The sequence below is a fragment of the Pseudomonas sp. FP1742 genome, from assembly GCF_030687145.1.
Lineage (GTDB): Bacteria > Pseudomonadota > Gammaproteobacteria > Pseudomonadales > Pseudomonadaceae > Aquipseudomonas > Aquipseudomonas frederiksbergensis_D.
Genome location: NZ_CP117460.1, coordinates 4,808,615 through 4,922,719, shown reverse-complemented (window position 1 = coordinate 4,922,719; position 114,105 = coordinate 4,808,615). Strand labels below are relative to the sequence as shown.

At 59.8% G+C, this 114,105-nt stretch carries 110 protein-coding genes (2 of these 110 only partly in view); 88 read left to right on the top strand and 22 right to left on the bottom strand.

All coding sequences use genetic code 11. The features are described from left to right. From PSH64_RS22310 to PSH64_RS22255, 12 genes are all read left to right on the top strand, one after another. A protein-coding gene (locus tag PSH64_RS22310) for a DNA internalization-related competence protein ComEC/Rec2 (protein WP_305478694.1) crosses the window boundary here: on the top strand, positions 1 to 1,657 show its 3' portion. The gene continues 578 nt to the left of window position 1, outside the view; only the last 1,657 of its 2,235 coding nucleotides appear in the window; the start codon falls outside the window, past its left edge; it ends in the stop codon at positions 1,655 to 1,657. A gap of 97 nt (positions 1,658 to 1,754) precedes the next feature. Continuing rightward, on the top strand, positions 1,755 to 2,390 hold the full coding sequence (locus tag PSH64_RS22305) for a MotA/TolQ/ExbB proton channel family protein (RefSeq protein ID WP_162556235.1): 636 nt from the start codon (positions 1,755 to 1,757) through the stop codon (positions 2,388 to 2,390). Continuing rightward, the gene (locus PSH64_RS22300) at positions 2,387 to 2,815 is read left to right on the top strand and encodes a biopolymer transporter ExbD (protein ID WP_305478693.1); all 429 of its coding nucleotides are present in this window, start codon (positions 2,387 to 2,389) and stop codon (positions 2,813 to 2,815) included. The genes PSH64_RS22305 and PSH64_RS22300 overlap by 4 nt, the downstream gene beginning before the upstream one ends. Next, positions 2,815 to 3,825 (top strand): tetraacyldisaccharide 4'-kinase, encoded by a 1,011-nt coding sequence (gene lpxK / locus PSH64_RS22295; RefSeq protein ID WP_105342965.1) that lies wholly within the window; start codon positions 2,815 to 2,817, stop codon positions 3,823 to 3,825. Before PSH64_RS22300 ends, lpxK begins: the two co-directional genes overlap by 1 nt. 25 nt (positions 3,826 to 3,850) lie before the next feature. Beyond that, complete coding sequence (locus tag PSH64_RS22290; RefSeq protein WP_003179363.1) at positions 3,851 to 4,036, top strand: Trm112 family protein; 186 nt, start codon at positions 3,851 to 3,853, stop codon at positions 4,034 to 4,036. Beyond that, positions 4,033 to 4,797, top strand: a complete 765-nt coding sequence (kdsB, locus tag PSH64_RS22285) for a 3-deoxy-manno-octulosonate cytidylyltransferase (protein ID WP_105342967.1) — start codon at positions 4,033 to 4,035, stop codon at positions 4,795 to 4,797. Before PSH64_RS22290 ends, kdsB begins: the two co-directional genes overlap by 4 nt. Further along, entirely contained in the window at positions 4,797 to 5,261 is a 465-nt protein-coding gene (locus PSH64_RS22280; RefSeq protein ID WP_105342969.1) for a low molecular weight protein-tyrosine-phosphatase, read from the top strand. Before kdsB ends, PSH64_RS22280 begins: the two co-directional genes overlap by 1 nt. Then, on the top strand, positions 5,258 to 6,277 hold the full coding sequence (murB, locus tag PSH64_RS22275) for a UDP-N-acetylmuramate dehydrogenase (RefSeq protein ID WP_305478692.1): 1,020 nt from the start codon (positions 5,258 to 5,260) through the stop codon (positions 6,275 to 6,277). Before PSH64_RS22280 ends, murB begins: the two co-directional genes overlap by 4 nt. 242 nt (positions 6,278 to 6,519) lie before the next feature. Further along, the gene (locus tag PSH64_RS22270; RefSeq protein ID WP_105342973.1) at positions 6,520 to 6,990 is read left to right on the top strand and encodes a (2Fe-2S)-binding protein; all 471 of its coding nucleotides are present in this window, start codon (positions 6,520 to 6,522) and stop codon (positions 6,988 to 6,990) included. After that, entirely contained in the window at positions 6,987 to 9,308 is a 2,322-nt protein-coding gene (locus PSH64_RS22265; RefSeq protein WP_105342976.1) for a xanthine dehydrogenase family protein molybdopterin-binding subunit, read from the top strand. The genes PSH64_RS22270 and PSH64_RS22265 overlap by 4 nt, the downstream gene beginning before the upstream one ends. After that, positions 9,308 to 10,291 carry an XdhC family protein gene (locus PSH64_RS22260; RefSeq protein ID WP_305478691.1) on the top strand — a complete coding sequence of 328 codons (984 nt, stop codon included), beginning with the start codon at positions 9,308 to 9,310 and terminating at the stop codon, positions 10,289 to 10,291. The genes PSH64_RS22265 and PSH64_RS22260 overlap by 1 nt, the downstream gene beginning before the upstream one ends. Next, entirely contained in the window at positions 10,288 to 10,881 is a 594-nt protein-coding gene (locus tag PSH64_RS22255; protein WP_305478690.1) for a nucleotidyltransferase family protein, read from the top strand. The genes PSH64_RS22260 and PSH64_RS22255 overlap by 4 nt, the downstream gene beginning before the upstream one ends. 189 nt (positions 10,882 to 11,070) lie before the next feature. Here PSH64_RS22255 and rne read toward each other — a convergent pair whose 3' ends face one another. Beyond that, positions 11,071 to 14,283 (bottom strand): ribonuclease E, encoded by a 3,213-nt coding sequence (gene rne / locus PSH64_RS22250; protein ID WP_305478689.1) that lies wholly within the window; start codon positions 14,281 to 14,283, stop codon positions 11,071 to 11,073. Between the two features lie 700 nt (positions 14,284 to 14,983). Between rne and rluC the strand changes: the two genes are divergently transcribed. The 3 genes from rluC to sppA are packed head-to-tail and all read left to right on the top strand — an operon-like array spanning position 14,984 to position 17,611. Next, positions 14,984 to 15,946, top strand: coding sequence for a 23S rRNA pseudouridine(955/2504/2580) synthase RluC (gene rluC, locus PSH64_RS22245; protein WP_305478688.1), 963 nt, complete (start codon positions 14,984 to 14,986; stop codon positions 15,944 to 15,946). Continuing rightward, positions 15,933 to 16,595: an HAD-IA family hydrolase gene (locus tag PSH64_RS22240; protein WP_105342985.1), complete on the top strand. Its 663-nt coding sequence runs from the start codon at positions 15,933 to 15,935 to the stop codon at positions 16,593 to 16,595. Before rluC ends, PSH64_RS22240 begins: the two co-directional genes overlap by 14 nt. A gap of 26 nt (positions 16,596 to 16,621) precedes the next feature. Further along, positions 16,622 to 17,611, top strand: coding sequence for a signal peptide peptidase SppA (gene sppA / locus PSH64_RS22235; protein WP_105342987.1), 990 nt, complete (start codon positions 16,622 to 16,624; stop codon positions 17,609 to 17,611). Positions 17,612 to 17,671: 60 nt separating this feature from the next. Here the strand turns inward: sppA and PSH64_RS22230 are convergent, their stop codons facing one another. Beyond that, positions 17,672 to 18,250, bottom strand: a complete 579-nt coding sequence (locus PSH64_RS22230; protein ID WP_105342989.1) for a nucleoside triphosphate pyrophosphatase — start codon at positions 18,248 to 18,250, stop codon at positions 17,672 to 17,674. A 105-nt stretch (positions 18,251 to 18,355) separates the two neighbouring features. Here PSH64_RS22230 and PSH64_RS22225 point away from each other — a divergent pair, with 105 nt between their 5' ends. The 17 genes from PSH64_RS22225 (at position 18,356) to PSH64_RS22145 (ending at position 32,041) form a co-directional block, all read left to right on the top strand. Beyond that, complete coding sequence (locus PSH64_RS22225; RefSeq protein ID WP_007942001.1) at positions 18,356 to 18,883, top strand: YceD family protein; 528 nt, start codon at positions 18,356 to 18,358, stop codon at positions 18,881 to 18,883. 13 nt (positions 18,884 to 18,896) lie between these two features. Further along, positions 18,897 to 19,079, top strand: a complete 183-nt coding sequence (gene rpmF, locus PSH64_RS22220) for a 50S ribosomal protein L32 (protein WP_003179396.1) — start codon at positions 18,897 to 18,899, stop codon at positions 19,077 to 19,079. Positions 19,080 to 19,083: 4 nt separating this feature from the next. Continuing rightward, a complete protein-coding gene (gene plsX / locus PSH64_RS22215) occupies positions 19,084 to 20,094 on the top strand; it encodes a phosphate acyltransferase PlsX (RefSeq protein WP_370694455.1) in 1,011 nt (336 codons plus the stop codon). Positions 20,095 to 20,219: 125 nt separating this feature from the next. Continuing rightward, a complete protein-coding gene (fabD, locus tag PSH64_RS22210; RefSeq protein WP_305478687.1) occupies positions 20,220 to 21,158 on the top strand; it encodes an ACP S-malonyltransferase in 939 nt (312 codons plus the stop codon). A 16-nt stretch (positions 21,159 to 21,174) separates the two neighbouring features. Next, positions 21,175 to 21,918, top strand: a complete 744-nt coding sequence (gene fabG, locus PSH64_RS22205; protein WP_007942004.1) for a 3-oxoacyl-ACP reductase FabG — start codon at positions 21,175 to 21,177, stop codon at positions 21,916 to 21,918. Between the two features lie 192 nt (positions 21,919 to 22,110). Further along, positions 22,111 to 22,347 (top strand): acyl carrier protein, encoded by a 237-nt coding sequence (gene acpP, locus PSH64_RS22200; protein ID WP_004884578.1) that lies wholly within the window; start codon positions 22,111 to 22,113, stop codon positions 22,345 to 22,347. 108 nt (positions 22,348 to 22,455) lie between these two features. Continuing rightward, complete coding sequence (fabF, locus tag PSH64_RS22195; protein ID WP_007942005.1) at positions 22,456 to 23,700, top strand: beta-ketoacyl-ACP synthase II; 1,245 nt, start codon at positions 22,456 to 22,458, stop codon at positions 23,698 to 23,700. After that, positions 23,700 to 24,515, top strand: a complete 816-nt coding sequence (pabC, locus tag PSH64_RS22190) for an aminodeoxychorismate lyase (protein WP_305478686.1) — start codon at positions 23,700 to 23,702, stop codon at positions 24,513 to 24,515. The genes fabF and pabC overlap by 1 nt, the downstream gene beginning before the upstream one ends. A gap of 3 nt (positions 24,516 to 24,518) precedes the next feature. Beyond that, entirely contained in the window at positions 24,519 to 25,718 is a 1,200-nt protein-coding gene (gene mltG / locus PSH64_RS22185; RefSeq protein WP_105342996.1) for an endolytic transglycosylase MltG, read from the top strand. 19 nt (positions 25,719 to 25,737) lie between these two features. Beyond that, positions 25,738 to 26,370: a dTMP kinase gene (tmk, locus tag PSH64_RS22180; protein WP_105342998.1), complete on the top strand. Its 633-nt coding sequence runs from the start codon at positions 25,738 to 25,740 to the stop codon at positions 26,368 to 26,370. Further along, entirely contained in the window at positions 26,363 to 27,349 is a 987-nt protein-coding gene (locus PSH64_RS22175; protein WP_105343000.1) for a DNA polymerase III subunit delta', read from the top strand. Before tmk ends, PSH64_RS22175 begins: the two co-directional genes overlap by 8 nt. Positions 27,350 to 27,391: 42 nt before the next feature. Next, positions 27,392 to 27,748, top strand: a complete 357-nt coding sequence (locus PSH64_RS22170) for a PilZ domain-containing protein (RefSeq protein WP_305478685.1) — start codon at positions 27,392 to 27,394, stop codon at positions 27,746 to 27,748. A 13-nt stretch (positions 27,749 to 27,761) separates the two neighbouring features. Next, positions 27,762 to 28,553, top strand: a complete 792-nt coding sequence (locus PSH64_RS22165; protein WP_305478684.1) for a TatD family hydrolase — start codon at positions 27,762 to 27,764, stop codon at positions 28,551 to 28,553. 382 nt (positions 28,554 to 28,935) lie between these two features. Next, positions 28,936 to 29,574, top strand: a complete 639-nt coding sequence (locus tag PSH64_RS22160; RefSeq protein WP_007942012.1) for a TetR/AcrR family transcriptional regulator — start codon at positions 28,936 to 28,938, stop codon at positions 29,572 to 29,574. Between the two features lie 146 nt (positions 29,575 to 29,720). Then, positions 29,721 to 30,689 (top strand): GTP 3',8-cyclase MoaA, encoded by a 969-nt coding sequence (locus PSH64_RS22155; RefSeq protein ID WP_305478683.1) that lies wholly within the window; start codon positions 29,721 to 29,723, stop codon positions 30,687 to 30,689. 169 nt (positions 30,690 to 30,858) lie between these two features. Beyond that, on the top strand, positions 30,859 to 31,464 hold the full coding sequence (locus PSH64_RS22150; RefSeq protein ID WP_305478682.1) for a DUF4823 domain-containing protein: 606 nt from the start codon (positions 30,859 to 30,861) through the stop codon (positions 31,462 to 31,464). 16 nt (positions 31,465 to 31,480) lie between these two features. Next, positions 31,481 to 32,041 carry a DUF1285 domain-containing protein gene (locus PSH64_RS22145; protein ID WP_305478681.1) on the top strand — a complete coding sequence of 187 codons (561 nt, stop codon included), beginning with the start codon at positions 31,481 to 31,483 and terminating at the stop codon, positions 32,039 to 32,041. A 59-nt stretch (positions 32,042 to 32,100) separates the two neighbouring features. Here PSH64_RS22145 and PSH64_RS22140 read toward each other — a convergent pair whose 3' ends face one another. After that, positions 32,101 to 32,973: a triacylglycerol lipase gene (locus PSH64_RS22140; protein WP_105343431.1), complete on the bottom strand. Its 873-nt coding sequence runs from the start codon at positions 32,971 to 32,973 to the stop codon at positions 32,101 to 32,103. A gap of 255 nt (positions 32,974 to 33,228) precedes the next feature. Here PSH64_RS22140 and PSH64_RS22135 point away from each other — a divergent pair, with 255 nt between their 5' ends. The 10 genes from PSH64_RS22135 (at position 33,229) to PSH64_RS22090 (ending at position 44,256) form a co-directional block, all read left to right on the top strand. Beyond that, positions 33,229 to 33,945 (top strand): FadR/GntR family transcriptional regulator, encoded by a 717-nt coding sequence (locus PSH64_RS22135; RefSeq protein ID WP_007903969.1) that lies wholly within the window; start codon positions 33,229 to 33,231, stop codon positions 33,943 to 33,945. A gap of 128 nt (positions 33,946 to 34,073) precedes the next feature. Next, on the top strand, positions 34,074 to 34,949 hold the full coding sequence (locus tag PSH64_RS22130; protein WP_105343014.1) for an SMP-30/gluconolactonase/LRE family protein: 876 nt from the start codon (positions 34,074 to 34,076) through the stop codon (positions 34,947 to 34,949). Between the two features lie 273 nt (positions 34,950 to 35,222). Continuing rightward, a complete protein-coding gene (locus PSH64_RS22125) occupies positions 35,223 to 36,041 on the top strand; it encodes an SDR family oxidoreductase (protein ID WP_105343016.1) in 819 nt (272 codons plus the stop codon). Positions 36,042 to 36,171: 130 nt separating this feature from the next. Then, positions 36,172 to 37,176 carry a substrate-binding domain-containing protein gene (locus PSH64_RS22120; protein ID WP_105343018.1) on the top strand — a complete coding sequence of 335 codons (1,005 nt, stop codon included), beginning with the start codon at positions 36,172 to 36,174 and terminating at the stop codon, positions 37,174 to 37,176. 65 nt (positions 37,177 to 37,241) lie between these two features. Further along, the gene (gene araG / locus PSH64_RS22115) at positions 37,242 to 38,786 is read left to right on the top strand and encodes an L-arabinose ABC transporter ATP-binding protein AraG (protein ID WP_105343021.1); all 1,545 of its coding nucleotides are present in this window, start codon (positions 37,242 to 37,244) and stop codon (positions 38,784 to 38,786) included. A gap of 9 nt (positions 38,787 to 38,795) precedes the next feature. After that, positions 38,796 to 39,764: an L-arabinose ABC transporter permease AraH gene (araH, locus tag PSH64_RS22110; protein ID WP_105343023.1), complete on the top strand. Its 969-nt coding sequence runs from the start codon at positions 38,796 to 38,798 to the stop codon at positions 39,762 to 39,764. A gap of 176 nt (positions 39,765 to 39,940) precedes the next feature. Next, positions 39,941 to 40,654 (top strand): GntR family transcriptional regulator, encoded by a 714-nt coding sequence (locus tag PSH64_RS22105; protein ID WP_105343026.1) that lies wholly within the window; start codon positions 39,941 to 39,943, stop codon positions 40,652 to 40,654. Further along, positions 40,651 to 41,649: an ADP-ribosylglycohydrolase family protein gene (locus PSH64_RS22100; protein WP_105343028.1), complete on the top strand. Its 999-nt coding sequence runs from the start codon at positions 40,651 to 40,653 to the stop codon at positions 41,647 to 41,649. The genes PSH64_RS22105 and PSH64_RS22100 overlap by 4 nt, the downstream gene beginning before the upstream one ends. A 218-nt stretch (positions 41,650 to 41,867) precedes the next feature. Further along, entirely contained in the window at positions 41,868 to 43,334 is a 1,467-nt protein-coding gene (locus PSH64_RS22095; RefSeq protein ID WP_105343031.1) for a cytosine permease, read from the top strand. Then, positions 43,327 to 44,256 carry a PfkB family carbohydrate kinase gene (locus PSH64_RS22090; RefSeq protein ID WP_105343034.1) on the top strand — a complete coding sequence of 310 codons (930 nt, stop codon included), beginning with the start codon at positions 43,327 to 43,329 and terminating at the stop codon, positions 44,254 to 44,256. The genes PSH64_RS22095 and PSH64_RS22090 overlap by 8 nt, the downstream gene beginning before the upstream one ends. A gap of 117 nt (positions 44,257 to 44,373) precedes the next feature. On the opposite strand, the gene PSH64_RS22085 is transcribed toward PSH64_RS22090, so the two are convergent. The 4 genes from PSH64_RS22085 to PSH64_RS22070 form a co-directional block, all read right to left on the bottom strand. Next, positions 44,374 to 44,754, bottom strand: a complete 381-nt coding sequence (locus PSH64_RS22085; protein WP_105343036.1) for a Rho termination factor N-terminal domain-containing protein — start codon at positions 44,752 to 44,754, stop codon at positions 44,374 to 44,376. Positions 44,755 to 44,807: 53 nt separating this feature from the next. Beyond that, the gene (locus PSH64_RS22080) at positions 44,808 to 45,062 is read right to left on the bottom strand and encodes a hypothetical protein (RefSeq protein WP_105343038.1); all 255 of its coding nucleotides are present in this window, start codon (positions 45,060 to 45,062) and stop codon (positions 44,808 to 44,810) included. 127 nt (positions 45,063 to 45,189) lie between these two features. Beyond that, positions 45,190 to 45,843, bottom strand: a complete 654-nt coding sequence (locus PSH64_RS22075) for an HD domain-containing protein (protein ID WP_105343039.1) — start codon at positions 45,841 to 45,843, stop codon at positions 45,190 to 45,192. Positions 45,844 to 45,899: 56 nt separating this feature from the next. Next, complete coding sequence (locus tag PSH64_RS22070) at positions 45,900 to 46,862, bottom strand: transposase (protein WP_305478208.1); 963 nt, start codon at positions 46,860 to 46,862, stop codon at positions 45,900 to 45,902. A gap of 369 nt (positions 46,863 to 47,231) precedes the next feature. Here PSH64_RS22070 and PSH64_RS22065 point away from each other — a divergent pair, with 369 nt between their 5' ends. The 6 genes from PSH64_RS22065 to PSH64_RS22040 all read left to right on the top strand — a co-directional run bounded on the left by PSH64_RS22065 (position 47,232) and on the right by PSH64_RS22040 (position 53,132). Next, entirely contained in the window at positions 47,232 to 47,714 is a 483-nt protein-coding gene (locus PSH64_RS22065) for a GNAT family N-acetyltransferase (protein ID WP_305478680.1), read from the top strand. Positions 47,715 to 47,929: 215 nt separating this feature from the next. Beyond that, positions 47,930 to 48,922, top strand: coding sequence for a 2-dehydro-3-deoxygalactonokinase (locus PSH64_RS22060; protein ID WP_305478679.1), 993 nt, complete (start codon positions 47,930 to 47,932; stop codon positions 48,920 to 48,922). 19 nt (positions 48,923 to 48,941) lie between these two features. Next, positions 48,942 to 49,562, top strand: coding sequence for a 2-dehydro-3-deoxy-6-phosphogalactonate aldolase (locus PSH64_RS22055; RefSeq protein WP_305478677.1), 621 nt, complete (start codon positions 48,942 to 48,944; stop codon positions 49,560 to 49,562). A 47-nt stretch (positions 49,563 to 49,609) separates the two neighbouring features. Continuing rightward, positions 49,610 to 50,758 carry a galactonate dehydratase gene (gene dgoD / locus PSH64_RS22050; protein ID WP_007903915.1) on the top strand — a complete coding sequence of 383 codons (1,149 nt, stop codon included), beginning with the start codon at positions 49,610 to 49,612 and terminating at the stop codon, positions 50,756 to 50,758. 199 nt (positions 50,759 to 50,957) lie between these two features. Beyond that, entirely contained in the window at positions 50,958 to 52,268 is a 1,311-nt protein-coding gene (locus PSH64_RS22045) for an MFS transporter (RefSeq protein WP_019650464.1), read from the top strand. A gap of 60 nt (positions 52,269 to 52,328) precedes the next feature. After that, positions 52,329 to 53,132: an IclR family transcriptional regulator gene (locus PSH64_RS22040; RefSeq protein ID WP_305478676.1), complete on the top strand. Its 804-nt coding sequence runs from the start codon at positions 52,329 to 52,331 to the stop codon at positions 53,130 to 53,132. Here PSH64_RS22040 and PSH64_RS22035 read toward each other — a convergent pair. Then, positions 53,129 to 54,181, bottom strand: coding sequence for an NAD(P)-dependent alcohol dehydrogenase (locus PSH64_RS22035; protein WP_305478675.1), 1,053 nt, complete (start codon positions 54,179 to 54,181; stop codon positions 53,129 to 53,131). The two genes, PSH64_RS22040 and PSH64_RS22035, sit on opposite strands and share 4 nt — an antisense overlap. A gap of 191 nt (positions 54,182 to 54,372) precedes the next feature. Here PSH64_RS22035 and PSH64_RS22030 point away from each other — a divergent pair, with 191 nt between their 5' ends. Beyond that, complete coding sequence (locus PSH64_RS22030) at positions 54,373 to 55,263, top strand: AraC family transcriptional regulator (protein ID WP_105343055.1); 891 nt, start codon at positions 54,373 to 54,375, stop codon at positions 55,261 to 55,263. A gap of 185 nt (positions 55,264 to 55,448) precedes the next feature. Here the strand turns inward: PSH64_RS22030 and PSH64_RS22025 are convergent, their stop codons facing one another. Continuing rightward, positions 55,449 to 57,113: an electron transfer flavoprotein-ubiquinone oxidoreductase gene (locus tag PSH64_RS22025; RefSeq protein ID WP_305478674.1), complete on the bottom strand. Its 1,665-nt coding sequence runs from the start codon at positions 57,111 to 57,113 to the stop codon at positions 55,449 to 55,451. Positions 57,114 to 57,660: 547 nt separating this feature from the next. On the opposite strand from PSH64_RS22025, the gene PSH64_RS22020 reads away from it, so the two are divergent. From PSH64_RS22020 to PSH64_RS21975, 10 genes are all read left to right on the top strand, one after another. Continuing rightward, complete coding sequence (locus PSH64_RS22020; protein ID WP_105343061.1) at positions 57,661 to 58,410, top strand: electron transfer flavoprotein subunit beta/FixA family protein; 750 nt, start codon at positions 57,661 to 57,663, stop codon at positions 58,408 to 58,410. After that, the gene (locus PSH64_RS22015; RefSeq protein ID WP_105343063.1) at positions 58,411 to 59,340 is read left to right on the top strand and encodes an electron transfer flavoprotein subunit alpha/FixB family protein; all 930 of its coding nucleotides are present in this window, start codon (positions 58,411 to 58,413) and stop codon (positions 59,338 to 59,340) included. Positions 59,341 to 59,421: 81 nt separating this feature from the next. Further along, positions 59,422 to 60,270, top strand: a complete 849-nt coding sequence (locus PSH64_RS22010; RefSeq protein WP_105343065.1) for an ABC transporter substrate-binding protein — start codon at positions 59,422 to 59,424, stop codon at positions 60,268 to 60,270. Positions 60,271 to 60,279: 9 nt separating this feature from the next. Further along, positions 60,280 to 60,636, top strand: coding sequence for a DUF4398 domain-containing protein (locus tag PSH64_RS22005; RefSeq protein WP_105343067.1), 357 nt, complete (start codon positions 60,280 to 60,282; stop codon positions 60,634 to 60,636). After that, positions 60,633 to 61,445, top strand: a complete 813-nt coding sequence (locus PSH64_RS22000; RefSeq protein ID WP_105343069.1) for an OmpA family protein — start codon at positions 60,633 to 60,635, stop codon at positions 61,443 to 61,445. The genes PSH64_RS22005 and PSH64_RS22000 overlap by 4 nt, the downstream gene beginning before the upstream one ends. Before the next feature lie 202 nt (positions 61,446 to 61,647). Further along, on the top strand, positions 61,648 to 63,087 hold the full coding sequence (locus PSH64_RS21995; RefSeq protein WP_105343071.1) for a PLP-dependent aminotransferase family protein: 1,440 nt from the start codon (positions 61,648 to 61,650) through the stop codon (positions 63,085 to 63,087). Between the two features lie 87 nt (positions 63,088 to 63,174). Beyond that, the gene (locus tag PSH64_RS21990; RefSeq protein WP_105343073.1) at positions 63,175 to 63,642 is read left to right on the top strand and encodes a translation initiation factor 2; all 468 of its coding nucleotides are present in this window, start codon (positions 63,175 to 63,177) and stop codon (positions 63,640 to 63,642) included. A gap of 166 nt (positions 63,643 to 63,808) precedes the next feature. Then, on the top strand, positions 63,809 to 64,063 hold the full coding sequence (locus tag PSH64_RS21985; RefSeq protein WP_305478673.1) for a YkgJ family cysteine cluster protein: 255 nt from the start codon (positions 63,809 to 63,811) through the stop codon (positions 64,061 to 64,063). A gap of 41 nt (positions 64,064 to 64,104) precedes the next feature. Then, complete coding sequence (locus PSH64_RS21980) at positions 64,105 to 64,707, top strand: START domain-containing protein (RefSeq protein ID WP_105343078.1); 603 nt, start codon at positions 64,105 to 64,107, stop codon at positions 64,705 to 64,707. A gap of 512 nt (positions 64,708 to 65,219) precedes the next feature. Next, complete coding sequence (locus PSH64_RS21975; protein ID WP_305478672.1) at positions 65,220 to 67,313, top strand: LTA synthase family protein; 2,094 nt, start codon at positions 65,220 to 65,222, stop codon at positions 67,311 to 67,313. Between the two features lie 60 nt (positions 67,314 to 67,373). Here the strand turns inward: PSH64_RS21975 and PSH64_RS21970 are convergent, their stop codons facing one another. Continuing rightward, positions 67,374 to 67,532, bottom strand: a complete 159-nt coding sequence (locus tag PSH64_RS21970) for a DUF3309 family protein (protein ID WP_172901242.1) — start codon at positions 67,530 to 67,532, stop codon at positions 67,374 to 67,376. Between the two features lie 288 nt (positions 67,533 to 67,820). Here PSH64_RS21970 and PSH64_RS21965 point away from each other — a divergent pair, with 288 nt between their 5' ends. The 3 genes from PSH64_RS21965 to csrA all read left to right on the top strand — a co-directional run bounded on the left by PSH64_RS21965 (position 67,821) and on the right by csrA (position 69,373). Next, entirely contained in the window at positions 67,821 to 68,636 is an 816-nt protein-coding gene (locus tag PSH64_RS21965; protein ID WP_105343084.1) for an SDR family oxidoreductase, read from the top strand. Positions 68,637 to 68,701: 65 nt separating this feature from the next. Continuing rightward, positions 68,702 to 69,034 (top strand): YnfA family protein, encoded by a 333-nt coding sequence (locus tag PSH64_RS21960; RefSeq protein WP_105343086.1) that lies wholly within the window; start codon positions 68,702 to 68,704, stop codon positions 69,032 to 69,034. A 153-nt stretch (positions 69,035 to 69,187) separates the two neighbouring features. After that, positions 69,188 to 69,373: a carbon storage regulator CsrA gene (gene csrA / locus PSH64_RS21955; RefSeq protein ID WP_064616631.1), complete on the top strand. Its 186-nt coding sequence runs from the start codon at positions 69,188 to 69,190 to the stop codon at positions 69,371 to 69,373. 5 nt (positions 69,374 to 69,378) lie between these two features. Here the strand turns inward: csrA and PSH64_RS21950 are convergent, their stop codons facing one another. The 5 genes from PSH64_RS21950 to mnmC all read right to left on the bottom strand — a co-directional run bounded on the left by PSH64_RS21950 (position 69,379) and on the right by mnmC (position 76,802). Next, complete coding sequence (locus PSH64_RS21950; protein WP_003199186.1) at positions 69,379 to 69,606, bottom strand: YheU family protein; 228 nt, start codon at positions 69,604 to 69,606, stop codon at positions 69,379 to 69,381. Between the two features lie 207 nt (positions 69,607 to 69,813). Continuing rightward, positions 69,814 to 71,004 (bottom strand): osmoprotectant NAGGN system M42 family peptidase, encoded by a 1,191-nt coding sequence (locus PSH64_RS21945; RefSeq protein WP_105343091.1) that lies wholly within the window; start codon positions 71,002 to 71,004, stop codon positions 69,814 to 69,816. Between the two features lie 167 nt (positions 71,005 to 71,171). Further along, complete coding sequence (gene ngg / locus PSH64_RS21940; protein WP_305478670.1) at positions 71,172 to 72,920, bottom strand: N-acetylglutaminylglutamine synthetase; 1,749 nt, start codon at positions 72,918 to 72,920, stop codon at positions 71,172 to 71,174. Positions 72,921 to 72,923: 3 nt separating this feature from the next. After that, positions 72,924 to 74,696 carry an N-acetylglutaminylglutamine amidotransferase gene (locus PSH64_RS21935; RefSeq protein ID WP_305478669.1) on the bottom strand — a complete coding sequence of 591 codons (1,773 nt, stop codon included), beginning with the start codon at positions 74,694 to 74,696 and terminating at the stop codon, positions 72,924 to 72,926. Between the two features lie 123 nt (positions 74,697 to 74,819). Then, positions 74,820 to 76,802, bottom strand: a complete 1,983-nt coding sequence (mnmC, locus tag PSH64_RS21930) for a bifunctional tRNA (5-methylaminomethyl-2-thiouridine)(34)-methyltransferase MnmD/FAD-dependent 5-carboxymethylaminomethyl-2-thiouridine(34) oxidoreductase MnmC (RefSeq protein ID WP_305478668.1) — start codon at positions 76,800 to 76,802, stop codon at positions 74,820 to 74,822. Between the two features lie 172 nt (positions 76,803 to 76,974). Here mnmC and pap point away from each other — a divergent pair, with 172 nt between their 5' ends. Both pap and PSH64_RS21920 read left to right on the top strand, forming a co-directional pair. After that, a complete protein-coding gene (gene pap / locus PSH64_RS21925) occupies positions 76,975 to 78,498 on the top strand; it encodes a polyphosphate:AMP phosphotransferase (protein ID WP_105343101.1) in 1,524 nt (507 codons plus the stop codon). Positions 78,499 to 78,603: 105 nt separating this feature from the next. Then, on the top strand, positions 78,604 to 79,788 hold the full coding sequence (locus PSH64_RS21920) for a thiolase family protein (protein WP_105343104.1): 1,185 nt from the start codon (positions 78,604 to 78,606) through the stop codon (positions 79,786 to 79,788). A gap of 115 nt (positions 79,789 to 79,903) precedes the next feature. Here PSH64_RS21920 and PSH64_RS21915 read toward each other — a convergent pair whose 3' ends face one another. Further along, positions 79,904 to 80,098: a DUF6316 family protein gene (locus PSH64_RS21915; RefSeq protein WP_105343106.1), complete on the bottom strand. Its 195-nt coding sequence runs from the start codon at positions 80,096 to 80,098 to the stop codon at positions 79,904 to 79,906. Between the two features lie 201 nt (positions 80,099 to 80,299). Between PSH64_RS21915 and PSH64_RS21910 the strand changes: the two genes are divergently transcribed. Further along, complete coding sequence (locus PSH64_RS21910) at positions 80,300 to 81,259, top strand: DMT family transporter (protein ID WP_105343109.1); 960 nt, start codon at positions 80,300 to 80,302, stop codon at positions 81,257 to 81,259. 130 nt (positions 81,260 to 81,389) lie between these two features. Here PSH64_RS21910 and PSH64_RS21905 read toward each other — a convergent pair whose 3' ends face one another. After that, positions 81,390 to 82,784 carry a class II fumarate hydratase gene (locus PSH64_RS21905; RefSeq protein WP_105343111.1) on the bottom strand — a complete coding sequence of 465 codons (1,395 nt, stop codon included), beginning with the start codon at positions 82,782 to 82,784 and terminating at the stop codon, positions 81,390 to 81,392. 191 nt (positions 82,785 to 82,975) lie between these two features. Between PSH64_RS21905 and PSH64_RS21900 the strand changes: the two genes are divergently transcribed. The 7 genes from PSH64_RS21900 to PSH64_RS21870 all read left to right on the top strand — a co-directional run bounded on the left by PSH64_RS21900 (position 82,976) and on the right by PSH64_RS21870 (position 90,821). Beyond that, complete coding sequence (locus tag PSH64_RS21900) at positions 82,976 to 83,506, top strand: DUF2059 domain-containing protein (protein WP_105343113.1); 531 nt, start codon at positions 82,976 to 82,978, stop codon at positions 83,504 to 83,506. Between the two features lie 12 nt (positions 83,507 to 83,518). Next, the gene (locus tag PSH64_RS21895; protein ID WP_305478667.1) at positions 83,519 to 83,818 is read left to right on the top strand and encodes a BolA family transcriptional regulator; all 300 of its coding nucleotides are present in this window, start codon (positions 83,519 to 83,521) and stop codon (positions 83,816 to 83,818) included. A gap of 102 nt (positions 83,819 to 83,920) precedes the next feature. Further along, positions 83,921 to 84,862 (top strand): rhodanese-related sulfurtransferase, encoded by a 942-nt coding sequence (locus PSH64_RS21890; RefSeq protein ID WP_105343115.1) that lies wholly within the window; start codon positions 83,921 to 83,923, stop codon positions 84,860 to 84,862. A 36-nt stretch (positions 84,863 to 84,898) separates the two neighbouring features. Next, positions 84,899 to 85,501 (top strand): DsbA family protein, encoded by a 603-nt coding sequence (locus PSH64_RS21885; RefSeq protein WP_181150669.1) that lies wholly within the window; start codon positions 84,899 to 84,901, stop codon positions 85,499 to 85,501. Continuing rightward, positions 85,494 to 87,320: an ABC transporter ATP-binding protein gene (locus PSH64_RS21880; protein ID WP_305478666.1), complete on the top strand. Its 1,827-nt coding sequence runs from the start codon at positions 85,494 to 85,496 to the stop codon at positions 87,318 to 87,320. Before PSH64_RS21885 ends, PSH64_RS21880 begins: the two co-directional genes overlap by 8 nt. A 202-nt stretch (positions 87,321 to 87,522) precedes the next feature. Continuing rightward, positions 87,523 to 89,982 (top strand): EAL domain-containing protein, encoded by a 2,460-nt coding sequence (locus tag PSH64_RS21875; protein WP_305478665.1) that lies wholly within the window; start codon positions 87,523 to 87,525, stop codon positions 89,980 to 89,982. A 77-nt stretch (positions 89,983 to 90,059) separates the two neighbouring features. Then, positions 90,060 to 90,821, top strand: a complete 762-nt coding sequence (locus PSH64_RS21870) for a TenA family transcriptional regulator (RefSeq protein WP_370694454.1) — start codon at positions 90,060 to 90,062, stop codon at positions 90,819 to 90,821. A 140-nt stretch (positions 90,822 to 90,961) separates the two neighbouring features. Here PSH64_RS21870 and PSH64_RS21865 read toward each other — a convergent pair whose 3' ends face one another. The 5 genes from PSH64_RS21865 to PSH64_RS21845 all read right to left on the bottom strand — a co-directional run bounded on the left by PSH64_RS21865 (position 90,962) and on the right by PSH64_RS21845 (position 95,977). Beyond that, on the bottom strand, positions 90,962 to 91,888 hold the full coding sequence (locus tag PSH64_RS21865; RefSeq protein WP_105343124.1) for a GGDEF domain-containing protein: 927 nt from the start codon (positions 91,886 to 91,888) through the stop codon (positions 90,962 to 90,964). Positions 91,889 to 92,262: 374 nt separating this feature from the next. Beyond that, positions 92,263 to 93,003, bottom strand: coding sequence for a YciK family oxidoreductase (locus tag PSH64_RS21860; protein WP_105343126.1), 741 nt, complete (start codon positions 93,001 to 93,003; stop codon positions 92,263 to 92,265). Between the two features lie 207 nt (positions 93,004 to 93,210). Then, on the bottom strand, positions 93,211 to 93,882 hold the full coding sequence (mupP, locus tag PSH64_RS21855; RefSeq protein WP_305478664.1) for an N-acetylmuramic acid 6-phosphate phosphatase MupP: 672 nt from the start codon (positions 93,880 to 93,882) through the stop codon (positions 93,211 to 93,213). A 4-nt stretch (positions 93,883 to 93,886) separates the two neighbouring features. Continuing rightward, entirely contained in the window at positions 93,887 to 94,585 is a 699-nt protein-coding gene (gene ubiG / locus PSH64_RS21850; protein ID WP_019650491.1) for a bifunctional 2-polyprenyl-6-hydroxyphenol methylase/3-demethylubiquinol 3-O-methyltransferase UbiG, read from the bottom strand. A gap of 57 nt (positions 94,586 to 94,642) precedes the next feature. Beyond that, positions 94,643 to 95,977, bottom strand: coding sequence for a TRZ/ATZ family hydrolase (locus tag PSH64_RS21845; RefSeq protein WP_305478663.1), 1,335 nt, complete (start codon positions 95,975 to 95,977; stop codon positions 94,643 to 94,645). Between the two features lie 110 nt (positions 95,978 to 96,087). Here PSH64_RS21845 and mtnA point away from each other — a divergent pair, with 110 nt between their 5' ends. The 16 genes from mtnA to PSH64_RS21765 form a co-directional block, all read left to right on the top strand. Beyond that, a complete protein-coding gene (mtnA, locus tag PSH64_RS21840) occupies positions 96,088 to 97,164 on the top strand; it encodes an S-methyl-5-thioribose-1-phosphate isomerase (RefSeq protein WP_018929856.1) in 1,077 nt (358 codons plus the stop codon). A 426-nt stretch (positions 97,165 to 97,590) separates the two neighbouring features. Next, positions 97,591 to 100,260 carry a DNA gyrase subunit A gene (gene gyrA / locus PSH64_RS21835; RefSeq protein ID WP_105343132.1) on the top strand — a complete coding sequence of 890 codons (2,670 nt, stop codon included), beginning with the start codon at positions 97,591 to 97,593 and terminating at the stop codon, positions 100,258 to 100,260. Between the two features lie 237 nt (positions 100,261 to 100,497). Next, entirely contained in the window at positions 100,498 to 101,583 is a 1,086-nt protein-coding gene (serC, locus tag PSH64_RS21830) for a 3-phosphoserine/phosphohydroxythreonine transaminase (protein WP_105343134.1), read from the top strand. Further along, positions 101,583 to 102,677 carry a prephenate dehydratase gene (pheA, locus tag PSH64_RS21825; RefSeq protein WP_007899727.1) on the top strand — a complete coding sequence of 365 codons (1,095 nt, stop codon included), beginning with the start codon at positions 101,583 to 101,585 and terminating at the stop codon, positions 102,675 to 102,677. Before serC ends, pheA begins: the two co-directional genes overlap by 1 nt. Positions 102,678 to 102,689: 12 nt before the next feature. Next, the gene (gene hisC / locus PSH64_RS21820; RefSeq protein ID WP_105343136.1) at positions 102,690 to 103,802 is read left to right on the top strand and encodes a histidinol-phosphate transaminase; all 1,113 of its coding nucleotides are present in this window, start codon (positions 102,690 to 102,692) and stop codon (positions 103,800 to 103,802) included. A gap of 28 nt (positions 103,803 to 103,830) precedes the next feature. Beyond that, complete coding sequence (locus PSH64_RS21815; RefSeq protein WP_305481197.1) at positions 103,831 to 106,038, top strand: bifunctional prephenate dehydrogenase/3-phosphoshikimate 1-carboxyvinyltransferase; 2,208 nt, start codon at positions 103,831 to 103,833, stop codon at positions 106,036 to 106,038. Next, positions 106,035 to 106,724, top strand: a complete 690-nt coding sequence (gene cmk / locus PSH64_RS21810; RefSeq protein WP_105343140.1) for a (d)CMP kinase — start codon at positions 106,035 to 106,037, stop codon at positions 106,722 to 106,724. Before PSH64_RS21815 ends, cmk begins: the two co-directional genes overlap by 4 nt. Before the next feature lie 120 nt (positions 106,725 to 106,844). Beyond that, a complete protein-coding gene (rpsA, locus tag PSH64_RS21805) occupies positions 106,845 to 108,530 on the top strand; it encodes a 30S ribosomal protein S1 (RefSeq protein WP_105343143.1) in 1,686 nt (561 codons plus the stop codon). Positions 108,531 to 108,747: 217 nt separating this feature from the next. Further along, positions 108,748 to 109,026 carry a hypothetical protein gene (locus PSH64_RS21800; RefSeq protein ID WP_105343145.1) on the top strand — a complete coding sequence of 93 codons (279 nt, stop codon included), beginning with the start codon at positions 108,748 to 108,750 and terminating at the stop codon, positions 109,024 to 109,026. Between the two features lie 145 nt (positions 109,027 to 109,171). Continuing rightward, positions 109,172 to 109,468, top strand: coding sequence for an integration host factor subunit beta (gene ihfB, locus PSH64_RS21795; protein ID WP_003369729.1), 297 nt, complete (start codon positions 109,172 to 109,174; stop codon positions 109,466 to 109,468). Between the two features lie 27 nt (positions 109,469 to 109,495). Further along, positions 109,496 to 109,735, top strand: coding sequence for a LapA family protein (locus tag PSH64_RS21790; RefSeq protein ID WP_105343148.1), 240 nt, complete (start codon positions 109,496 to 109,498; stop codon positions 109,733 to 109,735). A 226-nt stretch (positions 109,736 to 109,961) separates the two neighbouring features. Beyond that, positions 109,962 to 111,038: a dTDP-glucose 4,6-dehydratase gene (rfbB, locus tag PSH64_RS21785; RefSeq protein WP_305409808.1), complete on the top strand. Its 1,077-nt coding sequence runs from the start codon at positions 109,962 to 109,964 to the stop codon at positions 111,036 to 111,038. Further along, on the top strand, positions 111,035 to 111,928 hold the full coding sequence (rfbD, locus tag PSH64_RS21780) for a dTDP-4-dehydrorhamnose reductase (RefSeq protein WP_305478662.1): 894 nt from the start codon (positions 111,035 to 111,037) through the stop codon (positions 111,926 to 111,928). The genes rfbB and rfbD overlap by 4 nt, the downstream gene beginning before the upstream one ends. Then, a complete protein-coding gene (gene rfbA, locus PSH64_RS21775) occupies positions 111,925 to 112,815 on the top strand; it encodes a glucose-1-phosphate thymidylyltransferase RfbA (protein WP_305478660.1) in 891 nt (296 codons plus the stop codon). Before rfbD ends, rfbA begins: the two co-directional genes overlap by 4 nt. A 55-nt stretch (positions 112,816 to 112,870) precedes the next feature. Next, positions 112,871 to 113,794, top strand: a complete 924-nt coding sequence (locus tag PSH64_RS21770; RefSeq protein ID WP_305478659.1) for a glycosyltransferase — start codon at positions 112,871 to 112,873, stop codon at positions 113,792 to 113,794. Beyond that, positions 113,791 to 114,105: the beginning of an SDR family oxidoreductase gene (locus PSH64_RS21765; protein ID WP_305478658.1), read on the top strand. Its footprint extends 648 nt past the window's final position; 315 of the gene's 963 nt are visible here — the first part of the coding sequence; the start codon lies at positions 113,791 to 113,793; its stop codon lies beyond the right edge, outside the window. The genes PSH64_RS21770 and PSH64_RS21765 overlap by 4 nt, the downstream gene beginning before the upstream one ends.

The following is a 114,105-nucleotide window of genomic DNA, read 5'->3' as shown; positions in this document are numbered from 1 at the left end:
GGCGCTGACGGCGTTGGTGCTGGGGGATGGCGCCGGTCTGAGCCGTGAGGACTGGCTGGTGCTGCAAGACACCGGCACCGTGCATCTGTTGGTGATTTCCGGGCAGCACATTGGTTTGCTGGCGGGGCTGGTGTATCTGTTGATCGCCGGGTTGGCGCGTTATGGCCTGTGGCCCAGGCGCTTGCCGTGGCTGCCATGGGCGTGCGCACTGGCATTCGCCGCAGCGCTCGGTTATGGGCTGCTGGCCGGCTTCGAGGTGCCGGTGCGGCGGGCCTGCCTGATGATCGGCCTGGTGCTGCTGTGGCGGCTACGGTTTCGTCATCTCGGGGCCTGGTGGCCGTTGTTGCTGGCGCTTGATGGCGTTTTGCTGCTGGAGCCGCTGGCGAGCCTGCAACCGGGTTTCTGGTTGTCCTTTGCGGCAGTGGCGGTGCTGATTTTCACTTTTGGCGGGCGATTGGGCCCGTGGCGCTGGTGGCAAACCTGGACCCGCGCCCAATGGCTGATCGCGATCGGTCTGTGCCCGCTGCTATGGGTGCTGGGGTTGCCGATCAGTCTCAGTGGACCTCTGGTCAACTTGCTGGCGGTGCCCTGGATCAGTCTGGTGGTCTTGCCGCCGGCCTTGCTCGGGACACTCTTGTTGCCCGTTCCTTATGTGGGCGAGGGGTTGCTGTGGTTGGCCGGCGGTCTGGTCGACCTTTTGTTCAAGGGGTTGGCATTGATGTCCGGGGAGCTGCCCGCGTGGCAGCCGGTGGCAGTCCCGTTGTGGGTTTGGGCGTTCGGCACGCTAGGTGCATTTTTGCTGTTACTGCCGCCAGGCGTGCCGTTGCGCCCGTTGGGCTGGCCGTTGTTGCTGTTGCTGGTTTTTCCGCCCCGGCACACGCTGCCTGAAGGCATCGCCGAGGTCTGGCAACTGGATGTCGGCCAGGGGTTGGCCATTCTGGTGCGCACCCGCCATCACTCCTTGCTGTATGACGCCGGGCCACGGTTTGGCGATATCGACCTGGGGGAGCGGGTGGTGTTGCCATCATTGCGCAAGCTGGGGGTGAATGGACTCGATCTGATGCTGATCAGCCACGCCGACGCCGATCATGCTGGCGGCGCGCGAGCCATTGCCGGGGGATTGCCGGTGACGCGGGTGCTGAGCGGCGATCCACTGGCCCTTGCAGACGAACTGCAGGCCGAGGGGTGCGAGAGCGGTCAGCAGTGGACCTGGAACGACGTGCGGTTCCAACTCTGGCAGTGGCCGTCGGCCAGCGACAGCAATCAGAAATCCTGCGTGCTGCAGATCGAGGCTAATGGCGAACGCTTGCTGCTGACCGGCGATATCGATACCGCGGCGGAGCGGGCGCTGCTCGACGGGCCATTGGCGGTGCCGACGGATTGGCTGCAGGCCCCGCACCATGGCAGTCGCAGTTCGTCTTCGATGGCATTGCTCAGCACCTTGCAACCCAAAGCGGTGTTGATCTCCCGTGGCAACGGCAATTCTTTCGGCCATCCTCATCCCACGGTCGTGGCGCGCTATCAAAAGCGTGGCGTGGCGATCTACGACAGCGCCGGGCAGGGTGCCATTCGTCTACAACTGGGGCGCTTCGAACCGCCCTGGACGATGCTTCAGGAACGGCGTTTCTGGCGCGATCGGCCATCATTGAGCCAGTAAGCCGAGTCATTAAAGCCCGACCGGATGCGACATCACGGTCTTCGGTGCGCCCACCCCCTATGTTAGAGTGGCGCACTTTTTCGAGGGGACTGTCACTGTGTGGGAATTGGTCAAATCCGGCGGCTGGATGATGCTGCCGATCATTCTGAGTTCCATCGCGGCCATGGCGATCGTCGCCGAGCGTCTCTGGACCCTGCGCGCCAGTCGCGTGACCCCGGAGCACTTGCTCGGGCAGGTGTGGGTCTGGATCAAGGACAAACAACTCAATAAAGAAAAACTCAAGGAACTGCGCGCCAACTCCCCGCTGGGCGAGATCCTGGCTGCCGGTCTGGCGAACTCCAAGCATGGTCGCGAGATCATGAAAGAGTGCATTGAAGAGGCCGCCGCGCGGGTGATTCATGAACTTGAACGCTACATCAACGCCCTGGGCACCATCGCCGCCATGGCCCCGTTACTGGGGCTGCTGGGTACGGTGCTGGGCATGATCGATATTTTCAGTGCGTTCATGGGCACAGGCATGGGCACCAACGCCGCGGTGCTGGCCGGGGGGATTTCCAAGGCGCTGATCACCACCGCCGCGGGCCTGATGGTCGGTATCCCGGCCGTGTTCTTCCACCGCTTCCTGCAACGCCGGATCGATGAGCTGGTGGTGGGCATGGAGCAGGAAGCGATCAAACTGGTCGAAGTGGTACAGGGCGATCGCGACGTGGACCTGGCCGAGGGCAAAGCGTGAAATTCCGTCGTAAACCGCGGGAAACGATAGACATCAACCTCGCGTCGTTGATCGACGTGGTGTTTATTCTGCTGTTGTTTTTCGTCGTGACCACCACTTTCACCCGTGAAACCCAGTTGCGCGTCGACCTGCCGGAAGCGGTCAGCGGCTCCCCGGCCGAAGACCAGCAGCTCAAGCAACTGGACATCGCCATCAGCGCCGACGGGGCATATTCGGTCAACAACCAGTTGTTGCCGAAGAACGACCTGACCAGCCTGATGGAAGCGCTGCAGAAAGAATCCAATGGCGACACCAATCTGCCGCTGTCCATCAGCGCCGATGGCAAGACGCCTCATCAGTCCGTCATTACTGCCATGGACGCTGCCGGCAAGCTCGGTTTCAGCCATTTGCGCATGACCACTATCGAGGCGGCGCCAGCGTCCTGATGGCCATGTCCGATCGATTGCTCGCCGCGTGGTACGAAGGTCATCCGGCGTTGAAGCTGTTGCAGCCTCTGGAATGGCTGTACCGGCGCGTGGTCACCGGCAAGCGCGAGCGTTTTCTGGCTGGCGAGGGCGAGATCTACCAATCGCCCGTGCCACTGATCGTGGTCGGCAATATCACGGTGGGCGGCACCGGCAAGACACCACTGATTTTGTGGATGATCCAGCATTGCCAGCGCAGCGGTCTGCGGGTCGGTGTGGTCAGCCGTGGTTACGGCGCCAAACCGCCGCAATTGCCGTGGCGGGTCGAGGCGGATCAAGGCGCGGACGTGGCGGGCGATGAGCCGCTGTTGATCGTCCAGCGCACCGGCGTGCCGCTGATGATCGACCCGGACCGCAGCCGCGCAGTCAAAGCCTTGCTGGCGAGTGAGCCGCTGGACCTGATCCTTTCCGACGACGGCATGCAGCATTACCGGCTGGCCCGGGACCTGGAACTGGTGCTGATCGATGCCGCCCGGGGGCTGGGCAACAAGCGTTGCCTGCCGGCCGGGCCGTTGCGCGAACCGGTCGAGCGCCTGCAAAGCGTCGACGCGGTGCTGTACAACGGTGCCGCCAATGATCGCGAAGACGGTTTTGCCTTTCAGTTGCAACCCACCGAACTGGTCAATCTGCACAGCGGTGAACGGCGGCCTCTGGGCCATTTTCCCGCTGGCCAGGCGTTGCATGCGGTGGCCGGAATCGGCAATCCGCAACGTTTCTTCACGACCCTCGAAACGCTACACTGGCGGCCAGTGCCCCATGCATTTGCCGACCACGCCGAGTACAGCGTGCAGGCCTTGAATTTCACACCGTCATTGCCAGTGGTGATGACGGAAAAGGACGCGGTGAAGTGCCGTGCCTTCGCCGCCGCCGATTGGTGGTACCTGGCGGTCGATGCTGCGCCATCGCCGGCCTTCGTGGCCTGGTTCGATACGCAGCTGATGCGCCTGTTGCCGGCTCGTCTTTTGCCTTAACTCCGTTTCTATCCAGGGAATGTACATGGACACCAAATTGCTCGATATCCTCGCTTGCCCGGTCTGCAAAGGCCCGCTCAAGCTCAGCGCCGACAAGACCGAGCTGATCAGCAAGGGCGCCGGCCTGGCGTACCCGATTCGCGACGGCATTCCGGTGATGCTCGAAAGCGAAGCGCGCACCCTGACCACCGACGAGCGTCTGGATAAATGACCACAGCCTTTACCGTTGTCATTCCATCGCGTTACGCCTCCACCCGTCTACCGGGCAAACCGCTGCTGCTGATCGCCGGCAAGCCGATGATCCAGCACGTCTGGGAACAGGCGAGCAAAAGCAGCGCCCAGCGCGTGGTGGTCGCCACTGACGATGCGCGCATCGTCGAGGCCTGCAAAGGCTTTGGCGCCGAAGTGGTGCTGACCCGCGAAGATCACAATTCCGGCACTGACCGTCTGGCGGAAGTCGCGGAGAAACTGGGCCTGGCCCCGGACGCGATCGTGGTCAATGTTCAGGGCGACGAGCCGTTGATCCCGCCAAGCGTGATCGATCAGGTCGCCACCAACCTGGCCGCTCACACCGAAGCACGCATGGCCACCCTGGCCGAGCCGATCGAAGACGTCGAAACCCTGTTCAACCCCAATGTGGTCAAAGTGGTCAGCGACCTCAATGGCCTGGCGCTGACCTTCAGCCGTGCCACCTTGCCGTGGGCTCGCGATGCGTTTGCCAAAAGCCGCGAGCAATTGCCGGAAGGCGTGCCGTATCGCCGCCACATCGGTATCTACGCTTACCGCGCCGGTTTCCTGCAGGACTTCGTCACCTGGGGCCCGTGCTGGCTGGAAAACACCGAGTCTCTGGAACAGCTGCGTGCCCTTTGGCACGGCGTGCGGATTCACGTCGCCGATGCGCTGATCGCACCGCCCACCGGCGTCGACACCGTTGAAGACCTCGAGCGCGTTCGTCGCCTGCTGGAGGCCTGATGCGGGTTCTGTTCGTCTGCCTGGGCAACATCTGCCGGTCCCCCACGGCCGAAGGCGTATTGCGGCACAAACTGCGTGAGGCGGGGCTGGCCGATCAAGTCGAAGTGGCTTCCGCCGGCACCGGCGACTGGCACGTCGGCAAGGCCCCGGACAAGCGCAGTCAGGCCGCGGCGAAACTGCGCGGTTATGACCTGTCCGCCCAGCGCGCCCAGCAAGTGACCCGCGCCGATTTCGCCGCCTACGACCTGATCCTGGCGATGGACAATAGCAACCTGCGCCACCTCAAGGCATTGCAACCGGCCAAGGGCAAAGCCGAGCTGGATTTGTTCCTGCGTCGCTATCAGTCGGAAATCGATGAAGTGCCGGATCCTTATTACGACGGCGACCAAGGCTTCGAACAGGTACTGGACCTGATCGAGCGCGCCAGCGATCTGCTGGTGATCGAATTGAAGGGACGGCTATGAGTTTGCAGGTTCAACCCCGGGTTTCGCTCAAACCGTACAACAGCTTTGGTGTGGACGTTCAGGCGCGGCTGTTTGCCGAAGCCCATAGCGATGCCGACGTGCGCGAAGCCCTGGCCTATGCGGTGGAACACGAAGTGCCGGTGCTGGTAATCGGTGGTGGCAGCAATTTGCTGCTGACTGCCGATGTGCCGGCACTGGTGCTGCGCATGGCTACACGGGGGATTCGCCTGCTGAGCGATGACGGCAACCAGGTGGTGATCGAGGCCGAGGCGGGCGAGCCGTGGCATCCGTTTGTGCAACACACCCTGGCACAAGGGTGGTCGGGGCTGGAGAACCTCAGCCTGATCCCCGGCACCGTCGGCGCGGCTCCGATGCAGAACATCGGCGCTTACGGTGTCGAGATAAAAGACGTATTCGCCGGCCTGACGGCCCTCGATCGCCAGACCGGCGAACTGCGGGACTTCACGCTGGCCGAGTGCAACTTCGCCTACCGCGACAGCCTGTTCAAACAGGAGCCGGGGCGCTGGTTGATCCTGCGGGTGCGTTTCACCCTCGCGCGCACCGCGCACCTGCACCTGGAATACGGCCCGGTTCGCCAGCGCCTGACCGAGCAGGGTATTAATCACCCGACGCCCACCGATGTCAGCCAGGCCATTTGCAGCATCCGCAACGAAAAGCTCCCGGACCCGGCGGTGCTCGGCAATGCCGGCAGCTTCTTCAAGAATCCGTTGGTGCCAGCCGCACTCGTGGCACAACTCAAGGGTGAATACCCGGATCTGGTGGCGTATGCGCAGCCCGATGGGCAAATGAAGCTGGCGGCGGGCTGGCTGATCGAACGCGCCGGCTGGAAAGGCTTTCGCGACGGCGATGCCGGTGTGCATAAATTACAGGCGCTGGTGCTGGTCAACTACGGCAGCGCAACGGGCCTGCAATTGCTGAGCCTGGCGCAGCGCATTCAGAAAGACATAGCAGAGCGTTTCAAGGTCGACCTGGAAATGGAACCCAACCAGTATTGAGGCTACGCTTCAGGCTGATTAAAAAGCCCTGCACATTTTCAAATGTGCAGGGCTTTTTTGTTAATGCTCAGTTAACTTAGCCAGCTAACGATGCAAGCATTTGCTCCATCAAAGGCCCGGTGCAGACGTCGCGTCTACATAAGAGAGCCGATTAGCCTGAGTCGATCTGCGTGTAGTGAACCGCGAACCCCAAGCGGCAGATTGCTCGACCCCATAACCTCTATAACTATGCGGGCGTGCCCATGATTACCCTGAAACTCAATGGAAAAGACCATCAACTCGATGTCACCGAGGACATGCCACTGCTCTGGGCGATCCGCGACGTGGCCGGTTACAACGGCACCAAATTCGGCTGCGGCATGGGCCTGTGCGGCGCTTGCACCATTCATATCGATGGCGCGCCCGCGCGCAGTTGCATCACGCCGATCGGCTCGGTAGTTGGCCAGAACGTCAGCACCATCGACGACCTGCATGCCGACCCGGTGGGCAAAGTCGTCCAGCAAGCCTGGCTCGACAGCGCCGTGGCCCAGTGCGGTTACTGCCAGGGCGGGCAGATCATGTCGGCCACCGCGCTGCTGAAAACCAACCCGAACCCCAGCGATGAGCAGATTGAAGAGGCGATGGTCGGCAACATTTGCCGTTGCGGCACTTATAACCGAATCAAGACCGCCATCCGCCAGGCATCCACTCACCTGAAAGAGGCCAAGGCATGAGCCAGCTACCGAATGATTTTGCGCTGAGCAACCTCAGCCGCCGTGGTTTCCTCAAAGGCGTGGGTGCCACCAGCGCGTTGGTGCTGGCGGCCAGTTGGGGGTGGCAGGATGCGCTGGCCGCGGAGAAAGACAAGAAGTTCGGCGCTGACGGCATGCCAAACGGCTGGATCGATGATCCGAAGGTTTACATCAGCATCGCCGCCGATGGCAGCGTGACGGTAGTCTGCAACCGCTCGGAAATGGGTCAGGGCGTGCGCACCAGCCTGACCATGGTGGTGGCCGATGAACTGGACGCCGACTGGGCACAGGTCAAAGTGCAGCAGGCGCCGGGCGACGAAGTGCGCTTCGGCAATCAGGACACCGACGGTTCGCGCAGCATGCGTCACTGGTACGAGCCGATGCGCCGTTGCGGTGCTGCCGCGCGGACCATGCTTGAGCAAGCTGCCGCCGAACAGTGGAAAGTGCCGGTCGGCGAGTGCCATGCGCAACTGCACAAAGTCATCCATAAGCCGAGCGGCCGTGAACTGGGCTACGGCGCGTTGGCCGCGGCTGCCAGTGCGCTGGCGGTGCCGGCGCGCGACAGTTTGCGGCTCAAGCAACCGTCGGAGTTTCGTTACATTGGCAAGGAAGGTACCAAGGCCATCGACGGTGCGGACATCGTCAACGGTCGCGCGGTCTACGGCGCCGATGTGCACTTTGACGGCATGCTCTTTGCCACCATCGCCCGTCCGGCGGTCTATGGCGGCAAGGTCAAATCCTTCGATGCCAGCGCCGCGATGAAAGTCCCGGGGGTGATCAAGGTCCTGCAAATCGAAAGTCGTCCATTGCCATCCGAGTTCCAGCCGCTTGGCGGTGTGGCTGTGGTGGCCAGCAACACCTGGGCCGCGATCAAGGGCCGCGACGCGCTGAAGATCGAGTGGGATGACGGCCCCAACGCCAGTTACGACTCGATCGCCTATCGCAAGGAACTCGAAGCCGCGTCCCTCAAACCCGGCAAAGTGGTGCGCAATACCGGCAACATCGACCAGGCCATGGGCAGTGCCGACAGCACTCTCGAAGCTTCCTACTATCTGCCGCACCTGGCGCAATCGCCCATGGAGCCGATGGTCGCCATCGCCCGTTTCAAGGATGGCGTGTGCGAGGCCTGGGCGCCAAGCCAGGCACCGCAAGTCACCCGCGAGCGGATCGGCGAGCGCCTGGGCATTCCATTCGATAACGTCACGTTCAACGTCACCTTGCTCGGCGGCGGTTTCGGTCGCAAGTCCAAGCCGGACTTCGTTATTGAAGCGGCGATCCTGGCCAAGGAGTTCCCGGGCAAGGCCGTGCGGGTGCAGTGGACCCGTGAGGACGACATCCACAACTCGTATTTCCATACCGTGTCCGCCGAATACCTGAAGGCCAGCCTGAACAAGGACGGCCTGCCGTCCGGCTGGCTGCACCGCACGGTGGCGCCGAGCATTACCGCGTTGTTCGCGCCGGGCATGAACCATGAGGCGGCTTTCGAGTTGGGCATGGGCTTTACCAACATGGCTTATGCGATCCCCAACGTACGCCTGGAAAACCCTGAAGCGGCGGTGCACACGCGGGTCGGCTGGTATCGCTCGGTGTCGAACATTCCCCACGGTTTCGCGATTCAGAGCTTTGTCGATGAACTGGCCCATAAGGCCGGCCAGGATCCGCTCAAGTACCAGATCAAGCTGCTCGGCCCGGACCGTCAGATCGATCCGCGCACCTTGAGTGAAGAGTGGAACTACGGCGAATCCCCTGAGCGTTATCCGATCGATACCGCACGGATGCGCACGGTGCTGGAAACCGCCGCCAAAGCCGCCGGTTGGGGGCGTGAGTTGCCCAAGGGCCGGGGCCTGGGCCTGGCGGTGCATTACAGCTTCGTCACTTATGTGGCAGCGGTGATCGAGGTCGAAGTCAAAGACGATGGCACGCTGATCGTGCACAAGGCCGACATCGCCGTGGACTGCGGCCCGCAGATCAACCCCGAGCGGATTCGTTCGCAGTTCGAAGGCGCCTGTGTCATGGGCCTGGGCAACGCAGTACTGGGGGAAATCAGTTTCAAGGACGGCAAGGTTCAGCAGGACAATTTCCACATGTACGAAGTGGCGCGCATGTCCCTGGCACCGAAAGAAGTCGCCGTGCACCTGGTCACGCCGCCAGGCAACGTGCCGTTGGGCGGGGTCGGTGAGCCGGGCGTGCCACCGATCGCGCCAGCGCTGTGCAACGCGATCTTCGCCGCCACCGGCAAGCGCATCCGTAACCTGCCGGTTCGCTATCAGCTGCAAGGCTGGCAGAAGGCTCAAGCCTGATGGACAGCGTCGATCTGAACGTCCTGCGCAGCGTGCTGCAATGGCGCCTGGCCGGTCAGCGGGTGATGTTGTACAGCGTGGTCCAGACCTGGGGCACCGCGCCCCGGGCACCTGGGGCCATGCTGGCCTTGCGTGAGGATGGCGTGGTGATTGGCTCGGTGTCCGGTGGGTGTGTCGAGGACGACCTGATCGCCCGGCTGCACGATGGCCGTATCCCGGCCGATGGGCCGCCGGTGCAGTTGATTACCTACGGCGTCACCCGCGAGGAGGCCGCACGGTTTGGTTTGCCCTGCGGTGGCACTTTGCGCCTGACTGAAGAGCGCGTTGGCGATCCGGCATGGGTCGCCCAGTTGCTGGCGCGCTGCGAGGCGCATGAAATCGTGGCGCGCTCGCTGGATGTTGCAACCGGTGAAGTGGTTCTGCAGCCGGCGAACAAGCACGATGTGCTGGATTTTGACGGCAGCACACTGCGCGCCATTTACGGCCCGCGCTGGCGGTTGTTGCTGATCGGCGCCGGGCAACTGTCGCGTTACGTTGCCGAGATGGCGCGTTTACTGGATTTCGAAGTGCTGATCTGCGATCCGCGCACCGAGTTCGTCTACGGTTGGGAGGAGCAACACGGTCGCTTCGTCCCGGGCATGCCCGACGAAGCGGTGCTGACCATCCAGACCGACGAACGCACCGCCATCGTCGCGCTCACCCACGATCCACGCCTGGATGACATGGCGCTGCTCACGGCCCTGGACTCCAGGGCGTTTTATGTCGGTGCGCTGGGCTCTCGGGTCAACAGCCAGAAGCGCCGGGACAACCTGGCTCAGCTAGGCTTGTCACAACAGGCCATCGAGCGGTTGCACGGCCCGATCGGTTTGCACATCGGCAGCCATACTCCGGCGGAAATCGCCTTGTCGCTGCTGGCCGAGATTGTGGCAATCAAAAACGGCGTCGAACTGAAACAGAAGAAGCCGTTGCAGGAGAGCGTATGAGCGAATCCATCGGCGTTATCGTTCTGGCCGCGGGGCAGGGCAGTCGGTTTCGACAGGTAGCGGGTGACGATAAGGACAAGTTGCTGGTGGACTGCACCGCCCGTGATGGCATCACCGTGCACTCAATGATCGAGCAGGTGCTGGTGAATCTGCCGGCCGCGCTTGCGAAGCGCGTGCTGGTGACCACGGCGGACCGCCCGCAAGTGATTCGCATGGCGCAGGCCTATGGTTGCGAGATTGTGCGGATCGAGTCGACCGGCCTGGGCGACAGCATTGCGGCGGGTGTGGCGGCGTGTTCGCACCTCGATGGCTGGCTGATCATGCTGGGGGATATGCCGTTTATCCTGCCGACGAGTATTGAACAGGTCGTCGCGGCCATTGCCGATGACACCGTCAGCGTGCCGGTGTATGAGGGGCAATACGGGCACCCGGTGGGATTCGGGCGAAGCTTCGGTCCGGGCTTGATGGCGTTGACCGGCGATCACGGCGCCAGGTCGCTGTTCGCGCAGGCGAGGGTGGTCGAGGTGGCAGTGGTGGATCCGGGGGTGTTGTGGGATGTGGATACTCCAGAGGGATTGGTCTTCGCCTGACACATCGCCATCGCGGGCAAGCCACGTTCCCACAGGTCCTGTGTCGTTCAGAAGAAATCATGTTCGAGGTAAAACCTGTGGGAGCGTGGCTTGCCCGCGATGAACGGTAACGCGGTTATCCTGCGTTGCAACGGGCATAAAAAAGCCCCGCCTGGATCACCAGACGGGGCTTTTTAGTGGCCGATGGAATCAGGCGAGGGGTTTAGGCTCGTGTTCTTTTTCCAGGGCTTGTTCGTGTTGCTCTACCGCTTCCTGTACGGAGCGCGGTGCTTCGTCGATCACGGATTCAACCGGTTCGGCAGCGACTTCAGCAGCCGGGGCAGGGGCTGCCTCGACGACTTCAGCAGCAACCGGTGCTGGCTCGGCAGCGGCCGGAGCAGCAGCGGCAGCCAGTTCGGCTTCCTTCTGCAGACGCTCGGCTTCACGCTTGCGACGGCGGACTTCACGTGGGTCGTTCGGTGCACGGCCACTTGGAGTCAGAGCGCTGACAGGGGCGGCTTCAGCCACCGGCGCAGATTCTTCGGCAACAACCGGCGTTTCAACTACCGCCGGAGCAGGCTCGGCAGCAGCAACCACTGGCTCAGAGACCATGGCTTCAGCCACCGGAGCTTCAGCGACTGGCGCTGGAGATTCGACTGCAACAGGTGGCTCGGCAACCCAATTGAACGCGGTTTGCTCTTCGCGAACTTCGCGCACAGCTTCGGTCACTGTTTCGGTCGATGTTTCAACAACCGGTTCTGCGGTAACCACAGTCTCGGCAACGAAAGCAGGCTCGGCGGCAGCCTGTACTTCAGGCTGTGTTTCACGAACCGGCGCCACTTCGATTTCCGGAGCGGCGGTGACGGCTACGGGTGTGGTCGCTTCAACCACTGGCGCTTCAACTGGAGCAGTTTCCAGTGTGGCGGCGGTAGCGCGTTCGGCTTGCTCGTTGGCTTGTGCTTCGGCAGGCGCGCTGATCACGGTGCTGGCGACGGCAGCGGTAACCGCCAGGCCGGCAGCCAGATCGGCAGCGCTTGGCGCTTCGGCGTTTTCAGCCGACTCGGACTCTTCCGAACCTTCGATCACGTTGCCGTTGGCATCGCGCTGACGTTCACGACGGTTGCTGCGACGACGCTGGCCACGGGAACGGCGGCGTGGACGATCGCCTTCGGCGACTTCCTGACCGTCTTCCTGCAGTTGCTCTTCGCTGGTTGGCAGCTCTTCTTCGGCAACGGCGGCAGCGGCTTGCTCGGTGCGTGGTTGACGTTCTTCACGCGGTGGGCGTGGAGCGCGTTCTTCGCGTGGCTGACGGGCCGGACGCTCTTCAGCGGTGGCAGCGGCGGCCGGAGAGGCATCCAGAGGCTCGCGCAGTTCACGAACCGGACGTTCTTCACGCTCGCCACGTGGCTTGCGATCTTCACGCGGTGCGCGCGGGGCGCGTTCTTCACGAGGGGCGCGTGGTGCGCGCTCTTCGCGAGCGACTACCGGCGTTTCTTCGCGGACTTCGCGTGGTTGACGCTCTTCGCGTGGCTCACGTGGTGCGCGCTCTTCACGCGGTGCACGTTCCTCACGAGGTTTGCGCTCTTCATCGCGACGACCGTTACGGTTGCGGCTCTGCTGACGACCGTTGCGACGTTCTTCGTTGCGGGCAGGGCGCTCGGTGGTCGCTGGCTTTTCAACCACAACCGGAGCAACTGGCTCTTCCTTGGTGGCGAACAGGCTGACCAGCGACTTCACCAGGCCTTTGAACAGGCTTGGTTCTGGCGCGGCGACCGGTGCGGCCACTGGAGCGGCAACGACTTCGGTCGGAACCGGAGCGTTGGCGCGGGCCGGTGCAGTCTTGACCGCGGCTTCCTGGCGAACCAGGGTGCGGGTCGCGGCGGCCGGCTGGACTTCTTCGACTTCGGCCGCTGCAGCAGCGATTTCGTAGCTGGACTGGTTGATGCTGGCTTCCGGGCTGTCATCACGCAGACGCTGAACTTCGAAGTGCGGCGTTTCGAGGTGATCGTTCGGCAGAATGACGATGCGGGCACGGGTGCGCAGTTCGATCTTGGTGATCGAGTTGCGTTTTTCGTTGAGCAGGAACGCCGCCACCGGGATCGGCACTTGGGCGCGAACTTCGGCGGTACGGTCTTTCAGGGCTTCTTCTTCGATCAGGCGCAGGATTGCCAGCGACAGCGATTCAACGTCACGGATGATACCGGTGCCGTTGCAACGCGGGCAGACGATGCCGCTGCTTTCGCCCAGCGATGGACGCAGGCGCTGACGGGACATTTCCAGCAGGCCGAAGCGCGAGATGCGACCGACTTGCACACGAGCGCGGTCGGCTTCCAGGCATTCGCGGACTTTCTCTTCCACGGCGCGCTGGTTCTTGGCAGGGGTCATGTCGATGAAGTCGATGACGATCAGGCCGCCGATGTCGCGCAAGCGCAACTGACGGGCGATTTCTTCGGCGGCTTCAAGGTTGGTCTGTAGCGCGGTTTCTTCGATGTCGCTGCCTTTGGTGGCGCGCGCCGAGTTGATGTCGATGGACACCAGGGCTTCGGTCGGATCGATGACGATGGAGCCGCCGGAAGGCAGTTCGACGACGCGCTGGAAGGCGGTTTCGATCTGGCTTTCGATCTGGAAGCGGTTGAACAGCGGAACGCTGTCTTCGTACAGCTTGATCTTGCTGGCGTACTGCGGCATCACCTGGCGAATGAAGGTCAGGGCTTCGTCCTGGGCTTCAACGCTGTCGATCAGCACTTCGCCGATGTCCTGGCGCAGGTAATCGCGGATGGCGCGGATGATCACGTTGCTTTCCTGGTAGATCAGGAACGGCGCGGCGCGGTCCAGCGAGGCTTCTTTGATGGCGGTCCAGAGTTGCAGCAGGTAGTCGAGGTCCCACTGCATTTCTTCGCTGCTGCGGCCAAGGCCGGCAGTGCGAACGATCAGACCCATGTCGGCCGGGGCAACCAGGCCGTTCAGCGCTTCACGCAGTTCGTTGCGCTCTTCGCCTTCGATGCGGCGGGAGATACCGCCGGCACGCGGGTTGTTCGGCATCAGGACCAGGTAACGACCGGCCAGGCTGATGAAAGTGGTCAGGGCGGCGCCCTTGTTGCCACGTTCTTCTTTTTCGACCTGAACGATGACTTCCTGGCCTTCGCTCAGGACGTCCTTGATGTTGACGCGGCCTTCGGGGGCTTTCTTGAAGTATTCGCGGGAGATTTCTTTGAGGGGCAGGAAGCCGTGGCGCTCAGAGCCGAAATCGACAAAGGCAGCCTCAAGGCTTGGTTCGATGCGAGTAATCCGGCCTTTATAGATGTTGGCCTTCTTCTGCTCGCGTGCACCGGATTCGATGTCCAGGTCGTAGAGGCGTTGGCCATCTACCAGTGCAACACGCAACTCTTCGGGTTGAGTCGCGTTAATCAGCATTCTTTTCATGTAGTACCGTCGGTTTCCGGGCTGCCGGAAACGGCGTTCGGCACACACGACTTCTCATGGTCGGTGTCAGGTGCGTCGGGAGTGGTTGGCCATTCCCGTGTCCAGCGATGTCCGACCAATTGGGCCGGTATCGCGACGTACGCGTCCTGCTTGCTGTGGCTACTTAAGCACTCAGTCAGGAGGAGGAATCAACCGGCGGCTGTGGACGAGATGAAGCGTCTTGATAAAGCCTATTGCTACACAGTCCAGCGGTTGTGCATCTCCACCCTACACGTATCCCTGATAATTCGGGTGCTGCCGCGCGCAGAATCCGCAGCGGGTTGGCATTTACCGTGAGCTCCGAAAGGGGAGGTCACGCATCATGGCTAATTTAGGCGGTGTTTCCGAAGCGTTCGCCCGGGGTCGTTTGCAGCTGACTGCACTTTGTGAACTGGCCGTGAATATTTGCTCGGAAGGCGAGTGAAAACTCTGCTTTGCGGCATGATTCAGGCCTTATGTCACCTGCGCTCGTTACAACTGAAAACTCTGCCGTTACGTAGCGAAAGCCCCGTAGGACGGCCTCTCGTCCTCGTGAATTGCGTTGGTCAGGGCCGGTTTTTGACCGTTAGTCCGCTGTCCAGGCCACTTTTGGCGGCGTTCGCGACTATAGCAGCAATGATTAAGTGCTTCAATTCCATAAAAAATTGTTATCATCCGCACCATGACGACTACTGCCCCCTCGACCCCAGCCGTACAACTGCTGGAGGTCTCGCCGGAATATGCCGGCCAACGTATTGATAACTTCCTTCTCGCTCGGCTCAAAGGCGTGCCCAAGACCTTGATTTACCGCATTTTGCGCAAGGGCGAAGTGCGGGTGAACAAAGGTCGGATCAAGCCCGAATACAAGCTGCAGGCGGGCGATATCGTGCGCCTGCCGCCGGTTCGCGTGCCTGAGCGCGACGAGCCTGTGCCGCTGGCCCAGGGGCTGTTGCAGCGGCTCGAGGCCTCGATTGTCTATGAGGACAAGGCGCTGATCGTGGTCAACAAGCCTTGCGGCATTGCGGTTCATGGTGGCAGTGGCTTGACCTATGGCGTGATTGAAGCCTTTCGTCAGTTGCGTCCGGATTGCAAGGAGCTCGAACTGGTTCATCGTCTCGATCGTGACACGTCTGGCCTGCTGATGATCGCCAAAAAACGCAGCATGTTGCGGCATCTGCACGCGGCATTACGCGGCGATGGCGTCGATAAGCGCTATATGGCGCTGGTGCGCGGCAACTGGGCTGCCTCGATCAAGCAAGTCCGTGCGTCGCTGGGCAAGAGCAATCTGCGTTCCGGCGAGCGCATGGTCGAGGTGGATGAGGAGGAGGGTAAGGAATCTGTGACCGTGTTCAAGGTGCTGCGTCGCTTCGGTGACTTTGCCACCATGGTCGAAGCCAAGCCGATTACCGGTCGGACTCACCAGATTCGCGTCCATACTTTGCATGCCGGGCATTGCATTGCCGGTGATACCAAGTACGGCGATGAGGGCTTCAGCAAAGAAATTCGTGATCTGGGCGGTAAACGCTTGTTCCTGCATGCCTACATGTTGACCGTGCCGCTACCCGATGGTGGCGAGCTGAAATTGCAGGCGCCGGTCGACGAGATGTGGGCCAAGACCGTGGAGCGCCTGAGTGCACCCTACTGATTACAAGCTGCTGATTTTCGATTGGGACGGCACGCTCGCTGATTCCATTGGTCGGATTGTCGAGGCGATGCATGTCGCGTCCGAGCGGTCCGGTTTTCAGTTGCGTGATGATTTTGCCGTCAAAGGCATTATCGGTCTGGGCTTGCCGGAAGCGATTCGTACCCTGTATCCCGAGATTGGCGACACCGAGCTGATAGCATTTCGGCAGCACTATGCAGATCACTACATTGCGGCGGAGGCCGTGCCTTCCCCGCTGTTCGAGGGTGTTGCCGAGTCTCTCGAAGCGTTTCGTGTCGAGGGGTATCATCTGGCAGTAGCGACCGGCAAGGCTCGTCGTGGGCTGGATCGAGTGCTGAAGTCTCACGGTTGGGAAGATTATTTTGATATCACCCGTGCTGCTGACGAAACCGCCAGCAAACCCCATCCGTTGATGCTTGAGCAGATACTCGCCCATTGCGAGGTTCGTCCGGAGCAAGCGCTGATGGTTGGCGATTCGTCGTTCGACCTGCAGATGGCGCGCAATGCGGGTATGGATTCGGTGGCGGTCAGCTATGGCGCTCAATCGATCGACGCCTTGAAACTATTTGAGCCGAGACTGGCCATTGATCGTTTTTCAGAGTTGCACGCCTGGCTGAGTCAGCGGGTTTAATTGGTTTTTTTGCTGGGGTAAATGGCATGACCGACGAATGGAAAGCGCCCGCCAAGGCGAGCGCGGAAAGCGGTGACGAGAAAAGCTGGAAGCTGCTGGAAAAAACCTTGCTGGCTGGTGTGCAGGAACAGCGGCGGTCCCGTCGCTGGGGGATATTCTTCAAGTCGCTGACTTTTTTGTACCTGCTTGGCGCGTTGATTCTGTTATCGCCGTTGATAAGCAAGGAGAAAGGCGCGAGCCTCGGCTCTGGCTATACGGCGCTGATCGATGTGACGGGTATGATTGCCGACAAGGAGCCGGCCAGCGCCGACAATATCGTCAGCAGCCTGCGTGCGGCCTTCGAGGACAAGAAGGTCAAGGGTGTGATTCTGCGAATCAACAGCCCTGGCGGTAGTCCGGTGCAGTCGGGTTATGTCTATGACGAGATTCGTCGTTTGCGCGGCCTGAATCCGGGTACCAAGGTTTATGCGGTGATCTCGGACCTGGGCGCTTCCGGTGCCTATTACATCGCTAGCGCGGCGGATCAGATATACGCCGACAAGGCGAGCCTGGTGGGGTCCATCGGTGTGACAGCGGCCGGTTACGGTTTTGTCGGGACCATGGAGAAGTTGGGTGTGGAGCGTCGTACCTACACCTCGGGCGAGCACAAGTCGTTCCTCGATCCGTTCCAGCCACAGAAGCCCGCGGAAACCCAGTTCTGGCAGGGCGTGCTCGATACCACTCATCAGCAGTTCATCAGCAGCGTCAAGAAGGGCCGTGGTGATCGTCTCAAGGATAAGGAGCATCCGGAGTTGTTCTCCGGGTTGGTCTGGTCGGGTGAGCAAGCGCTGTCGCTGGGCTTGATCGATGGTCTGGGCAATGCCAGTTCTGTCGCGCGCGATGTGATCGGCGAGAAGGAGTTGGTGGATTTCACTGTTGAGGAATCGCCATTCGATCGCTTCTCGAAAAAGCTCGGCGCCAGCGTGGCGGAGCATTTGGCAATGTGGATGGGCTTTCAGGGGCCTTCGCTTCGCTGATCCTCTGGCTGCATAAAAAAACCGGCCTGCGTGGCCGGTTTTTTTCAGATCAAAAGATCTTTAGGGTATTTGCACGCCTTCAGCCAACAGCATATCGATCAGGCGAATCAGCGGCAGGCCGATCAGGCTGGTGGCGTCAGGGCCTTCGGTGCTTTGAAACAGGCTCACCCCCAAACCTTCGGCCTTGAAGCTGCCAGCGCAGTCGTAGGGCTGTTCGGCGTGCAGGTAACGTTCGATGCGCGCCTGATCAAGCGTGCGCATATGTACGGTAAACGGCACGCAGTCGACCTGGCAGTGGCCGGTTTGACTGTTGAGGAGTGCCAGGCCGGTCAGGAACGTCACGCTGGCGCCGCTGGATGCCAACAGTTGTTCGCGGGCCTTTTCGAAGGTGTGAGGCTTGCCGATAATCTGTTCGCCCAGTACCGCGACCTGGTCCGAGCCGATGATCAGATGGGCGGGATGGCTGGCTGCAAGTGCGCGGGCTTTTTCTTCGGCGAGGCGCTTTACCAATTCGATGGCTGGCTCGTGGGCGTGATGGCTTTCGTCGATATCCGGCGAGCTGCAAGTAAATGGCAACTGCAGGCGGGCCAGCAATTTCCGGCGATAAACCGAACTTGAAGCAAGTAATAAAGGCAGCATGCGCATCTCCAAAGGGCAGGGGGCGAATTCTAACGCAGGCTCAAGTGACGGGCAGGGCTGAATTTCCTTTGACATGGCCGGGGGCATCCCTATAATGCTGCGCCTATGTTGAATGACCCGATTCCACCTCACGTTGACCCGCGCAAATTGGCTGACCGTGGCACCACCCTCCAAGGTGAAATGCTGCTGGCCGATTTGGAGAGACTCTGCGACCCGCTTTCCGACAATGTCGGTACGGTGCAGGCTAAATTCGTTTTTGAACGAGATGAACGTAAGTCTGTGGTAATCCACAGCTTTATCGACACCGAAGTCAAAATGGTTTGCCAGCGTTGTCTTGAGCTGGTCACCCTGCCGATCCATAGCGAATGCAGTTATGCTGTGGTGAAGGAGGGTGCGAATACCCAGTCGTTGCCGAAAGGTTATGACGTGCTGGAACTGGGCGAAGATCCATTGGATCTGCAGTCACTGATCGAGGAGGAGCTTCTGCTCGCCTTGCCCATTGTGCCTGCTCATCATCCGGAAGAATGCCAGCAGCCGGCGGGAGCAGATGAGCCCGAACCGAGCGAGGACGAGGTAACGCGGTCCAACCCGTTCAGTGTATTGGCGCAGTTAAAGCGTGACCCAAACGTTTAGGAGTTAATCAATTATGGCTGTTCAGCAGAACAAAAAATCCCGCTCTGCCCGTGACATGCGTCGTTCGCACGACGCTCTCGAGGCTAGCACCCTGTCTGTAGAAAAAACCACCGGTGAAGTTCACCTGCGTCACCACGTATCGCCAGAAGGCGTATACCGTGGCCGTAAAGTGATCGACAAGGGCGCCGACGAGTAATCACTTGTCCGCTCAAGTCATCGCGATTGACGCAATGGGCGGGGACTTCGGTCCCCGCAGCATTGTTCAGGCCAGCCTTGCTTGTCTGTCTGCTACGCCCTCGCTGCACCTGGCCCTTGTCGGTCAACCCTCCCTTCTTGAAGAATTGATCGCTGGCCAGCCGGCTGTGGATCGCTCGCGCCTGTCGATTGTGCCGGCGTCTGAAGTCATCACCATGGACGAAAAACCTTCCCAGGCCTTGCGTGGCAAGCCAGATTCGTCAATGCGCGTGGCGCTGGAATTGTTGCGTGATGGCAAGGTCCAGGCTTGTGTCAGTGCCGGCAATACCGGTGCGCTGATGGCGTTGTCGCGGTTTGTCCTCAAAACCCTGCCGGGGATCGATCGGCCGGCCATGGTCGCTGCCATTCCGACCGAGAAAGGTTTCTGTCAGTTACTCGATCTGGGTGCCAATGTCGATTGCAGTGCCGAGCATCTGTTGCAGTTTGCGGTGATGGGGTCGGTGGCGGCGCAAGCCTTGGGTGTCGTTCGTCCGCGGGTCGCGTTGCTGAATATCGGCACCGAGGACATCAAGGGCAATCAGCAGGTCAAGCTGGCGGCGACCCTGCTGCAAAATGCGCGTGGCTTGAACTACATCGGGTTTGTCGAGGGTGATGGTTTGTACCGTGGCGAGGCGGATGTGGTGGTGTGTGACGGCTTTGTCGGCAATATCCTGCTCAAATCCAGTGAGGGTCTGGCGACCATGATCGCCGGGCGCATCGAGGCCCAGTTCAAGAAAAATTTCGCTTCGAAACTGGTAGGCGCGCTGGCGCTGCCGCTGATGAAGCGGTTGCAGGCCGAGCTGGCACCGGCGCGACATAACGGCGCAAGTTTCCTCGGTTTGCAGGGAATTGTTGTGAAAAGCCACGGTTCGGCGGGGGTTCAGGGTTTTCAGAGTGCGATTCAGCGCGCCTTGATCGAGATCCAGGAAAACTTGCCGGAACGGCTTCACGGGCGCCTGGAGGATTTGTTGCCTTAGGCGTTTTCGTCAGACAATGCTTAAATGTGACCGCTCAGTTCAATGAGCCATCCAACTGTCAGTTTCTTGCGTTCCCCAGGTGGGACGTCAATTCTCCGACGACAAGATCATTAGGGGCTTGATACATGTCTGCTTCCCTCGCATTCGTCTTTCCAGGACAAGGTTCGCAGTCCCTCGGCATGCTGGCCGAGCTGGGCGCGCAACATCCAGTAGTCCTCGAAACATTCAAAGAAGCTTCCGATGCTCTGGGTTACGACCTGTGGGCGCTGACCCAGCAAGGGCCGGAAGAGCAACTCAATCAAACCGATAAAACCCAGCCGGCCATTCTGACCGCCTCGATCGCCTTGTGGCGCCTGTGGCTGGCTGAAGGTGGCGCGCGTCCGGCTTACGTTGCCGGTCACAGCCTGGGCGAATACAGCGCTCTGGTGGCTGCGGGCAGCCTGAGCCTGGGCGATGCGGTGAAGCTGGTAGAGCGTCGCGGTCAGCTGATGCAGGAAGCTGTTCCGGCGGGGCAGGGTGGCATGGCCGCTATCCTGGGGCTGGACGATGCCGACGTGTTGGCAGCCTGCGCCGAAGCGGCGCAAGGCGAAGTGGTCAGTGCGGTCAACTTCAACTCCCCGGGTCAGGTAGTGATCGCCGGCGCCAAGGCCGCGGTCGAGCGCGCCATCGAAGGCTGCAAGGCGCGTGGTGCCAAGCGTGCCATGCCGTTGCCGGTCAGCGTGCCGTCCCACTGCGAGCTGATGCGTCCGGCCGCCGAGCGGTTCGCCGAGTCGATCGCTGCGATCGACTGGCAGGCACCGCAGATCCCGGTGGTACAGAACGTCAGTGCCGACGTACCGGCCGACCTGGAAACGCTCAAGCGCGATCTGCTCGAGCAGCTCTACAAGCCTGTGCGCTGGGTCGAATCGGTCCAGGCGCTGGCTGCCAAAGGCGCGACCCAACTGGTCGAGTGCGGCCCAGGCAAGGTCCTGGCCGGTCTGAACAAGCGTTGCGCCGAAGGCGTATCGACCTCTAACCTCAATACCCCAGACGCTTTCGCTGCCGCCCGTGCAGCGCTGGCCTGAACAAGGAGAAGCTTGCATGAGTCTGCAAGGTAAAGTTGCACTGGTCACCGGTGCCAGCCGTGGTATCGGCCAGGCTATCGCTCTGGAGCTGGGTCGTCAGGGTGCCATCGTTGTCGGCACCGCGACCTCCGCTTCGGGGGCCGAGCGTATCGCCGCTACCCTGAAAGAAAACGGTATTCAGGGTACTGGCCTGGAACTCAATGTCACCAGCGACGAGTCCGTAGCGGCTGTGTTGGCGAGCATTCAGGAGCAGTTCGGAGCGCCGGCGATCCTGGTCAATAATGCCGGTATTACCCGCGATAATCTGATGATGCGCATGAAAGATGACGAATGGCATGACGTCGTCGATACCAATCTGAACAGTCTGTTCCGCCTGTCCAAGGGCGTTTTGCGCGGTATGACCAAAGCCCGTTGGGGACGAATTATCAGTATTGGCTCGGTTGTGGGTGCCATGGGCAACGCAGGCCAAGTAAACTATGCAGCCGCCAAGGCCGGTCTGGAAGGTTTCAGCCGTGCACTGGCGCGTGAAGTCGGTTCGCGTTCGATTACGGTAAACTCGGTGGCCCCAGGGTTCATCGACACCGATATGACCCGTGAACTGCCCGAGGCGCAGCGTGAAGCCTTGCAGACGCAGATTCCGCTGGGTCGTCTGGGGCAAGCTCAAGAGATCGCGTCTGTGGTCGCTTTTCTTGCATCCGACGGTGCGGCTTACGTTACTGGGGCTACAATCCCGGTGAACGGCGGGATGTACATGAGTTAAATGTGACGGATTGCTTCAAAAAAATGTCATACGAGCTGTCTAAAATCCGTTATAAAGCTGCAATCTATTTTATCGGCTGAGGGCCGCAGGGTTTGAGGAGTGAAGCTTTCAGTTGAAAAGCTGAAAAGTCTTTCTATACACTTACCCACCGGCCAGCTGCCTGAATTTGTCCATTAGGAGTGAAAACAAGGTATGAGCACCATCGAAGAGCGCGTCAAGAAAATCGTTGCTGAGCAACTGGGCGTTAAAGAAGAAGAAGTGGTCAACACCGCTTCCTTCGTTGAAGACCTGGGTGCCGACTCCCTTGACACCGTTGAGCTGGTGATGGCTCTGGAAGAGGAATTCGAGACCGAAATCCCTGACGAAGAAGCTGAGAAAATCACTACTGTACAAGCAGCAATCGACTACGTTAACAGCCATCAGGCGTAATAGTTTTTAGTCGTCGCTCGCTGTCATGGAAAAACCGCACTGCCATCATGGCGTGCGGTTTTTTCTTTAGGCCTGATGCAAAGTCGTCATTTGAAAAAGGAGAGTGCTGTGTCGCGTAGACGCGTCGTAGTCACCGGTATGGGTATGTTGTCGCCACTGGGCACGGATGTGCCGAGCAGTTGGCAGGGCATTCTGGCTGGCCGCAGTGGCATTGGTCTGATCGAACACACCGACCTTTCTGCCTATTCCACCCGTTTTGGCGGCTCGGTAAAGGGCTTCAATGTCGAGGAATACCTGTCGGTCAAGGAAGCCCGTAAACTCGACCTGTTCATTCAATACGGTCTGGCTGCCGGTTTTCAGGCTGTGCGTAACGCAGGTCTTGAGGTCACCGACGCCAATCGCGAGCGTATCGGCGTGGCCATGGGGTCGGGTATTGGCGGTCTGACCAATATCGAAGACACCAGCCGTACACTGCATGATTCCGGTCCGCGACGGATTTCTCCGTTTTTCGTGCCGGGCTCGATCATCAATATGATTTCCGGTTTCCTGTCCATCCATCTGGGGGCACAGGGGCCTAACTACGCCATCGCCACGGCGTGTACCACCGGTACGCACTGCATTGGCATGGCGGCGCGCAACATCATGTACGACGAAGCCGACGTGATGATTGCCGGTGGCGCCGAAATGGCCGCGTGTGGTCTGGGTATGGGTGGCTTCGGTGCCTCCCGTGCATTGTCGACCCGCAACGACGAGCCGACCCGTGCCAGCCGTCCATGGGACAAGGGCCGTGATGGCTTCGTGTTGTCCGACGGCGCCGGCGCGCTGGTTCTCGAAGAACTGGAGCACGCCAAGGCCCGTGGTGCGACCATTTACGCCGAGCTGATCGGTTTCGGCACCAGTGGCGATGCTTACCACATGACCTCGCCACCGGCCGATGGCGCGGGTGCTGCGCGTTGCATCACCAATGCCTTGCGCGATGCGAAGATCAATGGCGACCAGGTGCAGTACATCAACGCCCACGGCACCTCGACCTCGGCCGGCGACCTCGCCGAAGCCTGTGCGATCAAATCGGTGTTCGGCGATCACGCCTACAAACTGGCCGTCAGTTCGACCAAGTCCATGACTGGTCACCTGCTGGGTGCGGCCGGCGCGGTCGAGGCGATTTTCAGTGTACTGGCCATCAACAGTCAGGTCGCCCCGCCGACCATCAACCTCGATGAGCCGGACGAAGGCTGCGACCTCGACTTCGTACCCCACACCGCGCGCGGCATGGATATCGACGTGGTGCTGTCCAACTCCTTCGGGTTTGGCGGTACCAATGGCTCGCTGGTGTTCCGCCGGTTCGCTGACTGATGGACAGCTGGGTCGACGGTCAACCGGCTGACGCTTTGTCGCTGAAGGATCGCGGCCTGGCTTACGGTGATGGTCTGTTCGAGACCCTCTTGGTCAAGGGTGGGCAGCCGTTGCTGCTGGATCGACATTTGGCGCGTCTGGCCGAGGGTTGTTCGCGCCTGGCGATTACCACCGACCATGCGCTGATCCGGGCGGAGCTGCTGGCCTATGCCGCAGCGCTGGGCGAAGGCGTGCTCAAGCTCATCCTCACTCGAGGCGACGGTCTGCGTGGTTACGCCCCTGATCCCTCGGCCCGGGCCAGGCGCATTCTGCAAGGTAATCCTCCTGCGGCCTATCCGGCGGTGCATGCGAAACAGGGCATTCGCCTGTTCCCTTGTGCGACACGGCTTTCCAAACAGCCATTGCTCGCCGGTCTTAAACATCTGAATCGTCTGGAGCAGGTTATCGCCCGTTCCGAATGGCAGGACACCGAGCATGCCGAAGGCTTGATGCTGGATCAGGTGGGGCGGGTGATTGAAGGTGTGTTCAGTAATCTGTTCCTGGTGCGTGATGGCGTGCTGGTGACCGCCGATCTCAAACGTTGTGGCGTGGCTGGCGTGATGCGCGCAGAATTATTGTTTCAAGCCGAGTCATCGGGGATCTCCACACACATCACCGATATCACCCTCGAGCAGCTGCAGTGGGCTGACGAGGTCTTTGTCTGCAACAGCGTGTATGGCATTTGGCCGGTGCGCGCCTATGCCGCACTGAGCTGGCCGGTTGGGCCGCTCACCCGTAAACTCCAAACCATTGCCCGTGCGCTACTGGATGCTTGATTCGTGAGACGTAAATTCTTGCTGCTGCTGGAAACCGGACTGGTTCTGGCGGGGCTGTTGGCGGGCGCTTGCGCCTGGAAAATCGATTCGGCGCTGAAACAGCCGCTGAACATCGCCCAGGAAGAGCTGCTGGACGTGCCCAAAGGCACTACACCAAACCGCACTTTCATTCGACTCGAAGCCGATGGCGTCATCAAGGACGCTTTCTGGCTGCGGGTGTATTGGCGTTTCAATCTCGCCGGACAACCGCTGCACAGCGGCGAATACCGCATGGTTCCGGGTATGACGGTCGAAGGGTTGATCGACCTGTGGAAGCGCGGGGAAATGGTTCAGTACAGCCTGACGCTGGTCGAAGGCTGGAACTTCCATCAGGTCCGCGCAGCCTTGGCCAAGGATGAAAAACTCGAGCAGACCCTGAACGGTTTGAGCGACAGCCAGGTCATGGACAAGCTCGGTCATGGCGGGATTTTCCCGGAAGGGCGATTCTTCCCTGACACGTACCGTTTCGTGCGTGGCATGACTGATGTCGATCTGCTCAAGAAAGCCTACGACCGCCTTGACGAGGTTCTCGCCAAGGAATGGAGTCAGCGAGCTGCCGACGTGCCCTATACCGAACCCTATCAGGCGCTGATCATGGCTTCGCTGGTGGAAAAGGAAACCGGTGTGCCACAGGAACGCGGGCAGATCGCCGGCGTGTTCGTGCGGCGGATGGAAATGGGGATGCTGCTGCAAACCGATCCGACGGTAATCTATGGCTTGGGTGATCGTTATAACGGCAAGTTGACCCGCGCCCATCTCAAGGAGCCGACACCGTATAACACTTACCTGATCGCCGGCCTGCCACCGACGCCGATTGCGATGGTGGGGCGCGAAGCGATCCATGCGGCGTTGAATCCCGCCGACGGCAATAGTCTGTATTTTGTTGCGCGCGGTGACGGCAGCCACGTGTTCTCGGATGATCTGGATGCTCATAACAACGCGGTGCGGGAGTTTCAGCTGAATCGACGTGCCGATTACCGCTCCAGTCCGGCGCCGGCTGTTACGCCGCAGGCGGAGGATGCCCAGGCACCGATTCCGACGGCTTCGCCTGATACAACGCTCGAAGAAGTGCCGCAAGCAGTGCCGGACTCTTCGCAAGCGCCTGCGACAGCACCTGAGCCAGCACCCGAGCCGGATGCTCCGACGCCGCAAAGCCCGCAATGACTCTGATTAAGGACTGCCTGTGACTGGCTTGTTTATTACCCTGGAAGGCCCGGAAGGCGCCGGCAAGAGCACCAATCGCGAATACCTGGCCGAGCGTTTGCGCGCCGCCGGGATCGAGGTGGTGTTGACCCGGGAGCCGGGCGGTACGCCTCTGGCCGAGCGGATCCGCGACGTGCTGTTGGCGCCGGTCGATGAGGTCATGAACCCCGATACCGAGCTGCTGTTGGTGTTCGCCGCGCGAGCCCAGCATCTGGCCGGGGTGATCCGTCCGGCACTGGCCCGTGGCGCAGTGGTTCTGTGCGATCGTTTTACTGATTCGACTTATGCCTATCAGGGCGGCGGGCGAGGTTTGTCGCTGGAGCGCATCGCGACCCTCGAAACGTTTGTCCAGGGTGATCTGCGCCCAGACCTGACGCTGATCTTCGATCTGCCGGTGGAAGTGGGCCTGGCCCGCGCCAGTGCCCGCGGTCGCCTGGACCGCTTCGAACTCGAAGGCCGCACGTTCTTCGATGCCGTGCGCCGTGCCTTCCTCGAGCGCGCCAAGGCGGATCCCGCGCGTTATGTGCTGGTGGACGCCGCTCAGCCGCTGGCGCAGGTTCAGCAGTCTCTGGATGCCTTGCTGCCACGCCTGCTGGAGTTGACCCGTGGCTGAAGCCTATCCGTGGCAGGACAGTCTCTGGCAGCAATTGGCCGGTCGTGCCCAGCACGCTCACGCCTATTTGTTGCATGGCCCGGCCGGGATCGGCAAGCGTGCGCTGGCGGAGCGTTTGATGGCCAGTTTGTTGTGCCAGCGCCCCACCGCCCAGGACGCGTGCGGTGAGTGCAAATCCTGCCTGTTGCTGAAGGCCGGCAGCCACCCCGATAACTACATCCTGGAACCGGAAGAGGCGGACAAGGCGATCAAGGTCGATCAGGTTCGTGATCTGGTCAGCTTCGTGGTTCAGACCTCGCAGATGGGTGGTCGCAAAGTGGTGCTGATCGAGCCGGTCGAGTCGATGAACATCAACGCCGCCAACGCCTTGCTCAAAAGCCTTGAAGAGCCGTCCGGCGATACCGTATTGCTGTTGGTCAGCCACCAGACCAGTCGTCTGCTGCCGACCATCAAGAGCCGTTGCGTGCAACAGGCCTGCCCGTTGCCGAGCGAGGCCATGAGCCTGGCATGGCTGGCCAAGGCATTGCCGGACTGCTCGGAAGAAGAGCGCATTGAACTGTTGACCCTCGCCGCGGGCTCGCCATTGGCCGCGGTCAAATTGCAGGCTCAGGGCGTGCGTGAGCAACGGGCGCTGGTGGTCGAGGGTGTCAAGAAGTTGCTCAAGCAGCAGCAATCGCCGACGCAACTGGCCGAAGAGTGGAAAACCATTCCGATGTTGCTGCTGTTCGACTGGTTTTGCGACTGGTCGAGCCTGATCCTGCGTTATCAGTTGACTCAGGATGAAGCAGGGCTGGGGCTGGCGGACATGCGCAAGGTGATTCAATACCTGGCGCAGAAAGCCACTCAGGATAAAGTCCTGAATATCCAGGACTGGATTCTCGCCCAGCGGCAGAAAGTGATGAGCAAGGCCAACCTCAATCCGGCGCTGTTGCTGGAGGCGCTGTTGGTGCAATGGGTATCCTTGCCTACCCAGAAGTGACTGTCGTGCCTAGACTCTGATCATCAGACAGCGGAGGTCAGCATGAACGAACCCGTCAGTCCCGGGCCGCGCAATGGCATTTTGTCCTTGACCATCAAGGACAGATCCGTGCTCTACGCGGCCTATATGCCGTTCATCAAGAATGGTGGCCTGTTTATCCCGACCAACAAGAGCTACAAGTTGGGCGATGAGGTCTTCATGCTGCTGCACCTGATGGACGAACCGGAAAAGATCCCGGTCGCCGGCAGGGTCACCTGGATTACCCCCAAAGGTGCCCAGGGCAACCGCGCCGCTGGGGTCGGTGTGCAATTCAACGAAGGCGACGATACCGCGCGCAGTCGAATCGAAACCCATCTGGCCGGAGCCCTGAAGTCCGACCGTCCCACTCATACGATGTAAGTTGCAGCCCTTTATGCTTGTAGATTCCCATTGCCACCTTGATCGCCTCGACCTTGCCGCCCACGACGGCTCCCTGGATGCCGCACTCGATGCGGCCCGTGCGCGCGGGGTAGGGCATTTTCTGTGCATTGGCGTCAGCGCCGATAACGCCGCCGACGTCAAGGCGTTGGCCGAACGTTACGACGACGTCGATTGTTCAGTCGGCGTGCATCCGCTGGACGTGCAGCCGGGGGGCGCGCCGGCACTGGACTGGCTGTTGCGCGAACTCAATCATCCGCGGGTGGTGGCAATCGGGGAAACCGGCCTGGATTACCACTACGAGCCGGAAGCGGCAGCGTTGCAGCAGGAATCGTTCCGCCTGCATCTGCACGCGGCTGAGCAGACCGGCAAGCCGGTAATCATCCATACCCGGGGCGCCCGGGCCGACACCCTCGAACTGCTGCGTGAGGCGGCGCTGCCTCAGGCGGGCGTGCTGCACTGTTTTACCGAAGACTGGGACATGGCCAAGGCCGCGCTGGACATGGGGTATTACATTTCCTTGTCCGGTATTGTCACTTTTCGCAATGCCGATGCCCTGCGTGATGTCGCCAGCAAGGTGCCGGCTGACCGGTTGCTGGTGGAAACCGACTCGCCGTATCTGGCGCCGATCCCGTATCGCGGCAAACCGAACCTGCCGCAATACGTGCGTGAGGTCGCGGAATTTCTGGCAATGTTGCGAGGTGAGTCCTACGAGCGTTTTGCCGAGCAGACCACCGAGAATTTCAAGCGGTTATTTCCGTTGGCGCACGTCAGGGCATCGGCGTAACGTTGGAAAAAATCGCGGGCTGCGGGGTTTTGACCCCTGAATCGCAGGCAAAAAAAACCCGGGTTCTGGGGGGTGAATCCGGGTTAAGACCATTAGGAGTAAAACAAAGGTACGCGGTCCTTTGGTACCTTCATCAGCGCGACACTTGGGGGAGATGCCTCGCCGACAGTTGAAGTATTGATCAGTATCGCGCCGAGTCCAGTTTAGCCGGTCGGGTTTTTAAACAAATTTGGAATACGCGCGCTTCGGTTGAGTTCTCATCAGTCAGGGAGGTGGTGCGAATTCATCAAGAAACACATATATGGTCGGATGATCCGTGCATTTTTGCGCAAGTTAGGCATAATACGCGGCTTCGAATTTTGACCCCTACAGACCTTTTCTTATGCATAAAGAACCTCGTAAGGTCCGTGAGTTTCGTCGCCGCGAGCAAGAAATTCTCGATACCGCGCTCAAGCTGTTCCTCGAACAAGGTGAAGACAGTGTCACCGTCGAGATGATTGCTGATGCCGTAGGTATCGGCAAAGGCACGATCTACAAGCACTTCAAGTCCAAGGCGGAGATCTACCTGCGCCTGATGCTCGATTACGAGCGCGATTTGAATGAGTTGTTGCATTCGGCCGATGTCGATAAGGACAAGGAGGCCCTGTCCCGGGCCTACTTCGAATTCCGCATGCGCGATCCGCAACGCTATCGGTTGTTCGATCGCCTGGAAGAAAAGGTGGTCAAGGGCAATCAGGTGCCGGAGATGGTCGAGGAACTGCACAAGATCCGCGCCTCGAATTTCGAACGCCTGACCCTGCTAATCAAGGGCCGGATCAGCGAAGGTAAGCTCGAGGACGTGCCGCCTTACTTCCATTACTGTGCGGCCTGGGCGCTGGTGCACGGCGCGGTGGCGCTGTATCACTCGCCGTTCTGGAGCAATGTGCTGGAAGATCAGGAAGGTTTCTTCCAGTTCCTGATGGACATCGGCGTGCGCATGGGCAACAAGCGCAAGCGCGATACCGACACTCCGAGCAGCTGAGCCATCCAGTTGTCTAATTGCGCCATGAGCCATGATTTAGCTACGTGGCGCAGTACCGCAGGAATATACTCAGGCATAGGGCTTGCTAAAACTTGATTTGTGAGTCAAGTTTTGCGCGTTCGAATCTTCTTTCGCCGGAGTGATCCATGATCGTTGACCGTCAAGGCAGGCGTTTTCGCAATTTGCGGATCAGTCTGACTTCCGCCTGCAACTACGCCTGTACCTACTGCGTGCCTAACGGCAAGCGGCTGGTGGCTGCACAGGATGAGTTGTCGGCCGAGGCCATGGCACGCGGCGTGGCCTATCTGATCGAAGCGGCGGGCATCGAGCGCCTGCGCATTACCGGTGGCGAGCCACTGGTCAGTCCCAAACTCGAAGCCTTCATGACCGCCGTCGGGCAGATGGGCCTGGCGGACATCAGCCTGACCACCAATGGTCAGTTGCTGGCGAAGAAGCTGCCGCTGCTGGTGGACGCCGGTATTCGGCGCATCAACGTTTCCCTCGATACTTTGGATGCGCATGCTTTCCGTAGCATTGCGCGTGGTGGTGATCTGGCGACCGTCCTTGACGGTATGAACCAGGCCGCGGCGGCGGGCATGAAGATCAAGGTCAACATGGTGCCGCTACGAGGGCAAAACCTCGATCAAGTGATGCCCCTGCTCGATTACTGCCTGGAACGCGGCTACGAGCTGCGCTTCATCGAATTGATGCGCATGGGCCACCTGGCCAGCGATTCCAATGCCTTCCTGCAACAGTTCGTCAGCCTTCAGCAATTGCTGAGCCTGATCGGCGAGCGCTACGAGTACCTTCAGGCCGACGCGCCGGTCGATGCCACGGCGGTGCGCTACGAAATTCCAGAGCAGGGCCACTTTGGTGTGATCGCCAACGAAAGCGTGCCGTTCTGCCGCACCTGCTCGCGTCTGCGTTTGTCGTCCACTGGCTGGCTGCATGGTTGCCTGTCATCGAGCAATCGCCACTATGTCGGCGATCTGCTCGACAAACCTCGTCACCAGGCATTGCCGGCGTTGCAGCGGCTGTTGGTGAAAGCCTTGGGGGACAAGCAGGAAGTGGCGTTCTCCGGTGGCGCAACCATCATGAAGATTATTGGCGGCTGATCGGGCCTCATCGCGGGCAAGCCACGCTCCCACAGGTTTACAAATATCCTGTGGGAGCGTGGCTTGCCCGCGATTGCGTTCTGCCAGGCGACGATGCCCATGAGCTGGCGCGGAAGCTGCATCCCATGGCCATTCGCCGGTTTTCCGTCACCGGCTTCTGGAGGGTAGGATGCGTAGCCTGGTTTTGCTGCTGGCCGTTTTGGCGCTTGGTGGCTGCATGAATGTCAGCGATATGGCCGAAGGCACTCGCTACCACATGAGCGACGCGGGGCTGCTGGACCACAGCGATAGTCGCCGCGTGAATAACTTCCGCATTCAGTCGGATTCATTCATCTACATCGCCCAGGGCGCCTTCGCACCGCCAGGCAGTGCCTATCCGCGACCTAACGTGGTGGCCGAAGAAGCTTTCAATGGCTTTATCGAATATTTCCCGATGGTACGCCGTGCCCGCATGCCGGAAGGTCTCGACGCCGCCATGGGTGAAGCCCGTGCCGCCGGCGCTCATTACCTGCTTTATACCCGTTTCGCCAAGGCCGATGACCGCATCGGCAACTCGGACGAGTGGCTCGATCAGGAACATGTGGATCGCCTGGGGATCGACAGCGGTGTGATTCAAATCATGTTGATCGAGACCAGCACCCAGTATTTGATCGATACTGCACGTATCAAGAGTCGTGGCGGTTTACTGACGTTCCACGATAACAAGCCAGAAGATCTGTTGGGCCCACCGCTGGAGCAATACGCTCGTAGCCTGCTGGGGCTCAGCGACCAGTAATTCAAAGGAGAACGCCATGAGTGGCCCGCAAAAAGCCAATGACCTGTTGGGACAAATCCCCAAGACCAAAGGCTTGCCACCGGTGCACTTGTGGAACCCTGATTTCTGCGGCGACATCGACATGCGCATCGCCCGCGACGGCACCTGGTATTACCTGGGCACACCGATCGGGCGCAAGCCGATGGTCAAGCTGTTCTCCACCATCATTCGCCGCGACGGCGATGATTACTTTCTGATTACTCCAGTCGAAAAGGTGGGCATCAAGGTCGACGACGCGCCGTTCGTGGCGATTGCCGTGGAAGTCGAAGGCGAGGGTGAGGCTCAGGTCTTGCGCTTTACCACGAATGTCGACGAAACGACCGATGCCGGCGCCGAGCACCCCATGCGCGTGGTGATCGACCCGGTGACTCAGGAGCCCGCGCCGTATGTGCATGTGCGCAGCAACCTTGAAGCGCTGATCCACCGTAATGTGTTCTACCAATTGGTGGAGCTGGCGGTGAGCCGTGAGATTGACGGGCAGAGTTGGCTCGGTGTCTGGAGCGGTGGCGAGTTCTTTCCTATCGGGCTTGAGCCCTAAGGGGCTGAGCGCTGGAAACGAAACGGCCCGTTATGGCAACGGGCCGTTTTTTTATGGGCTTACAACCCCTTGCCCTTGAGCCGGGCGGCATGTTCAAGGTAGAGCCCGACCGGGCTCACGTTCCAGCTATTGATGCCGGCCATCTGATTGACGGCGTCGAAATGGTCCATGGGGTAATCCGAGCGAATCACTTTGCCCAGATGCGAGCTGTAGCGGCCAACCAGCCCATCGTTGGCGTGCTTCTCTTTATAAAACAACTGCGACAGCACCTTACAGTTCAAATGGGTCGGGTCGAGGAGTTGCAGGCTTTGAAAGTTCTGCACGATCCCGCTCCAGGAGTAGTAATACACCCCGTTTTCAATTTCGTTGCCTTCCCCGCCCCAAACCTTTGGCACCCCTTGCGGGTACTTGCGATTAAAAGCGGCCAGTCCTGCACTGGTCAGCGATTCAAACGCCGCTTGAGGATCCACGGGATTTTCCGGGTGGCCACTGATCAACGAAATGAAGGTGCCGACCGCGCTCAACAAGGCCAACACGAAGGCTTCGGGTAGTTCTCCCGGTGTCAGTGCCTTGTGCAGTTGGTCGGCAATCTCGGAGCCGTGGTTGGGGCAACTGACCGAGGTGACCGAAGCGACCTTTTCCGGGTACAGGGCTGCGACGTAGCGTGCGGCCAGCGGGCCTTGGCTATGGCCGATCAGATTGACCTTGGCAGCGCCCGTTTCCAGCAAAATGCGGTCGACGTGTTCGAGCAGTTTTTCGCCGCGTTCCTCATTGCCGTTGACGGTTGGAATATTCACGGCAAACACCTGGGCACCAGCGCGTTCCAAGGCTTCCTCGATCTCGAAGAAGTAGGGGTAACCGGCGATTCTATCGAAACCGAAAAGACCGTGAACCAACACAATGGGGTATTTCGTAGACGCATCCATGTCCATATTCATACCTGTCGATGGCAAGTTTGAGTGAAACAGATCCTGCTGACTGCCTGATCTGTTGCGGGCTAACCGTAGTTTACAAAGTGAGTGGGTTCAAAGTGCCGGGGGCAGTAATCGGACGAACAGTCATGTCTGCATTGGCAAGGACTCCAGAAAAATCCAATTGACACTCAATCATATGATGATTAGCGTGGGCATCCATCGCAAATGGCTTTTTTGTCGTTTCGTTTTTGTCACCGGGGTGGCGAGGTAACCATGTCCAGCAGTTTTCACGCGTCGACGGTTGATTGGCTGGGGTGCTGGATCGCCGCTGGCCAGGTGAAGCCCGGCGAAACCATCAAGGTTGAAGCCGATCTGGGCGAACAGCTCGGGGTCAGCCGTACCGTCATCCGCGAAGCCATCAAAACCCTGGTCGCCAAAGGCATGCTCGAAGTCGGGCCGAAGGTCGGCACGCGGGTGTTGCCGGTGCGGCGCTGGAACCTCTTCGATCCACAAGTCGTCGGCTGGCTGTCGCGCAGCGGTTTGCCGGAAAACTTCGTCGACGACTTGCTCGACCTGCGTCGTACCATCGAACCGATGGCCGTGCGCTGGGCCTGCGAGCGCGCGACGGTGGAGCAAGTGCAAGCGGTGCTTCAGGCCTACAACGCGCTGGAACGAGCGGTGGACAGTGGAGTTGATTACAACCGCGCCGACCAGTTCTTCCACGAGTGCATCCTCGCCGCCAGCCACAATCAATTCATCGAACAAATGGTCCCGGCCCTCGGCGCGTTGCTGGCAGTGTCCTTTGAAGTGTCTGCCGCCGACCCCGACGAGCTGCGCCGAACCTTGCCGATCCACAAAGACATGGCCGACGCCATCGCCGCCCGGGATGCCGCGCGGGGTGTGTGGGCCTGCATGACCCTGATCGATAACGCCGATCTGGCGATCAAACGGTTTTACCCACAAGTCATGGCCGATAAAAAGGCCAGCTAACAATAAAGAACCGTTGTGGGAGCGGGATTGCTCGCGAAGGCGATGTGTCAGGCGACAGAGATGGTGAATGTCATGGCCTCTTCGCGAGCAAGCCCGCTCCCACATAAAAGCAATAAAAAGGAGGTTTCATGACGTGGACTGCGGTTACCGAACACCGTGCGCGACTCGGTGAAGGCCCGTTCTGGGATGCACCGACCCAGGCGCTGTACTGGGTAGACATCGCCGGCAAACAGGCGCTGCGACTGATCGGCGCCAATGTGCAAATCTGGCAGATGCCGGAGCACGTGTCCGCGTTCATCCCCTGCGAAAGCGGTGACGCCCTGGTGACGTTGAACAGCGGGGTTTATCGGCTGGACCTGAACTCTCCCGGCCTGGAACCTCGGTTGACCTTGCTCTGCGTGGCCGATCCGCAACCCGGCAATCGCGCCAACGAAGCCCGTTGTGATGCCTTGGGCCGGCTCTGGCTGGGCACCATGCAAAACAACATTGGCGAGCAGGGCGAAGACTTGCCCATCGTGCGCCGCTCCGGTGGCCTGTTTCGCATCGACCGCGATGCTCGGGTCACGCCGCTGCTGCGAGGGCTGGGTATTCCTAACACGTTGCTGTGGAGCGATGACGGCACGACCCTGTATTTCGCCGACAGCCTCGACAGCACGCTTTACCGGCATTTCATCCATACCGACGGCAGTCTCGACACCGCCTACGTCTGGTTTGGCCCCCACGAACGGGGTGGCCCCGACGGCTCGGCGATGGATGCCGAGGGCTATATCTGGAACGCCCGCTGGGACGGCAGTTGCCTGCTCAGGCTGACCCCCGAGGGTCATGTGGACCGGGTGATCGAACTGCCTGTCAGCCGCCCCACCAGTTGCGTGTTCGGTGGCGAAGACTTCAAAACCTTGTACGTCACCAGTGCGGCGAGCCCGCTCAACCATCCATTGGATGGTGCGTTGTTGTCGGTTCGAGTCGATGTACCCGGAAAACCCTGTCAGCGATTTGCGGGTTAAATCCCAAAATATGGGATGTAAAATTATATATTGAGATTATTTGGCGGCCGGGTTTATAGTCGGCTCCATCAGTTACACGCACTCACACTTAAAAAAACAAATCAGGTGAAGTGATGCAGCGATATTCCACCGTCCTCCCTCGGGGCGACAGTGCTTCTGACCACCCCGGCGCCCGGGTTCTTTCGCGCCTGCCTGCCTATTCCACAAAGCCTTTTGACCGGACATCGACAGATGCCCGGTTTTCGTCGTGTCTTCGAACAGGAGTGTTGATCCATGGCTGAACCTCTTTCCTTGCCGCCAGTGCCCGCACCGCCCAAGGGTGAGCGCCTGAAAAACAAAGTCGTGCTGTTGACCGGTGCCGCTCAGGGGATCGGCGAAGCGATTGTCGCGACCTTTGCGTCCCAGCAGGCCAAGCTGATCATCAGCGATATCCAGGCCGAGAAAGTCGAAAAGGTCGCGGCGCATTGGCGTGAACAAGGCGCGGATGTGGTGGCGATCAAGGCCGACGTATCGCGCCAGCAAGACCTGCACGCCATGGCCAAGTTGGCCATTGAGCTTCACGGTCGCATCGACGTGCTGGTCAACTGCGCCGGGGTCAACGTGTTCCGTGATCCGCTGCAAATGACCGAGGACGACTGGCACCGCTGCTTCGCCATTGATCTGGACGGCGCCTGGTATGGCTGCAAAGCCGTGCTGCCGCAGATGATCGAGCAGGGCATCGGCAGCATCATCAACATCGCCTCGACCCATTCGACCCACATCATTCCCGGCTGCTTCCCGTACCCGGTGGCCAAGCATGGCCTGCTCGGGCTGACCCGCGCCTTGGGCATCGAATACGCACCCAAGGGCATTCGCGTCAACGCCATCGCGCCGGGCTATATCGAAACCCAACTGAACGTCGATTACTGGAACGGTTTTGCCGACCCCCATGCCGAACGTCAGCGGGCCTTCGACTTGCATCCACCGCGGCGCATCGGCCAGCCCATCGAAGTGGCGATGACCGCCGTGTTCCTGGCCAGTGATGAGGCGCCTTTCATCAATGCTTCGTGCATCACCATCGATGGTGGTCGTTCGGTCATGTACCACGACTGAATGACTTGGGTTTCAGGGGCAGAACTACGCCTGAAATACAATCATCATACGATATGACTATTGGCTGCATGCTTTGACCGCTGTATTGGCTTTCAAATAACGCTCAAAAAAAATAACAAGGAGTCAGCTTATGAAACGTCGTCGTGGGATCCGTTCCCTGTGCTGTGCCGCTTTGGCGGTCACCGCGGTCAGCCTGAGCAGTACGTTGCTGGCGGCCGAGGAAGTGAAGATCGGTTTTCTGGTCAAGCAAGCCGAAGAGCCCTGGTTCCAGACCGAATGGGCATTCGCCGAAAAGGCCGGCAAGGACAAGGGCTTCACCGTCATCAAGATCGCCGTGCCTGACGGCGAGAAAACCCTGTCGGCCATCGACAGCCTGGCGGCCAACGGCGCCAAGGGCTTCGTGATCTGCCCGCCGGACGTATCCCTGGGCCCTGCGATCATGGCCAAGGCCAAGCTCAATGGTTTGAAAGTGATCGCCGTCGATGACCGTTTCGTCGATGCTGGCGGCAAGTTCATGGAAGACGTGCCGTACCTCGGCATGGCAGCTTTCGAAGTCGGCCAGAAGCAGGGCGCCGCCATGGCCGCCGAAGCGAAAAAACGCGGCTGGGACTGGAAAGAAACCTATGCGGTGATCAACACCTTCAACGAACTCGACACCGGCAAGAAACGCACCGACGGTTCGGTTAAAGCCCTGGAAGACGCCGGGATGCCGAAAGACCACATTCTGTTCTCGGCCCTGAAAACCCTCGACGTGCCGGGCAGCATGGATGCCACCAACTCGGCGCTGGTGAAACTGCCGGGTGCGGCGAAAAACCTGATCATCGGCGGCATGAACGACAACACCGTGCTGGGCGGCGTGCGCGCCACCGAAAGCGCCGGTTTTGCCGCGGCAAACGTGATCGGCATCGGCATCAACGGCACCGATGCCATTGGCGAACTGAAGAAACCCAACAGCGGCTTCTTCGGCTCGATGCTGCCGAGCCCGCACATCGAGGGTTACAACACCGCCAGCATGATGCACGAGTGGGTCACCACCGGCAAAGAGCCGCCGAAATACACCGCCATGGACGACGTGACGCTGATCACGCGCGACAACTTCAAGCAGGAACTGGAAAAGATCGGCCTGTGGAATTGAAGCGCGGTTGATTTCATCGGCGGCCCTGGCGACGGGGCTGCCTGATCGGTGTGAAGAGGTGGGTTATGCACGCACACGTACAAACAGATGAACAGCGCATTGGCGGGAGTCTGCGCTTCAACGGGATCGGCAAAACCTTTCCCGGGGTGAAGGCGCTGGACGGCATCAGCTTCGTCGCGCATCCGGGACAGGTTCACGCCTTGATGGGGGAGAACGGCGCCGGTAAATCCACATTGTTGAAAATCCTCGGCGGTGCTTACACACCGAACAGCGGCGACCTGCAGATCGGCGAGCAGACCAGGGTCTTCAAGTCCACCGCCGACAGCATTGGCAGCGGTGTTGCGGTGATCCATCAGGAGCTGCACCTGGTGCCGGAAATGACCGTGGCCGAGAACCTGTTTCTCGGTCATCTGCCGGCGAGTTTCGGCCTGATCAATCGCGGCGCCTTGCGCCAACAGGCACTGGCCTGTCTCAAAGGCCTGGCCGATGAAATCGATCCGCAAGAGAAAGTCGGACGTTTGTCCCTCGGTCAGCGGCAACTGGTGGAAATCGCCAAGGCGCTGTCCCGTGGCGCGCATGTGATTGCATTCGATGAACCCACCAGCAGCCTGTCGGCGCGGGAAATCGATCGCTTGATGGCAATCATCGGGCGCCTGCGGGACGAAGGCAAAGTGGTGCTTTACGTCTCCCATCGCATGGAGGAAGTGTTCCGCATCTGCAACGCGGTAACGGTGTTCAAGGACGGTCGCTTCGTGCGCACCTTCGAGGACATGAGCGCGTTGACCCATGACCAGTTGGTGACGTGCATGGTCGGTCGCGACATTCAGGACATCTACGATTACCGCAACCGTCCCCGTGGCGCGGTGGCGCTCAAGGTCGACGGGTTGCTGGGGCCGGGCTTGCGTGAGCCGGTGAGTTTCGAAGTGCACAAAGGCGAGATTCTTGGGCTGTTCGGCCTGGTTGGCGCGGGTCGCACCGAGCTGCTGCGCATGCTCAGCGGGCTGACCCGCAACACCGCCGGACGCCTGGAATTACGCGGGCATGAACTGAAGCTGCATTCACCACGCGATGCCATCGCCGCGGGGATTCTGTTGTGCCCCGAGGACCGCAAGAAGGAGGGCATCCTGCCGCTGGCCAGCGTCGCCGAGAACATCAACATCAGTGCCCGCGGCGCTCATTCGACCTTTGGTTGTCTGTTGCGCGGGCTGTGGGAAAAGGGCAACGCCGACAAGCAGATCAAGGCGCTGAAAGTGAAGACGCCCAACGCGGCGCAGAAAATCATGTACCTGTCCGGCGGCAATCAGCAGAAGGCGATCCTTGGTCGCTGGTTGTCGATGCCGATGAAAGTCCTGCTGCTCGACGAGCCCACCCGGGGCATCGACATCGGGGCCAAAGCCGAGATCTACCAGATCATCCACAACCTGGCCGCCAGCGGTATTGCGGTGATTGTGGTGTCCAGCGACCTGATGGAAGTCATGGGTATTTCCGACCGCATCCTGGTGCTCTGCGAAGGCACGATGCGCGGCGAACTGACCCGCGAACACGCCAATGAATCCAACCTGCTGCAACTGGCTTTGCCACGCCAACGCGCTGCCGACGTGGCGAACTGAGAGGTGACTATGACTATCCAAAACAACGCTCTGCCAACCCCGCGCAAACCGCTGGACCTGCGACGCTTTCTCGATGACTGGGTGATGCTGTTGGCGGCCGTCGGAATCTTCGTGCTCTGCACCTTGCTGATCGATAACTTTCTGTCGCCGCTGAACATGCGCGGTCTGGGCCTGGCGATTTCCACCACCGGGATTGCCGCCTGCACCATGTTGTATTGCCTGGCATCCGGGCACTTCGACTTGTCGGTGGGCTCGGTGATTGCCTGCGCCGGCGTGGTCGCGGCGGTGGTGATGCGCGACACCAACAGCGTGTTCCTCGGCGTCAGTGCGGCGCTGGTGATGGGGCTGATTGTCGGGCTGATCAACGGGATCGTGATCGCCAAGCTGCGGGTCAATGCGTTGATCACCACGCTGGCGACCATGCAGATTGTTCGTGGCCTGGCTTACATCTTTGCCAACGGCAAAGCGGTCGGCGTGTCCCAGGAATCGTTTTTCGTCTTTGGTAATGGCCAGTTGTTCGGCGTGCCGGTGCCGATTCTGATCACCATCGTTTGCTTCCTGTTTTTCGGCTGGCTGCTGAATTACACCACCTACGGGCGCAACACCATGGCCATCGGCGGCAACCAGGAAGCGGCGCTGCTGGCCGGGGTCAACGTTGACCGGACCAAGATCCTCATCTTCGCCGTCCACGGTGTCATCGGCGCATTGGCCGGGGTGATTCTGGCGTCGCGCATGACCTCGGGCCAGCCGATGATTGGCCAGGGTTTCGAGCTGACGGTGATCTCGGCTTGCGTGCTGGGCGGGGTGTCGCTGAGCGGCGGGATCGGGATGATCCGGCATGTGATCGCCGGGGTGTTGATTCTGGCGATCATCGAGAATGCGATGAACCTGAAGAACATCGATACCTTCTACCAATATGTAATTCGCGGTTCGATCCTGCTGCTGGCCGTTGTGATCGACCGGCTGAAGCAGCGCTGATTGTCCCTAAGGGGGCGGGTTGTCTGACATATTGATACTGAATGTGCCGACGTCTTCGCGGGCAAGCCCGCTCCCACAGTTGCGCGCTGTGTCATCCCCAAGTTGTGTGTGCACAAAAAATCCAGCCACAAAATATCCCTTGCTCGCCCTAATCCCTTTCGGTTATCACTTTGTACATGATTAGACAGGTACGATTTGACAAGAAACAACGGGTGATCGACGAGCTTATCCGGCGCATTGAAAGCGGCCTGATGGAGGACGGCTTGCTATTGCCGGGCGAACATCAGTTGGCTCAGGAATTCAAAGTCAGCCGCGGCACGCTGCGTGAAGCCCTGGCCGAACTGAAACGGCGTCACTACATCGCCACGCAAAGCGGAGTCGGTTCCATCGTTACTTACGACGGCGTAGTGCTCGATCAGAGCAGCGGCTGGGCCCAGGCGCTGGCCGACAGCGGGGCGTTGATCAATACCGAAGTGCTGCGGCTGGAGGCCGTGACCCGTCCTGACCTGTTGTCGCGTTTCGGTACCGATCAGTTCATCACCCTCGACCGGCGCCGGCGCGCCACCGACGGCACGCTGGTGTCTCTGGAACGTGCGTTGATGCCCGCGACCGGAGGCCTGGAAGGCCTGCCGCGCGTGGGGCTGATCGATAATTCCCTGACCATCACGTTGGCCGCCTACGGCTATATCGGCGAGCACGGCGACCAGTGGATCGGTGCCGAACCCCTGAATGCCGAAGACGCCGAGTTGCTCGGGCGTCCGGTGGGCACAGTGTTCCTCAAAGCCCTGCGCACCACCTACGACCGTCAGAACCGCTTTATGGAACAGGTCGAAAGCCTGCTCGATCCGGTGCACTTTCGTCTGCATTTGCAATTTGGAGCTCCAAAATGACCGCGCTCAACCGTGCCCTCGGCGCGTTCTATGGACTGGCCCTGGGCGATGCGCTGGGCATGCCGACCCAGTCCCTGAGCCGCGCCGAAATCAAGGCGCGTTTCGTTGAAATCACTGACCTGCAAGACGCCGGCCCCGATCAACCGATCGCCGCGAACCTGCCCAAGGGCTCGATCACTGACGATACCGAACAGGCAATCCTGGTCGGCCAGTTGCTGATTGACGGCGAGGGCCGGATCGAACCGGCGGTGTTGGCCCAACGACTGATCGAATGGGAGGCCGGGATGCAGGCCAAGGGCTCGCAAGACTTGCTCGGACCCTCGACCAAACGTGCGATAGAAATGATCCTCGCCGGCCATTCGCTGGAAGAGGCGGGGCGTTACGGCACCACCAATGGCGCGGCGATGCGTATCGCCCCGGTGGGGATTGCAGCCGATGTTGCCAATCCCGAGCGTTTCATCCGAGCCGTGGTGCAGGCCTGTCAGGTGACTCACAACACTACGTTGGGGATTGCCAGTGCGGCGGCGGTGGCGGCGGTGGTTTCTGCCGGGATCAACGGCACGGACCTGGGCGAGGCGTTGAACCTCGGCCAACAGTTCGCGCAGCAGGCCGAAAGTCATGGTCACTGGGTCGCCGGCGGGCGCATCGCCTCGCGCATCAGTTGGGCGCGGAGCATCAGTATCGACAGCGACAAGGCGTTGCTGGCGGATTTGCTGTACGACGTGATCGGCACTTCGGTGGCCTCACAGGAGTCGGTGGTGGTGTCGTTTGCGCTGGCCCAGCAAGTGGCCATTGGCGAGATGACAGCCTTCGAAGCACTGTGCATGGCCGCGAGCCTGGGCGGTGACACCGACACCATCGCGGCGATGCTCGGCGCCATGCTCGGGGCCTGTCTGGGGCTTGAGAGTTGGCCGGGGGCGATGATCGAGCAGGTTAAAGCGGTTAATGATTTGCAGCTGGAACCGTTGGTGCAGGGGCTGTTGGCTCTGCGTTGACTGGACTGACGTCTTCGCGAGCAAGCCCGCTCCCACAAGGATGGCGCGATTCTCGTGGTTCACACCGAACCTGTGGGAGCGGGCTTGCCCGCGATAGGCGCGCCGCCTGCTAGAATTTTTCACCCGCAATGGAACGCACTGACATGGCCAGGACCGCCAAAATGTCATGTCGACTTCCGGAATTGCCCACAACCACAACAAGTGCAAGGAGCATTTTCATGAGTTCATCGACCACCGGGCCAAGTGCCGGGCAACTGGAAACCCGTGGTATCGAACCGGTGCCGGAAGGGGAGTGCAACGGTCATCCGCTGCAACTGTTCTGGGTCTGGTTCGCGGCCAACATTTCCATCCTCGGCCTGCCGTTGGGCGCCACGCTGGTGGCCTTTCGCGGCCTGGCGATCTGGCAGGCGATCATCGTCGCGATCCTCGGTGCCGCCGGTTCTTTTGCGGTGGTGGGGATCATCTCCATTGCCGGTCGTCGTGGTCGCGCACCGAGCCTGACGTTGTCGCGGGCGATCTTCGGCGTACGCGGCAATATCGGCCCGACGCTGGTCTCGCTGATGTCGCGCCTGGGTTGGGAAACGGTCAACACCACCACCGCCGCGTTCGTCCTGCTGTCGTTGTGCTCGATCCTGTTCGGCTCGCCGGTGGAAGCCAAAAGCGCGCCGCTGCTGACCCTGGTGTTCATCGCCATTTTCGTGCTGCTGACGTTGTCGGTATCCGGCCTCGGTCACGCCACGTTGCTGGTGATCCAGAAGTGGGCGACTTACGTGTTCGGTGCATTGAACATCCTGGTCGGCGGTTTCCTCTGCGCGACCATCGACTGGAGCGCTGTGTTCAACGCCACGCCAGCACCGTTGAGCGCGATGATCATCGGCATCGGCACCATGGCCGCCGGCACCGGGATCGGTTGGGCCAACGCCGGCGCGGACATGTCGCGCTACCAGCATCGCAGCGTCAAAGCCGTGCGCCTGGTGGCGTCGGCAGCGTTCGGGGCGGGAATTCCGCTGGTGCTGTTGATCACCCTCGGCGGTCTGCTGTCGGTGGGCAACCATGATCTGGCCTCGGCCACTGATCCGATTGTCGCGATCCGCGACATGCTGCCGACCTGGATGGCCGTGCCGTACCTGATCACCGCGTTCGGCGGGTTGCTGCTGTCGAACAACCTGTCGGTGTACTCCGCCGGGTTGACTACCTTGACCCTCGGCCTGAAGGTCAAGCGCGTGTACGCGGTGGTGGTCGATATCGTCGCGATCTTCGCCGGCTCGATCTATTTCATGCTGATCGCCGAAAGTTTTTACGGTCCGTTCATCACCTTCATTTCCTTGTTGGCGGTGCCGATCACGGCGTGGGTCGGGATCTTCGTGGTGGACCTGATTCATCGTCATTACTACAGCCCCAAAGACCTGCTGGACGTCAGCCCGAGCAGCGCCTACTGGTATCGCGGCGGTGTCGAGTGGCGTGCCTTCGGTGCATGGGCGCTGGCGATTGTGTTGGGTTTCAGTTTCACCACCATTGGCACTACTGAACAAGATGTCTGGTTCCGGGGCTTCCTGTCCGACTCCTGGCTGGGCCATAACGGCCTGGGCTGGATCGTGACGTTCGTGGTGGCCGGCGGGATTTACTGGGTGCTCGGCGGTGCCAAGGACCGCCGTGCCGCGTTGCTCGAGCCTGCGCATGTCTAGGTTGCTGCACACTGGCCAGGTCATGATCGACCTGGTCATGGCCGTGGCCAAGTTGCCTCATTCGGGCGGTGACGTGCTGGCGCAGTCCGCCCGTTTTGAGGCCGGCGGCGGTTTTAATGTGATGGCTGCGGCGCGGCGAAACGGCTTGCCGGTGGTTTACCTCGGGCGTCATGGCAACGGCCGTTTTGGGGATCTGGCCCGGGAGGCGATGGCCGCGGAAGGCATTCGCATCGGCGTCGATCAGAGCACCGAGCGCGATACCGGACTGTGCGTCGCGCTGACTGAAGCCTCGGCCGAACGCACGTTCATTTCCTACATCGGTGCCGAAGGCGAATTGACTGCCGCAGACCTGGCGAGTGTGCCGGCCGAGGCGGGCGACTTTGTCTACGTCAGCGGCTACAGCCTGCTGCATGGCGGCAAGGCGCAGGTGCTGGTGGATTGGGTGCTGGATCTGTCGGACGGGATCAAGGTGGTGTTCGATCCGGGACCACTGGTGGATTCACCGGACGCGCCACTGATGAAAGCCTTGTTGCCGCGCATCGATCTGTGGAGCAGCAACGGTGTCGAGGCACTGCGGTTTACCGGCGTGTCGGACATTGCCGAGGCGTTGAATATTTTGGCGGATCAGTTGCCGGCGGATGCCTTGATAGTGGTTCGCGATGGCCCGCAGGGTTGCTGGATCAGCCAGCATGGCGAGCGTCGGCAGGTGCCGGGATTCAAGGTCACGGCTGTCGACAGCAACGGGGCGGGGGATGCCCATGCCGGTGTGTTTGTGGCGGGGTTGGCGCAGGGTTTGTCGGCGATAGACGCGGCGCGGCGGGCGAATGCGGCGGCGGCTTTGGCTGTCACTCGCTGGGGGCCGGCGACTTCGCCGGGGGCGGCTGAAGTGGATGCGTTGATCCGGGAGACTGTCGGCGCCTGATCCAGCGCTTTCGCGAGCAAGCCCGCTCCCACATTGGATCTGCGTCGTTCACAAGACCTAATGTGGGAGCGGGCTTGCTCGCGAAGAGGCCCTCAAATTCACCCTGAATCCAGACCTTTAACCCGCCTTGCGCAACGCCTCGATCAGCTCTTGCTTGCGCATGCTCGAGCGCCCCGGAATCTTCTTCGCCCGGGCTTCTTTCATCAGGCTGTCCACCGTCTGCGTATCGCGCGAAGCTTTGCTGTTGCGCGGCTTGCCCTCACGGGTGGCGACTGCGCGGCGGGCTGATTCCTTGCGATCCGCCGACTTGGCGCTGGCCGGTTTCTTGCGTCCCGAGCCGCCGGCGCGTTCACCGCCACCTGACTGTTTGTTCACCGTTGCCCAAGCGCGAGCTTCGGCTTCATCTTTCGATACGCCTTTGCGTTCGTAGCTTTCTTCGATGTGTTCGGCCTTGCGTTTCTGCTCGGCGGTGTATTTGTCTTTGCTTCCACGAGGCATGGGATTTCTCCTGGCTATAGGAGCCGGCGCAGGCTTCGCCAGCTCCTGCTCGGTTAGTTATCCAGTTTGCGTGCCGCCTCAACCCCAGCGGCGCTGAGTTTGATCGGCAGGTTCAGCGAGTGCTCGCCGGTTTCGTTGCAGATCACATGACCATGCTGGATCAGCCCGCGCTCCTGCAGAGTGGCCAGGGTGCTGGCCACGACTTTCTCCCCCCGGTAATTGTCCAGGACCTCCTTGCCCAAGCCACTTGGGTGGGCGTGCAGCAGGCGGGTCAGGACTTCTTTCTCCAGGTTTTTATCAACGTTCATGGTGACCTCTTGGTTGGGATGGACGAGTGTTGCTCCTCGCTCGCGTTGGCGAGCCCTTACTCGATATTGGTCCGTCCCCGACCGGGATTGGTGCCTGATGAACGACGAGCGGTGTGGCTCTGGCTCCTCAGCCGACGCCGATTTCTTCCTTGAACAGCTCCATGAATCCCTTCAAGCGTTGATGGCGAACCTGTGCCAGACGCTGGCCGGTGGTCGTTTGGAAGCCGTCTGCCAGGTGCAGCAGCTTGGTCTGGAAATGATCGAGGCAAAAGCGTTTGTCGTCGTAGTCCCGCTCGTCTGCCTCCGGGTCCACAGGGTCGTACAGCGCGCTGCCCATGCGCCCGGCAATGTAGAAGGTACGCGCCACGCCGAGCATGCCAAGCGAGTCGAGGCGGTCGGCGTCCTGGATGATTCGGGCTTCGAGGGTCGTGGGTGTGATGTTGGCGCTGAAGCTATGGGCCTCAATGGCATGGACGACCGCGGTGATTTTTGCGTCAGGCCAATCCATGGCTGTCAGCACTGTCGACGCTTTCTGCGCCGCCAGCCGTGACGCCTGGGAACGCAGCGGCGAGTTCTTCTCCACCGCCACGCAATCGTGCAACAGCACGGCGGCCAGCAGCACCTCAAGATCACCGCCTTCATCGGCGTGAAGCGTGCGCACGTTGTGCCACACCCGCTGCAAGTGCGACAGATCGTGGGCGCCGTCCTCACCAGGTTCCAGCGCATGGGGCAGCAGTTCAGAGGCTAGATTCTGCAGAGGCGCGAAAGCGGCGGTGGTCATGGAACTCCTTGGATTCGACTCGGTTTTTGTGATCAATGAGCACCCTGTGGGAGATTCTATGTTGCAGGACAACCCTGCAACGGTCGATTCGGTTGGTATTCGCTCTGGTTTTTCATCAGAGCGAACGCCACCCGGGCGAGTTTTCGGGCAAGGATTACCAGGGCCTGAGTCCTCTTGAAACCTCTGGCCAGGTACCCTTCATAAAATGGTTTCCAGGTCGCTGAACGACAGGCGGCCATGGCCGAGTTGTGGGCCAGACGTCGTATTTCCGGATCCCCTTTCTTGGTCAGACTGCGACTCCCCGTCTTTTTTCCCGAGTCATCGACCCTCAAGTCCATGCCCAAAAAAGCGATGAAGGCATTGCTGTCCTTAAACTCGCCACGCAAAAAAGCCGTCGCAAATCCAGTTGCCGTCAGTACACCAACGCCTTCAATGGCCTTGCAACGCTCAATATTTTCGGCGGCTCCGGCCTCTTTGCTCAGGTCACGCAGCTGTTTTTGAATGGCCAAATCCGAGCGCTTAAACGTCTCCATCAGACATTTCAGCTCTTCTTCCAGGCGCGGCTCATTGGCCCAGCTCTGAGCCAGGCTGACACGCGCCTTGATCAGTGCTGCCCGTCGATGAAGCAGGCTTTGCAGGGCCTTGTAAGCCTTGGGCGGCGGGCTCCAAGCGCGTAACCCACCCTGTTCATGCGCCAGATACCGAGCCAGAAGACGAGCATCACACGGATCATTTTTAGCTCGTTGGCCGACACTGCGGCGGTAATGACTCAAGCGATAACCGTCCACGACGTAGACCTGATGACCCAACTCATAGGCCAACTCAACCGTGTCCAAGTGGTAAATGTTGGTGGCCTCAACGGCAATGCCACTTTTGGCGGGCAGCGTCTTGAGCCAACGTTTGAGTGCTGCTCGATTATTGGAGATGGCTTGTGTGGTTTGCAGATCGGCGCGATAGACGAGCACCTCAGCCTTGGCCACATCAACACCCACGACCGCTTGCGAAGTAAGGATTGTCATGACGAATCCTCGGAGCTAGGGTTTAAGAGCTTGTTGGGGTCTACCGTTGCGCTGGCTTGTCTCTATCGTCGGCCTAGCCGATGAATTCCTTATTGGCGCTTTTAGGTAGAAGGGGTGGGACGAAGTCTCCCACGGTCTGTACTGGCTAGAGTCAGAATCGGGCTTTTAGTCCCACCCACCCCTTCAAGTCTAAACATACAAGCGGGCTTGCCCGCGAAGACGCCAGTACAGCTACGCCGATCCCACAGACAGGCCCGTTCGTACAAAGCGCCACAAAACGGTGATGCTACATGACGTTTTGCTTTCAAATGTGACGAGCGCCGCGCGCGGACTTAGTATGGCGTTTTCAACTTCTGACAAGGCACGTCCATGACGATCGAAATCCGCCCGGCGACCCCCAGCGATGCTCCGCAAATCCTCGCGTTCATCACTGAACTGGCCGACTTCGAACGTGCCCGCCACGAAGTCATCGCCAGCGTCGCCGACATCGAGCGCAGCCTGTTCAGCGAAGGCGCCACCGCCCATGGCCTGATCTGCCTGCGCGATGGCCTGCCGATCGGCTTCGCGGTGTTCTTCTTCAGCTATTCCACCTGGCTGGGCAGCAATTGCCTGTACCTCGAAGATCTCTACATCACCCCTGAACAACGGGGCGGCGGTGCCGGTAAAACCCTGCTGCGCCACCTGGCGAAAATCGCCTGCGCCAATGACTGCGGTCGTTTCGAATGGAGCGTGCTGGACTGGAACCAACCGGCGATTGAATTTTACAAATCCCTTGGCGCACAGCCACAGGAAGAGTGGGTGCGGTATCGGATGGATGGGGCGGTGTTAAGGGATTTTGCCGCAGGACATTGATCCCCTCAAAGATCGCAGCCTTCGGCAGCTCCTATACGAGATTGTGTTTCGCCCGGTGATATCGCGGCGTACATCGAATCTGTAGGAACTGTCGAAGGCTGCGATTTTTTTGCGACTTCCCAATATGTGGGATTAGAATTTATATATTGAGATTTTCCGGCGTCCGGGTTTATAGTCCAGCTCACTCACTGCCAAAAAACAAAACAGGTGAAGCGATGCTGGCGCAATTGATCGCGCTCGATTGGGGGACAACCTCATTACGTGCTTACAAACTCGGCTTCGGTGGCCAGGTGCTGGAACAGCGGGCGCTGTCGTCCGGAATCATGCAGCTGCCCAGGACGCCGCGAACCATCGCCGGTCAGGCATGCGCCGACGGTTTTGAACTGGCCTTCGATGAGGCTTGCGGTGACTGGCTCGACGCGCAGCCCGATTTGCCGGTGATTGCCTGTGGCATGGTCGGCAGTGCTCAGGGCTGGCGCGAAGCGGCTTACTGCGACACGCCGGCGAATGTCGCCAATCTCGGAACTTCCCTACAAACCGTTCGCAGTCTTCGCGGTGTCGATGTGCATATCGTGCCGGGTGTGATTCAGCGTTCGCGCTTGCCCAACGTCATGCGCGGCGAGGAAACCCAGGTGCTCGGTGTGCTGCAGAATCTGCCGAGCGGGGCGGGTAGCGATCTGTTGATCGGCCTGCCGGGCAGCCATTCGAAATGGGTGGAAGTGACCGACGGCTGCATCGTGCATTTCGATACCTTCATGACCGGCGAAGTCTTCGCCGTGCTCAGCGAACACAGCATTCTCGGGCGCACCCAGCAGCGCGGCGGGTCTTTTGATGGCGAAGCGTTTGACCGTGGCGTGCAAGTGGCGCTGTCGGCGGATGGCGAGATCGGGCCGCTGTCCACGTTGTTCAGTGCCCGCAGTCTGGGGCTGACCGGCGAGCTGAGTGCCACCGCTCAGCCGGACTATCTGTCCGGCCTGCTGATCGGCCATGAACTGTCGGCCCTGGCCACCGTTCAGCGACGTCGGCGCAACAGCGTGCACCTGCCCTCGATCATCCTCATCGGCAACGCTCAACTCTGCGCTCGCTACAGCCGGGCGCTCGACGCCTGCGGTTTTACCCGGGTGACCCTGGCCGAGCAGGCCACCGAACGCGGCTTGTGGCAGTTGGCGGTCGCCGCTGGACTGATCACGACATCCTCATCCCGTTAAACCTGAATGGAGGTCTGACATGCTCAAGCAAGCACTGGCACAAAACGGTCTGATCGCGATTCTGCGTGGCCTGCGTCCGCAAGAGGCGGCAGCCGTCGGCGAAGTCCTGTATTCAGCCGGATTTCGCGTCATCGAAGTGCCGCTTAATTCCCCCGAACCGTACGAAAGTATCCGCATCCTGCGCAGCACATTACCCGCCGATTGCCTGATCGGCGCGGGCACGGTGCTGACGCCGGAACAGGTCGAGCAGGTGAAAGCGGCGGGCGGCCAGGTGATCGTCATGCCCCACAGCGATGCCAAGGTGTTGCGCGCGGCGAAGGCAGCAGGGCTGTTGCTGTCACCGGGCGTGGCGACGCCGACCGAAGCCTTTGCCGCGTTGGCCGAAGGGGCGGATGTGCTGAAGATGTTTCCGGCCGAGCAGATGGGCCCAGCCGTAGTGAAAGCCTGGCTGGCGGTGTTGCCGGCAGGAACGGTGCTGGTGCCGGTGGGCGGGATTACGCCGGACAACATGCAGGTGTTTGTCGAGGCCGGCGTCAAAGGTTTCGGTCTCGGTTCCGGGCTGTTCAAACCGGGCATGACGGCTGACGAAGTAGCGGTGCGCGCCAAGGCATATGTCGCTGCATGGAATGCTCTGCGTTAAGACTTTCTGGCGCTGTGAGCGCTACATCTACAAGAGAGACAATAGAGATGAAAATCACCAAACTCACCACCTTCATCGTTCCGCCGCGCTGGTGCTTCCTCAAGGTCGAGACCGACGAGGGTGTGACCGGTTGGGGCGAGCCCGTGGTCGAAGGCCGCGCGCACACCGTAGCCGCTGCGGTTGAGGAATTGTCCGACTACCTGATCGGCAAAGACCCACGCAATATCGAAGACATCTGGACGGTGCTCTACCGTGGCGGCTTCTATCGAGGCGGGGCGATCCACATGAGCGCGCTGGCCGGCATCGACCAGGCGCTGTGGGACATCAAGGGCAAGGCGCTGGGAGTGTCGGTCAGCGATCTGTTGGGCGGTCAGGTGCGGGACAAGATCCGGGTTTATTCGTGGATTGGTGGTGATCGCCCGGCGGACACCGCGCGTGCTGCGAAAGAAGCCGTCAGCCGTGGTTTCACCGCAGTGAAAATGAATGGCACTGAAGAACTGCAATTCCTCGATTCTTTCGAAAAAGTCGACCTGGCCCTGGCCAACGTCGCCGCCGTGCGCGATGCGGTCGGTCCGAATGTCGGCATCGGCGTGGACTTCCATGGTCGGGTGCACAAGCCAATGGCCAAGGTGCTGATGAAGGAACTCGACCCGTACAAATTGATGTTCATCGAAGAGCCGGTGCTCAGCGAAAACTACGAAGCGCTGAAAGAGCTGGCGCCGCTGACCAGCACGCCGATCGCCCTCGGTGAGCGGTTGTTCTCGCGTTGGGATTTCAAGCGTGTGCTCAGCGAAGGCTACGTCGACATCATCCAGCCCGATGCGTCCCACGCGGGCGGCATCACCGAAACCCGCAAGATCGCCAACATGGCCGAAGCCTACGACGTGGCGCTGGCGCTGCATTGCCCGTTGGGGCCGATTGCCCTGGCGGCGTGCCTGCAACTGGATGCGGTTTGCTACAACGCGTTCATCCAGGAACAGAGCCTGGGCATCCATTACAACGAGAGCAACGACCTGCTCGATTATGTGAAAGATCCGCGGGTGTTCGACTACGACAAAGGCTTCGTGAAGATCCCCAATGGCCCGGGTCTGGGGATCGAGATCAACGAGGAATACGTGATTGAGCGTGCCGCCGTCGGCCACCGCTGGCGCAACCCGATCTGGCGTCATGCCGATGGCAGTTTTGCCGAGTGGTGAGTTCTCTCTGACTCATCACAAATCTAATGTGGGAGCGGGCTTGCTCGCGAAGGCGGCATCACATTCAACAGTGTTGTCGACTGACGCACCGCTTTCGCGAGCAAGCCCGCTCCCACACTTGATCTCCATGGACTGGACGATTTGCGCTCAGGCGCCTGTTTTTCAACGACCTCAATAAACATAAGAAGAGGCACCCTCCATGCAACCGCAAACCCTCACCGGGCAGGCGTCGTTGGTGACGCCCAGTCGCAAGCGATTTTTCATCATGGTCCTGCTGTTCATCACGGTGGTGATCAACTACCTGGACCGCAGCAATCTGTCCATTGCCGCCCCGGCGCTGACCAGCGATCTGGGCATCGATCCGATCCATGTCGGGCTGATTTTTTCCGCATTCGGCTGGACCTACGCCGCCATGCAGATCCCTGGTGGCTGGCTGGTGGACCGGGTGCCGCCGCGTATCCTCTATAGCGTTGCATTGCTGTTGTGGTCGCTGGCCACGGTGATGCTCGGCTTCGCCGCCAGTTTCATTGCGCTGTTCGTGCTGCGCATGGCCGTCGGCGCCCTGGAAGCGCCGGCGTATCCAATCAACAGCCGCGTGGTCACTACCTGGTTCCCCGAGCGCGAACGCGCCACCGCCATCGGTTTCTATACCTCCGGGCAGTTCGTCGGCCTGGCGTTCCTGACACCGGTGCTTGCCTGGCTGCAACACCAATATGGCTGGCACATGGTGTTTGTCAGCACCGGTGTGGTGGGCATCCTTTGGGCAGTGATCTGGTACGCGGTGTATCGCGAACCACGGGATTTCAAGGGCGCCAATGACGCGGAAATCGAGCTGATCCGCGAGGGCGGCGGGTTGGTTGATATTCAGGCCGAAGCCGCCAGGGCCAAGGCGAAATTCAGCTGGGTCGACCTCGGGATTGTCCTGAGCAAGCGCAAGTTGTGGGGCATTTACCTCGGCCAGTTCTGCCTCAATTCGACTTTATGGTTCTTCCTGACATGGTTCCCGACTTACCTGGTGAAATATCGCGGCATGGACTTCATCAAGTCTGGCTTGCTGGCGTCACTGCCGTTTCTCGCAGCGTTTGTCGGCGTGCTGTGTTCGGGGTTCTTCTCGGACTTTTTGATCCGTCGTGGCTACACCGTAGGTTTTGCCCGCAAATTGCCGATCATTGGCGGATTGCTGATTTCCACCTCGATCATCGGCGCCAACTTCGTCGAGTCGACACCGTTGGTGATTGCCTTCCTCGCGTTGGCCTTCTTCGGTAATGGCCTGGCCTCGATCACCTGGTCGCTGGTGTCAACCCTGGCTCCAGCGCGGTTGCTCGGGCTGACCGGTGGGGTGTTCAATTTCATCGGCAACCTGGCGGCGATCACCACGCCGATCGTCATCGGTTTCCTTGCCTCCGGTGATTCGTTTGCTCCGGCGATCACCTACATCTCGGTTCTGGCGTTGCTGGGCGCGCTTTCCTACGTGTTGCTGGTGGGCAAGGTCGAGCGTATCAAGTTGTAGTCGCAGCCGTCGGGCGACCATAATGCCGCCCGTTCCCTCGCTCAACGGTAAAGGCTGGATATGCAGGAAGACGCCCCAAAAATCGCCAAGGACGCCGCGCCGACCGGCACCCAGACACTGCTTCGTGGCCTGGGTGTGGTTCAGGCGGTGGCCAGTGGCGCCCGCGATCTCAAGGAAATCGCCCGGCTGATCGGCACCACGCGCAGCACCACCCATCGCCTGGCCAGTTGCCTGGTGGACGAGCGTTATCTGCGGGTGGTGCCGCAAATCGGTTATCTGCTGGGGCCGAAACTGATCGAGCTGGGTTTCCAGGCGCGTGAAGAGCTGCCGCTGGTGACGCTGGCCGGGCCGTATCTGGATGAGTTGTCGGCGTTGACCGGCGACACCATTCACCTGGCGATTCGTGAAGGCGACGAGGTGCTGTACCTGCTCAAGAATCCGGGGCGCAATGGCCCGGAAATGCGTTCGAGGGTGGGGCATCGCATGCCGTTGGCGCGTACCGGGATCGGCAAGGCGCTGATGCTCGACGACACACAGGAAGAATGGCAACGGCTGTATGAAATCAGCTTGCCGGTGGGTGGGAAAAATCAGTTCTGGCCGCTGCACCCGGAGCAATCCTGGGAGCAGTTTCAGCAGCGCATGATCGAGTACGTGGCCGGTGGCTATGCCTTCGACCTGGAGGATAACGAACCGTCGATTCGCTGCGTGGCGGCACCGATCCGCGATGCCAGCAAGCGCATTGTCGCCGGCATCAGCATCGCCAGCACCGTGCCGTACATGCCACTGGAAAAAATGGCCGAGCTGATTCCCCTGATCAAAGGGGTCACGGCCCGGCTGTCGGCGGAATTGGGCCTGAAGGTTTAGATCTTCAAGGTCGCCATGTCGATCACGAAGCGGTACTTCACGTCGCCGGCGATCATGCGGGTGTATGCCTCGTTGATCTGGCGGATGTCGAGCATTTCGATGTCGCAGGAGATGCCGTGCTCGGCGCAGAAATCCAGCACTTCCTGGGTTTCGGCGATGCCGCCGATCAGGGAACCGGCCAATACACGACGGCTCATCACCAGCTTGCCCGCATGCACCGGCGGCTCGACCGGCTCGATCAAGCCCACCACAATGTGCACGCCGTCGAAACGCAGCGTATCGAGGTAGGGGTTGAGGTCGTGCTGCACTGGAATGGTGTCCAGCAGGAAGTCGAAATGTCCGGCGACGGCCTTCATCTGTTCGGCATCGGTGGACACGATCACGTGGTCTGCGCCTTGGCGACGACCTTCTTCAGCCTTGCTCGCCGAACGGGTGAACAAGGTCACCTCAGCGCCCATCGCCTTGGCGAACTTGATCCCCATGTGACCGAGGCCACCCATGCCGAGAATCCCGACCTTGTCGCCGACCTTGACGCCGTAGTGCTTGAGCGGCGAGTAGGTGGTGATGCCGGCACACAGAATCGGCGCGGCGCTGGCCAGGTCGAGCTTCTCCGGGATACGTACGACAAAGTGCTCGCTGACCACAATGCTGTCGGAGTAACCGCCCATCGTGTTGCTGCCATCGACCCGGTCCGGGGTGGCATACGTCAGGGTCGGACCTTCGAGGCAGTATTGCTCCAGATCGGCCTGGCAGGCTTCGCAGTGGCGGCACGAGTCGACCATGCAACCGACGCCGACCAGATCGCCGACTTTGTGTTTAGTAACGTTCGCGCCGACGGCGGTCACTTTGCCGACGATCTCATGGCCGGGCATCAGCGGGTAAACCGCAATGCCCCACTCGTTGCGCGCCTGGTGGATGTCGGAATGGCAGACGCCGCAGTAGAGAATCTCGATCGCCACATCGTCGGCCCGTGGGCTGCGGCGTTCGAATTTCATCGGGGCGAGGGGAGTGGTGGGGGACTGAGCGGCGTATCCGATGGCGGTGTACATGGTGAACCTCGTAAAAGCAGTGACAGGTGAGGCGAGCCATTCTGGACACCGCACCGGTGACCGGCCATGGCGATTCCTCCGGGTGTCATGCCTAATCCTCCGGCGTTCACCTTCGATTGGCCGCATTGGCGTTCAGACCTGCGATGATGTTTTCATCCCTTTTTTCGCTACTTTTTTGTGAAGAGCTCCCCATGTTGTTGACCCGTTATCTCGATGCCAATGCCACGCTGGTTTCGCTGATCCAGTCGCTGACCACCCGCGATGGTTACACGCCTACCGCGTTGCCAGGCGTGCAGATTTTGCGGGCCAGTCGTGATTTGGCCCGTGGCCCGCAAATCTATGAGCCAAGCCTGGTCATCATTGCCCAGGGCGGCAAGTTGGCGTATCTGGGGTCGCGTACTCTGGAATACGGTGCCGGGCATTATTTGATTCAGGCGCTGCCGGTGCCGTTCGAGTGCGAGACGTTTTCCGCGCCCGATGGCCCGATGCTGGGCATTTCCATCGCCATTGACCGGGTGTTGCTCGGTGAGTTGGTGCTGGCGATGGGGCTGGCGTCGGGGCGCTATATCGCGGCGCAGACGCCAGAGTCCATGACTTCGGCGGTGCTCGATGATGCGATGCGGGGTTGTGTTGAACGGCTGTTGCGCTGCCTGCACGACCCGCTGGAGAGCCAGGTTATGGGACAGGCGCGATTGCGTGAGTTGTTGTTCGTCGCCTTGCGGGGGCCGCAAGCCGATGTATTGCGGGCGCTGGTGGAGCAACAGGGGCAGTTCGCCCGGATCGCGGCCTCTCTGAGTCATCTGCATGCCCATTACACCGAGCCGCTGAACGTCGAAGCCCTGGCCAGTTGCGCCAACATGAGCGCATCGACGTTTCACGAGCATTTCAAACGCTGCACCTTGTTGTCGCCAGTGCAGTATCTGAAGCGTTTGCGTTTGCTCAAGGCCCAGCGCTTGCTGCAGGGCGAAGGATTGGGCGTGGCCCAGGTGGCGCATCGGGTGGGGTATCAGAGTACGTCGCAGTTCAGTCGTGAGTACAAGCGCTACTTCGAACGTAATCCGGGGGATGAGCGCGCTGCCTGAGACACCACCAATCCCCTTGTGGGAGCGGGCTTGCTCGCGAAGGCGGTGTATCACTCGACATCAATGTTGGGTCATACACCGCCTTCGCGAGCAAGCCCGCTCCCACATTGGTTTAGTGTCGATGCCTGGATTTCGGGCAACAAAAAGGCCCCCATGTCGGGAGCCTTGTTGTTCAAGCGTTCGACTTACATGTTCGGATAAGTCGGGCCGCCGGAGCCTTCCGGCGCCACCCAGGTGATGTTCTGTGCAGGGTCCTTGATGTCGCAGGTCTTGCAGTGAACGCAGTTCTGGGCGTTGATCTGGAAGCGCTTCTCGCCGTCTTCCTGGGTCACCACTTCATACACGCCGGCCGGGCAGTAACGCTGTGCAGGTTCATCGTACAGCGGCAGGTTCTTGCTGATCGGGATGCTCGCGTCGGCCAGCTTCAGGTGGCACGGCTGCTCTTCTTCGTGGTTGGTGCCGGAGATGAATACCGAGCTGAGTTTGTCGAAGCTGAGCTTGCCGTCCGGTTTCGGATAGTCGATCTTCTTGCAGTCGGCCGCCAGCTTCAGGCATGCGTAATCCGGCTTGGTGTCGTGCAGGGTGAACGGCAGTTTGCCGCCGAAGATGTTCTGGTCGATCCAGTTGAAACCGCCGCCGACGATGGCGCCGAACTTGTGGATCGCCGGGCCGAAGTTGCGGCTGGCGAACAGTTCGTCGTAGAGCCAGCTCTTCTTGAAGGCGTCGACGTAAGTGGTCAGCTCTTGCGTGCCGTCCAGCTCGGCGAACAGCGCGTCGGCCACGGCGTCAGCGGCGAGCATGCCGGACTTCATCGCCGTGTGGCTGCCTTTGATCTTGGCGAAGTTCAGGGTGCCGAGGTCGCAACCGATCAGTGCGCCGCCCTTGAACACCATTTTCGGCAGTGAGTTCAGGCCGCCTTTGCAGATGGCGCGAGCGCCGTAGCTGACACGCTTGCCGCCTTCCAGGTATTGCTTGAGCACCGGGTGATGCTTGAGGCGCTGGAACTCGTCGAACGGCGACAGGTAGGTGTTGCTGTAGGAAAGATCGACGATCAGACCGACCACCACCTGGTTGTTTTCCAGGTGATAGAGGAACGAGCCACCGGTGTTCTCGGTGCCCATGATGTCCAGCGGCCAGCCGGCGGTGTGGACCACCAGGCCTGGCTGGTGCTTGGCCGGGTCGATTTCCCAGATTTCTTTCAGGCCGATGCCGTAATGCTGGGCGTCGGCTTCGCTGTCGAGGTTGAAACGCTTGATCAGCTGCTTGCCGATGTGGCCGCGGCAGCCTTCGGCGAACAGCGTGTACTTGGCGCGCAGTTCCATGCCTGGGGTGTACAGGCCTTCCTTCGGATTGCCTTCGCGGTCAACACCCAGGTCGCCGGTGATGATCCCGCGCACCACGCCGTTCTCGTCGAACAGCGCTTCCTGGGCGGCGAAGCCCGGGTAGATTTCCACACCCAGGTTCTCGGCCTGCTGGGCCAGCCAGCGGCACAGGTTGCCCAGGGAGATGATGTAGTTGCCTTCGTTGTGCATGGTCTTGGGCACAAAGAGGTCTGGAATCTTCTGCGCGCTGTCAGCGTTTTTCAGAACGAAGATGTCATCGCGGGTGACTGGTGTGTTCAGCGGCGCGCCGAGTTCTTTCCAGTCCGGGAACAGTTCGTTCAGGGCCCGTGGTTCGAACACGGCACCGGACAGGATATGAGCGCCGACTTCGGAGCCTTTTTCGACCACGCAGACGCTGATTTCCTTACCGGCTTCGGCGGCCTTCTGCTTCAAACGGCAGGCGGCGGACAGGCCAGCGGGGCCGGCACCGACGATGACCACGTCGAATTCCATGTATTCGCGTTCCACAGGCTATCTCCTACTCAAGGCTCAACAGTTTTTTTTCTAATTGGAGGTTGGGTGTCGCATTCATGAATTCCCCTGCAGTGCGGTGCAGAGGACAATCGATGAGCCACATTTCTCTCTGGGTGGCGCATTATATCTACACCACTCCTAGCGTCCAATACAAACGTTTGTTTGAATCGGCTCAAAGCCAGATAAATCAAAGTCACGCGGCTTATGACTGGCCATTTTGCCGTATTGACCGGAATAGGTGTTCCGGTCAAGATACGGGCGGTTTTGCGCTCGCCGTAGGCTGAATGTAGGTTTCAAGAGCACCTCTAAAGACAGGGCGATGGCAGTACAAGGTGAGGCGCCGCGCGGTTATGGCGCGAAGTTTACACGCCACGGTAATGAATGACTTATTGGTCACCACTGACGAACGGTCATCAGCCTCGTGAGCAAGGTTCACCCGATACACCTGCCAGCGTTTTTAGAGGTGCCCTTGCGCCGATGAGCATCAACCGCCAGGTTCGCCTAGGCGACTTTCTTTTCACCGGAGAGTAACGAGGAATCCATGAAGGTTCTTGTAGCTGTCAAACGCGTTGTGGATTACAACGTCAAGGTTCGCGTCAAGGCGGACAATTCCGGCGTCGACCTCGCTAACGTCAAGATGTCGATGAACCCGTTCTGCGAAATCGCAGTGGAAGAAGCCGTACGTCTGAAAGAGAAAGGCGTTGCGACTGAAATCGTCGTCGTCTCCATCGGCCCGTCCACCGCTCAAGAGCAACTGCGCACCGCGCTGGCTCTGGGTGCCGACCGCGCCATCCTCGTCGAATCCGCTGAAGATCTGACTTCCCTGGCCGTGGCCAAGCTGCTCAAGGCTGTGGTCGACAAGGAACAACCTCAACTGGTGATCCTCGGTAAACAAGCCATCGATAGCGACAATAACCAGACTGGCCAGATGCTCGCGGCATTGAGCGGCTACGGTCAGGGCACGTTCGCATCCAAAGTCGAAGTGTCCGGCGATACGGTTGCCGTGACCCGCGAAATCGACGGCGGCGCGCAGACCGTTTCCCTGAAACTGCCGGCCATCGTCACTACCGACCTGCGTTTGAACGAGCCGCGCTACGCGTCCTTGCCAAACATCATGAAAGCCAAGAAGAAGCCTCTCGAAGTGCTGACTCCGGACGCTTTGGGCGTTTCCACCGCCTCCACCAACAAGACCGTGAAAGTCGAAGCGCCGGCTGCGCGCAGCGCGGGTATCAAGGTCAAGTCGGTGGCTGAACTGGTCGAGAAACTGAAAAACGAAGCGAAGGTAATCTAAATGACTATCTTGGTTATTGCTGAACACGACAACAAAGTGCTGGCCCCGGCCACGCTGAACACCGTTGCTGCTGCCGCCAAGATCGGTGGCGACATCCACGTTCTGGTTGCAGGCCAGGGCGCTGGCGCCGTGGCTGAAGCCGCTGCGAAAATCGCTGGCGTGAGCAAAGTCCTGAACGCTGACAATGCCGCTTACGCGCATCAACTGCCGGAAAACGTTGCTCCACTGGTAGCCGAACTGGGCAAGGGCTACAGCCACATTCTGGCCGCCGCCACGTCCAACGGCAAAAACATCCTGCCGCGCGTTGCCGCTCAGCTGGACGTTGACCAGATCTCCGAGATCATCTCGGTCGAAAGCGCCGACACCTTCAAGCGCCCGATCTATGCCGGTAACGCCATCGCTACCGTGCAGTCGACCGCTGCGATCAAAGTGATCACCGTGCGTGCTACCGGTTTCGACCCGGTGGCGGCTGAAGGTGGTTCGGCGGCCGTTGAAGCCGTTGCCGCTGCCCACGACGCTGGCATCTCCAGCTTCGTCGGCGAAGAACTGGCCAAGTCCGACCGTCCGGAACTGACCGCTGCCAAGATCGTCGTTTCCGGCGGCCGCGGCATGCAGAACGGCGACAACTTCAAACACCTGTACGCCCTGGCCGATAAGCTGGGCGCTGCCGTCGGTGCTTCCCGCGCCGCGGTCGACGCAGGTTTCGTACCCAACGACATGCAGGTCGGTCAGACCGGCAAGATCGTTGCGCCACAGCTGTACATCGCCGTCGGTATCTCCGGCGCGATCCAGCATCTGGCCGGCATGAAAGACTCCAAGGTGATCGTCGCGATCAACAAGGACGAAGAAGCGCCGATCTTCCAGGTGGCCGATTACGGCCTGGTGGCGGACCTGTTCGAAGCCATCCCTGAGTTCGAGAAGCTGGTCTAATCCGGCAGCTTGACTTATAAAGAGCCCGGCCTTTTGGTCGGGCTTTTTTTTGTTCCGGATTTGAGTGGGGAGAGTGTTGCCATGGATCTGCGCCACTGGTTTGGCTGCTCTTTTTTGCCAGGGTTGTGTTTAAGCCTGACCCTATTACCGGGGCTGTCCATCGCTGCGGGAAAATGCGAGCGCTTGATCGTGACCGGCAGTCCCGACGCACCGCCGTACCTGTGGCAAGACCCGCAAAACCCCAAGCACCTGATCGGCGCCAGTGCTGATTTGTTGCAGCAAGTGGCGGGGGAGTTGGGCATCAAGGTTGAACTGCTTTATGCCGGCAAACGTTCCCAGGCCCTGGACGAAGTGCGCAGCGGGCGCATGGACATGCTGGCCGATGCGCCGTTGACGGTCACTGAGCTGGAAAATCTGGATTACATCCATCCACCGTTGCTGGAAAACGATTACCTGGTCTGGACCCGCAACGATTCACTACTGGTCTACAACGAGGCGCAGGACCTTCACGGTCATCCCGGCGCGTTGTCGGAAAAGGCTCGAGTGACGCCAGCATTCGGCACTTTCGCCGAGCAGCAATTGACCCTCATGCGCACGCCCAATCTGACTCAGGCCTTTCAGAAATTGCTGCTCGGCGAGGTGGAATTTGTCCTTGCCGGTCGCTACTCGGGCATGGCCATGGCGCAAACGCTGGGGATGGCCAATGACTTGATGGCCCGACCACAACCGATCGACAAACCTGGCCTGTATCTCGCGGTTTCCCATAACTCTGCCTGCAACGATCCTTGGTTGCGCGGACAGCTGGCCAAAAAGATGACAGAATTGCCCGCGTCCGGACTGACGGAAGCCGCGCTGCTGCGCAATATCGAGCGTTGGAAAGCGCAACGCTCCCTGCCGCAGCAACAACCTGTCAGTACCCCAATACAGTAGGGATTTTTAGTGAGTATTCGACCTCTTTTCGCTGCCCTGGCCGTTCTGGCTCTGGCGGGTTGTGCAGCCGATCCGGCGCCGAATGAACAAATACGCCTGACCGAACAGGCCCTCGAACAAGCCAAGGCCGTGGGCGCTACCGCCGACGAAGTGCCGGAGCTGAAGCTGGCCCAGGACAAGTTCAACCGTGCCAAGGGCAACATGGCCGACCAATCCTACAAGAATGCGCGCATGCGGGCCGAGCAGGCCGAGCTGGACGCGCGCCTGGCCGAAGCCCGGGTCCTGACCCACAAGAGCGAGGAGCAGTTGAACGTGCTCAATACCCGCATCACCCGCCTGCGCAAGCAACTGGGAGATGCCCAATGAACCTGAAGACCAAAGCACTCGGCGGCTTGATCCTGGCCGGCTGCGCAAGCCTTTATGGCTGCGCCGGTCAACACAGCGAAGCTGCGTTGCAGCAGGCCGGTGCCGACTTCCAGAAGGTCAAGGAAGACTCCAACGTGTTGCGTATTGCGCCCAAAGACGTGATCCGTGCCGGCGAGTCCCTGGCCCGCGCCGATCGTCTGTCCAGTTACTGGGGCAGCGGTTCTGACGTGGTGCATTACGCCTATCTGAGCCAGCGCTACAGCGAAATTGCCCGGGAACACACCAATCAAGTGCTCAATGAAGAGCGCGCAGCGAAGCTCGAACTCGAGCGTCAGCGCCTGCAATTGGCGCTGCGTGAGTCCAAGTTGCTCAGCGTGCAGCAACAGGGCAAGTGGCTCGAAGAGCAGATCGTGGCGCTGGCGACCACCCAGACTGACCGTGGTCTGGTGATGACCCTGGGTGATGTGCTGTTCGATACCGGTGAGGCGGAGCTGAAGAGCTCGGCGAACCGTGTGGTGCTGAAGATCGTCCAGTTCCTGCAGCTCAACCCCAAGCGGGTGGTGCGGATCGAGGGCTACACCGACAGCACCGGCGGTAAACAGGAAAACCTCAAGCTGTCCCGCGATCGTGCGCAATCGGTGGCCGATGTGCTGATGGACCTGGGCATCGACGACAAACGCATTCAGGTTGAAGGTTACGGCGATGAATACCCGGTGGACGCCAACGCTTCCGAGCGCGGTCGTGCCCAGAACCGTCGGGTGGAAATTGTGTTCTCCGACGAAAAAGGCCAGCTCGGCGCGGCTCGTTAAGGGCTGCGTCACTGGAAAAACCCGGCCTGCTCAGCAGCGCCGGGTTTTTTTGCGCCCGTCAAATGCATCATAAAACAGTACAGTTTTTGCTGACACCGCACTGTATGGTCGACTATTGTGGCAACTGTCCCAGTACACTTCTAAACTGTTCCGGTATTGTTTCACACAAGAATAAAATGCCCGTGAAATCGAGTGCTGCGTCATGACCAATCTCTTGCTCTATCAACGTATTGCTCAGCAACTGGCCGAAGACATCCGCCGCGGTGTCTATCAGCCGGGAGAGCGCGTGCCTTCGGTGCGCAAGATGAGCTCGCAGCTCAACGTCAGCCATGCGACGGTGTTGCAGGCCTACGCCAACCTTGAAGATCAAGGGCTGATCCGTGCCCGGCCGCAATCCGGTTACTACGTGCACCAGACGCCGGCCCTGACGGCACCGACCCCGGACATCGCCCGGGTCGAGCGCCCAGGCCTGGTCACCCGCAGCAGCATCATTCAGCAAGTCCTGGTCGAATCCCGCCGCGAGGGGGTATTCCCGTTGGGCGCGGCCGTACCGAGTGTCGATTATCTGCCGGTGCGGGCGTTGCATCAGCAATTGGCCAAAGTCACCCGTTTTCATAGTCCGCGGGCGTTCAGCTACATGTTCAGCCCCGGTTTTGAGCCGTTGCGGCGGCAAGTGGCGATCCGCATGCGCGATGCCGGCGTGGTGGTCGATCCGTCGGAAGTGGTGATCACCCATGGCTGCGTCGATGCGCTGCAGATGTCATTGCGCGTATTGACCCGGCCAGGCGATCTGATCGCTGCCGAGTCCCCGACTTATTATGGTTTGCTGCAACTGGCCGATCTGCTGGGGCTGAAGGTCATCGAGATCCCCAGTGATCCGGCTACCGGCATGAGCCTCGAAGCGCTGCAACTGGCGGCCAATCAGTGGTCGATCAAGGCGCTGGTGCTGACCACGCGCTTGAGTAATCCTTTGGGCGGCACCATGCCTGAAGAGCGGCAGAAACAGCTGCTGCGCCTGGCTTCGGATTTCGATATCCAGATCGTCGAAGACGATATTTATGGCGAGCTGATGTTCGAGCAGGGCCGCACCAAATCGCTCAAGGCCTATGACCGGCTGGATCGGGTGATTTACTGCTCCAGTTTCTCCAAGACCCTGTCGCCCGGCGTGCGGATCGGCTGGATGATTGCCGGCAAGTACCAGCCGGAAATCCAGCGCTTGCAGACTTTCAGCACCCATTCAGCGTGCAGCGTCACGCAAATGGGCATTGCGGCCTACCTGGAAAACGGCGGTTACGACCGGCATTTGCGTTATATCCGTCAGGAGTACCGCAAGAATCTCAGCGCTTTCCAGTTGGCAGTACAGCAATACTTCCCGGAAGGTACGCAGATGACCCGGCCTACCGGCGGTTTCATTCTGTGGGTCAGCCTGCCGGGGCGGGTCAACACGCAAGAGTTGCATGTGCGTGCGTTGCAGCAGGGCATCAGCATTGCACCGGGGCTGATTTTCAGTAACACCGAGCAGTTCAATCACTGCATTCGCCTGAACTGTGGCATCCCCTGGAACCGCGAGGCCGAGCGTGCATTGATGACGCTGGGGTTGCTGGCAACGCAACTTTGCCAAGAGACGACGAGCGGTTTTTAACCGGCCGGGCCGTTGTGAACTGCCCGCTTGTCTTGTCGTCTCCAACAGGCGAGCATATAGCCTTCTGCCGTTCGCGTCGTTGGGTCCATGAAGCCGATTTTTCCTGCCGCCTGGTTATTGATCTGCCTGTTGATGACTTGTCACGCGGAAGGTGTCATGGCGGCTTCCGTTCAGGAAAAACCGACAGCCAGCACAACCACTGATAAAACAGCGCCGGTCAAAAAAGCCACTCCGGTCAAAAAGAAGGCTGCACCGGTAAAAAAACGCTCCCCCATTGCTTCCAAGTCGAAACCGGCCAGTGAAGTGGTGAAAACCAAACTCCCTCCGGCCACTCTCGACTTGAGTTTGCCCAAGGACAAGGTCGAAGAATTGAAACCGGTCGGCACGGTCCCGTTGCCCCGACACGATGCGGTGTTGCCACAAATGTTCGGTGACAAGAGCAGTCCGTTTCAGCTCAACGGTCGCCTGATCAGTAACGAAATGAAGCTGCAGTTGCGCAATGAAGAGCGCCGGGAAGTTGAAGGCGCGGCGCTGGAATTCGAGTTCAAACAGTAAATCTCCCCCCATTCGTGACCCGCGTGACAGACGTTTTGTCGGAGACTGGTCAGTCACGTTCGTTTGAGCGTAAAAACCCGGCCCGGGTAATTTAAAACAGTCGTTTTAGCCGTTACTCTGTGCCACGTCCCTTTAACACATTGCCCGTCGCGAGGAGCTTGTCGTCATGAGATGCCGTGAAGGCTGTGGCGCCTGTTGCATTGCCCCTTCCATCAGTTCGCCGATTCCTGGCCTGCCCAACGGCAAAGCCGCCGGAGAACGTTGCGTACAACTGTCTGCCGATAACTTGTGCAGCATTTTCGGCAGGCCGGAACGTCCTGCGGTGTGTTCTGCATTTGAGGCTGATGTGGAAGTCTGTGGAAGCAACCGCGACGAAGCGATCAAATTGCTGGGCTGGTGGGAGCAAATGACGGCCGCGTGATGTGTTCAACGAACGGAACTTCAACAATAAGGAATAAGACTATGGGTTCGCTGCATCGTATCGCTGTGCTGTGTGGTTTGACGGTTTTACTGGCCTCCACGGCCCAGGCCGAAGACTGGAAAACCACCAAGGACGAAGACGGTATCAAGGTGTCCTTGAGTGAGGTGGCCGGTTCCCAATACAAGGCTTACCGTGGTGTAACGGTCATGAAGACCACCATGGCCAAGCTGCGTGCATTGCAGGAAGACGTTCCGGGAGCCTGTGCCTGGATTCACGAGTGCAAGACCCAGAAGCTGCTCAAGCACGAAGGCAATCAGAGCTGGACCTACACTCAGTTCAATACGCCCTGGCCGGTCACTGCTCGCGATTCGGTATTGCATGTCACCACCGTTGACGGCGCTGATGGCAGCCTGACCCGCGAGCTGGAAGGGCAGCCGAAGTACCTTCCGGAAGAAAAGGGGTTTGTACGGGTCGCCCAGGTCAAGGGTTTCTGGAAGTTCGTGCCTAAAGGCGATCAAGTCGAAGTGACTTATCAGGTTCACACCGATCCAGGCGGCAGCGTGCCGTCGTGGTTGGCCAACAAGTTCGTGGTCGATGCGCCGTTCAATACCCTCAAAGCGCTGAGGGAACGTGCCGAGAAGTAACGGCGTACCCTGTTGATTTACGGCCGTGTTCAACAACGCCCCGATTCGATCGGGGCGTTTGGTTTTTTATTGAGAGAAGGGCTTTATTTTGTTTCCGGATATGCGTTGAACGAAATTTTCACAAAGCCTCCAAGACAATTCACCTCAACGAGCCAACCCTGCAACTTTGCGCCACGCCTCTTGTACCTGGACGCTATGAGCGGCAGTTTGGCTGTCGGGCAGTAATCAATGGCAATGCCGCGGTTGATCGTGCAACATTTGCGCACCGCGCACGCCCCGGGGCCTAGGATGGCCAACAGAGGGCAAAGCGCCTAATGCCAGTTCAGTCAAGCGCAATCCATGTGGGAGCGGGCTTGCCCGCGAAGACGGTGCCACAGTCAACATTGATGTCGCCTGACACACCACTTTCGCGAGTAAGCCCGCTCCCACCGGTTCCGTTCCTTGACTGACGAGCGTTAGGCAAAGCGCACTGTATTTTTGTAACTTCAACTTCCAATGGGTCCTTAAACGACATGGCAAACCCGGACGCCCTGAATCAGCAGCGAGCTACCAGTCGCCTGCTGCAACCGACCGTCAAATCGCATCTGGCCTACACGCTGTTGTGCGCCCTGATCATGATGGTCATGTTCAGCCTGCTGCGCGTTGCGCTGCTGGTCTACAACCGCTCGATGATCCTCGACACACCGGCTTCGACCTTCATGGAAGCGTTCGCCAATGGCCTGCGTTTCGATTTGCGCCTGGTGGTTTACCTCAGCGTTCCGCTGCTGCTGGCCCTGTTCAGCGCCCGAGCCATGGCGGCTCGCGGGTTCTTCCGGCTCTGGCTGACCGTCGCCTCGAGTATCGCGCTGTTCCTCGGCTTGATGGAGATGGACTTCTACCGCGAGTTCCACCAGCGACTCAACGGCCTGGTCTTCCAGTACGTGAAAGAAGACCCGAAAACCGTGATGAGCATGCTCTGGTACGGTTTTCCGGTGGTTCGCTACCTGTTGGCCTGGGCCGTGGGCACCTTGATTCTGACCCTGGCGTTCAAGGGCGCCGACCGCGCCACGCGTCCTCGCGGGCCGTTCAGCGGTGGCAGCATCGGCACGCGCCAGGTCGCTCCGTGGTATGCGCGCGGCATGGTGTTCGTGGTCTGCCTGCTGGTCTGCGTGGTCGCGGCTCGTGGCACCTTGCGTCAGGGCCCGCCGCTGCGTTGGGGTGACGTCTATACCACCGATTCGAACTTCGCCAACCAGTTGGGCCTGAACGGCACGCTGTCGCTGATCGCGGCGGCCAAGAGCCGGATGTCCGAAGACCGCGACAATATCTGGAAGGCAACTCTGCCACAGCCGCAAGCTCAGAAAATCGTGCGTGACATGCTGGTGATGCCGGACGAAAAACTGGTGGATGCCGATATCGCTGCGGTGCGTCGTGATTACGTGCCGCCGGCCGACAAGACCCTGCCGATCAAGAACGTTGTCGTGATCCTGATGGAAAGCATGGCCGGTCACTCGGTGGGTGCCTTGGGCGCACCGGGAAACATCACGCCGTACCTCGACAAACTGTCGAAAGAAGGCCTGCTGTTCGATCGCTTCTTCTCCAACGGGACGCATACCCATCAGGGTATGTTCGCCACCATGGCCTGCTTCCCGAACCTACCGGGTTTCGAATACCTGATGCAGACCCCGGAAGGCAGCCACAAGTTGTCCGGCCTGCCGCAGTTGCTCAGCGCTCGTGATTACGGCGATGTGTATGTCTATAACGGCGATTTTGCTTGGGATAACCAGTCGGGTTTCTTCAGTAACCAGGGGATGACCAACTTCATTGGTCGTAACGACTTTGTGAACCCGGTGTTCTCCGATCCGACCTGGGGCGTGTCCGACCAGGACATGTTCGACCGTGGTCTGATAGAGCTCAAGGCGCGGGAAAACGGCAAGCCGTTCTATGCGTTGCTGCAAACGCTGTCCAACCACACGCCCTATGCCTTGCCGACACCATTGCCGGTTGAGCGCGTAACCGATCGCGGCAGCCTGAACGAGCATTTGACCGCCATGCGTTACGCGGACTGGGCACTGGGACAATTCTTTGAAAAGGCTCGCAAGGAGCCTTACTTCAAGGAAACCCTGTTTGTCATCGTGGGTGACCACGGTTTCGGCAACGAGCGTCAGATCACCGAAATGGACCTGGGCCGCTTCAACGTACCGATGTTGATGATTGCACCGGGCATCCAGGAAAAGTTCGGCCAGCGTGACCATACCGTGGGCACTCAGATCGACGTCGTGCCGACCATCATGGGCCGTATTGGTGGTGAAGTACGTCATCAGTGTTGGGGACGTGACCTGCTCAATCTGCCTGAAGGCGACACCGGTTTTGGTGTGATCAAGCCGTCGGGAAGTGAGCAAACCACCGCCATCATCACAGCTGACCAGATTCTGGTTCTGCCAAAGGATAAGGAAATGGCGCCGAAGATGTACCAGTACGAACTGGGTGCGACGCCTCACGCCGAGATCGTTCCGAATGCACCGCGTACGGCTGAGTTGAAGCTCAAGCTCGAAGCGTTCCTGCAAACAGCGACCAAAAGCCTGCTCGACAACACCGCTGGTGTGGTTAACGGCAAACCGGATTAACTATTGACGCAATTAAAAAGAGGCCCTTCGCAGGGCCTCTTTTTTTTGCCGGCAAAATCTTTATATCTTGCCAAGCAGCAGCAGGATCAACAGCACCACCAACACCACGCCGATGATACCGGACGGGCCGTAACCCCAACTTCTGGAGTGCGGGAAGACCGGGAGGCCGCCTATCAGCAACAGGATAAGAATAACGATAAGAATTGTGCCCATGTCTATTTCCTTGTTGGAAGCGTTGTGGGTTTGACCTGGCGTTTTAGCCATCAGCTGGACTTGTATTAATCTTAGCTGCTTAAAAAATCCGACTCATGGCTATGAAGAAAAATTCCAAGTTTTTTTAATGTTTTTGGAAAGTATGTTTATTTCTTTTGCTGTGTCTCGAAGTTGAAACAACCGCACCACGCCGTGGTTCATCGCTGGCCATTCAGCACTCTGATGGAGCGTGGGTCGCGCATTATCCTTCGCTACACTCGGTGCATCTTCCCCGGAACAACAAGGCTGTTTGCTATGCAAAATCGCATGATGATCACTGGCGCGGGCTCAGGCCTGGGTCGCGAAATCGCGCTGCGCTGGGCGCGTGAAGGCTGGCAGTTGGCCTTGTCGGATGTCAGTGAGCCCGGCTTGCAGGAAACCCTCAAGTTGGTGCGCGAAGCCGGCGGTGACGGCTTCATTCAGCGTTGCGATGTGCGCGACTACAGTCAGTTGACCGCCTTCGCCCAAGCCTGCGAAGAGAAGTTCGGCGGCATCGACGTCATCGTCAACAACGCCGGTGTGGCCTCGGGTGGGTTCTTCAGCGAACTGTCGCTGGAGGACTGGGACTGGCAGATCGCGATCAACCTGATGGGGGTGGTCAAGGGCTGCAAGGCCTTCCTGCCGCTGCTGGAGAAAAGCAAAGGCAAGATCATCAACATCGCCTCGATGGCGGCGTTGATGCAAGGCCCGGCCATGAGCAACTACAACGTGGCCAAGGCGGGCGTAGTGGCGTTGTCCGAGAGTCTGTTGATTGAATTGGCGCACGAGGAAGTCAGCGTGCATGTGGTTTGCCCGTCGTTCTTCCAGACCAACCTGCTGGACTCTTTCCGCGGTCCGACCCCGGCCATGAAAGCCCAGGTCGGCAAATTGCTGGAAAGCTCGCCGATCAGCGCCGCCGATATTGCTGACTACATCTATCGCCAGGTCGCTGTCGGCGAATTCATGATCCTGCCCCACGAACAGGGGCGCATGGCCTGGGCGATCAAGCAGAAAGACCCGCAATTGCTCTATAACGAAATGACCGTGATGGCCGACAAAATGCGCGCCAAGGCCAAACAAAACGCAGGCTGAACTTGCCTGTGCGCAACACCGTCGTTAGGGTGGCCGCCAACCGGCCATCCCAACGAGACGTCTGCATGCTCAATTACCTTTGGTTTTTCCTCGCCGCGCTGTTCGAAATCGCCGGCTGCTTCGCTTTCTGGATGTGGCTGCGTCAGGGTAAAAGCATGTGGTGGGTCATCCCGGCCTTACTCAGCCTGACGTTGTTTGCGCTACTGCTGACCCGGGTCGAAGCGAGCTATGCCGGTCGCGCCTATGCGGCCTACGGTGGTATCTACATTATTGCGTCGATTGGCTGGCTGGCGGTGGTCGAGCGGATTCGTCCACTGGGTTCGGACTGGATCGGCGTGGCGCTGTGTGTACTCGGGGCGAGTGTCATTCTGTTTGGTCCGCGTCTTACCGCTTCCTGAAGGATCGGTCCTTCATTCGGGCGGTTTGTCGGACGCGTCCGTCAGGACGATGCTGCCTGCGCTGTAGGGCGGGACTGTTTTGCGGTTGTTGCATTGAAGACCCGCTACGCGCCGGGCATCTTCAGGGTCCGCTAACCCTGAAGGATGAATGCCATGCTTGTACTCAGTCGCGTTGTGGGCGAATTGATATCCATTGGTGACAACATTTCCGTGCGGGTTCTCGCCGTCAACGGAAGCAGCGTGCGCTTCGGTGTTGAAGCGCCGCAGCAAGTCAACGTACACCGCGCCGAAGTCTACGAGCGCATCCAGATCAAACAGGCAAAAGCCAAAGCGCGTTAAGGGCTTCAGTCGAACAGGTGCTTGGGCACGTCGTGCTTGAGCATCAACTGGCATTGCTCGCTTTCCGGATCGAAGACGATCAGCGCCTGGCCTTTGGTCAATGCCTGACGAACGCGCAACACACGGGTTTCCAGCGGTGTGTCATCGCCATTGTCCGTGCCGTCGCGGGTCACGAAATCTTCGATGAGGCGGGTCAGGGTGTCGACTTCAAGTTGGTCGTGGGGAATCAGCATAAGGCACCTCGGTTAAACATTGGCGCGATGCTACGGCGAATGAAGGGGGGCGGCTAGCCCGGTCTGAACAGTTGTCTGCCAGGCCGCCTTCGCGAGCAAGCCCGCTCCCACATTCGACCGCATTTCTATGAAAGAACTCGGTCACCTGTGGGAGCGGGCTTGCTCGCGAAGACGATCGTTCAGACACCGAATGCCTACAGGTAAAACTCAGCCCTCCGAGCGCTGCCCAACCAAGCTATCCACCGACGGCACCCGCGTATCGCTTTCCATCTGCGTCTCGTGTTCGATCTGGTGACTGAAGCGGTCCAGCGATCCCTTGGCCGGTTGAGCATCGCTGGCGAATACCGGTGGGCTGAGGATGTAGGCACCGAGCAGACGACTGAGGGCGGCGAGGCTGTCGATGTGGGTGCGCTCGTAGCCGTGGGTGGCGTCGCAACCGAAGGCCAGCAGGGCGGTGCGAATGTCGTGGCCGGCGGTAACGGCCGAGTGAGCATCGCTGAAGTAATAGCGGAACAGGTCGCGGCGCGCCGGCAGTTCATTGTCACTGGCCAGACGCAGCAGATGGCGCGACAGATGATAGTCATACGGGCCGCCGGAATCCTGCATCGCCACGCTCACCGCGTGTTCGCTGGAGTGCTGGCCGGGCGCGACCGGCGCGATGTCGATGCCGACGAATTCACTGACATCCCAGGGCAGGGCGGCCGCGGCGCCACTGCCGGTTTCTTCGGTGATGGTGAACAGCGGATGGCAGTCGATCATCAGTTCTTCGCCGCTGTCGACAATCGCTTTCAGCGCCGCCAACAGTGCGGCAACGCCGGCCTTGTCATCGAGGTGACGGGCGCTGATGTGGCCGCTTTCGGTGAACTCGGGCAACGGGTCGAAGGCGACGAAATCGCCGACGCTGATCCCCAGCGAATCGCAATCGGCACGGGTGGCGCAATAGGCGTCCAGGCGCAGTTCGATGTGATCCCAACTGATGGGCATTTCATCCACGGCGGTGTTGAACGCGTGCCCGGAAGCCATCAACGGCAACACGCTGCCGCGGATCACGCCGTTGTCGGTGAACAGGCTGACGCGGCTGCCCTCGGCAAAACGGCTGGACCAGCAGCCAACCGGTGCCAGGGTCAGGCGGCCGTTATCCTTGATTGCGCGCACCGCCGCGCCAATGGTGTCCAGGTGAGCGGAGACTGCGCGGTCGGGGCTGTTTTTCTTGCCCTTGAGGGTGGCGCGGATGGTGCCGCGACGGGTCATTTCAAACGGAATGCCCAGCTCTTCGAGGCGCTCGGCGACGTACCGCACAATGGTGTCGGTAAAGCCGGTGGGGCTGGGAATGGCGAGCATTTCCAGCAGGACTTTTTGCAGATAATTGAGATCCGGTTCGGGAATTTTGCTGGTCATGGAAACTCCTGATGAAGTGAGAGCATCGATGGTTTCGATGAGGGGAGGTCTGGAGATATTCAGCGCCTGTGAGGCCGCCTTCGCGGGCAAGCCCGCTCCCACAGGGCAACGCGGTCAACTGTGGGAGCGGGCTTGCTCGCGAAGGCGCCGGCCCAGGCACTACATCACTAAGAGACCGCCGGCTGACTATGCGGAAACAACAAATCCACAAACCGCTCGGCTGTCGGTTGCGGTTCATGGTTGGCCAACCCTGCGCGTTCATTGGCTTCGATAAACACATACTCCGGCTGGTCGGCGGCCGGCACCATCAGGTCGAGCCCGACCATCGGAATATCCAGCGCCCGCGCCGCGCGCACCGCTGCGTCCACCAACGTTGGATGCAGGATCGCCGTGACGTCTTCAAGAATGCCGCCGGTATGAAGATTCGCCGTGCGTCGTACGAACAGATGCTCACCGGCCGGCAGAATGCTGCTGTAGTCATAACCCGCCGCCTGCAAGGTGCGCTGGGTTTCATGATCCTGCGGGATTTTGCTTTCGCCACTGGTTGCTGCCTGACGGCGACGGCTTTGGGCTTCGATCAGCGCACCGATGGAATGCTGACCATCGCCCACCACTTCCGCCGGTCGGCGAATGGCGGCCGCGATCACCTCGAAACCGATCACCAGAACCCGCAAGTCGAGGCCTTCGTGGAAGCTTTCCAGCAGCACTCGACTGTCGAATACGCGGGCGTTTTCGATGGCTTGCTGGACCTCTTCGATGCTGCGTAAATCCACCGCCACCCCTTGGCCCTGTTCGCCGTCCAGGGGTTTGACCACCACCCGTTCGTGCTCGTCAAGAAACGCCAGATTGTCGTCCGCGCTCCCCGCCAGCTGTTGGGCGGGTAGCTTGAGACCGGCGTTTTTCAGCACCTTGTGAGTCAGGCTTTTGTCCTGGCACAAGGTCATGCTGATGGCGCTGGTCAAATCACTCAGGGATTCACGGCAACGCACGCGGCGACTGCCGTGAATCAAGGTAAACAGGCCAGCCTGGGCGTCGTCGACCTGCACATCGATGCCGCGCCGATGAGCCTCCTCGACGATGATTCGCGCATACGGATTGAACTCGGCTTCCGGGCCAGGGCCCAGAAACAATGGCTGGTTGATGCCGTTCTTGCGCTTGATGGCGAAGGTCGACAAGTTGCGAAAACCGAGCTTGGCATAAAGGCTTTTCGCCTGACGGTTGTTGTGCAGCACCGACAGGTCCAGGTAACTCAGCCCACGACTCATGAAGTGTTCGATCAAGTGCCGCACCAGCACTTCACCGACGCCCGGGCGGGAGCATTGCGGATCGACCGCCAGGCACCACAGGCTGCTGCCGTTTTCCGGGTCGTTGAACGCCTTGTGATGATTCAGGCCCATGACACTGCCGATGATCGCGCCGCTGTCTTCATCTTCGGCCAGCCAGTAAACCGGGCCGCCCTGGTGATGGGGCGTCAGCAAGCCCGGATCGATCGGCAGCATGCCCCGGGCCTGATACAGCTGATTGATCGCCTGCCAGTCCGTTTCGCTTTGTGCCCGCCGAATGCGAAAACCGCGAAACACCCGGGTGGCCTGACGGTAATCGCTGAACCACAGACGCAAGGTGTCGGACGGGTCGAGAAACAGTTGCGCCGGTTCCAGCCCCAGCACTTGCTGGGGCGCGGCGACGTACAAGGCGATGTCCCGTTCACCGGGCTGCTCGTTGAGCAGCTCTTGGGCAAGGCTCGCCGCATCGGGAAAGGTATGCCCGATCAGCAGCCGGCCCCAACCGCAATGCACCGCGATTGGCGCGGCGCCCAATTCACTGCCGTCTTCGGCCAGGCGCGCCTGCAAGCGTTCGTAGGATGGCGCCTGACCGCGCAACAGGCGTTGGCTGTAAGCCGTGGCGTGGGGTTTCATCGATCAGATTCCTTGTTCACTGAGCCACAGGTTCAGGGCCGCCAATTGCCACAGCTTGGAGCCGCGCAACGGGGTCAGTTGACCTTGCGGATCGGTCAGCAGGCGGTCGAGCATGGCGGGATTGAACAAGCCGCGATCCTGGCTCGGGTCGAGCAGCAGTTCACGTACCCAGTTCAACGTGTCGCCCTGCAAATGCTTGAGGCCGGGGACCGGGAAGTAACCCTTTTTGCGGTCGATCACTTCACTGGGAATGACCAGCCGCGCCGCTTCTTTCAACACTTGCTTGCCGCCATCCGGCAGTTTGAATTTGCCCGGCACCCGCGCCGACAATTCCACCAGGCGATAGTCGAGAAACGGCGTACGCGCTTCCAGGCCCCAGGCCATGGTCATGTTGTCGACGCGTTTGACCGGGTCGTCCACCAGCATCACCGTGCTGTCCAGACGCAGGGCTTTGTCCACCGCGGCGTCGGCGCCGGGTTGTGCGAAATGCTCCTTCACGAAGTCGCCGGCCGCGTCGTTGGCCGTCAGCCATTTCGGCTGCACCGTGGCGGCATAGTCGGCGTAGCTGCGATCGAAAAACGCATCGCGATACGCTACGTACGGGTCGCTTGCGCCATCCACTTGTGGATACCAGTGATAACCGGCGAACAACTCGTCCGCGCCCTGGCCGCTTTGCACTACCTTGCAGTGCTTGGCCACTTCCCGGGACAGCAGGTAGAAGGCGATGCAGTCATGGCTGACCATCGGCTCGCTCATGGCGCGGAATGCCGCGGGCAGTTGCTCGATGATTTCTTTTTCGTCGATGCGCAGTTGGTGATGCTGCGTGCCGTAGTGCCTGGCGATCAGGTCTGAATACTGAAATTCGTCACCGCGCTCGCCGCCGGCATCCTGGAAACCGATGGAAAAGGTCGATAAATCTTCGACCCCGACTTCGCGCAACAGACCCACCAGCAGACTCGAATCGACGCCCCCGGACAGCAACACGCCAACGTCGACCGCCGCCCGTTGACGGATCGCCACCGCATCACGGGTGCTGTCGAGCACGCGGTCGCGCCAGTCTTCCAGGGTCAGGTTCATCTCGTCGGCGTGTGGGCCGTAGGGCAGGGTCCACCAGGTTTTCTGCTCGGTGGTGCCGTCCGCTTCGATACGCATCCAGCTCGCCGGGGGCAGTTTTTCGATGCCCGCCAACAAGGTGCGCGGGGCCGGGACCACCGCGTGGAAATTCAAGTAATGATTGAGCGCCACCGGATCGAGGATCGGGTTGATATCGCCGCCCTTGAGCAGTGCCGGCAAAGCCGAGGCAAAGCGCAGGCGTTGACCGGTGCGTGACAGGTACAAGGGTTTTACGCCGAGCCGGTCGCGGGCGATGAACAGCCGCTGGGCGTCGCGCTCCCAAATGGCGAAGGCGAACATGCCATTGAGCTTGGGCAACAGTGCTTCGCCCCAGGCGTGATAGCCCTTGAGCAGCACTTCGGTGTCGCCACCGGAATAGAAGGCGTAACCGAGGTTTTCCAGCTCGGTGCGCAGTTCCGGGAAGTTGTAGATGGCGCCGTTGAAGGCCAGGGACAGACCCAGTTGGTTATCGATCATCGGCTGCGCCGAGCCGTCCGACAGGTCCATGATTTTCAGGCGCCGATGGCCCAGGGCAATCGGCCCCTGGCTGTGGAAACCCCACGCGTCAGGGCCACGAGGGGCCAGGTGATGGGTGATTCGTTCAATGGCTGCGAGGTCCGCAGGCTGATGGTCGAAACGTAATTCTCCAGCTAATCCGCACATAAGTCCTTACCGGTTTTTCCGTTGGGGAGGGTCAATCGATACCTCGCCAAAAACGGCGGGTACCCGGAAACTGACCCATGTGAATCCCTGGAGTTTTAGACCGATAAGTTATAAGTCTGCGGATCAGACTTTTCCGCGGATCAACTGGCGCAAGGCAAAACGGTTGGGATGGCAGGCTTCGGCCACGGCTTTGGGCAACGGCAAAGGCTCATTCTCAAGCCATGCCGCCAGCAGCTCGCCGGACAATGGGGCAGTGATCAAACCGCGAGAACCATGACCGCTGTTGACGTAAAACCCATCGAGCCACGGGCAGGGCACGTCGGGCACTTGCCGGGCATCTTTGCTCAGCGCGGCATAGGCATTGGCGAAGCTGGCCTGGTCGGCCAGTGGTCCGACGATCGGCAGGTAATCGGGACTGGTGCAGCGGAACGCCGCGCGCCCTTCAAGCTGCTGCGGGTCCAGGTCTTGAAGATGTAGACGGGCGACCAGGTCGGTGGAGATTTCCTCGAGCAACGCCAGGTTGCCGAGGTGTTCGGCAACGGTCGGGGCTAGATCGTCATTCTTGAAATCGAAGCTGGCGCCAAGCGTGTGTTCGCCCAGACGTGCGGGCGCCACATAGCCTTCGGCGCAGACAACGGTCGCCAGGCTCTGGCTTTCAGGGGTTTGCGCCAGCCGGGTGATCTGGCCGCGAATGCGTTTGAGCGGCAGCTCGGCGCTGTACGGAAAACGCTTGATCTCGGCGGCGCCGGCCAGAATCACCACGGGAGCGCTGGCCAAAAGTGTTTCGCCATCCCAGGCCTGCCATTGATCATCGACCTTGCGCAGCTCCAGCACCTCGCGATGGGGCAGCCACTGGATGTTCGCCGAGGACGCCTGCCACTGGCACAACGCGGGCGGGTGAACCCAACCGCCTTCGGGGAAGAACAAGCCGCCGTGCTCCAGTTCGATGCCGGCCCGGACCTGTGCTTGCGGTTGATCGAGCAGGTGCACCAGGTCTGGCGAAAACGCCGCGGCCAGTTGCACCTGGCGCTCGGCTTCCTTGGCATTGAAGGCCAGTTGCAAGACCCCGCAATCGTCCCATTCGACGCCACGCTGTAACTGTTCCAGCAGGCGCCGGGTGTAACCAAAACCACTGACGATCAACTGCGACAACGCCGTGCCGTGGGCCGAAAGCTTGAGGTACAGCACCCCCTGAGGATTGCCCGAGGCTTCCTGCGCCAGTGCTTGGTGACGTTCCAGCAGGCTCACGTGCCAACCCCGCGCGGCGAGGCTGGCGGCGCTGGCGCAACCGGCCAGCCCGGCACCGATTACCAGGGCGCGGCGTTCGCCGGCCAGCGGTTGTGGGCGAGCGAACCAGGGTTTTGTCGCGATCGGTTTCGCCACCTCTTCAGGCCAGCCAAGAAAGGTGCCCCGCAAGATCTCCCACTTGTGGCCGATGCCTGGCGTGCGCTTCATCTTGAAGCCCGCCGCATTCAGCAGCCGGCGCACCCAACCGGTGCTGGTGAAGGTGCTGATGGTCGAGCCGGGTGCCGCCAGACGGGCCAGTTCGGCAAACAGCTCGGCGGTCCACATGTCGGGGTTTTTCGCCGGGGCGAAACCGTCGAGAAACCAGGCGTCGATCTGCGCGTCCAGTTGCGGCAACTGCTCCAGTGCATCGCCGATCAGCAAGGTCAGGGTGACGCGGCCGTTGCCCAGTACCAAACGCTGAAAGCCCTGATGGATCGCCACATATTGCGCCAGCAGTTGATCGGCGAACGGCTTGAGTTCTGGCCATAACGCCAGGGCTCGTTGCAGATCGGGGGCGCTCAGCGGGTACTTTTCAACACTGACAAAATGCAGCCGCGCACCGGCCAGCGCGTGCTGTTCGAACAACTGCCAGGCACAGAGAAAATTCAGCCCGGTGCCGAAACCGGTTTCGCCAATCACCAGTCGACCACCCGCCGGCAGCGCGGCGAAGCGGTCGCGCAAATCGTTTTGCTCCAGAAACACGTAGCGGGTTTCTTCAAGGCCCGAATGGTCGGAAAAATACACATCATCGAACACCCGCGAGCGCGGGCGACCTTGGTCATCCCAGTCAAGCTGGGCGTGGGGCAATACAGGGTTCATGGCAGGCTCGGCAACGGCAAGACCGCCATTCTAGCCGATTGCCGTGGTGGTGCTTGATCCAAGGCAAAACACTAATAACGCAACCCCCCTCGTCACAAAACTCCTTAGGAATTTCTCTGATGACCGCCTGCCGAATCCGCTAGTCTTGCTCAATCCTGGAAGGAGCTGCTTTATGTTCGAATCCGCCGAAATCGGTCATGTCATCGACAAAGAAACCTATGAAGCCGAACTGCCGGCGTTGCGTGAAGCCTTGCTTGAAGCGCAGTTCGAACTTCGGCAGCAACACCGTTTTCCGGTCATCGTTTTGATCAACGGCATCGAAGGCGCCGGCAAGGGCGAGACGGTCAAATTGCTCAACGAGTGGATGGACCCGCGCCTGATCGAGGTCCGCACCTTCGACCAGCAGACCGACGAAGAACTGGCACGACCACCCGCCTGGCGCTACTGGCGGATGCTCCCGGCCAAGGGGCGCATGGGGATTTTCTTCGGTAACTGGTACAGCCAGATGCTGCAAGGGCGGGTTCATGGTTTGTTCAAGGATCCGCGACTCGACCAAGCCATCAACGGCGCCGAGCGGCTGGAGAAGATGTTGTGCGACGAAGGCGCGCTGATCTTCAAGTTCTGGTTTCACCTCTCCAAGAAACAAATGAAAGCGCGGCTCAAGGCGCTGGCCGATGACCCGCTGCACAGCTGGCGCATCAGCCCGCTGGACTGGCAGCAATCGGCGACCTACGACAAATTCGTGAAGTACGGCGAACGGGTGCTGCGCCGCACCAGCCGTGACTACGCGCCGTGGCATGTGATTGCCGGTCTGGATGCGCGTTATCGCAGCCTGGCGGTCGGCAAGATTCTGCTCGAAGGTCTGCAGAGCGCGCTCAAGAGACCCAGGATCCATCCGTACAAAGTCAGTGCCGCGCCTTTGTCTCCCAGTGTCGATCAGGTGAATCTGCTCGACAGCCTGGACCTGACTCTGCACCTGGACAAGGACGATTACGAAGAACAACTGATTACCGAGCAGGCACGGTTTTCCGGGCTGATGCGCGACAAGCGCATGCGTCGCCACGCACTGATCGCAGTGTTCGAAGGCAACGATGCGGCCGGCAAGGGCGGGGCGATCCGGCGGGTGGCCGCGGCGCTCGACCCCCGTCAGTACAACATTGTGCCGATCGCCGCGCCCACCGAAGAAGAACGGGCGCAGCCGTATCTCTGGCGGTTCTGGCGGCATATTCCGGCGCGGGGGAAATTCACTGTGTTCGACCGTTCCTGGTACGGCCGGGTGCTGGTGGAGCGCATCGAGGGCTTTTGCAGCGAGGCGGACTGGTTGCGTGCCTACGGCGAGATCAACGACTTCGAAGAGCAGCTCGACGATGCCGGGGTGATCGTGGTCAAGTTCTGGCTGACCATCGACAAACAGACTCAGATGGAGCGCTTCCAGGAGCGCGAAGAGATCCCCTTCAAGCGTTTCAAGATCACTGAAGACGACTGGCGTAACCGCGAAAAGTGGGGCGATTACCGCGCTGCGGTCGGCGATATGGTCGACCGCACCAGCACCGAGGTATCGCCCTGGACCCTGGTGGAAGCCAACGACAAGCGCTGGGCGCGGGTCAAGGTATTGCGCACCCTCAATGAGGCGCTGGAAGCAGCATTCGAAAAGTCCGACAAACGCGAGAAGAAACTGCAAAAGCGCAAACGCTGAGCCGATGGTTACGCATACGCGGGGTGAATGATTGTCGCGGTCAGTCATGGGTGGGACTTATGCTCGGTCCAACTCCTGACTGACAACAACAATGAGGTGTATGCCATGCGTGAAGTGGTGATCGTCGACAGCGTGCGGACCGGCCTGGCCAAATCCTTTCGCGGCAAATTCAACATGACCCGTCCCGACGACATGGCGGCCCATTGTGTCAACGCGCTGCTCACGCGCAATGATGTCGACCCGGCCAGCGTCGAGGATTGCATCGTCGGCGCCGGCTCCAATGAAGGCGCCCAGGGTTTCAACATCGGTCGTAACGTCGCGGTGCTGTCGCACCTGGGCATCGGCACCGGTGGCATGACCCTTAACCGCTTCTGTTCGTCGGGCTTGCAGGCCATCGCCATTGCCGCCAACCAGATCGCATCGGGTTGCAGCGACATCATCGTCGCCGGCGGCGTTGAATCCATCAGCCTGACCATGAAAAGCGTCAACACCGACAACCTGATCAACCCGCTGCTGAAAGATCAGGTGCCGGGCATCTATTTCCCTATGGGCCAGACGGCCGAGATCGTCGCGCGTCGCTACAGCGTCAGCCGCGAACAGCAGGATCTGTACGCCCTGCAAAGCCAGCAACGGACTGCCCTGGCGCAGGCCGCCGGCTTGTTCAGCGATGAAATCGTGCCGATGGCGGTGAAGTATCGCGTTGAAGACAAGGTCACCGGCCAGGTGCAGATCCTCGACGGCATTGTCGATCACGACGACTGCAACCGCCCCGATACCACCCTGCAAAGCCTGGCCGGGTTGAAACCGGTGTTTGCCGAAGATGGTTCGGTGACGGCCGGCAACTCGTCGCAGCTGTCTGACGGCGCCTCGATGACCCTGGTGATGAGCCTGGAAAAAGCCCTGGCGCTGGGGCTCAAGCCCAAAGCCTTCTTTCGTGGTTTCGCCGTGGCCGGGTGCCAGCCGGACGAGATGGGCATCGGCCCGGTGTTCTCGGTGCCGAAACTGCTCAAGGCCAAGGGGTTGCAGGTTGCCGACATTGATCTGTGGGAACTCAACGAAGCATTCGCTTCGCAATGCCTGTACAGCCGCGATCGGCTGGAAATCGATAACGACAAATACAACGTCAATGGCGGCTCGATTTCCATCGGCCACCCGTTCGGCATGACCGGCTCGCGTCAGGTCGGGCACATCGTGCGCGAGTTGCAGCGGCGTAACCTGCGTTACGGCATCGTCACCATGTGCGTGGGGGGCGGGATGGGGGCTACGGGGTTGTTTGAGGCGGTGCGTTAGACCTTAAGTGTTTTGTTGTCTGATCAACCGCATTCGCGAGCAAGCCCGCTCCCACACGTGACCGGACACGGTTAAATGTGGGAGCGGGCTTGCTCGCGAATACAGGCGCCACGGTTTACCGTTGCATCCGCAAAACCTGCATCCGCTCGATATAAGCCTGAATCTCTTTCTCGGCCGTCGCTGCATTATCGAACGGCCCCTCCAGGGTTTGTTCCCGGGTGGTGAAATACAACTCTCCATTCACACGACACAACCGGTCACAGCGAAAGTGCGTGGCGGGGGCGTTGTCCTGGGCGCGCATGCCATACATGGGCGATCTCCTGCAGAAGGCGGTTTCAATGAGCTTATGCATGAACTACTTGCAACGCCTCGCCAGCTGATCGACGGCATATCGTCAATTTAATGATGCGACCTGCACAGTTTCATTTGCGGCCCATCGGTAACTGTCCCTGTGTCGGGCCCTGGTCTGAGCCTAGAATGACCGTTCTTGCCAAAGGGCTTCGGGGTCAGCATGCATATTTCATCGGGTCGCTGGGTATACGGTTTGTTCCTGGCCTTGCTGACTGCGTTGTTGTGGGGAATCCTGCCGATCAAACTCAAACAAGTGCTGCTGGTGATGGACCCGGTGACGGTGACTTGGTTTCGTTTGCTGGTGTCCGGCGGTTGCCTGTTTATTTATCTGGCGGCGACCAGGCGCCTGCCGAGTCGCAAAGTGCTCGGCCCGCGTGGTGGCTGGCTGGTGGTAATGGCGGTACTCGGTCTGGTCGGCAACTACGTGCTGTACCTGATGGGCCTGAACCTGCTCAGCCCCGGCACCGCGCAGCTGGTGGTGCAAATGGGCCCGATCATGTTGCTGATCGCCAGTCTGTTCGTGTTCAAAGAGCGTTTCAGCGTGGGGCAGGGGATTGGCCTGCTGGTGCTGCTGATCGGCTTTGCACTGTTCTTCAATCAGCGCTTGGGCGAATTGCTCACCTCCCTGACCGATTACACCGCGGGCGTGCTGATGGTGCTGTTGGCGTCGACGGTCTGGACCTTCTATGCCTTGGGTCAGAAGCAGTTGCTCACGGTGTGGAATTCGTTGCAGGTGATGATGGTGATTTACCTGTTCTGCGCGCTGTTGCTCACGCCGTGGGTGCATCCGCTGGAAGCACTGCAACTGAGCCCGCTGCAAGGCTGGCTGCTGCTGGCGTGCTGTTTGAACACGCTGATCGCTTATGGCGCGTTTGCTGAAGCGCTGGCGCATTGGGAGGCTTCGCGGGTGAGTGCGACGCTGGCGATCACGCCGCTGGTGACCTTTGCCGCCGTGGCTGTGGCGGCCTGGTTATGGCCTGATTTTGTGCATGCCGAGACAATCAACGGTCTGGGTTATGGCGGAGCGGTGCTGGTGGTGCTCGGGTCGGCGCTGGTGGCGTTGGGGCCATCGTTGATCGCCGGGCTCAGGGCTCGGCGGGTGCGGATGGCGGCCAGTTAGACCGCGTTACCGTTAATCGCGGGCAAGCCACGCTCCCACAGGTTTTATGTCGATCACAACACCCGTGAGCGACCCGGAACCTGTGGGAGCGGGCTTGCCCGCGAAGACTGACTGTCAGCCGCCGCAAGTCTCAGCCCTTGGCACCCGCCTCCAGCATATTCTCCGGCCGCACCCACGCATCGAACTCTTCATTGGTCAGATACCCCAGCTGCAACGCCGCCTCGCGCAGGGTCAGCCCCTCGCTGTATGCCTTCTTGGCAATTTCCGCCGATTTGTCGTAGCCGATATGCGGATTCAGTGCCGTCACCAGCATCAAGCCTCGTTCCAGATGCTCGGCCATTTTCTCTGCATCCGGTTCCAGCCCGGCAATGCAATGCTGCTGGAAGTTGCTGCAGCCATCGCCCAGCAAGCGGATCGATTGCAGCAGGTTGTGGATGATCACCGGTTTGAACACGTTCAATTGCAGGTGCCCCTGACTGGCGGCAAAACCGATGGCGACGTCATTGCCCAACACCTGGCAGGCCAGCATCGACAGGGCTTCGCACTGAGTCGGGTTGACCTTGCCGGGCATGATCGAGCTGCCCGGCTCGTTGGCCGGCAGTTTCACTTCGGCAAGCCCGCCTCGTGGCCCGGAGCCCAGCAGGCGCAGGTCGTTGGCGATTTTCATCAAGGTCACGGCGAGGGTTTTCAGGGCGCCGGACAGGGTGACCAATGGCTCGTGGCCGGCCAGAGCGGCGAATTTGTTGTGGGCGGTGACGAATGGCAGGCCGGAGAGGGCGGCCAGTTCGGCGGCGATCGCTTCGCCAAAACCGTGGGGCGAATTCAACCCGGTGCCGACCGCGGTGCCGCCCTGGGCCAGTTCACAGACCGCCGGCAGCGCGCTGCGGATCGCCCGTTCGGCGTAATCCAGTTGTGCGATGAACGCCGAGAGTTCCTGCCCGAAAGTGATCGGCGTGGCGTCCATCATGTGGGTACGACCGGTCTTGACCAGTTTCATATGCCGCGCTGACAGCTCCGCCAGCCCACCAGACAGCTCTCCGATCGCCGGCAGCAAATGCTGCTGCACCGCCTGAGCCGTCGCGATGTGCATGGCCGTGGGGAAGCAGTCGTTGGAGCTCTGGGAGCGATTGACGTGATCGTTGGGGTGCACCGGGCTCTTGCCGCCGCGCGGGTTGCCGGCCAGTTCGTTGGCGCGACCGGCGATCACTTCGTTGACGTTCATGTTGCTCTGGGTGCCGCTGCCGGTCTGCCACACCACCAGCGGGAACTGGTCGTCGTGGTCGCCGTCGAGCACTTCGTCGGCGGCTTGCTCGATCAGGCGGGCGATGTCGGCGGGCAGGTCGCCATTGCGATCGTTGACGCGCGCCGCGGCTTTCTTGATCAGGGCCAGGGCATGCAGCACCGCCAGCGGCATGCGTTCGTTGCCGATGGCGAAATTAATCAGCGAGCGTTGCGTCTGAGCGCCCCAGTAAGCGTCATCCGGGACTTCCACCTGGCCCAGGCTGTCGGTTTCGATACGGCTCATCATGCACACTCCTGTAGGTCTGATAGCGCAGTTTAGGCCCTGATCGCCTCTTGTGGTTCCATCAGTCTGGAATTTGACCGTTCAACCCCTCTAAATCAGGCGCGACAAGGCTTGGGGTTGAGCGACACACTTTTTTAGGTGCAGAATGGTCGCCCTTGAGGTTTACCTCGCCTGCTAGAAAAGGAAACTCGATGACTCGTCTTCGTGCCATCTGTACCGCGGTTGCACTGGTTTGCGCCAGCGGCCAGGTTTTTGCCGATACCGCCAGCCACAACGCCAGTGCCGAAGCTTTCCTGACCCTGGCGCACGCTGACAAATTGGGCACTCCGGTGTACATGCAAGTGCAGCAAATGTTCGCTCAGCGCTTTGAACAGACCAAAGCCCCGGAATCGAAAAAAGCCCTGCTGGAAACCTACCAGGCCAAGGCCAACGCAGCTCTGGACGCAGCCATTGGCTGGAACAAGCTGAAGCCGGACATGGTCAAGCTCTACACCACCAACTTCAGCGAATCCGAGCTCAAGGATCTGGTGGCGTTCTACCAGTCGCCATTGGGCAAGAAAGTCCTGGAAAAAATGCCGCAGCTGACTCAGCAATCGGCCCAGATGACTCAAGCCAAGCTGGAAAGCGCAGTGCCTGTGGTCAACAAACTGCTGGCTGATATGACTAACGAGCTGGATCCTAAAGCCGGCGCCACTGCTCCTGCAGCCAAGAAAAAGCCTTAAGCGGAGCCGGGTATGACCATGCAACAACGCATCGAATCAACGCTGGGGCTACTACAGCCCGAGTACCTGCAAGTGCTGGATGAAAGCCACATGCACAGCCGTGGGTTGCAGACCCACTTCAAGGCAGTGGTGGTGAGCCGGCAGTTCGAAGGCCTCAATCGCGTCAAGCGTCACCAGAAGGTGTACGGCACTTTGGGCGAACTGATGGGCGAGTTCCATGCGTTGGCGCTGCATACCTACACGCCGGAAGAATGGGCACAGATCGACGCGGCTCCGGCCTCGCCGACCTGTGCTGGCGGCAGCAAGCATTAAGCATCGGTTTTTTGCTAGAATCCGCAACGCGCCGCTCACCCGGCGCGTTTTTTTTCGCATCCGGTTCACCCCTTACGAGGGTAGCCACCTGGAGAATCACCCATGACACAACAGATTGTCGTGGCGGCACTGTATAAGTTCGTCACCCTGGAAAATTACGTTGATCTGCGCGAGCCGCTGCTGCAAGCGATGATCGACAACGGCATCAAAGGCACGCTGCTGATCGCCGAAGAAGGCATCAACGGCACCGTGTCGGGCAGCCGCGAAGGCATCGACGGGCTGATGGCCTGGCTCAAGAACGATCCGCGCATGGACGACATCGACCACAAAGAGTCGTACTGCGACGAACAACCGTTCTACCGCACCAAAGTCAAACTCAAGAAAGAAATCGTCACCCTCGGCGTTGAAGGCGTGGACCCGAACAAAAAGGTCGGCACCTATGTGGATCCGCAGAACTGGAACGCGCTGATCAGCGATCCGGAAGTATTGCTGATCGACACCCGCAACGACTATGAGGTCTCGATCGGTACCTTCGAAGGCGCCATCGATCCGAAGACCACCAGTTTTCGCGAATTCCCCGACTACATCAAAGCCAACTTCGACCCGGCCGTGCACAAGAAAGTCGCGATGTTCTGCACCGGTGGCATTCGCTGCGAGAAGGCTTCCAGCTACATGCTCAGCCAGGGTTTCGACGAGGTCTATCACCTCAAGGGCGGCATTCTGAAGTACCTCGAAGAGGTGCCGCAGGAAGAAACCAAATGGCAGGGCGACTGCTTCGTGTTCGATAACCGCGTGACCGTTCGTCACGATCTCAGCGAAGGCGACTACGATCAATGTCATGCCTGTCGTACGCCTGTCAGCGTGCAAGACCGTGCATCCGAGCACTACGTGGCCGGCATCAGTTGCCCGCATTGCTGGGATAAGCTGAGCGAGAAAACCCGTCGCAGTGCCATCGATCGACAGAAGCAGATCGAACTGGCCAAGGCGCGCAACATGCCGCACCCGATCGGTTACAACTACAAGCAATCCGCTTCCGAGGCTTGAACCATGTCTGCACGCCTGCTCTATGTGATGGATCCGATGTGTTCCTGGTGCTGGGGCTTCGCTCCGGTAGCCAAAGCGCTGGTTGAGCAGGCGCAGGCGGCAGGTGTGGAGTTGCATCTGGTGGTGGGTGGTTTGCGCACCGGCAGTGGCGCGGCGTTGGAGCCGACCACCCGGCGCTACATCCTTGAGCACTGGCAGGCGGTTCACGAGGCCACCGGCCAACCGTTCAAGTTTGAAGGCGCGTTGCCCGACGGGTTTGTCTACGACACCGAGCCTGCCTGTCGGGCCCTGGTGACGGCGCGAAGCCTGGCACCGGATTGCGCCTGGACATTGCTCGGGTTGATCCAGCATGCGTTCTACGCCGAAGGTCGCGACGTCACCCACGCCAGCGTGCTGGTGGAGCTGGCGGAGCAGGCCGGTTTGCCGCGCATCGAGTTTGCCGCCGCGTTCGACCGCGCCGATCAGCACGCAGCGACCGCCGCCGATTTCACTTGGGTCCAGGACTTGGGCATTGCCGGTTTTCCGACCTTGCTGGCTGAGCGTGATGGTCAATTGGCGCTGCTGACCAATGGTTACCAGCCCTTGAGTGAGTTGTCACCGTTGCTCGGCCGCTGGCTGGAGCGCGCTGCCTGTGCATGATCTGCCCGATGATGCAGCAGCTCCCAAACGTGTCGATCGGCTGAGCTGGGCGGAAATCCGTCGTCTGGCCCTTCACCATAAAAAATCCCTGTGGATCGCCAACGGCGTAGCGGTATTGGCAACGCTGTGCAGCGTGCCGATCCCGTTGCTGTTGCCGTTGCTGGTGGACGAAGTGCTGCTGGGTCATGGCGATGCTGCGCTGAAAATCATGAACCACGCGCTGCCCGACGTCTGGCAGAAAGCGGCGGGTTACATTGGTCTGATGCTGCTGGTGACCCTGGCGTTGCGCTGTGCTGCGTTGTTGTTCAACGTGGTGCAGGCGAAATTGTTTGCGGCGCTGGCCAAGGACATCGTGTACCGGATTCGGGTGCGGCTGATCGAACGGCTCAAACGTATCTCGCTGGGCGAATACGAAAGCCTGGGCAGCGGCACGGTGACCACGCACCTGGTCACCGACCTGGACACGCTGGATAAATTCGTCGGCGAAACCCTCAGTCGTTTCCTCGTGGCGATGCTGACACTGGTGGGCACTGCGTCCATTCTGATGTGGATGCACTGGAAGCTCGCGCTGCTGATTCTGCTGTTCAACCCGCTGGTGATTTACGCCACGGTGCAGTTGGGCAAGCGGGTCAAACATCTGAAGAAACTCGAGAACGACAGCACCTCGCGCTTCACCCAGGCATTGACTGAAACCCTGGACGCCATTCAGGAAGTACGCGCCGGTAACCGGCAGGGCTTTTTCCTCGGGCGGCTGGGCCAGCGTGCGCGTGAAGTGCGCGATTACGCAGTGAGCTCGCAGTGGAAAACCGATGCATCGAACCGGGCCAGCGGTTTGCTGTTCCAGTTCGGCATCGATATTTTCCGTGCCGCGGCCATGCTCACCGTGCTGTTTTCCGACCTGTCCATCGGCCAGATGCTGGCGGTGTTCAGCTACCTGTGGTTCATGATCGGTCCGGTGGAGCAACTGCTCAATCTGCAGTACGCCTTTTACGCCGCCGGCGGTGCGCTGTCGCGGATCAACGAGTTACTGGCCCGTGCCGACGAGCCGCAATACACCGGCACTGTCGATCCGTTTCAGGGGCGCGACACGGTGGGTATCGAAGTTCAGGGGTTGAGTTTCGGCTACGGCGACGAGTTGGTGCTGAACCAAATGAACCTGTCGATTGCCCCCGGGGAAAAAGTCGCGATTGTCGGCGCCAGCGGGGGTGGCAAAAGTACCCTGGTGCAGTTGCTGCTGGGCTTGTACACGCCGCTGGCCGGGACCATCCGTTTCGGTGGTTCGACTCAGCAAGAGATCGGCCTGGAAACCGTGCGCGAAAATGTCGCCGTGGTCCTGCAACATCCCGCCCTGTTCAACGACACCGTGCGGGCCAACCTGACCATGGGCCGCGAACGCAGCGACGAGGCCTGCTGGCAGGCATTGGAAGTCGCTCAACTGCACCACACAGTGCGTGAAATGCCCAATGGTCTGGACAGTATTGTCGGGCGCTCCGGCGTGCGTTTATCCGGCGGCCAGCGCCAACGCCTGGCGATTGCCCGAATGGTGCTGGCCGAGCCCAAGGTGGTGATCCTCGACGAGGCCACGTCCGCACTGGATGCCGCCACCGAATACAACCTGCACCAGGCGCTGGCGCGGTTCTTGAGCAACCGCACCACGCTGATCATTGCGCACAGGTTGTCGGCCGTGAAGCAGGCTGACCGGGTGCTGGTATTCGATGGCGGGCAGGTTGCCGAAGACGGCGACCATCAGCAGTTGATTGCCGAGGGTGGTTTGTACGCCAAGCTTTATGGGCATTTGCAGCAAATTCAACGACCTTGAACTTCGTAAGGTTTTCTGTGCTTAGTATTTGAACTGTCCCGGAGGACATTCAATACTGGCGGTTTCGTGCCTTGTCTGGCCATGCAATCGGTTCGTAGTGGTGTGCCCGACCATTCGAAGTGTCGAAAATTAGCCTAGTCTGTGCTGTCAGGTGCGGGATTTATTCGGGTGTTCATCCGGCGGTGCTTATGCAAGGGACCTCATGAAGCAAAAACGGACTCTCGGAACACCGCGGTTGTTGGGCATCGTCTGGCCATTTATCGCCGTTGTATTGTTTCAGGCGCTGTTGGGCGGCGTCAGTCTGTACGTTCTTTCCGCGGTTCGCGGCTACGTCGGCGGTGAAAGCCTGTGGTCCAAGGGCCAGAAAGACGCAATCTATTACCTCAATCTCTACGCCGACAGTCGCGACGAGACGATTTTTCTCAAATACCAGAAAGCGATTGCCGTGCCTCAGGGTGGCCATGAGTTGCGTCTGGCGCTGGATCATCAACCACCGAATATCGAAGCTGCGCGGCTTGCGATTCTCAAGGGCGGCAATCACCCGGACGACGTCCCCAGCCTGATTTGGCTGTACCTCAATTTCCGGCACTTCAGCTACCTAGAAAAAGCCATCGGCCTGTGGACGATCGGTGACGCCTACCTGGTGCAACTCGATGATGTCGCCCAAGAGATGCATCAGCGCATTGTCGAAAATCAGGCCACCGATGCCGACATCAAGCGCTGGAAGGCGCAGATCCTAGGCATCAACGATGGCGTGACGCCTCCCGCGAAAGCGTTCAGCGATGCCTTGGGCGAAGGCTCACGCATGATTCTCCGGTTGCTGCTGGTGACGAACCTCGCCACCGCGCTGGGCCTGATCGTGCTGGCCTTGCTGCGTACCCATAAACTGCTCAAGCAACGCCATGCCTTTGCCGATGCCTTGCAGTTGGAGAAAGACCGGGCACAGATCACTCTGCAATCGATTGGCGACGGGGTGATCACCACGGACGTCGAGGGTGCGATCGCCTTTATGAATCCGGCCGCCGAGGCCTTGACTCACTGGAAAGCCGAGCAAGCAACAGGGTTGCCCTTGGCGGCGCTGTTCAATCTGCTGGACGAGAATGCTCAGGCCGACGGTTTTACCTTGATCGAGCACATTTTGAGCGGCCAGCTCAGCGGCGGCAGCGAACATTCGAAACTGATCCAGCGTCTGGATGGCAGCACGGTCTCGGTCACGCTGGTCGGCGCGCCGATCAGCAACGCGGGCAAGGTCAGTGGCACGGTGCTTGTGCTGCATGACATGACCCAGGAGCGGCAGTACATCGCCAATCTGTCCTGGCAGGCGACCCATGACGCTTTGACCGGGCTGGCCAACCGCCGTGAATTCGAATATCGCCTCGAGCAGGCGTTACATAACCTGACGCGACAGGGGGGGCGTCACGCCTTGATGTTCCTCGATCTGGATCAATTCAAGCTGGTCAATGACACCTGCGGTCATGCGGCGGGCGACGAGTTGCTGCGGCATATTTGTGCGTTGTTGCAATCCGGTTTGCGCGAAGGCGACACCCTGGCCCGATTAGGTGGCGACGAGTTCGGCATTCTGCTGGAGAACTGTGGGCCGGAAGCGGCCGAGAAAATCGCCGAAGGCCTGCGCAAGACCGTACAAAACCTGCACTTTGTCTGGAAAGGCCGTCCGTTCGTGACCACCGTGAGCATCGGGCTGGTGCATGTGAACCAGAGTCCGGCCACGCTCGAAGCTTCGCTGCGTGCCGCTGACATGGCCTGTTATATGGCCAAGGAAAAGGGCCGCAACCGGGTTCAGGTCTACCACGCCGATGACTCGGAGCTGTCCCTGCGCTTTGGCGAGATGGCTTGGGTGCAGCGCCTGCACATGGCTTTGGAAGAAGACCGCTTCTGCCTGTACGCCCAGGAAATCGCGCCCCTGGGGCCTGGCGAACGAGGGGGTGGGCATATTGAAATCCTGCTGCGCCTGCATGACGAAGCCGGGCGCATGATTCTGCCGGACAGTTTCATTCCAGCCGCCGAGCGTTATGGTTTGATGACATCGCTTGATCGCTGGGTAGTGGAGAACGTTTTCAAAGTCATTGCCCAAGCCATCGCGCAAGAGCGCGAAGGACCGCTGGCCATGTGTGCGATAAATCTGTCAGGTATTACTATCGGAGATGAGGCGTTTCTGGACTTTCTTCGTGAACAATTTGTTGCGTATTCAATTCCACCTGAAATGATTTGTTTTGAAATTACAGAAACCAGTGCAATTTCCAATTTGTCGAGCGCAATTAGATTTATCAATGAACTCAAAGGTTTAGGTTGTCACTTTTCACTGGATGACTTCTGCGCCGGGATGTCCTCATTCGCTTACTTGAAACATTTACCTGTAGACTTCCTGAAGATCGACGGGAGTTTCGTAAAGGATATGCTGGACGACCCGATTAACCGCGCCATGGTCGAAGTGATCAACCACATCGGGCATGTCATGGGTAAGCGCACGATTGCAGAGTTCGTTGAAACACCTCAGATCGAGCAGGCATTGCTGGAGATCGGGGTGGATTACGCTCAAGGGTATGTGATTGAACGCCCGCATCTGTTTACCTGCGATAGTTTGCAAAGTCGTCCTGCCAGGCCCCTTCCTTTGTTGTTCAAGGCGCCTGGCACGTTCCGTTGAAATCTCTTGTTGATCTGAAAATCACAATCAAAAGGAGCGCGACAGTGATCGACACATTCAACCGAACCGGACCACTCATGGAAGCTGCAAGTTATCCCGCCTGGGCTCAGCAATTGATTCAGGATTGCAGTGAGAGCAAGCGCCGGGTTGTCGGACACGAACTGTACCAGCGCATGCGCGATAACAAGCTCAGCGCAAAAACCATGCGTCAGTACCTTATTGGTGGCTGGCCTGTGGTCGAACAGTTCGCGTTATATATGGCACAGAACCTGACCAAGACCCGATTTGCCCGCCATCCTGGCGAAGACATGGCGCGTCGCTGGCTGATGCGCAACATTCGCGTCGAATTGAACCATGCCGATTATTGGGTGCACTGGAGTCGTGCTCACGGTGTCAGCCTGGAAGATCTGCAAGCGCAAAAGGTAGCCCCTGAACTTCATGCCTTGAGCCACTGGTGCTGGCACACCAGTTCGTCGGACTCGCTGATCGTGGCCATCGCCGCCACCAACTACGCCATCGAAGGTGCCACCGGGGAGTGGTCGGCACTGGTCTGCTCCAATGGCGTCTACGCGGCCTCGTTCCCCGAGGAAGATCGCAAGCGAGCGATGAAGTGGTTGAAGATGCACGCCCAGTATGACGATGCCCATCCTTGGGAAGCGCTGGAAATCATCTGCAGCCTGGCGGGCATGAACCCGAGCAAATCCCTGCAAATGGAATTGCGCCAGGCGGTCTGCAAAAGTTACGACTACATGTACCTGTTCCTGGAACGTTGCATGCAGTTGGAGCTGGCAGGAAAGGCCCCGGTAGTCCGTGAGCGGATGGCATTGGCTGAAAGCTGATCCTCTGAAAGCAACACCAACCAAATGTGGGAGCGGGCTTGCTCGCGAAAGCGGCTTAACATTCATAAGAGAGGCTGAATGTCAGACCGCTTTCGCGAGCAAGCCCGCTCCCACACTGGTTATGCAGCGTTGCTGAAATATCAGCCCGCCATCGCCAATCGGTTACGCCCCTCGCGTTTGGCCACATACAGCGCACTGTCGGCCCGTCGCAACAGGCTCTCGGCGGATTCGCCGGGCAGCAGGGTCGAGCAACCCAGGCTGACCGTCAGTTCGATGGCCTTGCCTTCGGCCACATAGTCCTGCGCCTGCGCAGCAAACCGCAGCCGCTCACCGACCATGGCCGCGGCTTCCCGGTTGGTGTTGGACAGCAGGATCATAAATTCTTCGCCACCAAACCGGAACACCATGTCCACGTTACGCAACTGGCTTTTGATTGAGGCTGCGACGGCTTTGAGCACTTCATCGCCGGCACTGTGTCCGTAGGTGTCATTGATCTGTTTGAAGTGATCGATGTCCAGCATCAGCAGCGACAGGGGTTGCGAGTGGCGGCGCGACATCTCGATTTCCCGCTGTAGCGTTTGATCCATCGCGATGCGATTGCCGGTGTCGGTCAGCGGGTCGCGCAAGGCGCTTTGGGTGGCGGCACGGTAGAGCAGGGCGTTGCGCATCGGGTAGAGAAGCGTTGATAACAGCGACTCCAGGTGGCCTTGCTCTTCATCGCTGAAACGCTGATTGCGACGGAATACCAGTTCACCCAATTGCTCGCCTTCATGACTGAGGCTGTAGCTGATTGAATGATGACCCCGCTGGCCGAACTGCAGGCGCAAGTCGCTGGGCTGATGCTCATAATTCAAGGCGTCCAGCGGTACCAGGTGTTGAATTTCGCGGAAGAAAAGTCCGAGGATGCGTTGCGGCTCAAGACTGGTTTGCAGTTGCAGACCAAGCTCCTGACGCAACTGCGCAAGGCTGAAGGGCCGCTCCAGAAGGGTAGGCTGCTGACCAAAGCCCAGGCGCTGCAATTTGGCGCTGTCGAAGTCAATTGCGTTGGTCTGGGAAGGTGATTTCATATGGCGTGAGCCCCTAAGCAGTAAGGCTGTCTTACAGGCTGGGTGAGAGCGGCTTTGGGCTGCGCGTCATACTGGTCCATCAGTCCCGTAGGACGTATGGCACGAGTTTAGTCCGCTTTGCCGAAGATTAGTAACCTCTCGGCTCAAGCTCCGCTCCGTCTGCTTTCACACGGCGTGTCTGAGCAAAATTAGAGCGAAAGTCATGCCATTCGGTTCAGTCGGATAAAAATCGTTCTAAATCAAATGGCTGGATGACTAGGTGAGGGGTGCCACTGGAAGTGGTGACATTTGTTTGACTTGAAACAGCGGTGCTTATCATTGGTTTTGTGTGCCGCGACGGGAAGTCGTCGCGGCGCAAAAGCGACGCACGGGCATTACTGCGCGTTGAACGCCTGGCCATTGATGCCGGTACTGTCCGGACCCATCAGGTAAAGGTAGACCGGCATGATTTCCTCGGGTGTCGGGTTATTCAGCGGGTTTTCGCCTGGATAGGCTTGAGCGCGCATGCTGGTGCGGGTAGCGCCGGGGTTGATGCTGTTGGAGCGCACCGGAGCCACGGTGTCTACTTCGTCAGCCAGGGTTTGCATCAGGCCTTCGGTCGCGAACTTGGAGACACCATAAGCGCCCCAATACGCACGCCCCTTGCGCCCGACGCTGCTGGAGGTGAACACCACCGAGGCGTCCTGCGACAGCTTGAGCAGCGGCAGCAGGGTGCTGGTGAGCATGAACGTGGCATTGACGTTGACATGCATGACGCGCATGAAATTCTCGCCGGACAACTGCTCGATCGGCGTGCGCGGGCCGATGATCGACGCGTTGTGCAGCAAGCCGTCGAGGTGGCCGAACTCGGTTTCGATCATGGCTGCCAGTTCATCGTATTGATGGGGCAGGGCGGTTTCCAGATTGAACGGAATCACGACCGGTTGTGGATGCCCGGCCGCTTCGATTTCGTCGTAGACCTGAGTCAGATTGGCTTCGGTCTTGCCCAGCAACAGTACGGTGGCACCATGGGCGGCATAGGTTTTTGCAGCGGCGGCGCCGATGCCGCGACCAGCGCCGGTGACCAGGATGACCCGGTCCTTGAGCAATTCGGGACGGGCGGAATAATCAAACATAGAAAACCTCACAACAATTCAACGTAGGCATGCATCGCATCTGTGACAAGAGCGCTTATTGTGGCGAGGGGGCTTGCCCCCGTTGGGTCGCGAAGCGGCCCTCCATTCGCTACCTTCAGCCAGACCGTGTTCTCTGGATTTACGACTGCTTCGCAGCCGAACGGGGGCAAGCCCCCTCGCCACAAATGCTTCCTGTTGCCAGTCAGATCAGCAACTGCACAAAGCGCTATCCAGCACCTGGCGCAACTCCAGCGGATGATCGACCACCACATCCGCGCCCCAATGCCGAGGATTATCGTCCGGATGAATATAGCCATAGGTCACGGCAGCCGTTCTGGTGCCGGCATCACGGCCAGACTCGATATCGCGCAGGTCATCGCCGACAAACAGCACGCTGGCCGGGTCCAGATCGAGCATCTTGCACGCCAGGATCAACGGCTCCGGGTCCGGTTTGCTGTTCTTCACATGATCCGGGCAGATCAACAGTGCCGAACGTTCGGCCAGCCCCAGTTGCTGCATGATCGGCTCGGCGAAGCGCAGCGGTTTGTTGGTGACCACGCCCCAGATCAGGTTGGCCTTCTCGATGTCGGCCAGCAATTCGCCCATGCCGTCGAAGAGCTTGCTGTGCACCGCGCAACCTTTGACATAGCGCTCCAGAAATTCCAGGCGCAGCTCTTCGAAGCCTGGCGATTCCGGGTCCATGGAAAAGGTCACGGCGACCATCGCCTTGGCGCCGCCGGAAATCTCGTCGCGGATGTGCTTGTCGTTCATCGGCGGCAAACCACGCTCAGCGCGCATCGCCTGGCAGATGGCGATGAAGTCCGGGGCGGTGTCGAGCAGGGTGCCGTCCATGTCGAAGAGAACTGCTCTGATACGCATCGGCTTACTCCTCGCGCAGGGTCTGGATCATGTAGTTGACGTCGACATCGGCCGCCAGTTTGTAGTGCTTGGTCAGCGGGTTGTAGGTCAGGCCGATGATGTCCTTGACGGTCAGGCCGGCCATGCGGCTCCAGGCACCCAGCTCCGAGGGGCGGATGAATTTCTTGAAGTCGTGGGTGCCGCGCGGCAACAGCTTCATGATGTATTCGGCACCGACGATGGCGAACAGATAGGCCTTCGGGTTGCGGTTGATGGTGGAGAAGAATACCTGGCCGCCAGGCTTGACCATGCGGAAGCAGGCGCGGATCACCGAGGACGGATCCGGTACGTGTTCAAGCATTTCCAGGCAGGTGACCACGTCGAATTGCTCGGGCATTTCTTCGGCCAGGGCTTCGGCGGTGATCTGCCGGTATTCGACATTCACGCCGGATTCCAGCTGATGCAACTGCGCGACCGCCAGCGGCGCTTCACCCATGTCGATGCCCATCACGGTAGCCCCGCGTTGGGCCATGGCTTCGCTGAGGATGCCGCCGCCGCACCCGACGTCGAGGACTTTCTTGCCGGCCAGATTGACGCGCTCGTCGATCCAGTTGACCCGCAACGGGTTGATGTCGTGCAGCGGTTTGAACTCGCTTTCGCGATCCCACCAGCGATGGGCCAGGGCTTCGAATTTGGCGATTTCGGCGTGGTCGACGTTGCTCATGGTGTCAGTCCTCTAAAGCTTGAAAAATCCTGTTGCCCCGGTTTTGGTCCAGGGTGCTTACGATTCGGTGTGGCCGCTGATGCGCCTGCCCCAGGCCTTGGCGGTGGCGCACAGTTGCGCTTCATCCAGGCGGGTCAGGCGACGGTCGTCGAGCAATTGCTTGCCGGCGACCCAAAGGTGTTTCACGCAGTCGCGGCCAGTGGCATATATAAGTTGCGAAACCGGGTCGTAGACCGGTTGCTGCGCCAGGCCCGACAGGTCGAACGCGACGATGTCCGCCGCTTTGCCGATTTCCAGCGAGCCGGTTTGCGCTTCGATTCCCAGGGCGCGGGCGCCATTGAGCGTAGCCATGCGTAGCGCTCGATGGGCGTCCAGCGCGGTGGCCGAGCCGGCCACAGCCTTGGCCAGCAACGCAGCAGTGCGGGTTTCGCCGAGCAGGTCCAGGTCATTATTGCTGGCCGCGCCATCGGTGCCGACCGCCACATTGACTCCGGCCTGCCACAAACGCTCGACCGGGCAGAAACCGCTGGCCAGCTTCAGGTTCGACTCCGGGCAATGAATCACATGGGTGTTACTTTCTACCAGCAGCGCGAGGTCTTCATCGCTGATCTGGGTCATGTGAACGGCCTGGAACCGCGGCCCGAGCAGGCCCAGGCGGGCGAGGCGGGCCAGCGGGCGTTCGCCACGTTGTTCCACCGACTGCTGTACTTCGAAGGCGGTTTCGTGGACGTGCATGTGAATCGAGGCGTCCAGCTCTTCGGCAATCACCCTGATTTTTTCCAGGTTTTCGTCGCCCACGGTGTAGGGGGCATGGGGACCAAAGGTCACTTTGATTCGCTCGTGATGCTTGAGGTCGCCGAATAATTCGACACCCTGACGAATGGCTTCATCCGCGGTGCTGGCGCCTGGAATCGGGAAATCGAGGATCGGAATGGCGATCTGGGCGCGAATGCCACTGTTATGAACGCGTTCGCTGGCGACTTTCGGGAAGAAATACATGTCAGAGAAGCAGGTGATGCCGCTTTTGATCTGCTCGGCGATGGCCAGGTCAGTACCGTCGCGTACGAAGGTTTCGTCAACCCACTTGGCTTCAGCGGGCCAGATGTGGTTTTCCAGCCAGGTCATCAGCGGCAGATCGTCGGCCAGGCCGCGGAACAGTGTCATTGCCGCATGCCCGTGGGCATTGATCAGGCCGGGGCTGAGCAACATGCCCGGTAACTCGCGCACTTCGCTTGCGTTAAGCTTCAAGGCTGCTGCGCGCGGGCCGATAAACACGATACGCCCGTCGCGGATACCCAAGGCATGCTCTTTAAGGACCACGCCCGCCGGTTCGACGGGTACCAGCCAGGTCGGCAGCAATAATAGGTCGAGCGCAGCGGTGGGGGTCGGCATCGTAGAGTCGGTTCCAGTGCTTTTGTAAAGGATGGCGAAGTATACCCGAGCGTCTTCGCGGGGGGATCGCTATAATCGGCGGCTTTTGTTCATGAGTGCGGGGTATGGGGATGCGCGATCGACTGTTGGCTGCGGAGAAGGTGAAGGCCATCGATTGGCGTGATGGCGCACTGTACCTGCTGGATCAGCGTATTTTACCGTTCGAGGAAACCTGGATTGCCTACACCAGCGCCGCGGGCGTGGCCGAGGCTATTCGCTCGATGGTGGTGCGCGGCGCGCCGGCCATTGGCATCAGTGCCGCCTATGGCGTGGTGCTGGCGGCCCGTACCCGTTTTGCCGAAGGGGGCGACTGGCAGGCGGCGCTGGAAGAGGATTTCGCGCTGCTGGCCGACTCCCGCCCGACCGCGGTCAACCTGTTCTGGGCCTTGGGCCGGATGCGTGAGCGGCTTGAGCGCCTGAGGGAACACGCCGATCCACTGTCGGTGCTGGAGGCTGAGGCCATCGCCATCCACGAAAGCGATCGCGAAGCCAATCTGACCATGGCCCAGTTGGGCGTCGACCTGATCCGCAAGCATCAGGGCAATGCCCAGGCGATCCTCACGCACTGCAACACCGGCGCACTGGCCACCGGTGGTTTCGGTACGGCATTGGGGGTGATTCGCGGGGCGTTCATCGAAGGGATGGTCGAGCGTGTCTATGCCGACGAAACCCGGCCTTGGCTGCAAGGTTCGCGATTGACCGCATGGGAATTGGCCAATGAGGGCATTCCGGTGACCCTCAACGTCGACTCCGCCGCGGCGCACATCATGAAAACCAAGGGTGTGACCTGGGTGATCGTCGGCGCCGACCGGATTACCGCCAATGGCGATGTGGCGAACAAGATCGGCACCTACCAGTTGGCGGTCAACGCCATGCACCACGGGGTGCGCTTCATGGTGGTGGCGCCGAGTTCGACCATCGACATGAATCTTGCCAGTGGCGACGAAATTCCTATCGAAGAGCGTGATGGCCGCGAATTGCTGGAAGTCGGCGGCAAGCGGGTGGGGGCGGACGTGGAAGCGTTCAACCCGGTGTTCGACGTGACCCCGGCCGATCTCATCGATGCAATCGTCACCGAAAAGGGCATTGTCGAGCGTCCGGATACGGCGAAAATGGCGCAGTTGATGTGCCGTAAGCGTCTGCATTGACGATCTGTGTTGCCTGAAAGGACGCCATCGCGGGCTAGTCCGCTCCCACCGGTCTTGTGAACTCCACGGAACCCAGTGGGAGCGGGCTTGCCCGCGAAGAGGCCCTGACAGCCAATAAATATCGCTGATCAGGCCCCTGATTCTCCATTCAACACGGCTCTAAGCCCCTCTCGTCCCTTTCAAGCCTGTCACCGGTCAACTAACTATGCTCCATGCGCATCTGGGGGATAGGTGCGTGGCGGCTCTTGTGATAACATCCGGCGGTTTCCAGGGTAGCCTGATGTGGCTGCCTTTACTGCGCAGATCCATGGCATAACTCGTTGATTTGTCGTAAGTCGGTGCACGGCACTCAGTCTGCATCGGCGAGCTTCGTTCGTCCCATATGGATGTGACGAAGTTTCACCAGAAAAAGGAATCAGGCTTCTCATGGGCGAACTGGCCAAAGAAATCCTCCCGGTCAATATCGAAGACGAGCTGAAGCAGTCCTACCTCGACTACGCGATGAGCGTTATTGTCGGGCGGGCACTGCCGGATGCGCGCGATGGCTTGAAGCCCGTGCACCGGCGTGTGCTGTTCGCGATGAGCGAGCTGGGCAACGACTTCAACAAGCCGTACAAGAAATCTGCCCGTGTTGTCGGTGACGTGATCGGTAAGTATCACCCGCACGGTGATACCGCGGTGTACGACACCATCGTTCGGATGGCGCAGCCATTCTCGCTGCGTTACCTGCTGGTGGACGGTCAGGGCAACTTCGGTTCGGTGGACGGCGACAACGCCGCGGCCATGCGATACACCGAAGTGCGCATGACCAAGCTGGCGCACGAGCTGCTGGCCGACCTGCATAAAGAAACCGTGGACTGGGTGCCGAACTACGACGGCACCGAAATGATCCCTGCGGTCATGCCGACCAAGATCCCCAACCTGCTGGTCAACGGCTCCAGCGGTATTGCCGTGGGCATGGCGACCAACATTCCGCCGCACAACCTCGGTGAAGTCATCGACGGTTGCCTGGCACTCATCGACAATCCGGAGCTGACTGTCGATGAGCTGATGCAATACATCCCCGGTCCGGACTTCCCGACCGCCGCGATCATCAACGGTCGCGCCGGCATCATCGAAGCCTACCGCACCGGTCGCGGGCGCATTTACATGCGTGCCCGCTCGATCATCGAAGACATCGACAAGGTCGGTGGCCGTCAGCAGATCGTCATTACCGAACTCCCTTACCAGCTGAACAAGGCCCGTCTGATCGAGAAGATCGCCGAGCTGGTCAAAGAGAAGAAGCTTGAAGGCATCACCGAGCTGCGCGACGAGTCCGACAAGGACGGTATGCGCGTCGTGATCGAGCTGCGTCGCGGCGAAGTGCCTGAGGTAATCCTCAATAACCTCTACGCCCAGACTCAGCTGCAAAGCGTGTTCGGCATCAACATCGTTGCGCTGATCGACGGCCGTCCGCGGATCCTCAACCTCAAGGATCTGCTGGAAGCCTTCGTTCGTCACCGTCGCGAAGTCGTGACCCGTCGTACCGTGTTCGAGCTGCGTAAAGCGCGTGAACGTGGCCACATCCTGGAAGGTCAAGCGGTTGCCCTGTCGAACATCGACCCGGTCATCGCCCTGATCAAGGCTTCGCCGACCCCGTCGGAAGCCAAGGAAGCGCTGATCAGCACGCCGTGGGAGTCCTCCGCGGTGGTTGCAATGGTTGAACGTGCCGGTGCCGATTCGTGCCGTCCGGAAAACCTCGATCCACAATACGGTCTACGCGACGGCAAGTACTTCCTGTCGCCAGAGCAGGCACAAGCCATTCTGGAGCTGCGTCTGCACCGTCTGACCGGTCTGGAACACGAAAAGCTGCTGGCCGAGTATCAAGAGATCCTCAACCAGATCGGCGAGCTGATCCGCATCCTCAACAGCGCCACGCGCCTGATGGAAGTGATCCGCGAAGAGCTGGAAGTGATCCGCGCCGAGTACGGCGACGTGCGTCGCACCGAGATTCTCGATGCCCGTCTCGACCTGACCCTGGGCGACATGATCCCGGAAGAAGAGCGCGTCGTGACCATTTCCCACGGTGGCTACGCCAAGACCCAGCCTTTGGCTGCGTACCAGGCTCAGCGTCGTGGCGGTAAAGGTAAATCGGCTACCGGCGTGAAGGATGAGGACTACATCGCTCACCTGCTGGTCGCCAACAGCCACACCACGCTGCTGCTGTTCTCCAGCAAAGGCAAAGTGTACTGGCTGAAAACCTACGAAATTCCGGAAGCCTCCCGCGCGGCCCGTGGTCGTCCGCTAGTCAACCTGCTGCCGCTGGACAGTGATGAATACATCACCACCATGCTGCCGGTCGAGGAATACACCGAAGGTCACTTCATCTTCATGGCTACTGCCAAGGGCACCGTGAAGAAGACCCCGCTGGAATCCTTCAGCCGTCAACGCAGCGTCGGTCTGATCGCGCTGGAGCTGGATGAAGGCGACGTGCTGATCTCTGCGGCCATTACCGATGGCGATCGCGAAGTCATGCTGTTCTCCGACGGCGGCAAGGTCACTCGCTTCAAGGAAACCGACGTTCGCGCCATGGGCCGTACCGCTCGTGGTGTCCGCGGCATGCGTCTGCCGGAAGGCCAGAAGCTGATTTCCATGCTGATCCCGGAAGAAGGCAGCCAGATCCTCACCGCTTCGGCGCGTGGTTTCGGCAAGCGCACCGCGATCACCGAGTTCCCTGAATACAAGCGTGGCGGTCAGGGCGTTATCGCCATGGTCAGCAACGAGCGTAACGGCCGTCTGGTCGGCGCGGTCCAGGTGCTCGATGGCGAGGAAATCATGCTGATTTCCGACCAGGGTACATTGGTTCGTACCCGTGTTGACGAAGTGTCCAGCCTGGGTCGCAACACCCAGGGCGTGACGCTGATCAAGCTGGCCAGCGATGAAACGCTGGTGGGCCTGGAGCGGGTTCAGGAACCGTCGGAAGTCGAAGGCGAAGAGCTGGAAGGTGAAGGGCTCGAAGGTGAAGAGGTTGCAGTGTTCGACGGGGAGATCGTGAACGACGATGTTGCCGAAGACCAGCAACTCGACGCCGCCGCTGACGAAGAGCCGCAAGAGTAAGCGGGGAAACAGGGGGCGGATGAAGATTCGCCCCCTTGTTGTTTGTCCCTTGAGAATATTTCGACACCCACGAAGATCAAATGTGGGAGCGGGCTTGCTCGCGAAGACGGACTGACATTCGGTACTGATGTTGCCTGATACACCGCTTTCGCGAGCAAGCCCGCTCCCACATGAGTTTCGTGGCGATTGATGTTGTGATTTATTGCGTGATACCACCAAATCAGAGCGAGATTGGATGTGAGCAAGAGAGCCTATAACTTCTGTGCCGGTCCTGCGGCGCTTCCCGAAGCTGTCCTGAAGCGCGCCCAGGCTGAACTCCTTGATTGGCATGGCAAGGGCCTGTCGGTCATGGAAATGAGCCATCGCAGCGATGAGTTCGTGTCCATTGCCACCAAGGCCGAGCAGGATCTGCGTGATCTGCTGAATATCCCCTCGAACTATAAAGTGCTGTTTCTGCAGGGTGGCGCCAGCCAGCAGTTTGCCCAGATCCCTCTGAACCTGTTGCCGGAAGGTCGCACCGCCGACTATATCGACACCGGCATCTGGTCGCAGAAAGCGATCGAGGAGGCCTCGCGCTATGGCCACGTCAATGTTGCCGCGACCGCCAAGCCTTACGACTATTTCGCTATTCCCGGTCAGAACGAATGGAGCCTGTCCAAGGACGCGGCCTACGTTCACTACGCGCCGAACGAAACCATCGGCGGTATGGAATTCCAGTGGGTCCCGGAAACCGGTGATGTGCCGCTGGTCGCCGACATGTCTTCGGACATCCTGTCGCGTCCAGTCGATGTTTCGCGCTTCGGCATGATCTACGCCGGCGCCCAGAAAAACATCGGCCCGAGCGGCATTGTCGTGAACATCGTTCGCGAAGACCTGCTGGGCCACGCCCGTTCCATCTGCCCGACCATGCTCAACTACAAGGTCGCGGCCGACAACGGCTCGATGTACAACACCCCGCCGACCCTGGCCTGGTACTTGTCCGGCCTGGTGTTCGAGTGGCTGAAAGAGCAGGGTGGCGTCGAAGCCATCGGCAAGCTCAATGAAGTGAAGCAGCGCACGCTGTACGACTTCATCGACGCCAGCGGCTTGTACAGCAACCCGATCAACAAGTCGGACCGCTCGTGGATGAACGTGCCGTTCCGCCTGGCCGACGACCGTCTGGACAAGCCGTTCCTGGCTGGTGCCGACGAACGTGGCCTGCTGAACCTCAAGGGTCACCGTTCCGTGGGGGGCATGCGTGCCTCCATCTATAACGCCGTCGATATCGTTGCGGTCAACGCACTGGTTTCGTACATGGCAGAGTTCGAGAAGGAACACGGCTAATGTCTGAGCAAGAACTCAAGGCACTGCGCCTGCGCATTGACGCTCTGGACGAAAAAGTCCTGGAGCTGATCAGTGAGCGCGCACGCTGCGCCCAGGAAGTTGCGCGAGTAAAGATGGCCTCGCTGGCCGAAGGCGAAGTGCCGGTGTTCTATCGTCCTGAGCGTGAAGCTCAGGTGCTCAAGCGCGTGATGGAGCGTAACCAGGGGCCGCTGGGCAACGAAGAAATGGCGCGGTTGTTCCGCGAAATCATGTCCTCGTGCCTGGCCCTCGAGCAGCCGCTGAAAGTGGCTTACCTCGGCCCGGAAGGCACCTTCACCCAGGCCGCGGCCATGAAACACTTCGGTCATGCGGTGATCAGCAAGCCGATGGCGGCGATCGACGAAGTGTTCCGTGAAGTGGCGGCCGGTGCGGTGAACTTTGGCGTGGTCCCGGTGGAAAACTCCACCGAGGGCGCGGTCAACCACACCCTCGACAGCTTCCTCGAACACGATATGGTGATCTGTGGCGAAGTCGAGCTGCGCATTCACCATCACCTGTTGGTCGGTGAAAACACCAAGACCGACAGCATCAGTCGCATCTATTCCCACGCTCAGTCCCTGGCCCAGTGCCGCAAGTGGCTGGACGCCCATTACCCGAATGTCGAGCGCGTGGCAGTGTCCAGCAACGCCGAAGCGGCCAAGCGGGTCAAGGGTGAGTGGAACTCGGCGGCGATTGCCGGTGACATGGCTGCAGGTCTGTACGGGTTGACCCGTCTGGCCGAGAAAATCGAGGACCGCCCGGACAACTCCACGCGATTCCTGATGATCGGCAGCCAGGAAGTCCCGCCGACCGGCGACGACAAGACCTCGATCATCGTTTCCATGAGCAACAAACCCGGCGCGCTCCACGAGCTGCTGGTGCCGTTCCATGACAACGGCATCGACCTGACGCGCATCGAGACCCGTCCGTCGCGCAGCGGTAAATGGACCTACGTGTTCTTCATCGACTTCGTCGGTCACCACCGCGACCCACTGGTCAAAGGTGTGCTGGAAAAGATCAGTCAGGAAGCAGTGGCACTCAAAGTGCTGGGTTCCTACCCGAAAGCAGTTCTCTAAGGGCGGTAGCAAATGAGTGGCAACTTCCTCGCTCTGGCACAGCCGGGCGTGCAACAACTTTCGCCTTACGTTCCGGGCAAGCCCGTGGACGAACTGGCTCGTGAGCTGAACCTCGATCCGGCCAGCATCGTCAAGCTGGCGAGCAACGAAAACCCGTTGGGCGCCAGTCCCAAGGCGCTGGCGGCGATTCGCGAAGCGCTGGCCGAGCTGACCCGCTATCCGGACGGCAACGGTTTTGCGCTCAAGTCCCTGCTGGCCGATCAGTGCCGCGTCGAGCTGAGCCAGGTAACGCTGGGCAACGGTTCCAACGACATTCTGGAGCTGGTGGCGCGTGCCTATCTGGCGCCGGGCCTGAATGCGGTGTTCAGCGAGCATGCGTTTGCGGTCTATCCGATCGTGACCCAGGCCGTTGGTGCCCAGGCAAAAGTGATCCCGGCCAAAGACTGGGGGCACGATCTGCCGGCCATGCTGGCCGCGATCGATGCCGATACCCGCGTGGTGTTCATCGCCAACCCGAACAACCCGACCGGGACCTGGTTCAATGCCGAAGCGCTGGATGAATTCCTGCAGGACGTACCGGCTCATGTGCTGGTGGTGCTGGACGAGGCCTACATCGAATACGCCGAAGGCAGCGACTTGCCGGATGGCCTGGATTATCTGGCGGCCTATCCGAACCTGCTGGTCTCGCGCACCTTCTCCAAGGCCTATGGTCTGGCGTCGCTGCGGGTCGGTTATGGCTTGTCCACGGCTGTGGTTGCGGATGTGCTGAATCGTGTACGGCAGCCATTCAACGTCAACAGCCTCGCGCTGGCCGCCGCTTGTGCCGCGCTGCAAGACGTCGAGTACCTGGCTGAAAGTCGTCGCCTGAACCAATCCGGCATGCAGCAGCTTGAGGCGGGTTTCCGTGAGTTGGGGCTGAGCTGGATTCCCTCCAAAGGCAACTTCATCTGTGTCGATCTGGGTCGCGTTGCCGCCCCGGTGTTCCAGGGGTTGCTGCGTGAAGGTGTGATCGTGCGTCCGGTGGCCAACTACGGCATGCCGAACCACCTGCGCATCACCATCGGTTTGCCGGCGGAAAACAGCCGCTTCCTCGAGGCGCTGACCAAGGTTATGGCTCGTGGTTGATGTCACTGCGCTGCAATCTGCTGAACCTATGATCGGTCGCCTGGTGGTGATCGGTCTGGGGTTGATCGGCGGTTCGTTTGCCAAAGGCCTGCGTGAAAGCGGTCTGTGCCGCGAAGTGGTCGGGGTCGATCTCGACCCGCAATCGCGCAAGCTGGCGGTCGAGTTGGGGGTGGTGGATCGCTGTGAAGTCGACCTGGCGGCAGCTTGCCAGGGGGCTGACGTGATTCAGCTGGCGGTACCGATCCTGGCCATGGAAAAGCTGCTCGCGCTGTTGGCGGGCATGGACCTGGGGCAAGCGATTCTGACCGACGTCGGCAGCGCCAAGGGCAATGTCGTGCGCGCCGCCACCGAAGCGTTTGGCGGCATGCCGGCGCGTTTCGTGCCGGGGCATCCGATTGCCGGCTCCGAGCAGAGCGGGGTGGAAGCCTCCAATGCCGATCTGTTCCGTCGTCATAAAGTGATCCTGACGCCGCTGGATCAGACCGATCCGGCCGCGCTGGCGGTGGTCGACCGGTTGTGGCGCGAATTGGGCGCCGACGTCGAGCACATGCAGGTCGAGCGTCACGATGAAGTGTTGGCGGCGACCAGCCATTTGCCGCACTTGCTGGCGTTCGGTTTGGTCGATTCGTTGGCCAAACGCAATGAAAATCTTGAGATCTTCCGTTACGCTGCGGGCGGTTTCCGCGATTTCACAAGAATCGCCGGTAGCGACCCGGTCATGTGGCACGACATCTTCCTCGCCAACCGCGAAGCTGTCCTGCGCACACTCGATACATTTCGCAGCGACCTCGACGCCTTGCGCGACGCGGTCGATGCAGGGGATGGGCACCAATTGTTGGGCGTGTTCACTCGCGCCCGGGTTGCCCGCGAGCATTTCAGTAAAATCCTGGCCCGCCGGGCCTATGTGGACGCTATGAATTCCAACGATCTGATTTTCCTGGCACAACCTGGTGGCCGCCTGACTGGGCGGATTCGTGTACCGGGCGACAAATCGATTTCCCACCGCTCGATCATGCTCGGTTCCCTGGCCGAAGGCGTCACCGAAGTGGAAGGTTTCCTCGAGGGCGAAGACGCCCTGGCGACCCTGCAAGCTTTCCGCGACATGGGCGTCGTCATCGAAGGTCCGCACCACGGTCGTGTGACCATTCACGGCGTCGGCCTGCATGGCCTCAAGCCTGCACCGGGGCCGATCTATCTGGGTAACTCCGGCACTTCGATGCGTCTGCTGTCTGGCCTGTTGGCTGCGCAGAACTTCGACAGCACCCTGACCGGCGACGCTTCATTGTCCAAGCGTCCGATGAATCGCGTGGCCAATCCGCTGCGTGAAATGGGCGCCGTGATCGAGACCGCCGCTGACGGTCGTCCACCGATGACCATTCGTGGCGGCAACAAGCTCAAGGGCCTGACTTACACCATGCCGATGGCCAGTGCCCAGGTTAAATCCTGCCTGCTGCTGGCGGGGCTGTACGCCGAGGGCAAGACCACCGTCACCGAGCCGGCACCGACTCGCGATCATACCGAGCGCATGCTGCGCGGCTTCGGCTACCCGGTGACCGTCAACGGCGCGACCGCTTCGGTCGAGTCCGGCCACAAGTTGACTGCGACCCACATTGAAGTGCCGGGCGATATCTCGTCGTCGGCGTTCTTCCTGGTGGCAGCGTCGATCGCCGAAGGTTCGGAGCTGGTGCTCGAGCACGTCGGCATCAACCCGACCCGTACCGGCGTGATCGACATCCTGCGTCTGATGGGCGCGGACATCACTCTGGAAAACCAGCGTGAAGTCGGCGGCGAACCGGTAGCGGACTTGCGCGTACGGGCAGCTAAACTCAAAGGTATCGAGATTCCCGAAGCGCTGGTTCCGTTGGCCATCGACGAGTTTCCGGTGCTGTTCGTGGCTGCTGCCTGTGCCGAAGGTCGTACTGTGCTGCGCGGCGCCGAAGAGCTGCGCGTGAAGGAATCGGACCGGATCCAGGTCATGGCGGACGGTCTGCTGGCGCTGGGCGTCAAGTGCGAGCCCACTCCGGACGGCCTCATCATCGACGGCGGCCAGATCGGCGGCGGCGAAGTGCACGGTCACGGCGATCACCGGATTGCCATGGCCTTCAGCGTGGCTTCACTGTGCGCCACTGCGCCGATCCGCATCCATGATTGCGCCAACGTCGCGACCTCGTTCCCGAACTTCCTCGCGCTGTGCGCGCAGGTCGGTATCCGTGTTGCACAAGAGGCGCAGTCGTGAAAATCATTGCACCGGTCATCACCATTGATGGGCCAAGTGGCTCTGGCAAAGGCACTGTAGCCGGGATACTGGCCAAGCGTCTGGGCTGGAATCTGTTGGACTCCGGTGCGCTGTATCGATTGCTGGCGTTCGCGGCGTATAACCATGGCGTCGATCTGACCAATGAGGAGCTGCTCAAGAAGCTCGCCGCTCATCTGGATGTGCAATTCATCGCGGCGACCGACGGTCAGCTGCAGCGCATTATTCTGGAGGGTGATGAAGTCAGCGATGTGATCCGCACCGAAAGCGTCGGCTCGGGTGCCTCGCAGGTTGCTGCATTGCCCGCCGTTCGCGAGGCATTGTTGCAGCGCCAGCGCGCCTTTCAGGAATTGCCGGGTCTGGTGGCCGATGGTCGTGACATGGGCACGGTGGTATTTCCCGATGCGCCATTGAAGATTTTCCTCACGGCCAGTGCGGAGGAGCGTGCGCGCCGTCGATACTTGCAGTTGAAGGGCAAAGTCGATGGTGTTAGTCTGTCGAGTCTGCTAGATGAGATACGTGCGCGCGATGAGCGTGACACCCAGCGAGCGGTAGCCCCGCTCAAACCGGCGGCTGACGCCATACAGCTGGATTCCACGGAATTGTCCATCGATCAGGTGCTGGAACGCATCATGAGCGAGATCGCCATTCGCGATATCGCCGGGTGACCAAGAAACGACCCAGGGGACCAGTCATAGTCCTGTGTCGTTTCTTTAAATGAACGTAACCCACATCGTCTGGGATGTGGAGATGGGCGTATCCTTCGCCCTTATTCAACAGGAATTAAAATGAGCGAAAGCTTTGCGGAACTCTTTGAAGAAAGCCTAAAAACCCTGAACCTTCAGGCAGGCTCCATCATCACCGGTGTTATCGTTGATATCGATTACCAGGCTCGCTGGGTAACCGTTCACGCTGGCCTGAAGTCTGAAGCACTCATCCCGCTTGAGCAGTTCTACAACGATGCTGGCGAGCTGAACATCAACGTCGGTGACGAAGTTCACGTTGCTCTGGACTCGGTTGAAGACGGCTTTGGTGAAACCAAGCTGTCCCGTGAAAAAGCCAAGCGCGCTGAATGCTGGATTGTTCTGGAAGCAGCCTTCGCAGCCGAAGAAGTGGTCAAGGGCGTTATCAACGGTAAGGTTAAAGGCGGCTTCACTGTCGACGTTAACGGCATCCGTGCGTTCCTGCCAGGTTCTCTGGTTGACGTCCGTCCAGTGCGCGATACCACGCACCTGGAAGGCAAAGAACTGGAATTCAAGGTCATCAAGCTTGACCAGAAGCGCAACAACGTTGTCGTTTCCCGTCGTAGCGTCCTCGAAGCCGAGAACTCCGCTGAGCGTGAAGCTCTGCTGGAATCCCTGCAGGAAGGCCAACAAGTCAAAGGTATCGTCAAGAACCTCACCGATTACGGCGCATTCGTCGATCTGGGTGGCGTCGATGGCCTGCTGCACATTACCGACATGGCTTGGAAACGTATCAAGCATCCTTCCGAAATCGTCAACGTTGGCGACGAGATCGATGTCAAGGTTCTGAAGTACGATCGCGAGCGCAATCGTGTTTCCCTGGGCCTGAAGCAACTGGGCGAAGATCCATGGGTTGCTATCAAAGCCCGTTACCCAGAAGGCACTCGTGTTACCGCTCGCGTAACCAACCTGACCGACTACGGCTGCTTCGCTGAGCTGGAAGAAGGCGTTGAAGGTCTGGTACACGTTTCCGAAATGGACTGGACCAACAAGAACATCCACCCTTCGAAAGTCGTACAAGTCGGCGACGAAGTGGAAGTCATGGTTCTGGACATCGACGAAGAGCGTCGTCGTATCTCCCTCGGCATCAAACAGTGCAAATCCAACCCATGGGAAGATTTCTCTGGCCAGTTCAACAAGGGCGATAAAATCTCCGGCACCATCAAGTCGATCACCGATTTCGGTATCTTCATTGGTCTGGACGGCGGCATCGACGGTCTGGTTCACCTGTCCGACATCTCCTGGAACGAAGTGGGCGAAGAAGCCGTTCGCCGCTTCAAGAAAGGCGACGAACTGGACACCGTTATCCTGTCGGTTGACCCAGAGCGCGAGCGCATCTCCCTGGGTATCAAGCAGCTGGAAAGCGATCCGTTCTCCGAGTACGTTCAAGAGAACGACAAAGGCGCCATCGTTAAAGGCATCGTGAAAGAAGTTGACGCCAAAGGCGCCATCATCACTCTGGCCGACGATATCGAAGCGACTCTGAAAGCCTCCGAAATCAGCCGTGACCGCGTTGAAGACGCGCGCAACGTTCTGAAAGAAGGCCAGGAAGTAGAAGCCAAGATCATCAGCGTTGATCGTAAGAGCCGCGTAATCCAGCTCTCCATCAAGTCGAAAGACGACGCTGAAGAGAAAGAAGCCATCCAGAGCCTGAAAACTGCTCCGGAAGGTGAGGCAAGTGACACCACTATGGCGGCACTGCTGCGTCAAGCAATGGCCAAACAGAACTGAGTTCTGTCAGACCATAGAAAAAGGGCGACTTCGGTCGCCCTTTTTTGTGCCTGCGATTTGGTGAATCCCAAGCGTGCGGACGCTGCAATATTTCTTTCGTGAAACCAATGATCTACATAAGTTGTCTGTAGCTTCATACAGGTCAATCGTCTATTCAAGGCTAGGCTTAGTCTGAAGTGAACGACCGCCGGGTTGTGCATCCGGCATAAGGAAGTGAATGAACAAGCTCATTGTCGTGATGGCAGTACTGGCATTGGCAGGTTGTACCACCAGCGCCAAGACTCACGCGGTGCGTGGGGTCAGTGGCATAGAGGTCGATTGCTCCGGGTTGGGCTCGGGGTGGGAGAGGTGTCACAAGCGAGCGGCCAAGGAGTGTAAGGGGGCGGGCTACAAAGTCATCGTAAGGTCCGACGACGCCAAGGAAGAAGATGTGTTCCCTTTCGGCTTCAATCCCGCGGGTTATCTGACACGCACCATGCTGGTCATATGCAGGTGAGTGAATTCATCAGTGTTCCGCTGCCCTGAAATCGGGCATCTCGTTGCCGATGAAGATATGTCAAAACTCGGGCTGTTCAAATTTCTCAGGGCGTGCTAAAACCTTTGAAGCGCTGATCTAGCTGCTTGAAAAAGAAGGGAAAAATATGACGAAGTCGGAGTTGATCGAACGAATTGTCACCCATCAAGGGCTGCTCTCATCCAAGGATGTGGAGCTGGCCATCAAGACCATGCTTGAGCAAATGTCCCAATGTCTGGCCACCGGTGATCGCATCGAGATCCGTGGTTTTGGCAGCTTCTCCTTGCACTATCGCGCACCGCGCGTAGGGCGCAATCCGAAAACCGGTCAGTCCGTCAGCCTCGACGGCAAGTTCGTTCCTCACTTCAAGCCAGGCAAAGAACTGCGCGATCGTGTGAATGAGGACGAGGAGGAGGGGCTTTGACAGCTGCTGCACTTCAAGGAACCGCTGATGCGTAACCTCAAGCGCGTACTTCTCGCTGTATTTGTCCTGCTGCTCGTTCTGGCGATCCTGGCGTTCGTTCTTGAGAACCAGCAGAGTGTGTCGCTGCTTTTCCTGGGCTGGGCAGGCCCGCAGTTGCCAGTATCGCTGATCATGGTAATTGCGCTGCTGGTCGGCATGGTGATCGGCCCCATTCTGGGCTGGTTTCTGGGGCGTGCGTCCAGAGCCTCACGCAAGCGCCTTGTCTGATTGCGATAAGCCCGTTGCAGGCGTGGGATTTGCGTCGCAGCTTGTCCATATCCATTAGTAAAACCTTTATTAAGCTGTAAAATGCTGCGCTTGGTCGATAGGGCATTCCCTAATCGGTTCAGACTGACTCTGTCAGAAGCCTCGGCGAACTTGATGGCTTTTGTATTCATGGATTAGACAGTGCGCGGTTGGCGGCCCTGTCAGTAACTTAAGGGTATGGTTTCGCGTGAAAATTCTAGTAACCGGCGGCGCCGGATTTATCGGCTCGGCAGTCATTCGTCATATCATCTCCAACACTGCCGACTCTGTCGTTAACGTCGATAAGCTGACTTATGCCGGTAACCTTGAGTCATTGGCCGAAGTCAGCCAAAGCTCGCGTTACGTGTTCGAGCGCGTTGATATCTGCGACCGTGATCAAGTGGACCGTGTCCTGCGTGAACACCAACCGGATGCCATCATGCACCTGGCCGCAGAGTCCCACGTTGACCGCTCGATCTCCGGTCCGTCTGAATTCATCCAGACCAACATCATCGGCACCTACACCTTGCTGGAAGCTGCGCGCCATTATTGGGCGGCGCTGGATGATGCGCGCAAAGCCAACTTCCGCTTCCACCATATTTCCACCGACGAAGTCTACGGAGACCTTGAAGGTCCGGAAGACCTCTTCACCGAAACCACTCCGTATCAGCCGAGCTCGCCGTACTCGGCCAGCAAGGCCAGTTCCGATCACCTGGTTCGCGCCTGGAGCCGTACCTACGGCCTGCCGACCCTGGTAACCAACTGCTCGAACAACTATGGTCCCTGCCATTTCCCTGAGAAGTTGATCCCGCTGATCATCCTCAACGCACTGGAAGGCAAGCCGCTGCCGGTCTACGGCAAAGGCAACCAGGTTCGTGACTGGCTCTACGTCGAAGACCACGCCCGCGCGCTCTACAAAGTCGTGACCGAAGGCGTAATCGGCGAGACTTACAACATCGGCGGCCATAACGAGAAGCAAAACATCGAAGTGGTGCATACCCTGTGCGCACTGCTCGACGAACTGCGTCCGGACTCCGCTCATCGTCCACACGCCAGCCTGATCACCTACGTTCAGGATCGCCCAGGCCACGACCAGCGCTATGCGATCGACGCCAGCAAAATCCAGCGCGAGCTGGGTTGGACGCCGGAAGAAACTTTTGAAACCGGCATCCGTAAGACCGTCGAGTGGTACCTCAACAACACTGAGTGGGTGGCTCACGTGAAGAGCGGCAGCTACCAGCAATGGATCGACCAGAACTACACGGATCGTTCGGACAAGGCATGAAAATCCTCCTGTTGGGAAAAAACGGCCAGGTCGGCTGGGAGCTGCAACGTTCCCTTGCGCCACTTGGCGAGTTGATCGCCCTGGATCGTCACCCGGTCGATGGTTTGAGCGGTGACCTGTCTGACCTCGATGCACTGCGTGCGACGATCCGTCAGGTCAAGCCCGACGTCATCGTCAACGCTGCGGCCTACACCGCTGTCGATAAAGCTGAATCCGAGACCGAGCTGGCCGACCGCGTAAACGGTCAGGCGAGTCAGGTCATGGCTGAAGAGGCTGCATCCCTGGGCGCCTGGCTGATTCACTACTCCACCGATTACGTGTTCAGCGGTGAAGGTATGAAGCCATGGCAAGAAACCGATGCCGTCGCCCCGGTGAATCATTACGGCGCCAGCAAACTGGCCGGCGAGCTAGCGATTGCTGCCTCGGGCTGCAAGCACCTGATCTTCCGCACCAGCTGGGTCTATGGCGCGCGCGGCAACAACTTCGCCAAGACCATGCTGCGTCTGGCCAAGGACCGCGACACCCTGAGCGTTATCGCTGACCAGATCGGTGCCCCGACCGGAGCAGATTTGATTGCCGACGTGACGGCGTTGGCCATTCAGCAAGTCATGCAACGTCCTGAACTGGCGGGCCTGTATCACCTGGCGGCCGCCGGCGAAGTGTCCTGGCACGGCTATGCCAGCCATGTGATCGGTTTTGCCAAGGCCAACGGTGAAGAGCTCGCCGTTACGTCGGTCAATCCGATAGACACAACCGCCTACCCAACACCGGCGCGCCGCCCTCTGAATTCACGGTTGAACACTCAGAAGCTGCGCGACAATTTTTCTCTACACTTGCCGGATTGGCAAAGTGGTGTCACCCGAATGCTGATGGAAGTCCTGAATAAATGACCACGACAAATCGTAAAGGCATTATCCTCGCTGGCGGCTCGGGCACTCGTCTGCACCCGCTGACTCTCGGCGTGTCCAAGCAGATGCTGCCGATCTACGACAAGCCAATGATCTTCTATCCGCTGTCGGTGCTGATGCTCGCCGGCATGCGCGAAATCCTGATTATCTCCACCCCAGAAGACCTGCCAAGTTTTCAAAAATTGCTGGGTGATGGCAGCCTGTACGGCATCAAGTTGAGCTACGCCGAGCAACCTAGCCCGGACGGTCTGGCGCAAGCCTTCATCATCGGCGAAGAATTCATCGGCAAGGACCCTTGCTGCCTGATCCTGGGCGACAACATCTTCTACGGTCAGCACTTCTCGGAAAACCTGCGTTCCGCTACCACTCAAGAGCACGGCGCGACGGTATTCGGCTATCACGTGTCGGATCCAGAGCGTTTCGGTGTGGTCGAGTTCGATGCTTCCGGCCGAGCCTTGAGCATCGAAGAGAAACCGCTGAAGCCAAAATCCAGCTACGCGGTGACCGGCCTGTACTTCTATGACAACCAGGTTGTCGAAATCGCCAAGAACATCAAGCCATCCGCACGTGGCGAGCTGGAAATTACTGATGTTAACCGTGCGTACCTCGAGCAAAAGACTCTCAACGTTGAAATGCTCGGCCGTGGCTTCGCCTGGCTGGACACCGGTACCCATGATTCGCTGTTGGAAGCCAGCCACTTCGTGCACACCATTGAGCAGCGACAAGGCCTGAAAGTGGCGTGCCTGGAAGAGATCGCTTACCACAATGGCTGGATTAGTGCGGAGCAGCTGGGCACTCAGGCTGATGCCCTGAAGAAGACTGGTTATGGTCAATATCTGCAGAAACTGCTGGACTCGCCTTCCCACTGATTCGAAGGCTAAACCTTTCGAGCAGTCGCGTTTAATCGGCCCAGGCAGGAATGGCATGCCAGTAAAACATCCCAAGGTTGCGGTTTTGCTGGCTGCCTACAATGGCATGCAGTGGATCGAGGAGCAGTTGGCCTCGATTCTCGACCAGTCAGCTGTCGACGTAACCGTTTATATCAGTATCGATCCTTCCACTGATGGCACCGAAGCCTGGTGTGCAGCTTATGCGGCTGATCACCTCAAGGTTTTAGTTTTGCCGGCCGCCGGTAGTTTTGGTGGTGCCTCCCGTAACTTCTTTCGCCTCATTCGCGATGTCGACTTTGAAGGCTATGACTTTGTCGCCTTTGCCGATCAGGATGATATCTGGCACGTGGATAAGCTTCAGCGCGCGACCGGCACGATTCATACCCTGAATGTAGATGCCTACTCCAGCAATGTCATCGCTTTTTGGTCGAGCGGCAGGACACAGTTGCTCGATAAGGCTCAGCCTCAGGTTGCGTGGGACTTCCTGTTTGAAGCAGCTGGGCCAGGTTGCACGTATGTGATGAGTAGCAGGGTAATGGGGGCTTTAAAGGCGTCACTGTTAGCCAATTGGACTGAGCTGCAAGGTGTCAGTCTGCACGATTGGTATTGCTATGCCTTTGCGCGCAGCCATGGCTTCAAATGGTTTATCGATCCGCAACCGTCCATGCAATATCGTCAGCACGAGCGAAACCAGATTGGGGCTAACACCGGCATCAATCCATTAATTGCGCGTTACAAGACTATTCATGATGGTTGGTGGTTCTCCCAAGTCCGACTAATAGCGCGTCAAGTAGGGCAAAGTGCTGATCCTTTCGTTCGAGGCTGGCTACGTCTGGGGCGCGGGCAGCTATTGAGGCTCTCTTTTAGTGCCTGGAAATGTCGTCGGCGGGTACGGGATAAAGTGTTCTTTTTTTTGATTTGTTGGGCAGCGGCATTGATCGGAAGTAAAAGTAGATGAAAGGCCCGCAAGTTTTAGTAACGGGTGCGACCGGGTTTGTCGGTGAAGCCGTGGTCTTCAGATTGTTGCTCGACAAGAAGTTCGCGCCCGTCGCGGCAGTTCGCGCAAGCTCTCGATTGAGTGGTTTATGCCGGGTCGTTCCCTTTGATCTGGATCTGCCGATAGGCATGCCAGTGCTGGAGGAGGGGGGGGTCGTCGTTCATTGTGCGGCCAGAGTGCATGTCATGAATGAAGCGGCTGCGGACAGCCTCGCGGAGTTTCGTAAGGCCAATGTCGAGGGCACCGTTCGGCTTGCAAGGCGTGCAGCAGAA

Coding starts and splice junctions, on each gene's coding strand:
- PSH64_RS22170 (WP_305478685.1), top strand. CDS start 27,392: ATGAACGAACCCGTCAGTCCCGGGCCGCGCAATGGCATTTTGTCCTTG.
- gyrA (WP_105343132.1), top strand. CDS start 97,591: ATGGGCGAACTGGCCAAAGAAATCCTCCCGGTCAATATCGAAGACGAG.
- sppA (WP_105342987.1), top strand. CDS start 16,622: ATGACCGACGAATGGAAAGCGCCCGCCAAGGCGAGCGCGGAAAGCGGT.
- PSH64_RS22045 (WP_019650464.1), top strand. CDS start 50,958: ATGCAACCGCAAACCCTCACCGGGCAGGCGTCGTTGGTGACGCCCAGT.
- PSH64_RS22020 (WP_105343061.1), top strand. CDS start 57,661: ATGAAGGTTCTTGTAGCTGTCAAACGCGTTGTGGATTACAACGTCAAG.
- PSH64_RS22100 (WP_105343028.1), top strand. CDS start 40,651: ATGACCGCGCTCAACCGTGCCCTCGGCGCGTTCTATGGACTGGCCCTG.
- PSH64_RS22120 (WP_105343018.1), top strand. CDS start 36,172: ATGAAACGTCGTCGTGGGATCCGTTCCCTGTGCTGTGCCGCTTTGGCG.
- PSH64_RS21890 (WP_105343115.1), top strand. CDS start 83,921: ATGACACAACAGATTGTCGTGGCGGCACTGTATAAGTTCGTCACCCTG.
- fabD (WP_305478687.1), top strand. CDS start 20,220: ATGTCTGCTTCCCTCGCATTCGTCTTTCCAGGACAAGGTTCGCAGTCC.
- PSH64_RS21945 (WP_105343091.1), bottom strand. CDS start 71,004: ATGACCAGCAAAATTCCCGAACCGGATCTCAATTATCTGCAAAAAGTC.
- PSH64_RS21815 (WP_305481197.1), top strand. CDS start 103,831: ATGATCGGTCGCCTGGTGGTGATCGGTCTGGGGTTGATCGGCGGTTCG.
- PSH64_RS21905 (WP_105343111.1), bottom strand. CDS start 82,784: ATGAGCCGTATCGAAACCGACAGCCTGGGCCAGGTGGAAGTCCCGGAT.
- PSH64_RS22065 (WP_305478680.1), top strand. CDS start 47,232: ATGACGATCGAAATCCGCCCGGCGACCCCCAGCGATGCTCCGCAAATC.
- rfbA (WP_305478660.1), top strand. CDS start 111,925: ATGACCACGACAAATCGTAAAGGCATTATCCTCGCTGGCGGCTCGGGC.
- PSH64_RS21985 (WP_305478673.1), top strand. CDS start 63,809: ATGAGATGCCGTGAAGGCTGTGGCGCCTGTTGCATTGCCCCTTCCATC.
- PSH64_RS21900 (WP_105343113.1), top strand. CDS start 82,976: ATGACTCGTCTTCGTGCCATCTGTACCGCGGTTGCACTGGTTTGCGCC.
- PSH64_RS22260 (WP_305478691.1), top strand. CDS start 9,308: ATGGACAGCGTCGATCTGAACGTCCTGCGCAGCGTGCTGCAATGGCGC.
- PSH64_RS22015 (WP_105343063.1), top strand. CDS start 58,411: ATGACTATCTTGGTTATTGCTGAACACGACAACAAAGTGCTGGCCCCG.
- murB (WP_305478692.1), top strand. CDS start 5,258: ATGAGTTTGCAGGTTCAACCCCGGGTTTCGCTCAAACCGTACAACAGC.
- PSH64_RS21975 (WP_305478672.1), top strand. CDS start 65,220: ATGGCAAACCCGGACGCCCTGAATCAGCAGCGAGCTACCAGTCGCCTG.
- PSH64_RS21885 (WP_181150669.1), top strand. CDS start 84,899: ATGTGTTCCTGGTGCTGGGGCTTCGCTCCGGTAGCCAAAGCGCTGGTT.
- araH (WP_105343023.1), top strand. CDS start 38,796: ATGACTATCCAAAACAACGCTCTGCCAACCCCGCGCAAACCGCTGGAC.
- ihfB (WP_003369729.1), top strand. CDS start 109,172: ATGACGAAGTCGGAGTTGATCGAACGAATTGTCACCCATCAAGGGCTG.
- araG (WP_105343021.1), top strand. CDS start 37,242: ATGCACGCACACGTACAAACAGATGAACAGCGCATTGGCGGGAGTCTG.
- PSH64_RS22040 (WP_305478676.1), top strand. CDS start 52,329: ATGCAGGAAGACGCCCCAAAAATCGCCAAGGACGCCGCGCCGACCGGC.
- PSH64_RS21915 (WP_105343106.1), bottom strand. CDS start 80,098: ATGTATGGCATGCGCGCCCAGGACAACGCCCCCGCCACGCACTTTCGC.
- PSH64_RS22255 (WP_305478690.1), top strand. CDS start 10,288: ATGAGCGAATCCATCGGCGTTATCGTTCTGGCCGCGGGGCAGGGCAGT.
- PSH64_RS22030 (WP_105343055.1), top strand. CDS start 54,373: ATGTTGTTGACCCGTTATCTCGATGCCAATGCCACGCTGGTTTCGCTG.
- rpsA (WP_105343143.1), top strand. CDS start 106,845: ATGAGCGAAAGCTTTGCGGAACTCTTTGAAGAAAGCCTAAAAACCCTG.
- PSH64_RS21870 (WP_370694454.1), top strand. CDS start 90,060: ATGGAAGCTGCAAGTTATCCCGCCTGGGCTCAGCAATTGATTCAGGAT.
- PSH64_RS22230 (WP_105342989.1), bottom strand. CDS start 18,250: ATGCTGCCTTTATTACTTGCTTCAAGTTCGGTTTATCGCCGGAAATTG.
- PSH64_RS22010 (WP_105343065.1), top strand. CDS start 59,422: ATGGATCTGCGCCACTGGTTTGGCTGCTCTTTTTTGCCAGGGTTGTGT.
- PSH64_RS21990 (WP_105343073.1), top strand. CDS start 63,175: ATGAAGCCGATTTTTCCTGCCGCCTGGTTATTGATCTGCCTGTTGATG.
- PSH64_RS22270 (WP_105342973.1), top strand. CDS start 6,520: ATGATTACCCTGAAACTCAATGGAAAAGACCATCAACTCGATGTCACC.
- PSH64_RS21895 (WP_305478667.1), top strand. CDS start 83,519: ATGACCATGCAACAACGCATCGAATCAACGCTGGGGCTACTACAGCCC.
- PSH64_RS22085 (WP_105343036.1), bottom strand. CDS start 44,754: ATGCCTCGTGGAAGCAAAGACAAATACACCGCCGAGCAGAAACGCAAG.
- dgoD (WP_007903915.1), top strand. CDS start 49,610: ATGAAAATCACCAAACTCACCACCTTCATCGTTCCGCCGCGCTGGTGC.
- PSH64_RS22125 (WP_105343016.1), top strand. CDS start 35,223: ATGGCTGAACCTCTTTCCTTGCCGCCAGTGCCCGCACCGCCCAAGGGT.
- PSH64_RS21920 (WP_105343104.1), top strand. CDS start 78,604: ATGCGTGAAGTGGTGATCGTCGACAGCGTGCGGACCGGCCTGGCCAAA.
- PSH64_RS22165 (WP_305478684.1), top strand. CDS start 27,762: ATGCTTGTAGATTCCCATTGCCACCTTGATCGCCTCGACCTTGCCGCC.
- mupP (WP_305478664.1), bottom strand. CDS start 93,882: ATGCGTATCAGAGCAGTTCTCTTCGACATGGACGGCACCCTGCTCGAC.
- PSH64_RS21910 (WP_105343109.1), top strand. CDS start 80,300: ATGCATATTTCATCGGGTCGCTGGGTATACGGTTTGTTCCTGGCCTTG.
- PSH64_RS21860 (WP_105343126.1), bottom strand. CDS start 93,003: ATGTTTGATTATTCCGCCCGTCCCGAATTGCTCAAGGACCGGGTCATC.
- kdsB (WP_105342967.1), top strand. CDS start 4,033: ATGACCACAGCCTTTACCGTTGTCATTCCATCGCGTTACGCCTCCACC.
- PSH64_RS21995 (WP_105343071.1), top strand. CDS start 61,648: ATGACCAATCTCTTGCTCTATCAACGTATTGCTCAGCAACTGGCCGAA.
- PSH64_RS22095 (WP_105343031.1), top strand. CDS start 41,868: ATGAGTTCATCGACCACCGGGCCAAGTGCCGGGCAACTGGAAACCCGT.
- PSH64_RS22105 (WP_105343026.1), top strand. CDS start 39,941: ATGATTAGACAGGTACGATTTGACAAGAAACAACGGGTGATCGACGAG.
- pap (WP_105343101.1), top strand. CDS start 76,975: ATGTTCGAATCCGCCGAAATCGGTCATGTCATCGACAAAGAAACCTAT.
- PSH64_RS21950 (WP_003199186.1), bottom strand. CDS start 69,606: ATGCTGATTCCCCACGACCAACTTGAAGTCGACACCCTGACCCGCCTC.
- pheA (WP_007899727.1), top strand. CDS start 101,583: ATGTCTGAGCAAGAACTCAAGGCACTGCGCCTGCGCATTGACGCTCTG.
- PSH64_RS22000 (WP_105343069.1), top strand. CDS start 60,633: ATGAACCTGAAGACCAAAGCACTCGGCGGCTTGATCCTGGCCGGCTGC.
- lpxK (WP_105342965.1), top strand. CDS start 2,815: ATGGCCATGTCCGATCGATTGCTCGCCGCGTGGTACGAAGGTCATCCG.
- pabC (WP_305478686.1), top strand. CDS start 23,700: ATGGACAGCTGGGTCGACGGTCAACCGGCTGACGCTTTGTCGCTGAAG.
- PSH64_RS22150 (WP_305478682.1), top strand. CDS start 30,859: ATGCGTAGCCTGGTTTTGCTGCTGGCCGTTTTGGCGCTTGGTGGCTGC.
- PSH64_RS21965 (WP_105343084.1), top strand. CDS start 67,821: ATGCAAAATCGCATGATGATCACTGGCGCGGGCTCAGGCCTGGGTCGC.
- hisC (WP_105343136.1), top strand. CDS start 102,690: ATGAGTGGCAACTTCCTCGCTCTGGCACAGCCGGGCGTGCAACAACTT.
- PSH64_RS21770 (WP_305478659.1), top strand. CDS start 112,871: ATGCCAGTAAAACATCCCAAGGTTGCGGTTTTGCTGGCTGCCTACAAT.
- rpmF (WP_003179396.1), top strand. CDS start 18,897: ATGGCTGTTCAGCAGAACAAAAAATCCCGCTCTGCCCGTGACATGCGT.
- PSH64_RS22060 (WP_305478679.1), top strand. CDS start 47,930: ATGCTGGCGCAATTGATCGCGCTCGATTGGGGGACAACCTCATTACGT.
- rne (WP_305478689.1), bottom strand. CDS start 14,283: ATGAAAAGAATGCTGATTAACGCGACTCAACCCGAAGAGTTGCGTGTT.
- PSH64_RS22070 (WP_305478208.1), bottom strand. CDS start 46,862: ATGACAATCCTTACTTCGCAAGCGGTCGTGGGTGTTGATGTGGCCAAG.
- PSH64_RS21865 (WP_105343124.1), bottom strand. CDS start 91,888: ATGAAATCACCTTCCCAGACCAACGCAATTGACTTCGACAGCGCCAAA.
- PSH64_RS21980 (WP_105343078.1), top strand. CDS start 64,105: ATGGGTTCGCTGCATCGTATCGCTGTGCTGTGTGGTTTGACGGTTTTA.
- rfbD (WP_305478662.1), top strand. CDS start 111,035: ATGAAAATCCTCCTGTTGGGAAAAAACGGCCAGGTCGGCTGGGAGCTG.
- fabG (WP_007942004.1), top strand. CDS start 21,175: ATGAGTCTGCAAGGTAAAGTTGCACTGGTCACCGGTGCCAGCCGTGGT.
- PSH64_RS21800 (WP_105343145.1), top strand. CDS start 108,748: ATGAACAAGCTCATTGTCGTGATGGCAGTACTGGCATTGGCAGGTTGT.
- PSH64_RS22135 (WP_007903969.1), top strand. CDS start 33,229: ATGTCCAGCAGTTTTCACGCGTCGACGGTTGATTGGCTGGGGTGCTGG.
- rluC (WP_305478688.1), top strand. CDS start 14,984: ATGACGACTACTGCCCCCTCGACCCCAGCCGTACAACTGCTGGAGGTC.
- PSH64_RS21845 (WP_305478663.1), bottom strand. CDS start 95,977: ATGCCGACCCCCACCGCTGCGCTCGACCTATTATTGCTGCCGACCTGG.
- PSH64_RS22055 (WP_305478677.1), top strand. CDS start 48,942: ATGCTCAAGCAAGCACTGGCACAAAACGGTCTGATCGCGATTCTGCGT.
- csrA (WP_064616631.1), top strand. CDS start 69,188: ATGCTTGTACTCAGTCGCGTTGTGGGCGAATTGATATCCATTGGTGAC.
- ubiG (WP_019650491.1), bottom strand. CDS start 94,585: ATGAGCAACGTCGACCACGCCGAAATCGCCAAATTCGAAGCCCTGGCC.
- PSH64_RS22280 (WP_105342969.1), top strand. CDS start 4,797: ATGCGGGTTCTGTTCGTCTGCCTGGGCAACATCTGCCGGTCCCCCACG.
- PSH64_RS22145 (WP_305478681.1), top strand. CDS start 31,481: ATGAGTGGCCCGCAAAAAGCCAATGACCTGTTGGGACAAATCCCCAAG.
- PSH64_RS22075 (WP_105343039.1), bottom strand. CDS start 45,843: ATGACCACCGCCGCTTTCGCGCCTCTGCAGAATCTAGCCTCTGAACTG.
- PSH64_RS22290 (WP_003179363.1), top strand. CDS start 3,851: ATGGACACCAAATTGCTCGATATCCTCGCTTGCCCGGTCTGCAAAGGC.
- PSH64_RS21790 (WP_105343148.1), top strand. CDS start 109,496: ATGCGTAACCTCAAGCGCGTACTTCTCGCTGTATTTGTCCTGCTGCTC.
- mtnA (WP_018929856.1), top strand. CDS start 96,088: ATGCGCGATCGACTGTTGGCTGCGGAGAAGGTGAAGGCCATCGATTGG.
- PSH64_RS22265 (WP_105342976.1), top strand. CDS start 6,987: ATGAGCCAGCTACCGAATGATTTTGCGCTGAGCAACCTCAGCCGCCGT.
- PSH64_RS22140 (WP_105343431.1), bottom strand. CDS start 32,973: ATGGACATGGATGCGTCTACGAAATACCCCATTGTGTTGGTTCACGGT.
- PSH64_RS22090 (WP_105343034.1), top strand. CDS start 43,327: ATGTCTAGGTTGCTGCACACTGGCCAGGTCATGATCGACCTGGTCATG.
- ngg (WP_305478670.1), bottom strand. CDS start 72,920: ATGAAACCCCACGCCACGGCTTACAGCCAACGCCTGTTGCGCGGTCAG.
- PSH64_RS22035 (WP_305478675.1), bottom strand. CDS start 54,181: ATGTACACCGCCATCGGATACGCCGCTCAGTCCCCCACCACTCCCCTC.
- PSH64_RS22225 (WP_007942001.1), top strand. CDS start 18,356: ATGTTGAATGACCCGATTCCACCTCACGTTGACCCGCGCAAATTGGCT.
- acpP (WP_004884578.1), top strand. CDS start 22,111: ATGAGCACCATCGAAGAGCGCGTCAAGAAAATCGTTGCTGAGCAACTG.
- mnmC (WP_305478668.1), bottom strand. CDS start 76,802: ATGAACCCTGTATTGCCCCACGCCCAGCTTGACTGGGATGACCAAGGT.
- PSH64_RS22130 (WP_105343014.1), top strand. CDS start 34,074: ATGACGTGGACTGCGGTTACCGAACACCGTGCGCGACTCGGTGAAGGC.
- PSH64_RS22080 (WP_105343038.1), bottom strand. CDS start 45,062: ATGAACGTTGATAAAAACCTGGAGAAAGAAGTCCTGACCCGCCTGCTG.
- PSH64_RS21935 (WP_305478669.1), bottom strand. CDS start 74,696: ATGTGCGGATTAGCTGGAGAATTACGTTTCGACCATCAGCCTGCGGAC.
- PSH64_RS22155 (WP_305478683.1), top strand. CDS start 29,721: ATGATCGTTGACCGTCAAGGCAGGCGTTTTCGCAATTTGCGGATCAGT.
- PSH64_RS22160 (WP_007942012.1), top strand. CDS start 28,936: ATGCATAAAGAACCTCGTAAGGTCCGTGAGTTTCGTCGCCGCGAGCAA.
- PSH64_RS21960 (WP_105343086.1), top strand. CDS start 68,702: ATGCTCAATTACCTTTGGTTTTTCCTCGCCGCGCTGTTCGAAATCGCC.
- PSH64_RS21875 (WP_305478665.1), top strand. CDS start 87,523: ATGAAGCAAAAACGGACTCTCGGAACACCGCGGTTGTTGGGCATCGTC.